The organism is Bradyrhizobium diazoefficiens (assembly GCF_016612535.1).
GTDB classification, from domain to species: domain Bacteria; phylum Pseudomonadota; class Alphaproteobacteria; order Rhizobiales; family Xanthobacteraceae; genus Bradyrhizobium; species Bradyrhizobium diazoefficiens_C.
Genome location: NZ_JAENXS010000001.1, coordinates 2,521,159 through 2,634,901, shown reverse-complemented (window position 1 = coordinate 2,634,901; position 113,743 = coordinate 2,521,159). Strand labels below are relative to the sequence as shown.

At 64.1% G+C, this 113,743-nt stretch carries 100 protein-coding genes, 1 tRNA gene and 2 pseudogenes (1 of these 103 cut by a window edge); 51 read left to right on the top strand and 52 right to left on the bottom strand.

From position 1 onward, the window contains the following. From JJE66_RS12385 to cobS, 4 genes are all read right to left on the bottom strand, one after another. Positions 1 to 1,113, bottom strand: coding sequence for an NADH:flavin oxidoreductase/NADH oxidase (locus JJE66_RS12385; RefSeq protein ID WP_200514541.1), 1,113 nt, complete (start codon positions 1,111 to 1,113; stop codon positions 1 to 3). 112 nt (positions 1,114 to 1,225) lie between these two features. Further along, a complete protein-coding gene (locus JJE66_RS12380; protein ID WP_200514540.1) occupies positions 1,226 to 2,287 on the bottom strand; it encodes an esterase-like activity of phytase family protein in 1,062 nt (353 codons plus the stop codon). Beyond that, entirely contained in the window at positions 2,284 to 4,185 is a 1,902-nt protein-coding gene (gene cobT, locus JJE66_RS12375) for a cobaltochelatase subunit CobT (protein ID WP_200514539.1), read from the bottom strand. Before cobT ends, JJE66_RS12380 begins: the two co-directional genes overlap by 4 nt. A gap of 131 nt (positions 4,186 to 4,316) precedes the next feature. Then, a complete protein-coding gene (cobS, locus tag JJE66_RS12370; RefSeq protein WP_200514538.1) occupies positions 4,317 to 5,315 on the bottom strand; it encodes a cobaltochelatase subunit CobS in 999 nt (332 codons plus the stop codon). A gap of 298 nt (positions 5,316 to 5,613) precedes the next feature. Between cobS and JJE66_RS12365 the strand changes: the two genes are divergently transcribed. Then, positions 5,614 to 6,294, top strand: coding sequence for a DedA family protein (locus JJE66_RS12365; RefSeq protein ID WP_200514537.1), 681 nt, complete (start codon positions 5,614 to 5,616; stop codon positions 6,292 to 6,294). Between the two features lie 19 nt (positions 6,295 to 6,313). Here JJE66_RS12365 and JJE66_RS12360 read toward each other — a convergent pair whose 3' ends face one another. After that, positions 6,314 to 7,540, bottom strand: coding sequence for a citrate synthase family protein (locus tag JJE66_RS12360; RefSeq protein ID WP_200514536.1), 1,227 nt, complete (start codon positions 7,538 to 7,540; stop codon positions 6,314 to 6,316). Between the two features lie 76 nt (positions 7,541 to 7,616). Here JJE66_RS12360 and JJE66_RS12355 point away from each other — a divergent pair, with 76 nt between their 5' ends. Next, positions 7,617 to 8,720 (top strand): citrate synthase/methylcitrate synthase, encoded by a 1,104-nt coding sequence (locus JJE66_RS12355; RefSeq protein WP_200514535.1) that lies wholly within the window; start codon positions 7,617 to 7,619, stop codon positions 8,718 to 8,720. Positions 8,721 to 8,873: 153 nt separating this feature from the next. Beyond that, positions 8,874 to 9,917 carry an HWE histidine kinase domain-containing protein gene (locus JJE66_RS12350; protein ID WP_200514534.1) on the top strand — a complete coding sequence of 348 codons (1,044 nt, stop codon included), beginning with the start codon at positions 8,874 to 8,876 and terminating at the stop codon, positions 9,915 to 9,917. Between the two features lie 43 nt (positions 9,918 to 9,960). Here JJE66_RS12350 and JJE66_RS12345 read toward each other — a convergent pair whose 3' ends face one another. After that, on the bottom strand, positions 9,961 to 10,596 hold the full coding sequence (locus JJE66_RS12345; RefSeq protein WP_200514533.1) for a J domain-containing protein: 636 nt from the start codon (positions 10,594 to 10,596) through the stop codon (positions 9,961 to 9,963). 156 nt (positions 10,597 to 10,752) lie between these two features. Here JJE66_RS12345 and JJE66_RS12340 point away from each other — a divergent pair, with 156 nt between their 5' ends. Further along, positions 10,753 to 11,028 (top strand): BolA family transcriptional regulator, encoded by a 276-nt coding sequence (locus tag JJE66_RS12340; protein ID WP_246756348.1) that lies wholly within the window; start codon positions 10,753 to 10,755, stop codon positions 11,026 to 11,028. A gap of 133 nt (positions 11,029 to 11,161) precedes the next feature. On the opposite strand, the gene JJE66_RS12335 is transcribed toward JJE66_RS12340, so the two are convergent. The 3 genes from JJE66_RS12335 to JJE66_RS12325 are packed head-to-tail and all read right to left on the bottom strand — an operon-like array spanning position 11,162 to position 14,252. After that, positions 11,162 to 12,466, bottom strand: a complete 1,305-nt coding sequence (locus tag JJE66_RS12335; protein ID WP_200514531.1) for an HlyC/CorC family transporter — start codon at positions 12,464 to 12,466, stop codon at positions 11,162 to 11,164. Between the two features lie 29 nt (positions 12,467 to 12,495). Then, positions 12,496 to 13,644: a 3-dehydroquinate synthase gene (gene aroB, locus JJE66_RS12330; RefSeq protein ID WP_200514530.1), complete on the bottom strand. Its 1,149-nt coding sequence runs from the start codon at positions 13,642 to 13,644 to the stop codon at positions 12,496 to 12,498. After that, positions 13,641 to 14,252 carry a shikimate kinase gene (locus tag JJE66_RS12325; protein ID WP_200514529.1) on the bottom strand — a complete coding sequence of 204 codons (612 nt, stop codon included), beginning with the start codon at positions 14,250 to 14,252 and terminating at the stop codon, positions 13,641 to 13,643. Before JJE66_RS12325 ends, aroB begins: the two co-directional genes overlap by 4 nt. 169 nt (positions 14,253 to 14,421) lie before the next feature. On the opposite strand from JJE66_RS12325, the gene JJE66_RS12320 reads away from it, so the two are divergent. From JJE66_RS12320 to JJE66_RS12305, 4 genes are all read left to right on the top strand, one after another. Beyond that, positions 14,422 to 14,568, top strand: a complete 147-nt coding sequence (locus tag JJE66_RS12320; RefSeq protein WP_035669499.1) for a hypothetical protein — start codon at positions 14,422 to 14,424, stop codon at positions 14,566 to 14,568. 17 nt (positions 14,569 to 14,585) lie between these two features. Continuing rightward, positions 14,586 to 15,557 (top strand): site-specific tyrosine recombinase XerD, encoded by a 972-nt coding sequence (gene xerD / locus JJE66_RS12315; protein WP_200514528.1) that lies wholly within the window; start codon positions 14,586 to 14,588, stop codon positions 15,555 to 15,557. Positions 15,558 to 15,745: 188 nt separating this feature from the next. Continuing rightward, positions 15,746 to 16,708, top strand: coding sequence for an acetyl-CoA carboxylase carboxyltransferase subunit alpha (locus JJE66_RS12310; protein WP_200514527.1), 963 nt, complete (start codon positions 15,746 to 15,748; stop codon positions 16,706 to 16,708). 447 nt (positions 16,709 to 17,155) lie between these two features. After that, positions 17,156 to 18,694: a murein L,D-transpeptidase family protein gene (locus tag JJE66_RS12305; protein WP_210349669.1), complete on the top strand. Its 1,539-nt coding sequence runs from the start codon at positions 17,156 to 17,158 to the stop codon at positions 18,692 to 18,694. Between the two features lie 183 nt (positions 18,695 to 18,877). Here JJE66_RS12305 and JJE66_RS12300 read toward each other — a convergent pair whose 3' ends face one another. The 7 genes from JJE66_RS12300 to JJE66_RS12270 form a co-directional block, all read right to left on the bottom strand. Further along, the gene (locus JJE66_RS12300; RefSeq protein WP_200514526.1) at positions 18,878 to 19,573 is read right to left on the bottom strand and encodes an ABC transporter ATP-binding protein; all 696 of its coding nucleotides are present in this window, start codon (positions 19,571 to 19,573) and stop codon (positions 18,878 to 18,880) included. Beyond that, on the bottom strand, positions 19,566 to 20,300 hold the full coding sequence (locus JJE66_RS12295; protein WP_200514525.1) for an ABC transporter ATP-binding protein: 735 nt from the start codon (positions 20,298 to 20,300) through the stop codon (positions 19,566 to 19,568). Before JJE66_RS12295 ends, JJE66_RS12300 begins: the two co-directional genes overlap by 8 nt. Further along, the gene (locus JJE66_RS12290) at positions 20,287 to 21,384 is read right to left on the bottom strand and encodes a branched-chain amino acid ABC transporter permease (protein WP_200514524.1); all 1,098 of its coding nucleotides are present in this window, start codon (positions 21,382 to 21,384) and stop codon (positions 20,287 to 20,289) included. The genes JJE66_RS12295 and JJE66_RS12290 overlap by 14 nt, the downstream gene beginning before the upstream one ends. Positions 21,385 to 21,452: 68 nt before the next feature. Next, positions 21,453 to 22,670, bottom strand: a complete 1,218-nt coding sequence (locus JJE66_RS12285) for a substrate-binding protein (RefSeq protein ID WP_200514523.1) — start codon at positions 22,668 to 22,670, stop codon at positions 21,453 to 21,455. Positions 22,671 to 22,674: 4 nt separating this feature from the next. Further along, entirely contained in the window at positions 22,675 to 23,532 is an 858-nt protein-coding gene (locus tag JJE66_RS12280; protein WP_200514522.1) for a branched-chain amino acid ABC transporter permease, read from the bottom strand. A gap of 36 nt (positions 23,533 to 23,568) precedes the next feature. Further along, positions 23,569 to 25,083, bottom strand: a complete 1,515-nt coding sequence (locus JJE66_RS12275; protein ID WP_200514521.1) for an amidase — start codon at positions 25,081 to 25,083, stop codon at positions 23,569 to 23,571. Between the two features lie 176 nt (positions 25,084 to 25,259). Then, the gene (locus tag JJE66_RS12270) at positions 25,260 to 26,444 is read right to left on the bottom strand and encodes a substrate-binding domain-containing protein (RefSeq protein ID WP_200514520.1); all 1,185 of its coding nucleotides are present in this window, start codon (positions 26,442 to 26,444) and stop codon (positions 25,260 to 25,262) included. A gap of 179 nt (positions 26,445 to 26,623) precedes the next feature. Here JJE66_RS12270 and JJE66_RS12265 point away from each other — a divergent pair, with 179 nt between their 5' ends. Then, positions 26,624 to 27,058 carry a MarR family winged helix-turn-helix transcriptional regulator gene (locus tag JJE66_RS12265; protein WP_200514519.1) on the top strand — a complete coding sequence of 145 codons (435 nt, stop codon included), beginning with the start codon at positions 26,624 to 26,626 and terminating at the stop codon, positions 27,056 to 27,058. Positions 27,059 to 27,403: 345 nt separating this feature from the next. Here the strand turns inward: JJE66_RS12265 and secA are convergent, their stop codons facing one another. Next, a complete protein-coding gene (gene secA, locus JJE66_RS12260; protein WP_200514518.1) occupies positions 27,404 to 30,244 on the bottom strand; it encodes a preprotein translocase subunit SecA in 2,841 nt (946 codons plus the stop codon). A 352-nt stretch (positions 30,245 to 30,596) separates the two neighbouring features. On the opposite strand from secA, the gene JJE66_RS12255 reads away from it, so the two are divergent. From JJE66_RS12255 to JJE66_RS12245, 3 genes are all read left to right on the top strand, one after another. Further along, entirely contained in the window at positions 30,597 to 31,532 is a 936-nt protein-coding gene (locus tag JJE66_RS12255; protein WP_200514517.1) for a peptidylprolyl isomerase, read from the top strand. A 129-nt stretch (positions 31,533 to 31,661) separates the two neighbouring features. Next, the gene (gene argJ / locus JJE66_RS12250; RefSeq protein WP_200514516.1) at positions 31,662 to 32,903 is read left to right on the top strand and encodes a bifunctional glutamate N-acetyltransferase/amino-acid acetyltransferase ArgJ; all 1,242 of its coding nucleotides are present in this window, start codon (positions 31,662 to 31,664) and stop codon (positions 32,901 to 32,903) included. A 3-nt stretch (positions 32,904 to 32,906) separates the two neighbouring features. After that, a complete protein-coding gene (locus JJE66_RS12245) occupies positions 32,907 to 33,317 on the top strand; it encodes a (deoxy)nucleoside triphosphate pyrophosphohydrolase (RefSeq protein WP_200514515.1) in 411 nt (136 codons plus the stop codon). Between the two features lie 23 nt (positions 33,318 to 33,340). Here the strand turns inward: JJE66_RS12245 and JJE66_RS12240 are convergent, their stop codons facing one another. Continuing rightward, complete coding sequence (locus JJE66_RS12240) at positions 33,341 to 34,189, bottom strand: methyltransferase domain-containing protein (protein ID WP_200515337.1); 849 nt, start codon at positions 34,187 to 34,189, stop codon at positions 33,341 to 33,343. A gap of 64 nt (positions 34,190 to 34,253) precedes the next feature. Between JJE66_RS12240 and JJE66_RS12235 the strand changes: the two genes are divergently transcribed. From JJE66_RS12235 to JJE66_RS12220, 4 genes are read left to right on the top strand one after another with little or no spacing between them, the layout of a single operon-like run. After that, entirely contained in the window at positions 34,254 to 35,051 is a 798-nt protein-coding gene (locus JJE66_RS12235; protein ID WP_200514514.1) for a ComF family protein, read from the top strand. Between the two features lie 47 nt (positions 35,052 to 35,098). Beyond that, complete coding sequence (grxC, locus tag JJE66_RS12230; protein ID WP_092231328.1) at positions 35,099 to 35,374, top strand: glutaredoxin 3; 276 nt, start codon at positions 35,099 to 35,101, stop codon at positions 35,372 to 35,374. Continuing rightward, positions 35,371 to 36,249 carry a carbon-nitrogen hydrolase family protein gene (locus tag JJE66_RS12225; protein WP_200514513.1) on the top strand — a complete coding sequence of 293 codons (879 nt, stop codon included), beginning with the start codon at positions 35,371 to 35,373 and terminating at the stop codon, positions 36,247 to 36,249. Before grxC ends, JJE66_RS12225 begins: the two co-directional genes overlap by 4 nt. Then, complete coding sequence (locus JJE66_RS12220; RefSeq protein WP_200514512.1) at positions 36,246 to 36,731, top strand: DUF1178 family protein; 486 nt, start codon at positions 36,246 to 36,248, stop codon at positions 36,729 to 36,731. The genes JJE66_RS12225 and JJE66_RS12220 overlap by 4 nt, the downstream gene beginning before the upstream one ends. Here JJE66_RS12220 and JJE66_RS12215 read toward each other — a convergent pair. The 3 genes from JJE66_RS12215 to JJE66_RS12205 all read right to left on the bottom strand — a co-directional run bounded on the left by JJE66_RS12215 (position 36,728) and on the right by JJE66_RS12205 (position 39,081). Then, a complete protein-coding gene (locus tag JJE66_RS12215; RefSeq protein WP_200514511.1) occupies positions 36,728 to 37,627 on the bottom strand; it encodes an EamA family transporter in 900 nt (299 codons plus the stop codon). The genes JJE66_RS12220 and JJE66_RS12215 overlap by 4 nt on opposite strands. 198 nt (positions 37,628 to 37,825) lie before the next feature. After that, positions 37,826 to 38,599, bottom strand: a complete 774-nt coding sequence (gene ubiG / locus JJE66_RS12210) for a bifunctional 2-polyprenyl-6-hydroxyphenol methylase/3-demethylubiquinol 3-O-methyltransferase UbiG (RefSeq protein ID WP_200514510.1) — start codon at positions 38,597 to 38,599, stop codon at positions 37,826 to 37,828. A 14-nt stretch (positions 38,600 to 38,613) separates the two neighbouring features. Continuing rightward, on the bottom strand, positions 38,614 to 39,081 hold the full coding sequence (locus JJE66_RS12205; protein WP_200515336.1) for a PH domain-containing protein: 468 nt from the start codon (positions 39,079 to 39,081) through the stop codon (positions 38,614 to 38,616). Between the two features lie 163 nt (positions 39,082 to 39,244). Here JJE66_RS12205 and JJE66_RS12200 point away from each other — a divergent pair, with 163 nt between their 5' ends. The 3 genes from JJE66_RS12200 to prfA all read left to right on the top strand — a co-directional run bounded on the left by JJE66_RS12200 (position 39,245) and on the right by prfA (position 44,268). Continuing rightward, positions 39,245 to 40,501, top strand: a complete 1,257-nt coding sequence (locus JJE66_RS12200; RefSeq protein ID WP_200514509.1) for an aspartate kinase — start codon at positions 39,245 to 39,247, stop codon at positions 40,499 to 40,501. A 356-nt stretch (positions 40,502 to 40,857) separates the two neighbouring features. Continuing rightward, a complete protein-coding gene (gene ptsP, locus JJE66_RS12195) occupies positions 40,858 to 43,125 on the top strand; it encodes a phosphoenolpyruvate--protein phosphotransferase (RefSeq protein WP_200514508.1) in 2,268 nt (755 codons plus the stop codon). A gap of 57 nt (positions 43,126 to 43,182) precedes the next feature. Continuing rightward, positions 43,183 to 44,268 (top strand): peptide chain release factor 1, encoded by a 1,086-nt coding sequence (gene prfA, locus JJE66_RS12190; protein WP_200514507.1) that lies wholly within the window; start codon positions 43,183 to 43,185, stop codon positions 44,266 to 44,268. Between the two features lie 21 nt (positions 44,269 to 44,289). Here prfA and JJE66_RS12185 read toward each other — a convergent pair whose 3' ends face one another. Together JJE66_RS12185 and JJE66_RS12180 are read right to left on the bottom strand one after the other, a co-directional pair. Continuing rightward, complete coding sequence (locus JJE66_RS12185) at positions 44,290 to 44,772, bottom strand: MarR family winged helix-turn-helix transcriptional regulator (RefSeq protein ID WP_200514506.1); 483 nt, start codon at positions 44,770 to 44,772, stop codon at positions 44,290 to 44,292. Positions 44,773 to 44,894: 122 nt separating this feature from the next. After that, positions 44,895 to 45,437: a hypothetical protein gene (locus JJE66_RS12180; RefSeq protein WP_246756162.1), complete on the bottom strand. Its 543-nt coding sequence runs from the start codon at positions 45,435 to 45,437 to the stop codon at positions 44,895 to 44,897. A gap of 323 nt (positions 45,438 to 45,760) precedes the next feature. Here JJE66_RS12180 and JJE66_RS12175 point away from each other — a divergent pair, with 323 nt between their 5' ends. From JJE66_RS12175 to JJE66_RS12145, 6 genes are all read left to right on the top strand, one after another. Further along, entirely contained in the window at positions 45,761 to 47,095 is a 1,335-nt protein-coding gene (locus JJE66_RS12175; RefSeq protein ID WP_200514504.1) for a substrate-binding protein, read from the top strand. A gap of 110 nt (positions 47,096 to 47,205) precedes the next feature. Then, positions 47,206 to 48,081 (top strand): branched-chain amino acid ABC transporter permease, encoded by an 876-nt coding sequence (locus JJE66_RS12170; protein WP_200514503.1) that lies wholly within the window; start codon positions 47,206 to 47,208, stop codon positions 48,079 to 48,081. An 11-nt stretch (positions 48,082 to 48,092) separates the two neighbouring features. Then, positions 48,093 to 49,937, top strand: a complete 1,845-nt coding sequence (locus tag JJE66_RS12165) for an ABC transporter permease subunit (protein WP_200514502.1) — start codon at positions 48,093 to 48,095, stop codon at positions 49,935 to 49,937. Further along, on the top strand, positions 49,934 to 50,632 hold the full coding sequence (locus tag JJE66_RS12160; RefSeq protein ID WP_200514501.1) for an ABC transporter ATP-binding protein: 699 nt from the start codon (positions 49,934 to 49,936) through the stop codon (positions 50,630 to 50,632). Before JJE66_RS12165 ends, JJE66_RS12160 begins: the two co-directional genes overlap by 4 nt. Positions 50,633 to 50,830: 198 nt before the next feature. Continuing rightward, positions 50,831 to 51,718, top strand: a complete 888-nt coding sequence (gene prmC / locus JJE66_RS12150; protein WP_246756161.1) for a peptide chain release factor N(5)-glutamine methyltransferase — start codon at positions 50,831 to 50,833, stop codon at positions 51,716 to 51,718. Positions 51,719 to 52,180: 462 nt separating this feature from the next. After that, positions 52,181 to 52,963 carry a DUF4167 domain-containing protein gene (locus JJE66_RS12145; protein WP_200514499.1) on the top strand — a complete coding sequence of 261 codons (783 nt, stop codon included), beginning with the start codon at positions 52,181 to 52,183 and terminating at the stop codon, positions 52,961 to 52,963. Between the two features lie 63 nt (positions 52,964 to 53,026). Here the strand turns inward: JJE66_RS12145 and JJE66_RS12140 are convergent, their stop codons facing one another. Continuing rightward, positions 53,027 to 53,767: a class I SAM-dependent methyltransferase gene (locus JJE66_RS12140; protein WP_200514498.1), complete on the bottom strand. Its 741-nt coding sequence runs from the start codon at positions 53,765 to 53,767 to the stop codon at positions 53,027 to 53,029. 108 nt (positions 53,768 to 53,875) lie between these two features. On the opposite strand from JJE66_RS12140, the gene gloB reads away from it, so the two are divergent. The 3 genes from gloB (at position 53,876) to JJE66_RS12125 (ending at position 55,848) form a co-directional block, all read left to right on the top strand. Further along, on the top strand, positions 53,876 to 54,643 hold the full coding sequence (gene gloB / locus JJE66_RS12135) for a hydroxyacylglutathione hydrolase (RefSeq protein ID WP_200514497.1): 768 nt from the start codon (positions 53,876 to 53,878) through the stop codon (positions 54,641 to 54,643). A 23-nt stretch (positions 54,644 to 54,666) separates the two neighbouring features. Next, positions 54,667 to 55,089, top strand: coding sequence for a cupin domain-containing protein (locus JJE66_RS12130; protein WP_200514496.1), 423 nt, complete (start codon positions 54,667 to 54,669; stop codon positions 55,087 to 55,089). Between the two features lie 75 nt (positions 55,090 to 55,164). Further along, on the top strand, positions 55,165 to 55,848 hold the full coding sequence (locus tag JJE66_RS12125) for a flavin reductase family protein (protein ID WP_200514495.1): 684 nt from the start codon (positions 55,165 to 55,167) through the stop codon (positions 55,846 to 55,848). Between the two features lie 6 nt (positions 55,849 to 55,854). On the opposite strand, the gene JJE66_RS12120 is transcribed toward JJE66_RS12125, so the two are convergent. From JJE66_RS12120 to JJE66_RS12110, 3 genes are all read right to left on the bottom strand, one after another. After that, the gene (locus JJE66_RS12120) at positions 55,855 to 56,724 is read right to left on the bottom strand and encodes a DMT family transporter (RefSeq protein ID WP_200514494.1); all 870 of its coding nucleotides are present in this window, start codon (positions 56,722 to 56,724) and stop codon (positions 55,855 to 55,857) included. 116 nt (positions 56,725 to 56,840) lie between these two features. Further along, complete coding sequence (phbB, locus tag JJE66_RS12115; RefSeq protein ID WP_200514493.1) at positions 56,841 to 57,566, bottom strand: acetoacetyl-CoA reductase; 726 nt, start codon at positions 57,564 to 57,566, stop codon at positions 56,841 to 56,843. Positions 57,567 to 57,802: 236 nt separating this feature from the next. Beyond that, positions 57,803 to 58,981 carry an acetyl-CoA C-acetyltransferase gene (locus tag JJE66_RS12110; protein ID WP_200514492.1) on the bottom strand — a complete coding sequence of 393 codons (1,179 nt, stop codon included), beginning with the start codon at positions 58,979 to 58,981 and terminating at the stop codon, positions 57,803 to 57,805. A gap of 302 nt (positions 58,982 to 59,283) precedes the next feature. Between JJE66_RS12110 and phaR the strand changes: the two genes are divergently transcribed. Continuing rightward, the gene (gene phaR, locus JJE66_RS12105; protein WP_200514491.1) at positions 59,284 to 59,880 is read left to right on the top strand and encodes a polyhydroxyalkanoate synthesis repressor PhaR; all 597 of its coding nucleotides are present in this window, start codon (positions 59,284 to 59,286) and stop codon (positions 59,878 to 59,880) included. 100 nt (positions 59,881 to 59,980) lie between these two features. Further along, the gene (locus tag JJE66_RS12100) at positions 59,981 to 60,598 is read left to right on the top strand and encodes a trans-aconitate 2-methyltransferase (protein WP_200514490.1); all 618 of its coding nucleotides are present in this window, start codon (positions 59,981 to 59,983) and stop codon (positions 60,596 to 60,598) included. A gap of 6 nt (positions 60,599 to 60,604) precedes the next feature. Here JJE66_RS12100 and JJE66_RS12095 read toward each other — a convergent pair whose 3' ends face one another. Next, positions 60,605 to 61,492 carry a branched-chain amino acid aminotransferase gene (locus JJE66_RS12095; RefSeq protein ID WP_200514489.1) on the bottom strand — a complete coding sequence of 296 codons (888 nt, stop codon included), beginning with the start codon at positions 61,490 to 61,492 and terminating at the stop codon, positions 60,605 to 60,607. A 149-nt stretch (positions 61,493 to 61,641) separates the two neighbouring features. Between JJE66_RS12095 and JJE66_RS12090 the strand changes: the two genes are divergently transcribed. Next, complete coding sequence (locus JJE66_RS12090; protein WP_200514488.1) at positions 61,642 to 62,577, top strand: alpha/beta hydrolase; 936 nt, start codon at positions 61,642 to 61,644, stop codon at positions 62,575 to 62,577. A gap of 399 nt (positions 62,578 to 62,976) precedes the next feature. Here JJE66_RS12090 and JJE66_RS38860 read toward each other — a convergent pair. From JJE66_RS38860 to JJE66_RS12075, 4 genes and pseudogenes are all read right to left on the bottom strand, one after another. Continuing rightward, positions 62,977 to 63,045, bottom strand: a pseudogene (locus JJE66_RS38860) (carboxymuconolactone decarboxylase family protein); the annotation flags it as partial. Positions 63,046 to 63,093: 48 nt separating this feature from the next. Beyond that, positions 63,094 to 63,666: a peroxidase-related enzyme gene (locus tag JJE66_RS12085; protein ID WP_200514487.1), complete on the bottom strand. Its 573-nt coding sequence runs from the start codon at positions 63,664 to 63,666 to the stop codon at positions 63,094 to 63,096. Further along, on the bottom strand, positions 63,663 to 64,154 hold the full coding sequence (locus JJE66_RS12080) for a CMD domain-containing protein (RefSeq protein WP_200514486.1): 492 nt from the start codon (positions 64,152 to 64,154) through the stop codon (positions 63,663 to 63,665). Before JJE66_RS12080 ends, JJE66_RS12085 begins: the two co-directional genes overlap by 4 nt. After that, positions 64,151 to 65,314 (bottom strand): PLP-dependent cysteine synthase family protein, encoded by a 1,164-nt coding sequence (locus JJE66_RS12075; protein ID WP_409362803.1) that lies wholly within the window; start codon positions 65,312 to 65,314, stop codon positions 64,151 to 64,153. The genes JJE66_RS12080 and JJE66_RS12075 overlap by 4 nt, the downstream gene beginning before the upstream one ends. 80 nt (positions 65,315 to 65,394) lie before the next feature. On the opposite strand from JJE66_RS12075, the gene JJE66_RS12070 reads away from it, so the two are divergent. Genes JJE66_RS12070 through JJE66_RS12060 form a run of 3 tightly spaced genes read left to right on the top strand, consistent with a single transcriptional unit; the run spans position 65,395 to position 69,168 of the window. Continuing rightward, positions 65,395 to 66,375, top strand: a complete 981-nt coding sequence (locus tag JJE66_RS12070) for a LysR family transcriptional regulator (RefSeq protein ID WP_200515334.1) — start codon at positions 65,395 to 65,397, stop codon at positions 66,373 to 66,375. After that, on the top strand, positions 66,372 to 67,838 hold the full coding sequence (locus JJE66_RS12065; protein WP_200514485.1) for an NAD(P)-binding domain-containing protein: 1,467 nt from the start codon (positions 66,372 to 66,374) through the stop codon (positions 67,836 to 67,838). The genes JJE66_RS12070 and JJE66_RS12065 overlap by 4 nt, the downstream gene beginning before the upstream one ends. A gap of 43 nt (positions 67,839 to 67,881) precedes the next feature. Continuing rightward, a complete protein-coding gene (locus JJE66_RS12060; RefSeq protein ID WP_311979849.1) occupies positions 67,882 to 69,168 on the top strand; it encodes a citrate-proton symporter in 1,287 nt (428 codons plus the stop codon). A gap of 9 nt (positions 69,169 to 69,177) precedes the next feature. Here the strand turns inward: JJE66_RS12060 and JJE66_RS12055 are convergent, their stop codons facing one another. Beyond that, positions 69,178 to 69,642, bottom strand: a complete 465-nt coding sequence (locus tag JJE66_RS12055) for an Lrp/AsnC family transcriptional regulator (protein WP_200514483.1) — start codon at positions 69,640 to 69,642, stop codon at positions 69,178 to 69,180. A 162-nt stretch (positions 69,643 to 69,804) separates the two neighbouring features. Here JJE66_RS12055 and JJE66_RS12050 point away from each other — a divergent pair, with 162 nt between their 5' ends. After that, positions 69,805 to 70,818: a 1-aminocyclopropane-1-carboxylate deaminase gene (locus tag JJE66_RS12050; protein ID WP_200514482.1), complete on the top strand. Its 1,014-nt coding sequence runs from the start codon at positions 69,805 to 69,807 to the stop codon at positions 70,816 to 70,818. 103 nt (positions 70,819 to 70,921) lie between these two features. Here JJE66_RS12050 and recQ read toward each other — a convergent pair whose 3' ends face one another. The 5 genes from recQ to JJE66_RS12025 all read right to left on the bottom strand — a co-directional run bounded on the left by recQ (position 70,922) and on the right by JJE66_RS12025 (position 77,860). Further along, entirely contained in the window at positions 70,922 to 72,787 is a 1,866-nt protein-coding gene (recQ, locus tag JJE66_RS12045; protein ID WP_200514481.1) for a DNA helicase RecQ, read from the bottom strand. A 129-nt stretch (positions 72,788 to 72,916) separates the two neighbouring features. After that, positions 72,917 to 73,660, bottom strand: coding sequence for a polysaccharide deacetylase family protein (locus JJE66_RS12040; RefSeq protein WP_200514480.1), 744 nt, complete (start codon positions 73,658 to 73,660; stop codon positions 72,917 to 72,919). Between the two features lie 105 nt (positions 73,661 to 73,765). Then, positions 73,766 to 74,767 carry a homoserine O-succinyltransferase gene (locus JJE66_RS12035; protein WP_200514479.1) on the bottom strand — a complete coding sequence of 334 codons (1,002 nt, stop codon included), beginning with the start codon at positions 74,765 to 74,767 and terminating at the stop codon, positions 73,766 to 73,768. Positions 74,768 to 74,779: 12 nt separating this feature from the next. Then, positions 74,780 to 76,081 (bottom strand): O-acetylhomoserine aminocarboxypropyltransferase/cysteine synthase family protein, encoded by a 1,302-nt coding sequence (locus tag JJE66_RS12030; RefSeq protein ID WP_200514478.1) that lies wholly within the window; start codon positions 76,079 to 76,081, stop codon positions 74,780 to 74,782. Between the two features lie 219 nt (positions 76,082 to 76,300). Beyond that, positions 76,301 to 77,860 carry an amidase family protein gene (locus JJE66_RS12025; RefSeq protein WP_200514477.1) on the bottom strand — a complete coding sequence of 520 codons (1,560 nt, stop codon included), beginning with the start codon at positions 77,858 to 77,860 and terminating at the stop codon, positions 76,301 to 76,303. Positions 77,861 to 78,321: 461 nt separating this feature from the next. Here JJE66_RS12025 and JJE66_RS12020 point away from each other — a divergent pair, with 461 nt between their 5' ends. Further along, positions 78,322 to 81,957, top strand: coding sequence for an AIDA repeat-containing protein (locus JJE66_RS12020; RefSeq protein WP_200514476.1), 3,636 nt, complete (start codon positions 78,322 to 78,324; stop codon positions 81,955 to 81,957). Positions 81,958 to 82,066: 109 nt separating this feature from the next. Here JJE66_RS12020 and JJE66_RS12015 read toward each other — a convergent pair. Beyond that, positions 82,067 to 82,156, bottom strand: a tRNA-Ser gene (locus JJE66_RS12015). Positions 82,157 to 82,352: 196 nt separating this feature from the next. On the opposite strand from JJE66_RS12015, the gene JJE66_RS12010 reads away from it, so the two are divergent. After that, positions 82,353 to 82,694 carry a hypothetical protein gene (locus JJE66_RS12010; protein WP_200514475.1) on the top strand — a complete coding sequence of 114 codons (342 nt, stop codon included), beginning with the start codon at positions 82,353 to 82,355 and terminating at the stop codon, positions 82,692 to 82,694. Between the two features lie 147 nt (positions 82,695 to 82,841). On the opposite strand, the gene JJE66_RS12005 is transcribed toward JJE66_RS12010, so the two are convergent. The 3 genes from JJE66_RS12005 to JJE66_RS11995 form a co-directional block, all read right to left on the bottom strand. Continuing rightward, entirely contained in the window at positions 82,842 to 84,305 is a 1,464-nt protein-coding gene (locus tag JJE66_RS12005) for a trehalose-6-phosphate synthase (RefSeq protein WP_200514474.1), read from the bottom strand. A 237-nt stretch (positions 84,306 to 84,542) separates the two neighbouring features. Continuing rightward, on the bottom strand, positions 84,543 to 85,364 hold the full coding sequence (gene otsB, locus JJE66_RS12000) for a trehalose-phosphatase (RefSeq protein ID WP_200514473.1): 822 nt from the start codon (positions 85,362 to 85,364) through the stop codon (positions 84,543 to 84,545). Positions 85,365 to 85,367: 3 nt separating this feature from the next. Beyond that, positions 85,368 to 86,852 carry an MFS transporter gene (locus JJE66_RS11995; protein WP_200514472.1) on the bottom strand — a complete coding sequence of 495 codons (1,485 nt, stop codon included), beginning with the start codon at positions 86,850 to 86,852 and terminating at the stop codon, positions 85,368 to 85,370. Positions 86,853 to 86,980: 128 nt separating this feature from the next. Here JJE66_RS11995 and JJE66_RS11990 point away from each other — a divergent pair, with 128 nt between their 5' ends. Continuing rightward, positions 86,981 to 87,352 carry a DUF3175 domain-containing protein gene (locus tag JJE66_RS11990; protein WP_200514471.1) on the top strand — a complete coding sequence of 124 codons (372 nt, stop codon included), beginning with the start codon at positions 86,981 to 86,983 and terminating at the stop codon, positions 87,350 to 87,352. Between the two features lie 70 nt (positions 87,353 to 87,422). Here the strand turns inward: JJE66_RS11990 and JJE66_RS11985 are convergent, their stop codons facing one another. Together JJE66_RS11985 and JJE66_RS11980 are read right to left on the bottom strand one after the other, a co-directional pair. Continuing rightward, positions 87,423 to 89,471 (bottom strand): methyl-accepting chemotaxis protein, encoded by a 2,049-nt coding sequence (locus JJE66_RS11985; protein WP_200514470.1) that lies wholly within the window; start codon positions 89,469 to 89,471, stop codon positions 87,423 to 87,425. A 289-nt stretch (positions 89,472 to 89,760) separates the two neighbouring features. After that, a complete protein-coding gene (locus tag JJE66_RS11980; RefSeq protein WP_200514469.1) occupies positions 89,761 to 91,800 on the bottom strand; it encodes a methyl-accepting chemotaxis protein in 2,040 nt (679 codons plus the stop codon). Positions 91,801 to 92,145: 345 nt separating this feature from the next. Between JJE66_RS11980 and JJE66_RS11975 the strand changes: the two genes are divergently transcribed. The 5 genes from JJE66_RS11975 to JJE66_RS11955 all read left to right on the top strand — a co-directional run bounded on the left by JJE66_RS11975 (position 92,146) and on the right by JJE66_RS11955 (position 98,703). Further along, a complete protein-coding gene (locus JJE66_RS11975; RefSeq protein WP_200514468.1) occupies positions 92,146 to 92,631 on the top strand; it encodes a (2Fe-2S)-binding protein in 486 nt (161 codons plus the stop codon). 87 nt (positions 92,632 to 92,718) lie between these two features. Next, positions 92,719 to 95,061 carry a xanthine dehydrogenase family protein molybdopterin-binding subunit gene (locus JJE66_RS11970; protein WP_200514467.1) on the top strand — a complete coding sequence of 781 codons (2,343 nt, stop codon included), beginning with the start codon at positions 92,719 to 92,721 and terminating at the stop codon, positions 95,059 to 95,061. A gap of 15 nt (positions 95,062 to 95,076) precedes the next feature. Continuing rightward, complete coding sequence (locus JJE66_RS11965) at positions 95,077 to 95,877, top strand: xanthine dehydrogenase family protein subunit M (RefSeq protein WP_200514466.1); 801 nt, start codon at positions 95,077 to 95,079, stop codon at positions 95,875 to 95,877. A gap of 194 nt (positions 95,878 to 96,071) precedes the next feature. After that, positions 96,072 to 97,178 carry a CaiB/BaiF CoA-transferase family protein gene (locus JJE66_RS11960; RefSeq protein ID WP_200514465.1) on the top strand — a complete coding sequence of 369 codons (1,107 nt, stop codon included), beginning with the start codon at positions 96,072 to 96,074 and terminating at the stop codon, positions 97,176 to 97,178. 235 nt (positions 97,179 to 97,413) lie between these two features. Beyond that, the gene (locus tag JJE66_RS11955; RefSeq protein WP_200514464.1) at positions 97,414 to 98,703 is read left to right on the top strand and encodes an IS4 family transposase; all 1,290 of its coding nucleotides are present in this window, start codon (positions 97,414 to 97,416) and stop codon (positions 98,701 to 98,703) included. 152 nt (positions 98,704 to 98,855) lie between these two features. Here the strand turns inward: JJE66_RS11955 and hppD are convergent, their stop codons facing one another. Beyond that, a complete protein-coding gene (hppD, locus tag JJE66_RS11950) occupies positions 98,856 to 99,974 on the bottom strand; it encodes a 4-hydroxyphenylpyruvate dioxygenase (protein ID WP_200514463.1) in 1,119 nt (372 codons plus the stop codon). A 121-nt stretch (positions 99,975 to 100,095) separates the two neighbouring features. Here hppD and JJE66_RS11945 point away from each other — a divergent pair, with 121 nt between their 5' ends. Together JJE66_RS11945 and JJE66_RS11940 are read left to right on the top strand one after the other, a co-directional pair. Beyond that, entirely contained in the window at positions 100,096 to 100,575 is a 480-nt protein-coding gene (locus tag JJE66_RS11945) for an Lrp/AsnC family transcriptional regulator (protein ID WP_200514462.1), read from the top strand. 74 nt (positions 100,576 to 100,649) lie between these two features. Then, positions 100,650 to 100,961 carry a DUF1272 domain-containing protein gene (locus JJE66_RS11940; protein ID WP_200514461.1) on the top strand — a complete coding sequence of 104 codons (312 nt, stop codon included), beginning with the start codon at positions 100,650 to 100,652 and terminating at the stop codon, positions 100,959 to 100,961. Positions 100,962 to 101,070: 109 nt separating this feature from the next. On the opposite strand, the gene fahA is transcribed toward JJE66_RS11940, so the two are convergent. The 5 genes from fahA to JJE66_RS11915 all read right to left on the bottom strand — a co-directional run bounded on the left by fahA (position 101,071) and on the right by JJE66_RS11915 (position 106,687). Beyond that, entirely contained in the window at positions 101,071 to 102,342 is a 1,272-nt protein-coding gene (fahA, locus tag JJE66_RS11935) for a fumarylacetoacetase (RefSeq protein ID WP_200514460.1), read from the bottom strand. Positions 102,343 to 102,496: 154 nt separating this feature from the next. Next, on the bottom strand, positions 102,497 to 103,843 hold the full coding sequence (hmgA, locus tag JJE66_RS11930; protein WP_200514459.1) for a homogentisate 1,2-dioxygenase: 1,347 nt from the start codon (positions 103,841 to 103,843) through the stop codon (positions 102,497 to 102,499). Further along, the gene (locus JJE66_RS11925) at positions 103,840 to 104,802 is read right to left on the bottom strand and encodes an MBL fold metallo-hydrolase (RefSeq protein WP_200514458.1); all 963 of its coding nucleotides are present in this window, start codon (positions 104,800 to 104,802) and stop codon (positions 103,840 to 103,842) included. Before JJE66_RS11925 ends, hmgA begins: the two co-directional genes overlap by 4 nt. A 38-nt stretch (positions 104,803 to 104,840) precedes the next feature. Further along, a complete protein-coding gene (locus JJE66_RS11920; protein ID WP_045012009.1) occupies positions 104,841 to 105,065 on the bottom strand; it encodes a DUF2783 domain-containing protein in 225 nt (74 codons plus the stop codon). A gap of 8 nt (positions 105,066 to 105,073) precedes the next feature. Next, positions 105,074 to 106,687: an FAD-dependent oxidoreductase gene (locus tag JJE66_RS11915; protein ID WP_200514457.1), complete on the bottom strand. Its 1,614-nt coding sequence runs from the start codon at positions 106,685 to 106,687 to the stop codon at positions 105,074 to 105,076. A 110-nt stretch (positions 106,688 to 106,797) separates the two neighbouring features. Here JJE66_RS11915 and JJE66_RS11910 point away from each other — a divergent pair, with 110 nt between their 5' ends. Then, positions 106,798 to 107,340: a MarR family winged helix-turn-helix transcriptional regulator gene (locus tag JJE66_RS11910; protein ID WP_200514456.1), complete on the top strand. Its 543-nt coding sequence runs from the start codon at positions 106,798 to 106,800 to the stop codon at positions 107,338 to 107,340. A gap of 13 nt (positions 107,341 to 107,353) precedes the next feature. Here JJE66_RS11910 and JJE66_RS37960 read toward each other — a convergent pair. After that, positions 107,354 to 107,521 (bottom strand): annotated as a pseudogene (locus JJE66_RS37960) (N-acyl homoserine lactonase family protein); the annotation flags it as partial. A gap of 100 nt (positions 107,522 to 107,621) precedes the next feature. Here JJE66_RS37960 and JJE66_RS11905 point away from each other — a divergent pair. Next, positions 107,622 to 108,695 (top strand): C45 family peptidase, encoded by a 1,074-nt coding sequence (locus JJE66_RS11905; protein ID WP_200514455.1) that lies wholly within the window; start codon positions 107,622 to 107,624, stop codon positions 108,693 to 108,695. A gap of 141 nt (positions 108,696 to 108,836) precedes the next feature. Here the strand turns inward: JJE66_RS11905 and JJE66_RS11900 are convergent, their stop codons facing one another. Beyond that, positions 108,837 to 109,643, bottom strand: coding sequence for an N-acyl homoserine lactonase family protein (locus tag JJE66_RS11900; RefSeq protein ID WP_200514454.1), 807 nt, complete (start codon positions 109,641 to 109,643; stop codon positions 108,837 to 108,839). Positions 109,644 to 110,013: 370 nt separating this feature from the next. Between JJE66_RS11900 and JJE66_RS11895 the strand changes: the two genes are divergently transcribed. From JJE66_RS11895 to JJE66_RS11880, 4 genes are all read left to right on the top strand, one after another. Next, positions 110,014 to 111,474: a caspase family protein gene (locus JJE66_RS11895; protein WP_200514453.1), complete on the top strand. Its 1,461-nt coding sequence runs from the start codon at positions 110,014 to 110,016 to the stop codon at positions 111,472 to 111,474. Positions 111,475 to 111,631: 157 nt separating this feature from the next. Then, the gene (locus JJE66_RS11890) at positions 111,632 to 112,294 is read left to right on the top strand and encodes an OmpA family protein (RefSeq protein ID WP_200514452.1); all 663 of its coding nucleotides are present in this window, start codon (positions 111,632 to 111,634) and stop codon (positions 112,292 to 112,294) included. Positions 112,295 to 112,437: 143 nt separating this feature from the next. Beyond that, positions 112,438 to 113,367, top strand: coding sequence for an efflux RND transporter periplasmic adaptor subunit (locus JJE66_RS11885; protein ID WP_200514451.1), 930 nt, complete (start codon positions 112,438 to 112,440; stop codon positions 113,365 to 113,367). Further along, positions 113,367 to 113,743, top strand: the start of a protein-coding gene (locus JJE66_RS11880) for an efflux RND transporter permease subunit (RefSeq protein ID WP_200514450.1). 2,782 nt of this gene lie beyond the right edge of the window; only the first 377 of its 3,159 coding nucleotides appear in the window; it begins with the start codon at positions 113,367 to 113,369; the stop codon falls past the right edge of the window. The genes JJE66_RS11885 and JJE66_RS11880 overlap by 1 nt, the downstream gene beginning before the upstream one ends.

Genomic DNA, 113,743 nt, shown 5'->3' with positions numbered 1-113,743 from the left:
TCACCGCGCCCCGAACGACGTCTTGCCGAACAGCTCCTTCTGCGTCGACGGCTGCGAGCGCCAATATTGCGGCGGGGCTTCGACGACGCCGCCGACGTCAGCCGCGGCGTGCCAGCCCCAGCGGGGGTCGTAGAGCATGCCGCGGGCGAGCGCGACCATGTCGGCCTTGCCGGATGCCACGATCTCTTCAGCCTGCTTGCCTTCCGTGATCAGGCCGACGGCGATGGTCGGCAGTCCCGCCTCGCGCTTGATGGCGTCCGCGAACTGCACCTGATAGCCGGGGCCGAGCGGGATCTTCTGCAGCGGCGAGACGCCGCCGGAGGAGGCATCGATCCAGTCGACGCCGCGCGCCTTCAGCGCTTTCGCAAACTCGATGGTCTGCGCCAGATCCCAGCCGCCTTCGACCCAATCGGTCGACGACACCCGCATGCCGACCGGTTTTTCGTGCGGGAATACCTCGCGCACCGCGTCGTAGATTTCGAGCGGGAAGCGCATGCGGTTCTCAAGCGAGCCGCCGTATTCGTCGGTGCGCTTGTTCGAGATCGGCGACAGGAACTGATGCAGCAGATAGCCGTGGGCGCCGTGCAGCTCGAGGGCGTCGATGCCGATGCGCTCCGCGCGTTTTGCCGAGTCGACAAAGGCGTCGCGGATGCGCTTCAGGCCCGCGGCATCGAGCGCCAGCGGCGCGGCCTCGCCCTCCTTGTGCGGCACCGCCGACGGCGCCACGGCCTGCCAGCCGCCTTGCGCCTCGGGGATGAGCTGGCCGCCGTCCCAGGGCCGCGCGCTGCTTGCCTTGCGGCCCGCATGGGCGAGCTGCATCGCGATCGCGGTGTGCGAATGTTTGCGCACCGAGGTGAGTATCTGCTTCAGCGCGGCCTCGGAGGCGTCGCTGTAGAGCCCGAGACAGCCCGGCGTGATGCGGCCGATCGCCTCGACATGGGTCGCCTCGATGCAGAACATCGACGCGCCCGACAGCGCCAGATTGTTGATGTGGGTGAAATGCCAGTCGGTGGGAACGCCGTCTTCGGCCGAATATTGGCACATCGGCGACACCACGACGCGGTTCTTCAAAGTCAGGCCGCGCAGCTTGATCGGGGAAAACAGGGCGCTCATGCGGGGATCCGGGGATGGGAGGGATGGAAGCGATTGCATGAAGTTTAGGTGGCGGATCGCGAATTGCCAGTTGCGCAGGCGGCATGGCCGCTAGCGAGGCCATGCATTGCGGCTACTCCGCCAGCGTGAACTGCAACAGCAGGGTGCGCTGGAGCAGCGAAAAATTATCGTCCGACACCATCGTCAGCACGGTCTCGCCCTCCGCCGTGACGTGGGCGTCGATGCCTTCCATGTTGTCGACCTCGTGGCCGAGATCGGCGTGAAACAGCACGGGGCCGTCGACCAATGCGCCGGGCGCGATGGTCTTCAGGGGGATCGACCGGATGCGGATGTCGATGCCGGTGAACCAGGAGAATTTGCGCTCGAGGATGAGCAGCTCGCCCGACGGCAGCAGCACCGCGTCGCTGATGAACTGCTGGTCGGTTCGGTGGATGCTGAACTGGCCCGGCGTCGGACCGCCGATCAGGAAGCCGATCAGATTGCCGTCGGCGTCGAAGCCGCCTTCGGACATCGCGATCAGCGTGTCCGCGAGCGGCTGGCCTTTCGGCACGAACACCAGCGCCTCGAGCCCCTTGTTGTAGGGCAGCTTGCGCAACGCTCCCGGCGTCGGCAGCACCTCGCCGCGGGCCCGCGTGCCGCCTTTGGCGAAATCGAAGCGCATGATCTGGTTGACGCGTTCGAGCCCGACATAAACGAGCGAGCCGTCGCGCGCGAGCGACTCGGTATCGTACCAGAGCCGCTTCTCCGTGATCGGCCGCCCCTCGGCGTTGAGCATGGGCGCCGCCTCGACATCGTCGAGCCCGACCATCTTGCCGCCGGCATAGCGGATGCGGCCTGTAAACCAGCTGCCCTGGTCGGACAACGCGAGAAAATGCTCACCCTTGTCGTCGAGGAAGCGGAAGCCGGACAGGCCGCCAAAACCGCGATGCGGCGAGGTCAGAACGAGCCCGCTGCGATATTGCAATGAGCCGAAGCGCGTGCGCGACCGGTCGCGCGGCTCGAAATCGGGAATCGGCCGCGAATTGACCTCGATCGCGGCAGGCGCGGTGACGGCGTGCTCGGGCTGCGCCGGTTTTGGCGCGGCCTGTGCGTGCGCGTACGGGGACAGAGCGAGAGTGGAAAATCCCGCCGCCGCGTGGCCGATGAAGCTGCGGCGGGACGAGTGCGTGCTCACGAATGCAGTTTGCGTCGCGGGCGATTGGCCGGTTGCGTGGGCGCCGTGTTGGTCTCGCTGAAGAGTTCGGCGAGCTTTTCGGTGATGGCGCCGCCGAGTTCCTCCGCGTCCACGATCGTCACCGCGCGGCGATAGTAGCGCGTGACGTCATGGCCGATGCCGATCGCGATCAGCTCGACCGGCGAGCGGGTCTCGATCTCCTCGATGATGTGGCGCAGATGCCGCTCGAGATAGTTGCCGGGATTGACCGACAGCGTGGAATCGTCGACCGGCGCACCGTCCGAGATCATCATCAGGATCTTGCGCTGCTCGGCCCTCGCCAGCAGGCGCTTGTGCGCCCAGTCGAGCGCCTCGCCGTCGATGTTCTCCTTCAGCAGCCCCTCGCGCATCATCAAGCCAAGATTTTTTCGCGCACGACGCCAGGGGGCATCCGCCGACTTGTAGATGATGTGGCGGAGATCGTTGAGACGGCCGGGGCTGGCCGGCTTGCCGGCGGCAAGCCACGCCTCGCGCGATTGCCCGCCCTTCCAGGCGCGCGTGGTGAAACCCAAAATCTCGACCTTGACGCCGCAACGCTCCAGCGTGCGCGCGAGAATGTCGGCGCAGGTCGCCGCCACTGTAATGGGGCGTCCGCGCATCGAGCCGGAATTGTCGAGCAGCAGCGTCACCACGGTGTCGCGGAACGTCGCCTCCTTCTCGTGCATGAAGGACAGCGGATGATAGGGATCGGTCACCACGCGCGACAGCCGCGCGGGGTCGAGAATGCCCTCTTCGAGGTCGAACTCCCAGGCGCGGTTCTGCTGCGCCATCAAACGCCGCTGCAGCCGGTTGGCGAGGCGGGCGACGATGCCTTGCAGATGCGCGAGCTGCTTGTCGAGATAGGCCCGCAGACGCTCCAGCTCGTCATGGTCGCAGAGATCTTCGGCGGCGATGACTTCGTCGAATTTCGGCGCGAAGGCGTGATATTCCGGACCGCGCGGCTCGTTCTTGCCATGCGCGTTCGGACGCGTCGCCTCGCCCGGGGTCTCGTCGTCGCCGAGTTCGCCGTCGTCGAAGGTATCCGAGGTCGAGGCCTGCGCGCTTTCCATCGCGCTCTCGCTCATATCTTCCGAAGACGCCTGCGCCTGGTCGGCGCTCATCTCTTGCGCAGCGTCGGAATCGGGCGAGCCCTCGGCGCCGGACTGATCGTTGTCGCCGTCCTGGTTCTCGTCGTTGTCCTCATTGTCCTCGCTGTCGGCGCTGCGCTCGTCGCCGATATCGAGCGCCGTCAGGAGATCATGCACGGCATCGCCGAACCTGGTCTGGTCCTCGACCACGCCATCGAGCCGGTCGAGCCGCTTGCCGATCTTGTCTTCGAGAATCGGACGCCAGAGATCGACCATCTTCTTCGCAGCCGTGGGCGGCGCCAGCCCGGTCAGGCGCTCGCGCACCAGCATCGCCAGCGCATCCGCCAGCGGGGCGTCGGCGCGGTCGGTGATCTCGTCGAACTTGCCGCGATGGAAGTGGTCGTCGAGCATCGCAGTGAGATTCTTGGCCACGCCCGCCATGCGGCGCGCGCCGATCGCCTCGACGCGGGCCTGCTCGACCGCCTCGAACACGCCGCGCGCCTGCGGATTGCCGGGCATCAGCTTGCGATGCAGTTTCGCGTCGTGACAGGCGATCTTGAGCGCGATGGAATCGGCGTGGCCGCGCACGATCGCGGCGTCGCGCTTGGTCATCTTCCGCGCCGGCTCGGGCAGCCGCGCCTTGCCGGGCGCGAGGCCGGGACGCTCCGCGGCGAAGGAAACGTCGAGCTCGGGCGATTTCGCGATCGCCTTGAGGCAGGAGGCCACCGAGCGCTTGAACGGCTCGGTCGGCGCTTCCTTGGTGTTACGGAATTTGGAGTTGGAGGTGGTCATCTGACCCTATCTGTCGTCCCAGCGAAGGCCGGGACCCATAACCACCGGCCGCTCTTGTGTCAGGAAACTCTCAGTGGCGTTCAAACGAGACATCACGCGGTATGGGTCCCGCCGGGACGACATCTCAAACCTTAGCTCAGCGCCACGTTCACCGACGATTCCGGCAGCTCCGCGTTGAAGCAGCGCTGGTAGAACTCGGCAACCAGCGGACGTTCGAGCTCGTCGCATTTGTTGAGGAAGGTGACCCGGAACGCGAAGCCGATATCGCCGAAGATGTCGGCGTTCTCAGCCCAGGTGATCACCGTGCGCGGGCTCATCACCGTCGACAGATCGCCATTGGCGAAGGCGTTACGGGAGAGATCGGCAAGGCGGACCATCTTGTTGACGATGTCGCGGCCCTCCGGGGTGCGATAGTGCTTGGCCTTCGCCAGCACGATCTCCACTTCCTCGTCATGGCTGAGGTAGTTGAGCGTGGTGACGATCGACCAGCGGTCCATCTGGCCCTGGTTGATCTGCTGGGTGCCGTGATAGAGGCCCGAGGTGTCGCCGAGACCCACGGTGTTGGCGGTCGAGAACATCCGGAACGCCGGATGCGGCTTGATCACCTTGTTTTGGTCGAGCAGTGTCAGGCGGCCGGAGACTTCCAGTACGCGCTGGATCACGAACATCACGTCGGGTCGGCCGGCGTCGTATTCGTCGAACACCAGCGCGATGTTGTGCTGGAGCGCCCAAGGCAGGATGCCGTCGCGGAATTCGGTGACCTGCTTGCCGTCGCGGACCACGATCGAGTCCTTGCCGACGAGGTCGATACGGCTGATATGGCTGTCGAGGTTGACGCGCACGCAGGGCCAGTTCAGGCGCGCCGCGACCTGCTCGATATGGGTGGATTTGCCGGTGCCGTGGTAGCCGGTGACCATGACACGGCGGTTCTTGGCGAAGCCGGCGAGAATGGCGAGCGTGGTGGCGCGGTCGAAGCGGTAGTCGGAATCGACTTCGGGCACATGAGGATCGACTTCGGAATAGGCCGGCACTTCGAGATCGGTGTCGATCCCGAACACCTGGCGCACCGACACCTTCATGTCGGGCAGACCGGAAACTTCCTCAACTTTGGACAAGGCGGCGGTCGTCATCAATCCTCCGAGGTCCCGGGCGATCCCGAGACCAGTTATTTGCACGTTGGCGGCGGCTGGGTGCGTCTGCGAACCTAGCAGAGACAACGTGCGGGCAGAAGCCCGCCTCCCAATCAAAGTTCCGTTGTCTTTTCATTTAGATAGGCAAGGAACGCGATTTTTGGAAGGCTGCTCTGCGAATCACGCCCGAATTTCGAGCGGGATACGTCGCCCTGCCCAAGCGAGTGGCACTTTTCCCGCCTTCGCTTACTTATGTAGGGGTCTGAACCCCAATGCCCGCCACCGACACAGAGACGACGTGACGTCCTTCCTTGATCACTTGATATCCTTCGTTTCTGCCCATGCGTGGCTGGCTTATCTGACCTTGTTCCTGGCGGCGCTTCTCGAAGCCGTTCCGGTGGTGGGGTCGGTGATCCCCGGCTCGACCATCATCCTGGCGCTCAGCGCGCTGGTTCCGGGCGGAGACCTGAAACTGCAATGGGTGCTGCTGGCCGCAGTGATCGGCGCCCTGCTCGGCGACGGCTCGGCCTATTGGCTCGGTCACCGGCAGCAGCGCAAGATCCTCAGCACTTGGCCGCTGACCAATTATCCACGCCTGGTCGAGGAGAGCGAAAGCTTCTTCCATCGCTTCGGCACTTGGGCCGTGTTCTTCGCCCGCTTCGTGCCGCCGATCCGTGCCTTCGTGCCCGTCACGGCCGGCGCGCTCGGGATGCCGCCTGCGCGGTTCTATGCGGTGAACATCCCCGCGATCCTGGTCTGGGCGCCCGCGCATGTGCTGCCGGGCGTGCTGGCGGTATCGGCCCTCCACGAATACGCCGGACTGCCGCATCACGGGCATCCCTACAAGCACATGTGGATTCTGACCGTGGTCGGTGTGGCGATCGTGGTGAGCGTGACGGTCTGGATCTATCGCCGCCGCAACGGCGGCGGTGTCGCGGCGGCGAAGCCGCGGGCATTGCCTTCGCCGCAACGACGCTGAGAAATGAGCTTTATCGCTCTTAAATTTGAGAGCCAGCTCCCGTCCTCCGCCCCGGCGCCGGTCCCACATATCTCGCCCGCGGTCTGATCAGCTTGCCGAACTGCAGCTGCTCGCTGGCGTGCGCGATCCAGCCGACGCTGCGAGCCATCGCGAACAATGCGAGCTCGCTGCCTGCCGGCAGGCGCAGCGCGTGCACGAGCACGGCGAGCACATAATCGATGTTGACGAACTCTCCGGTCGCTTCCGCAATCCGCTCGGGTACCTCGCGGGTGAATTTGCGCGGCGCGCCGGCGCGCGCCAGAGCATTCAGCAGCGATTGCGCACGGGGATCGCCGCGCTTGTAGACGCCATGGCCGAAACCCGCAAACCGCTCGCCGAGCGCGACGCGCTCGCGCACCATCGGTTCGACGTCGCGGTCGACCAGCGTCTTGACCAGCTGCGAGGCCAGCACGCCGGCGCCGCCGTGCTTCGGACCCTTCAGCGCGGCCAGGCCGGCGATGACGGAATCATAGAGATTGAGCCCGGTCGACGCCGCGCATCGCGCGGTGAAGGTGGACGCATTCAGCTCGTGCTCGGCGAGCAGCACCAGCGCGCGACGGATGAGATCGGGCGCGTACTTGTTGTCGGGCGCCCAGGCGCGCGCGATCTGCTGGTGCAGCGGCTCGGACGACGGCTCGGCATTGAGCATGGTCGCAACCAGCAGGCGGACGATGCGCGCGCCGACCATGGTGCGGCCGTCGGGCGCACGGGTGAAGGCGCGGGAATCCGCGCTGGCCGCGAGCGCGAGCACGGCGATGGCGCGATCGATCGGCGCGGCACGGTGCGCGGCCTGTGCGATCAGGCGCATCTCGTCGGACACAGCGGGGCAGTTGTCCGGCGCAAAGGGATCGACGCCCGAGACATTCCAGAGCAGCGTCGCCGTGTGCTCCAGCGTGTCGCTCTCGGCAAGATCCACACAGTTCACCCCGCGATAGATCGGGCCGTCCTCGGTGATGGTGGAGATCTCGGTGTCCATCACCGGCAAATCGGCATCGAAGCTGCGCAGGCCGCGCGGCTCCGGCGACGGCACGCGGCGCTCCTTCAGGGCGCGGACGTCCTCGGCGCGGTAGCGGTTTTTGCGCGAATCCGGCGTCGGCTCGGAGCGGATCAGCCCGCGGCTGACATAGGCGTAAAGCGTGGCCGGCGAGATCGCGAGCTCGGCGGCGGCTTCCCGGGCAGAGAGGTAGAGCTCTTCGGAATTATTCATATTGATTGATGTAATCAAGATTGATCAATCTGTCGAGAGACCCGATTTTTCTCTCGTGAACAAGGAGAATTGGGCCATGAACATCCACCTCACCAAAAGCCAGATCGGGCTGGACGGCGTTCCCGCGGCCGAAACCGTACTGAGCCATGTCGACGGCGAGCGCGGCGAATTGATCATCGCGGGCGAGCATGTCGGCCGACTGGCCGCCAAATCGAGCTTCGAGGGCGTCACCGCCCGGCTCTGGAACGGGGCGAGCCAGAGCACGCTCAGCGAAGCGAATGTGCGGGCGAGCCTGGGTGCGGCGCGCGAGCGCGCCTTCGCGCGCCTGCCCGAGCTGCTGCCGGCCACCCAAGACATGGGTATCGTCGACGGGTTTCGCGCGGCGGTCGCGGGGCTTCGCGCAGAGCATGGCCTCGCGCACGAGGCAACGATCGTCGGTGCATTTCCGGTGATCGCGGGTGCGCTGGTCCGGCGCGCGAAAGGGCTCGACCCGATCGCGCCGGATCCGAGCGTGAGCCATGCCGCCGATACGCTGCGCATGCTGCATGGGCGCGCGCCTGCAGCGCGCGAGGTCTCTGCACTCGACGCCTATCTCGTCACCGCCAGCGACCACGGCATGAACGCCTCGACCTTCACCGCGCGCGTGGTGGCTTCGACGCAGGCCGATCTGTTCGCCGCGGTGACCGCGGGTTATTGCGCGCTGACCGGTCCCCTGCATGGCGGCGCGCCGGAGCCGGTGCTGGAAATGCTCGACGCGATCGGCTCGCGCGAGCGTATCCAGCCCTGGGTCGATGCGGCGCTGGCACGCGGCGAGCGGATGATGGGTTTTGGTCACCGCGTCTATCGCGTCCGCGACCCCCGCGCCGACGTGCTCAAGACCGCGGTCGAGGCGCTCGCAGCCGATGGCGCCGATCTCCCCTTTGCCGGCGAGGTCGAGGCCTATATCCGCAGCGCCCTGCGCAAGAAGAATCCTGAGCGGCCGCTGGAGACCAATGTCGAGTTCTTCACCGCGATCCTGCTCGATGCGCTGGCGATCCCGCGCCAGGCCTTCACGCCGATCTTCGCGGTGGCACGCGCAGCAGGCTGGACCGCGCATGCGCGCGAGCAGCAGCGGACGGGACGGCTGATCCGGCCGAGCTCGTCGTATGTGGGGGCGATGCCGAAGGCTTCGGGCGAATAGCGCGGAAGCTGCATGATGGCGGGCCATTCGCTCCCCCTGTCATGCCCTGACGAGACCACGATTGCGGGACGATCTGCATCGTCCCGCAACGGCATGGAACGTCTCCGCGTCTGGAGACTTGTCAATGTCTGTTCCTGTGGATTTTGAATTGCGATGCTGGACTTGTTTGGAGAAGCGAACGAGGCCAGCATTGGGGCGATCACCGCCGGCTATGCCGTCAGCCGCAGCGAGGCCGGCGCGAATTCTGAACGGCGATTCCGTGATTTGCTCCAGGCGCTGCCTGCCGCAATCTACACCACCGACGCCGAAGGTCGCATCACCTTCTTCAATCGCGCCTGCATCGATTTTGCCGGACGCACGCCGCAAATCGGCGAGATGTGGTGCGTGACCTGGAAGCTTTATCTGCCGGACGGCACGCCGCTCCCGCACGCTGAATGCCCCATGGCCATCGCCCTGAAGCAGAACCGCGCCGTACGCGACGTCGAGGCGATTGCCGAACGGCCTGACGGCTCACGGATCTATTTCATGCCGTATCCCACGCCCCTGCGCGATGAAAGCGGCCGATTGGCTGGTGCGGTGAACATGCTGGTCGATATCACGGCTCGCAAGCAGGCCGAGCAGCGGATGATGCTTCTCGCGTCCGAAGTCGATCATCGTTCGAACAATTTGCTCGCAGTGGCGCAGGCGATGCTGCGGCTGACCAAGGCAGATAGCGCCGAGGAGTTCCAGGCCGTGTTCCAGGGCCGGCTCAGCGCGCTTGCCAACGTACAGAAGCTGTTCTCGGATTCGCGATGGACAGGGGCCAGCCTGAAAACCATCATCGAAGAGGAACTCCGTCCCTACGACAGCCGGGACGGCGAACGGATCCGGATCGCAGGCGACGATATCCACCTGCCGGCGACGCTAGCCCAGTCGGTCGCGGTCGCCGTGCATGAACTCGCGACCAACGCCGCCAAGTACGGCGCGCTGTCGACGCCCTCGGGCAGATTGGATATTCGCTGGGAGACCAGCGATGCAGGGCCTCTCGTGCTGCACTGGTCGGAGAGTGGCGGTCCCCGGGTCAAGGAGCCACCGACGCGGAGGGGCTTCGGCATCGGCGCGGTCGACGGCATCATCCGGACCTTGCGCGGAAAGGTCAGCCGGCAGTGGCGTCCGGAAGGACTGCTTTGCGAATTGTCCTTCCCGGAGATCGCCTGAAGTGTGATGGCTTCAGGCTGGATGCTTCAGGCTGGATCGTGCGTCAGGCCTCCCGCACCACCGTCTTCAGATAATTATACGCCTTGATGATCTCGATCAGGCGATCTTCGGTGGAGCGGTCGCCGCCATTGGTGTCGGGGTGGTGCTGCTTCGCCAGCGCCTTGTACTTGGACTTGACGTCGGCAAGGGTAGCGTCGGGGCCGAGGCCCATCACCTGGAGCGCCTTGCGCTCGGCGTTCATGATCTTGCGCGTCTCGACCTTGGGCGCGGCCTGCGGGCCGGCGCGCCAGCCGGTGCGGCCGTTGAGCTCCTGGAACATGCTGAACGGATCGAAGGCGCCGTCGATCTCGGCCTCCGCCCCCTTCTTGACGCCGCCATTGGCGCCCATCTTCCAGGTCGGGCGATGGCCGGTCAGCGCATCTTTCTGATAGCGCGCGACCGCATCGGCATTCATGCCGGAGAAAAAATTGTAGTTCTGGTTGTACTCGCGCACGTGATTCAAGCAGAAGTGCCAGTACTCACGCTGGTTGTCGCGCCCCTTCGGCGCGCGGTGGGCGCCCTTGTTCTGGCACCCGGTCCATTCGCAATTGGCCACGGTGTCGCGCGGCTTCGCCTCCGGCTGCTTGCCTTTCGGCTTGACCCGGATGGAGTCGAAGAACTTGGATGAATCGATCGGCATGACCAACTTTGACTACGCAATGCAAAAACCTTCAAGTCTTGACATTGCAATTAGCTGACTACCCGTAACCGAAGCTTCGCCTCGGCGCTTTGAGAACGGCCGCCGGAGGCGGCCTATGGCATTGACGAAGTGCGATCGCGCACCTTAATGGCGCTCATGGTCATGAAAGACACTATCAGCAACAAGTTGCGGGAAGCTTTCACGCCGGAAAGCCTGCAAGTCGTCGACGAGTCACATCTGCATGAGGGGCACGCCGGCCACAGGCCGAGCGGCGAGACGCACTTCCGCGTGTATATCGTGTCTCAGGCGTTCAAAGGGAAGAGCCGGGTCGACCGCCACCGCATGATAAATGCAGCGCTGGCCGCGGAACTTTCCGGCAGCGTGCATGCGCTGGCGATCCACGCGCAGGCGCCGGGGGAAGGGTCGCTCTGAGCGGTCACAAGAGGTCGTCATGGCCCGGGCTTGTCCCGGGCATCCACGTTCTTTGTGCTGCAGGCAAGACGTGGATGGCCGGGACAAGCCCGGCCATGACGATGTGGAAGCTTCAGAGCTAAAAGCGACTGCGTCAAAACGACGTCCCAGCCCGCTTCGGCTTGGCTTCCTCCAGCTCCGCATCGCGCGGCACCGGTGAAATACGGAGCGCGGTGATGCGATTGCGCTCGCGGCGCAGGACGCGGAAGCGGAAGCCGTGGAACGTAAAACTCTGGCCGCGGTCGGGAATCGATTGCGCTTCGTGAATGACGAGGCCCGCGACCGTGGTTGCCTCCTGATCGGGCAGACGCCAGTCCATGGCGCGGTTGAGGTCGCGGATCGGCACCGAGCCGTCGACGACGACCGAGCCGTCCGGCTGGGCACGCACGCCGGCGACCACGACGTCGTGCTCGTCGGAGATGTCCCCGACGATCTCTTCCAGAATGTCTTCCAGCGTCACAAGACCTTCAACTTCGCCGTACTCGTCGACGACCAGCGCGAAATGGGTTTTTCGACGGCGGAATGCCTTCAATTGCTCGGAGACCGGGCGCATCTCCGGCACGAACCAGGGCGGCAGCGCGATGGTGGAGACGTCGATGCGCGAGGTGTCGCCGTCGGCGGCGCGGATCGCCCGCAGGAGATCCTTGGCATGGAGCACGCCGATGATGTTTTCCGGCTTCTCGCGCCACAGCGGAATGCGGGTGTATTCGGTCGCCAGCACCTCGCGCACCAGCTCCTCCGCCGGCAGATCGGCGTTGATCATCATCATCTCGGTGCGATGGATCATGACGTCGGAGACCTGGAGCTCGCGCAGATCCAGCAGGCCGCCGAGCATGTCGCGGTCCTGCTTCTCGACCTTGCCCTCGTGGTGCAACAGATCGACCGCGCCACGGAGGCGCTCGGTCGGCGACAGGATCGCCTGGTGCTCGCCGGCGAGGCCGAACAGCCGCATCAGCACGCGCACGATGACTTCCACGATTCGCAGTAGCGGCCCCAGCACGTACATCGTCAACCGCATCGGCCGCGCAACCGCGAGCGCCATCCGGTCCGGCGCGTTGATCGCGATGGTCTTCGGCAGGACCTCGGCGAAGATCACGACCAGCACCGTCATTACGCCGGTCGCGTAGAGCACGCCGACATCTCCGAACCATGCGGTAAAGATGCTGGTAGCCAACGCGGACGCGCTGATATTGGCGATGTTGTTGCCGAGCAGCAGCGCGCCGATCAGGCGATCACGCATGTCGAGCAGTTGCGAGACCACGTCGGCGTCGCGGTTACCCTGCTTGGACAGCCGCAGCATGCTGGCGCGCGAGGCACCGGTCAGCGCGGTCTCGCTCGCGGCGAAGAAGCCCGACACGAGCAGGCAGATAACGACGATGGTGAAGCCGAGCCAATCCATGAAACTCTCAACAGAAATTCAGTCGCGTTTCAGGCATTTTGCGCGAGCTTCTCTTTCAGGAAGTCGCGTACCGGCGCCGGCTCGACATCCTTTGCGATGACGGCACGCCCGACCGCCTCCAGGAGGATGAAGGTGAGCTTGCCGCGCTTGACCTTCTTGTCCTGCGCCATCAGCGCCATCAGCGCGTCGGCATCCACAAGCCCTTCCTGCACGAAACCGGCGATGTCCTGCAAGCGCGTCGGAAGGCCTGCTTCGATGAGGTGACGCTCGACGCGGGCGGCATCGGCCTCGCCGATCATGCCGAGCCTGGCCGAGAACTGCGCCGCCAGCGTCATGCCGATCGCAACGCCCTCGCCGTGAAACAGACGGTCGGAGAAACCGGTCGCGGCTTCCAGCGCGTGACCAAAGGTGTGGCCGAGATTGAGCAGCGCGCGCTCGCCGGTCTCGCGCTCGTCGCGCGAGACCACGCCGGCCTTGGCGCGGCAGGAGGTCGCAATTGCATGCTCGCGGGCCGAGCCGCCCTTGAAGATGTCGGAATGATTCTTCTCCAGCCAGCTGAAGAAGGCTTCGTCGCCGAGCACGCCGTATTTGGCGACCTCGGCATAGCCTGCGCGGAACTGCCGCGGCGACAGCGTGTCGAGCACGGCGGTGTCGGCGATCACCAGCACCGGCTGATGGAAGGCGCCGAGCAAATTCTTGCCCTGCGGCGAGTTGATGCCGGTCTTGCCGCCGACGGACGAATCGACCTGCGCCAGCAGCGAGGTCGGCACCTGCACGAAATCGACGCCGCGGCGCAGGATCGCGGCGGCAAAGCCGGCGAGATCGCCGACGACGCCGCCGCCGAGCGCGATGACGAGATCGTTGCGTTCGATCTTTGCGGCGATCAGGGCCTCGCTGACCTTCTCAAGACCGGCGTAGGTTTTGGAGATCTCGCCTTCCTCGACCACGACACGCGAAGTCGGAATGCCGCTGGCTGCAAGCGAGGCTTCCGTTGGCTCGAGCCAGTATTTTGCGACGGTGCGGTCGGTGACAACAGCCGTGCGCACGCCGGGGCGCAAAGCGGCGACCCGCTCACCGAGCGAGGACAGCACGTCGCGGCCGATGACGATGTCATAAGCACGATCGCCAAGCGCGACGTCGACGATGACGGAATCGGAATGTTTCAAAGGCGCAGTCATCGAACGGCACTCGCGAGGTCGGCTGGTGGTTGGCCGCAGAGATACGCATGCAGCGTCTCGATGGTCTCGTCGACGATTCTGTCGTGCGGCACGTCGCGCGAGGCGATGGTCAAATCGGCATGGCCGTAGACCGGCTCGCGCTCGGTGAGCAGGCGCGTCACGGTTCCCTCGGGATCGGCGGTCTGGAGCAGCGGGCGATCGGCGCGGCGGCGCACGCGCCGCATGATCACATCGTGATCGGCCTTGAGCCAGATCGAGATCGCCTTGGCCGCGATGCGGCTCCGCGTCTCCTCGCGCATGAACGCACCGCCGCCGGTTGCCAGCACGATCGGGCCGCCGTCGAGCAGGCGCGCGATTACCCGCGCTTCGCCGTCACGGAAATGCGGCTCGCCATGGCGCTCGAAAATCTCCGGTATGGTCATGCCGGCCGCCGCCTCGATCTCGGTGTCGGCATCGATGAAGGGCAGCTTGAGCCGCGCCGCCATGCGGCGGCCGATGGTCGACTTGCCAACGCCCATCATGCCGACCAGCACGATCGAACGCGTCCCAAGCGCCGACAGAATGTCGGCCTCAGGGCTCGCTTGTGCTGGCAACGCGGCGTCGGACATGGATCTCGCTCAGTTTGCCGCCAAATGCGGCATCCCTGGCCACCTATACGACCCCATTGGGGCCCTCGCCAGAGGACTCTTGCCACGAAACGGCGAACATGTTGGATGATTTCATTGGTTAATTTGGCTATCCGAACGCCTTGTCGCGCCCTCGCCGAGACCTTGCCCGATGCCCAGCCTGTTCCGCTTCCTGACGGTCGTCGCCGTGATCGCCGGCATCGTTTATGGCGTGGTGTTCGCGCTGGCCAACTTCGTCAATCCGAAGCCGCGGGAAATGACGGTGACGATCCCGCCGGATAAGTTTCTCAAGAAATAGGAGCTAGCCTCCGGGGCATGCGCAAATCCTCCGCCAGCAAGCCCTCCGACGCCAAGCTCACCGGCCTGTTCCTCGACATGCTCGCGGCGGAACAGGGCGCCGGCCCCAACACGCTCGACGCCTATCGGCGCGACCTCACGGATTTCTCGGAATTTTTGACTCGCGTTGGTCACAGCTTTGCGGACGCCGAGACGCAGACGCTGCGCGACTATCTCGGCGATCTCGATGCGCGCGGCTTCAAATCCTCCAGTGTCGCGCGGCGGCTGTCGGCGATACGGCATCTGTTTCGCTTCCTGCTGAGCGAGCGGATCCGAGCCGAGGATCCCGCGGCGATCCTGTCCGGGCCGAAGCGCGGCCGCGGGCTGCCAAAAGTGCTGTCGATCGCCGATGTCGACCGCATGCTCCGCCGCGCCAAGGAGATGAGCGAGGCCGCAGACGCCTCGCCGTCGCAGCGGTTGCGGGCTTTGCGGCTCTATTGCCTGCTCGAGGTGCTCTACGCCACGGGCCTGCGCGTCTCCGAGCTGGTGGCGCTGCCGCGCACGGCGGCCAAACGCGACGCCCGCATGATCGTGGTGCGAGGCAAGGGCGACAAGGAACGCCTGGTGCCGCTGAACGAGGCCTCGCGGCAGGCGATGGCGGATTATCTCGCAGCGACGGAAGCTGCAAAGGCGGAAAAGAAGAAGGACAGCCTCGCCACCTCGAAATGGCTGTTTCCCTCGTTCGGCGAGAGCGGGCATCTGACGCGACAGCACTTTGCCCGCGACCTCAAAGAGCTCGCGGTCGCCTCGGGCCTGCAAGCCCGGCTGGTCTCCCCGCATGTGCTGCGCCACGCCTTTGCCAGCCACCTCCTGCACAACGGCGCGGATTTGCGCATCGTGCAGACCCTGCTCGGACACACCGACATCTCGACCACCCAGATCTACACCCATGTGGTCGAGGAGCGGCTGAAGAGCCTCGTGCGCGACCTGCACCCGCTGGCGGAGAAGTAGCCGCCGCCGTGCGGCGGCGGGCGAAACCGCCTTGACTTCGGCCACATCTCCGCAGAAAGAGCCGTGGCCTTGTCAGTGATTTGGCGCGCTTCCGCGAGCGCACAGGTCAAACCCTTGAAGAAGCTACACTTCTTTCGAGGAAGCCAACCTCGCTTCGCGTCCTCGCCCTGTCCCGTTATATTGAGTTGATGCCAGACCAGATGCGCAGCTATCTCGATTTCGAAAAGCCCGTCGCCGAGCTCGACTCCAAGCTCGACGAGCTCAGGACGCTGGCGGCCTCCGGCACCGATATCAGTGATGAGATCGGCCGGATCGAGGACAAGGCGGCGCAGGCGCTGGCCGACCTCTATCTGAACCTGACGCCGTGGCAGAAGACGCTGGTGGCGCGGCATCCGCAGCGGCCGCATTTCAATGACTTCATCAAGGGCCTGGTCACCGAATTCACCCCGCTCGCCGGCGACCGCAAGTTCGGCGAGGACGAGGCGCTGGTCGCGGGCTTCGGCCGCTTCCGCGGCGAGGCGATCTGCGTGATGGGTCAGGAAAAGGGCGATTCCACCGAGAGCCGCATCAAGCATAATTTCGGCATGGCGCGGCCCGAGGGCTATCGCAAATGCGTGCGGCTGATGGAGATGGCCGAGCGGTTCGGCCTGCCGGTGCTGTCGCTCGCCGATTCCGCCGGCGCCTATCCCGGCATCGGCGCCGAGGAGCGGGGGCAGGCCGAGGCGATCGCGCGCTCGACCGATGCCTGCATGGCGCTAACCGTGCCGAACGTCGCCATCATCACCGGCGAGGGCATGTCGGGCGGCGCCATCGCCATCACCACCGCCAACAAGGTGTTGATGCTGGAGCACGCGATCTACAGCGTGATCTCGCCGGAAGCCGCCTCCTCCATCCTCTGGCGCGACGGCAGCAAGGCGCAGGAAGCCGCCAACAACATGAAGATCACCGCCCAGGACATGCTGCGCTTCGGGGTGATCGACAGCATCCTGAAGGAGCCGGTCGGCGGCGCCCACCGCGACCCCGCGGCCATGATCGCCACCACGGGCGATGCCATCGCCAAGGCCTTCGACGAGCTCCGGGGCCTCGACGGCGACGCCATCCGCAAGCAACGCCGGCAGAAATTCCTCGATATCGGCCGGAAACTGGGCTGATTCGGGCAGATTCCGGTGCCGTAGGGTGGGTTAGCCGAAGGCGTAACCCACCACTGTTTGTCTCCGCGAAACGAGAAGAGGTGGGTTACGCCGAGCAGATGCGCTTCGCACATCTGCAGGGCTAACCCACCTTACGCAGCTCCTCAGGTAACCCGGCGTTAACCCTTTTTTTGCCCAAATCGGCGATCTCAGTACTGGTTTGGCCGCAAGGCCCGAAATCGTCCCAAGTTACGGCCCAGTTTAAGTCTCTGTTGACCACGCCTTCGGGCCAACGGGCTCGTGATCCCCGGTCGGGTTGCGACCCGTCGGCGCGGAGGTTAGAATTTTAATCAATGGCTTCAGGGCATAAGCGCAGGCGCCTGGTCTGAAAAAGTCCGGAGATCCGGTCAGACCATGCTCCAAGAATCGGGGTTCGCGCTCCTTGCCCGGCACGTTGTGGGGTCCACCTTGAATTCTCGTTCGCTTGCTCGCGCGCTCCTGGCTTCGATTGCGCTTGCCGCCAGCGTTCTGCTCGCCGGCTGCGACACCGATCAGGTGTCGCTGGCGAACAACGCCAAGGCCAACCAGCCGGTCTCGCCAAAACTCGTCGCCGCGATGGGTGAGAAGGACATGGATCTGCAATCGCCGATCCTGATCCGCCTGTTCAAGCAGGAGGCCGAGCTCGAGATCTGGAAGCAGACCCGCTCCGGCCAGTTCGCCCTGCTCAAGACCTATCCGATCTGCCGCTGGTCCGGCGATCTCGGTCCGAAGGTGCGCGAAGGCGACCGCCAGGCGCCGGAAGGATTCTACTCGATCAGCCCGAGCCAGATGAATCCGCAATCGGCCTATTACCTGTCGTTCAACACCGGCTTCCCCAACGCCTTCGACAAGGCGCTCGGCCGCACCGGCTCGCAGCTGATGGTGCATGGCGATTGCTCGTCGCGCGGCTGCTACGCCATGACCGACGAGCAGATCGCGGAGATCTATTCGCTGGGACGCGAGTCCTTCTTCGGCGGCCAGAAGGCGTTCCAGTTCCAGGCGTATCCTTTCAGGATGACGCCGGTGAACATGGCCAGGCACCGCAACAATCCGAACATGGCCTTCTGGAAGATGATCAAGGAAGGCTATGATCATTTCGAGGTGACGCGGCAGGAGCCGAAGGTCGATTTCTGCGAGAAGAAATACGTGTTCGACGCGGCCAAGGCGCCCGACGCCAAGCGCGACCCCGTGTTCGACGCCTCCGCGAAGTGCCCGGCCTATGTGATCCCCGAGGACATCGCCAGCGCCGTGCGCGAGAAAGAGCAGCGCGACGAGGCCGAGTACAACAAGCTCGTCTCCAAGGGCACGCCGGTTGCGCGCATGAACACCGGCATCGACGGCGGCATGAACAAGATCTTTGCGGCGAAGATTCCGGAAGGCTCGACCGGCCTGTCGGAAGGCGCCGAAGGCACCACGCTGCAGATGCTGGCGATGTCGAAGGCGCCGGGCACCATCCCCGGCACCGTCAATCCGCCGAAGCCGAACCTCGACGCAGTCGCCTCCGCGCCGCAGGAAGAGCCCGTCGTTGCCGTCAGCGCGCCCCCGACCAACACGCGTGTCGCCACGGCCGCAGCGGGTGAGAAGTCGGGCTTCTTCTCCAACCTCGGCCGCAAGATGGGCCTGGGCACCGCCGACACGACGGCGACGACACCGGCGCCGCAAGCCACCGCGTCGGTGGCTCCGGCCCCCGCAACGTCGCCCACCGCGGCGTCGAGACTGAAGGCCGCAGTGGCGAGGTTCGCGCCCGGCCATGACAAGTCCAAGGACAAGACAGCCGTTGCCGCGAAGCCTGCCGAACCGGCCAAATCTTCCGACTCGGCGAAGCCTGCCGAGACCAAGGTCGCCGCATCGCGGCCGGCTCTGAAGCCGTCGGTGAGGGACGGAGCGGGTGAAGCGGCGCAGATGATGGGAGCAGCGCCGGTGGTGTCGTCGAACTCGTTCGACAGCCGATTTGGTGCGGTGAAGTAGGCGGCCCCCGGTCTCTGCACTCCATCCAAGCCTGACGGTGTCATTCCCCGCGAAAGCGGGGAATCCAGTATTCCAGAGACGGTTGTCTCTCAATCGAGACGCCACGGCGTACTGGATGCCCCGCTTTCGCGGAGCATGACAGTGGGTATCTGAGCACAGACCGGCGCAGTTCGGCTGCCAATCCTACGGCGCCAGATACCGCATCAGCTCCGGATTGCCCCTCACCTCGCCCGCCGCACCCTGTAGCGCGACGCAGCCGCGATCCAGCACGTAGGCGTAGTCGGCGACGCGCAGCGCAAGGTCGAGGTGCTGCTCGACGATGATGACGGCGATCTCCTTGGCGAGCTCGATCAGGCGTTCGGTGATCTCCTCGATCACGCCGATCCAGACGCCTTCGGTCGGCTCGTCCAGCACCAATAATTTCGGATCGCCCAGCATGGCGCGGCCGATAGCGAGCATCTTGCGCTCGCCGCCGGAGAGCGTGCCGGCGGGCTGGTCGAGGCGCTCGCCGAGTTTCGGGAAGATCGTCAGCACGTGGTCGACGGCGTCGGCCTTCTTGCTTGCGAGCGAGCCGACGGCGAGATTGTCGCGCACCGACAGGCGCGCGAACACCGAATGCTCCTGCGGCACGTAGCCGATGCCGGCGCGCACGCGCTCCTGGGTCGCGCGACGGCTGATGTCGCGGCCGTCGAAGGCGACCTCGCCTTTCCATGCCGGCAGCTCGCCGACGATGGTCTTCATCAGCGTGGTCTTGCCGGCGCCGTTGCGCCCGAGCACCGCGACGCCGCCGCGCCAGGGAATGCCGAGATTGACGTCGAACAGGACCTGGCTGCGGCCATAGCCGGTGTCGAGATGCTTGATGTCCAAAAATTCAGGCACGGCGCAGATAGATCTCCTGGACGGATTTGTTGGCCTGGATCTCCGACACCGTGCCCGAAGCGAGCACCTTGCCCTGGTCGAGTACGGTGAGGCGATCGCAGATGTCGCGGATGAAATCGAGGTCGTGCTCGACGATGACGAGCGAGCAATGCTGCTTGATCGGCTGGAGCAATTCGCCGGTGACGCGACGCTCCTCCAGGCTCATGCCGCCGGTCGGCTCATCGAGCAGCAGCAGTTTCGGCTTGCCCGCGAGCGCCATCGCGATCTCCAGCCATTGCTGCTGGCCGTGCGACAGCGCCGCTGCCGCGTCGAAGGCACGATCGGCCAAGCGGAATTGCGTCAGCATGATCATGACCTGATCGTGCAACGCACCCCGCGTGCGCGAGAGCACGAGGTCGAGCAGCGAGGACTGCGCCTGGAGCGCGAGCAGGATATTGTCGTAGAGCGTCAGCGACGGCAGCACGGACGTGATCTGGAACTTCAGGCTCATGCCGGCCCGTGCCCGCTCGGTCGGCGTGAACGCCGTGATGTCGGCATTGATGAACGAGACCTTGCCCTGCGTCGGCACTTCGGCTCCCGCGATGCATTTCATCAGCGTGCTCTTGCCGGAGCCGTTCGGGCCGATCAGGCCGTGAAACTCGTTCTCTCCGACGGTGAGCGCGGCGCCGTCGAGCGCGGTGAGCTTGCCGAATATCTTTGAGATGCCCGCGGCTTCAAGGAGCGGCATTTTGCTTCCCCTTGATCTTGGCACCAAAACAGCCGACGCGCTCCCGCTCGCCCAGCACAAAGCTGATCAGGCCGAGCGGCCGGAACAGGATCACGAACAAGAGCAGGACGCCGAGAATGATCGGCCAGATATCGCGGTAATTGTCCGAGAGCCAGAAGCTGACGCCTTCGACGATCACGGTGCCGATGACAGCACCGATCAGCGTGCCCGAGCCGCCGAACAGCACGTAGAGCACCACTTGCGTCGAGACCACGACGCCGACCATGTTGGGCCAGACGAACCCCTCGTGGAAAGCATAGAGACTGCCGGCAAGGCCGGCGATGGCGCCGCCGATCGCGAAGATGATCGCCTTGAGGTGCTGCGCCTTGTAGCCGAAGAAGGCGATGCGCTGCTCGTTCTCGCGCAGGCCGGCGAGCGCCAGCCCGAACTGCGAGCGCACCAGGAAGCGGCACAGCAGGTAGACGACGGCGAGGATACCGAGCACGAGATAATAGAACGCCGGCCCTTCCTCGAATTCGTAGCCTCGAAGCGTCATCGGCACGATCGAGGGAATGCCGTTCTGGCCGCCGAGATAATACCAGCCTCGCGCGAGGCGATCGGCGGCGTAGGAGCCGGTCAGCGTGCCCAGCGAAACGAAGATCACGCTGGAGGGATGCCGGCCCAGCAGCAGGAAGCCGCCGAGCAAGAGCGCAAAGGTAAGGCCGATGATCGTGCCCGCCGGCAGCACCAGGAAGATGTTGGTGATGTCCAGGTCGCGCGCGAGCAGCGCCACGCCATAACCGGCCGAGCCGAAGAACAGCGCCTGGCCGAAGCTCATGATGCCGGCATAGCCCCAGACCAGATCGAACGACAGCGCGAACAGCGCGAGAATGATCACGCGTGTCGCGAACACCGTCAGATAATCCTGGAGCACCAGCGGGGCGACCAGCGCGGCGACGAACACCACGCCCTCGACGATCGGCAAGACCTTTCGCGCCGACGAGCGTTTGACCGGTGCGCTTTCCGTCACCGAAACGTCTGTCTCACTCCCGACGTCGGCGTGGACGTGGACGGCCTGTTTAGCTGCACCCATAGATTTCAGCATTCCGGATTAAAGCACCTTGTGGCGGTGGACGCACCTCTCCCCGACGGGGAGAGGTGAAGAAAATCATTTTAACATTCCTTGGGATCGACGAGCCCGTCGCTGCGTCCGACGATCTCGTAGTTCCCGCCCTTGGCGACCGCGGTGTACATCTTCATCTTGCAGTGGCGCTTGCCCGGCACCATTTCGGCCGGTCCGCCCGGGCCTTCGGCGATCTTGGCGTGATCGAGGGTAGCTGCGACCGATTCGCGGTCGATCTTGCCAGCTTCCTTGACGGCGGCTTCCCACAGCTTCAGGCCGCGATAGGTGCCGGTCGCGGCACTTCCGGCGGCGAACAGGAAGTTGCCTGGAAAATCCTTCTCGTAGGCCGCCTGAATCTTGGCGTCGAACGGGTTCTCCTTGGTCAGCACCTTGAAGTAGTCGAGGCAGCTCGCAAGGCCCTCGATCTCGTTGGCCTGGTTGATGTTGAGCGTGTTCTCGTCGTAGTAGACGCAGGCCAGACGCCCGCCGTTTTTGAGGAAGCCGGCTTCATAGAGCTGCTTGAAGAACGGACCGACGCCCGGCGGAATGACGGTGTTGAAGACGACGTCGACCTTGTTGGAGATGATGCGGTTGACGGTCGAGGAGAAGTCGATCTGGTCGAGCGGATAGTATTCCTCGAACACGACCTCGCCGCCGTTGGCTTCGATCACCTTGCGGGCATAGACGTTGAGCGTGTGCGGCCAGACATAGTTGGCGCTCGGCAGCGCGAACTTCTTGCCGCCGTTCTTGATCAGCCAGGGGATGAACTCGTCGCATTGCTGCGCCGGCGTCGGTCCGGTGCAGAACAGATAGGGCGTGCACTCCTTGCCTTCATAGAGCTGCGGGTAGATGTAGAGCGTCTTGCCGCGCGCCACGATCGGGTCCTTGATGGCGTTGCGCATCGACGAGGTGATGCCGCCCAGCACCATGTCGACCTTGTCGCGCTGGATCAGTTTTCGCACGTTGCCGACCGCGACCGATTCGTTGGAGGCGGTGTCCTCGATGTAGAGCTCGAGCGGGCGGCCGAGCAGGCCACCGCCAGCGTTGATCTCCTTGATCACCATCTTGGCGACATTGGCGTCGGCGTTGCCGGCGTACGCAATCGGACCGGTCAGGTCGGTCGCGATGCCGACCTTGATCGGGGCTTCGGCCGCATTGGCCCAGGGCGCCGGGATCACCCAGCTTCCGACCCCGGTCGCGACCGCGCCGGAGGCGAAAGCGAAATTGGAGAGAAAGCGGCGGCGTGAAAGTTGAGGACGATCGAACATGTGACTAAACCCCTTTTCCAGCGATGAGGCCCTGCGGCCGAAATTTGATGAAGGCAATGGCGAGAACGAAAACGAGCACATCGGCGACCACAGGCGCGATGACCCAGGGCAGCGCCGCGCTGAGCGTGCCGATCACCCCGGCGCCGGCGACGGGGCCGATGAAGGATCCGACACCGCCGACCATGACGGCGACGAAGCCCTGGATCAGGAAGCGGATGCCGAGATCGGCGTAGAGGCTGAACACCGGCACGATCAGCGCGCCGGCAAGGCCTGCGAGCGCGGAGCCGAACGCAAAGGTGGCGCCGTACATCAGGGGCGTGGAAATGCCGGATGCGCGCGCCAGCGACGGATTTTCCAGCGTGGCGCGCATGCGCAGACCAAAACTCGTGCGCGACAGCAGGAGATAGCAACCGCCCATCACCAGCAGCGTGATGACGATGATGGTGAAACGCCACGCCGAGATGTGCATGGTGCCGATGTCGATCGAGCCGCCGATCGGCTCGGGCACGGTGAGATAGAAACCGCCGATCAGCCCGCGCACGGATTCGCGGATGATCAGGCCGAGCGCGTAGGTGCCGAGCATGGCCACGATCGGCGCGGCGTAGAAGCGGCGGATGATCAGCGCCTCCAGCACAAAGCCGAACGCACCGACCAGAAAGGGCGCTGCGACCATGCCGGTCCAGATCGGCAGGCCCTTGGCGTAGGCAAGATAGGTGATGTAGGCCCCGAGCAGGACGAATTCGCCCTGCGCGAAGTTGAAGATGCCCATCATGCTGGCGATGATCCCGAGCCCCAGCACGATCAGGACGATGATCGCGCCAAAGCTCAGGATCTCGAACGCCGCGACGAACGCGTTAGCCATGCTTTGCCGTTCCGTCCGTCTTCATTGAAGCCTCGCTCACATCTTCTTCCAGTCGCCGATCTGCTCGAAGGCGTGCGCGGCGCGGTAAATGGTGGATTCCTCGAACATGCGGCCGACCAGCATCAGGCCGATGGGAAGGCCGTCGACCATGCCGCAGGGCAGCGACATCGCGGGATGATGGGTGATGTCGAACGGCGCGGTGTTGGAAATCATCTCGAGCGCGCGCGCGACGTAATCCTCGCGGCTGGCGGTGGGCTCCGGCAGCTTGGTCGCCTTCATCGGCGTCGTCGGCAGCAGCAGCAGGTCGTATTCGCCGAAGGCCTTGTCATAGGCCGCGGTCAGGCGTCGCGAGATGTTCAGAGCCTTGCCGTAGTAGCGCGGACCAAAGGTGTTGTTGATATAGGTGCCTAGCAACAGGAACAGTTTTGTGGTCTCGGATAGCGAGTCCGCCTGCCGGCGCCAGCCGCGGTGGAAATCCATCAGCGAGGTCGAGTAGAGGTCCGACCGGCTCAGGCCATAGCCATCGCCGTACATCATGGTCTGGGTCATGCCCTCGGTGCCGATCGGCGTCCAGATCGCGGGACCGAGGAGGTGCATCGGGATCGAGACGGTCTCGACCGTCGCACCCAGATCCTTGAAGCGCTTGGCGGCTTCGCGCACGCTTTCATTGACGGCAGACTCCGCAGTTGCCTGCTCAAAACCTTCCTTGAGGATGCCGATCTTCATGCCCTTCACGCCCTGGCCGAGCGCCTTGGTGTACTCCTCGACTCTGGGCGACTTGATGCGGGGGTCATAGCCGTCGTCGCCGGCGAGCACTTCGAGCAGCAGCGCATTGTCGGCGACGGTCGCCGTCATCGGGCCGGTGTGATCCACGAAGACCTCGATCGGCATGATGCCGGTATAGGGGACGAGACCCCAGGTCGGCTTCATGCCGTAGGTGCCACAGAATGAGGACGGCATGCGGATCGAGCCGCCCTGGTCGCCGCCGATCGCCATGTCGACCTCGCCGAGCGCGACGACGACGCCGCTGCCCGAGGACGAGCCGCCGGCCGAATAGCCCATCTTGTAGGGATTGTGGACGGCGCCCACCGCGTTGGTGTGGCTACCACCGGACATGCAGAAGGATTCGCAGTGGGTCTTGCCGGCAATCTCGGCGCCGGCGTCCAGCATGCGGGTGACGATGGTGGCGTCGAAATCGGGGACATAGCCTTCCAGGGTCGCCGAACCGTTCATCATGGGAACGCCGGCCAGCATGATGTTGTCCTTCAGCGCGACGGTCTTACCCTTCAGCTTGCCGCTTGCGGCACCCTGAACCTTGGACTTGCGGTACCAGGCGTTGCGCGGATTCTCCTCCGCCGAGGGCTGATAGCCCGGCGTGCGCAGATATTTCACCTGCGGCACTTCGTCGGGCATCGCGCCGACCAGATTGTAGGCCTCGATCGAACCCTGCATCAGGCCGCGGAACGAGGTCACGTCTTCGTCGGTCAGCGCGAGGCCGCACTGCTCCGCGACGCTGCGGAGTTGGGCAGGCGTGGGAAGGACAACTGTCACGGCGCTCTCCTGTCGTTTCTTGAAACGGTCTCTTGAAACGCTCTCTTCGAACGTTGGGCACGGCCGCCCAGGCACGACGCACGCACCACCGGCCTCGCCGAAACATTCAAAACGGAAACATTTTCCTTTTCAAGTATTATTTTGCATTTGAGCGAACACGAATCGCTGCGGCGGTGTCAGACCGGCTTGACCAGCTTGAAGTCGAGGCCGTCGGCCTCGGCGAGATACATCTGCATCCGGGCATGACCGTTGCGAACGACGACCGGGCCGCGCGCGCCGCCATAAACGATGTTGCGGCCCGCCGCGAGCATGGGCGCCATCGACAACGAACCGGCTTTGTTCGCGACGGCTTCGAGGAAACGCAGGCCTTCATAGCTGGACTGGCCGAGCGAGCCGATCGGCGGGGCGTTCGGCCCGAACATCTGGCGATACCGGCTTTGGAAATCGTCGTTGGCGCGCGAACCGACACCGGGAAAATAGCCGGAGGCACAGAACATGTTCTCGCTGTTGTCAGCGCCGATGCCGAGCAGCACGGTCTCGTCCATGGCTCCCGCAAGCCGCAGCGTCGTCGCGCCCAGGCCGCATTCGCCGAAGGCGCGGTTGAAGGTGATGCTGTCGGTTCCGATCAGGGAGATCAGCACCACATCAGGCTTCGCGGCGCGGATGCGCTCCAGATGCGGCTCGTGGTTGTCCTCGCCGAGGGGAACGAACTCTTCGCCGACGACAAGTCCGCCGGTTTCCCTGATGTAGGTCTTCACGGCGCGGTGCGATTGCCAGGGCCAGACATAATCGCTGCCGATCAGGTACCACCGCGCCGCCTTCTTGACGTCGGCGAGCCAGTGGATCGACGGCCGGCTCTGCCAGCGCGGCGTCTCACCGATCGCCATGACGCCGGGCGTGCGCTCGCCGCCCTCGTAGACCGGCGTGTAGATGTAAGGAATCCGGTGGCGCGTGGTGACGTCGCGAAGGCCAACGCGAACCGCGCTGGTATGCAAGCCCACGATCAGATCGACCTCGTCGAACGCGATCGCCTGCTCGGCGCGGTTCAATATCTCATCGAGGGGTCCGCCGGCGTCGTAGATCGAAAGCTCGATCTCGCGTCCGAGGATGCCGCCGCGCTGGTTGATCTCGGCGACCGCGAGCTGTGCGCTGTTGGTCGCGCACGGGCCCCAGACCCCGGGTGAGCCGGTGCAGCAGATGAAGCCGCCGATGCGCAGCTTGTTCGCGCCGCGCCGCTTGAAGAAAGCGTGATCGCTCGGCGACAGCGCACCATCAGCCGCCGATGACGACAGATTCCTGAGCAGCAAGGACGGCGGCAACGCCGGACCGCCGTGAGCCGGGAAGTTTACCGTCGCGCGCACGCCAACTCCTGTCTGGCACCAGACCTGAAAGCACATTGAGCAGGCGGCCGCGGCATCCGCCCTTTTGTTGTGCAATCATCCTATTTTGAAAATATTGAATATTCAACAATTGAAGTGCATATAGAAGCAGCATTGATTGCAAGACATTCACTCATTTGGGTCAAGACGAAGTCTTAGCCGTGGCAAAATCCAACGCTCCAATCACCGAACACCTCGCCTATTTGCTCGCGCAAGCCAACCGGGAGATCAACCGGCAGCTGGAACTGCGCTTGAGCAAGGAAGGCGTGCCCGTCGAACAGTGGCGGATCCTGAAGGTTCTCTCCGATGGCAACGGCCATTCGATGGGCGAGCTTGCAGACGCCGTGCTGCTCAATCATCCGACGCTGACCAAGATGATCGACCGCATGGTCTCCGACACGCTGGTCTATCGCGTGCAGGACCCGAACGACCGCCGTAAGGTTTTGATGTTCATCTCCGACCGCGGCAAGGTGCTGAGCAGGAAGCTCAACTCGCTCGCGGTCGACCAGGAGGAGCACATCCTGGAAAGCTACGGCGACAAGTCGACGAGCGAATTGAAGCGGCTGCTGGAGAGCTTGATCGACAGCTCGAATTGAGGCGCGTGATGCGTCTTGCTGAACGGCCGCAGCCCGGATGGAGCGCAAGCGTAATCCGGTGTCTTTCTCTCACAACGACTGGATTCCCGGATTGCGCTTCGCTCCATCCGGGCTACGAGGTCCCGCCTTGGATCTCGCGGGACGATGATGACGTGACGGAAGCTGCACACCACACGCACGGCTGTCATCGCCCGATTTAATCGGGCGATCCAGTATTCCAGAGACAGTCGTGATTGAATCGAGAGGCCGCGGCGTACCGGGTCGCCTGGTCAAGCCGGGCGACGACAGCGGAGAATGAGGCGCGGGCTTCGCGCCTCACGCGCTCACGACAGCATCACCTGATCGCTACGCGTACCGCCCGTGGCAGTGCTTGTACTTCTTGCCGCTCCCGCACGGGCAATCCTCGTTGCGGCCGATCTTGCCCCAGCTGGCCGGGTTCTTCGGATCGCGCAACGCGGCGTCGGTGGCTTGCGGAGCGAGCGTGACGCTGGCGAGTGCCATCTCGTCCTCGCCGGTGTCCGGATTGAGCTTGTGCGCTTCCATCGCGGGCAGCATCGGCGCTTCCTGCTCCGGCGGGACGATCTCGACCCGCATCAGCTGCGCGGTGACGGCCTCGCGCAAATGCGCGCTCATCTCCTGGAAGAGATTGAACGCTTCGGTCTTGTACTCCTGCAGCGGATCGCGCTGACCGTAGCCGCGCAGGCCGATGACCTGGCGCAGATGGTCGAGCATGATCAGGTGCTCGCGCCAGAGATGGTCCAGCGTCTGCAGCAAAATAGTCTTCTCGACGTAACGCATCACGTCGGGACCCCACTGCGCGACCTTCGCCGCCATGTGCTCGTCGGCGCGGGTCTCGATGCGGTTGAGCAACTCCTCGTCGGCAATGCCCTCTTCCTTGGCCCAGTCCTGGACCGGCAGGTCGAGATCGAGCACGCGCTTCAGCTCTTCCTTCAGGCCGGCCGTGTCCCACTGCTCGGCATAGGCATGCTCGGGCACGTGCTTGGCGACGAGATCGTCGATGAAGGCATGGCGCATGTCGGTGACGGTCTCGGCGACGCTGTCGTCCTTCATCAGGTCGACGCGCTGGTCGAAGATCACCTTGCGCTGGTCGTTCTGGACATTGTCGAACTTGAGCAGGTTCTTGCGGATGTCGAAGTTGCGCGCCTCGACTTTCTGCTGCGCCTTCTCCAGCGCCTTGTTGATCCAGGGATGGATGATCGCCTCGCCCTCTTGCAGGCCGAGACGCTGGAGCATGCTGTCGAGGCGATCCGAGCCGAAGATGCGCATCAGATCGTCTTCCAACGACAGGAAGAATTTCGAGCGGCCGGGGTCGCCCTGACGGCCGGAACGGCCGCGGAGCTGGTTGTCGATGCGGCGGGATTCGTGCCGCTCGGAGCCGATGATGTAGAGGCCGCCCGGTTTCTTGACGGTCCTGGCCGGCTTCGCGCCCTTGGCCGGCTCGATCTCGACGGTCTCTTCGGCCTTCAGCACGATCTCGCGGAAATGCGCGATGTCGGCCTTGATCTGCTCGATCTTCTTGGCCTTCTCGGCCTCGTCCTCGATGCCACCGGTCTCCTGCTGGATGCGCATTTCGAGCGAACCGCCGAGCTTGATGTCGGTACCGCGGCCGGCCATGTTGGTCGCGATCGTGATCGCGCCGGGCACGCCGGCTTCGGCAACGATATAGGCTTCCTGCTCGTGGAAGCGCGCGTTCAGCACCGCGAACAGCTTGGCCGGCTTGTTGGCGCGCGCTGCGGCGTACAGCTTCTGCATCGCGTTTTCGCTGCCGAAATCGATCTGCCGGTAGCCGTGCTTCTTGAGGTATTCGGCGATGACCTCCGACTTTTCGATCGAGGCCGTGCCGACCAGCACCGGCTGCAGCCGCGCATTGGCACGCTCGATCTCGGCCAGGATGGCGGCGTATTTCTCGTTCTGGGTGCGATAGACCTCGTCGTCCTCGTCGAGACGGGCGACTGCCAAATTGGTCGGAATTTCCACGACCTCGAGCTTGTAGATGTCGAACAATTCGTCGGCTTCGGTCAGCGCCGTGCCGGTCATGCCGGCGAGCTTTTCGTACATCCGGAAATAGTTCTGGAACGTGATCGAGGCCAGCGTCTGATTTTCCGGCTGCACCGACACGTGCTCCTTGGCTTCCAGCGCCTGGTGCAAACCTTCGGAATAGCGCCGGCCCTGCATCATGCGGCCCGTGAACTCGTCGATGATGATCACCTCGTCGTCGCGGACGATGTAGTCCTTGTCGCGGGTGAACAGCGTGTGGGCGCGCAGCGCCTGGTTGATGTGATGGACGACGGAGACGTTCTCGACGTCGTAGAGCGACTCGCCTTTGAGCTGCCCGGCATCGCGCAGCAAGGTCTCGATTTTCTCCATGCCGGCTTCGGTCAGCGTCACCGTGCGCTGCTTCTCGTCGACCTCGTAGTCGGTCTTGTCGAGCTTGGGCAGGAAGCCGTCGATGGTGTTGTAGAAGTCGGAGCGGTCGTCGAGCGGACCGGAGATGATCAGCGGCGTGCGCGCTTCGTCGATCAGGATGGAGTCGACTTCGTCGACGATGGCGTAGAAATGCGGCCGCTGGACCATGTCCTCGAGCCGGTACTTCATGTTGTCGCGCAGATAGTCGAAGCCGTATTCGTTGTTGGTGCCGTAGGTGATGTCACAGGCGTAGGCGGTCTTGCGCTCGGCATCGTCGAGACCGTGGACGATCACGCCGGTGGTCATGCCGAGGAAGCCGTAGATCTGGCCCATCCAGGCCGAGTCGCGGCTGGCGAGGTAGTCGTTGACGGTGACGACGTGGACGCCCTTGCCGGCGAGCGCGTTGAGGTAGACGGCGAGCGTTGCGACCAGCGTCTTGCCTTCGCCGGTCTTCATCTCGGCGATATCGCCCTCGTGCAGCACCATGCCGCCGATCAGCTGGACGTCGAAATGACGCTGGCCGAGCGTGCGCTTGGCGGCCTCCCGCACGGTAGCGAAGGCCGGCACCAGGATGTCGTCGAGCGTCTTGCCCTCGGCGAGTTCTTTCTTGAATTCGGCGGTGCGCGCCTTGAGCGCCTCGTCGGAGAGTTTCGAGACCTCCGGTTCAAGCGCGTTGATCGCGCTGACGCGGGACTGATATCCCTTCACCCGCCGGTCGTTGGCGGAGCCGAAAAACTTGCGGGCGAGCGCGCCGATCATGCCTAGTTCCTGTGTTCGCGATTCAACCGCGTTGCAGCCAAGAAGTTGTCGCCCGACTGCCTATCAACTCACCGTGACGCCCGATGGCGCCAGAGCCCGGACTGCGGGGGGTCATCCGCCATATGGGTGGGAATTGAGCCAGTCTGGGTTCAACGGCCAAAAACGCAGCAAAATAAACGCCATCGCCATGGTCGCGACCGGGCAGAGATATGGCCCGGTCAGGGCCTTGTCAACGGCGGCCAATCTTGCCGCCAATTCATCATTTTGACAGACTTTTCGCGTTGCCAAGCCCCCTTGATTGGGCGAGTGTCCGCCCGCTTAAGCAGCCCCTGCTTCAACATAAGGATTTTGCATGACCACCTCGTTCCCGGTCACCACCGGCCAGCGTTTCCGCCACGCGTCCGCCCTGGCTGGCTGCTTTGCCTTGGCGCTCTCCCTGGCGGTCGCCGGCCCGCTCCGGGCGGCCGACGATCCGGTCCTGGCGAAGGTCAACGGCGCTGACATCAAGAAGAGCGACGTCACCATGGCCGAGGAGGAACTCGGACCGAGCCTCGCCCAGATGGATCCGGCGACCAAGGACGAAAACGTCCTGTCCTTCCTGATCGACATGAAGATCGTGGCCAAGGCCGCCGAGGACAAGAAGGTCGCCGACGGCGAGGAATTCAAGAAGCGCATGGCGTTCGCCCGCAATCGCCTGCTGATGGACAGCCTGCTCGCCCAGGAAGGCAAGGCCGCGACCAACGACGACGCCATGAAGAAGGTCTATGAGGAGGCCTCCAAGCAGATCACCGGCGAGCAGGAAGTGCGCGCCCGCCACATCCTGGTCGAGACCGAGGACGAGGCCAAGGCAGTGAAGGCCGAACTCGACAAGGGCGCCGATTTCGCCGAGCTTGCCAAGAAGAAGTCCAAGGATCCGGGCTCCGCCGATGGCGGCGACCTCGGCTTCTTCACCAAGGAACAGATGGTGCCGGAATTCTCGGCGGTCGCCTTCGCGCTGGAGCCGGGCAAGATCTCCGACCCCGTAAAGTCGCAGTTCGGCTGGCACATCATCAAGGTCGAGGAGAAGCGCAATCGCAAGGCGCCCGACTTCGCCCAGGTCAAGCCCCAGATCGAACAGTACGTCACCCGCAAGGCCCAGGCCGACTATGTCGCCAAGCTCCGCGCGGAAGCCAAGGTCGAGCGCATGGACCAGGCCGACGCGTCCAAGGACGCCAAGCCGGCCGACGCCGCCAAGCCAGCCGATGCGAAGCCGTCCGACAGCAAGATGGCGCCGCCCGCCAAGAAGTAAGAATTCGCTGTCACTTCAGTGACGCGAAGGGTATCTAAGCATCGCAATGGCCGGGCCAAAAGTGCGAAGCACGTCTTCGCACTGGAGGCCCGGCCATCTGCATATCCAGACCTCACCAAGGCGCCCAAGATGTCCTCCTCGGTCTCCCCGCTCGCTCCGAAACACGTTCCCGACATGCCCCTGATCGCGGGCGTCCGTCTCGCGACGGCCGAGGCCGGCATCCGCTACAAGAACCGCACCGACGTGCTGCTCGCGGTGATGGACAAGGGCACCGCGGTCGCCGGTGTCTTCACCAAGTCGAAATGCCCGTCGGCGCCGGTCGAATGGTGCCGTGCCAAACTGAAGGGCGGCAAGGCCCGCGCCCTCGTCGTCAATTCCGGCAATGCCAATGCCTTCACCGGCAAGACCGGCCGCGGCTCCACCGCGCTGACCGCGAAGATCGCGGCCAAGGCCGTCGGCTGCAGCGAGAGCGAGATCTTCCTGGCCTCGACCGGCGTGATCGGCGAGCCGCTGGATGCAAGCAAATTCGACGGCGTGCTCGGCCGCCTCGCCGAGACCGCCGAGCCCGGCGACTACCTCGCCGCCGCCAAGGCGATCATGACCACCGACACCTTCCCCAAGGTCGCGACCGCGACCGTGAAGCTCGGCAAGGCCAAGGTCACCATCAACGGCATGGCCAAGGGCGCCGGCATGATCGCGCCCGACATGGCGACGATGCTGTCCTTCATCTTCACCGACGCACCGATCGCGCCCGCCGCGCTCCAGGCGTTGCTCAAGGCCGGCGTCGAGGACACCTTCAATGCGGTGACAATCGACGGCGACACCTCGACCTCGGATACGCTGCTGGCGTTCGCAACGGGCGCCGCGGCCGAACATGGCGCACCAAAAATCAGCCGCGCCAGCGACCCGCGCCTGAAGGCGTTCGGCAAGGCGTTCAATCAGGTGCTCGCCAATCTCGCCGAGCAGGTCGCTCGCGACGGCGAAGGCGCGCGCAAGCTGGTCGAGATCACAGTCGAGGGCGCCAAGACCAAGGCTTCCGCACGCAAGATCGCGATGTCGATCGCCAACTCGCCGCTGGTGAAGACCGCGATCGCCGGCGAGGACGCCAATTGGGGTCGCGTGGTGATGGCGGTCGGCAAGGCCGGCGAGCCGGCCGATCGCGACAAGCTGTCGATCTCCTTCAACGGCATCCGCGTCGCCAAAAGCGGCGCGCGCGATCCGTCTTACGACGAGACGCAGGTATCGGAAGCGATGAAGGCGCCGGAGATCGCGATCAAGGTCTCGCTCGGCCTCGGCAAAGGTCGCGACCGCGTGCTGACCTGCGACCTCACCAAGGAATATATCGCGATCAACGGGGATTATCGGTCCTAGGACATGGCCGACCTGAAACTAACTCTTGTTGTGGCGTGCGCGCTCGTCGACGCCGACAAGCGCGTCCTGATCGCGCAGCGCCCCGAAGGCAAGACGCTGGCGGGCCTCTGGGAGTTTCCCGGCGGCAAGTGTGAGCCCGGAGAGCGGCCGGAGCAGAGCCTGATCCGTGAGCTCCACGAAGAGCTCGGCATCACCGTCGCCGAGCCGTGCCTGGCACCGCTGACCTTTGCGAGCCACAGTTACGAGACCTTCCATCTGTTGATGCCGCTCTACATCTGCCGGCGCTGGGAAGGGATGGTCGAAGCCCGCGAAGGCCAGAAGCTGGCCTGGGTCCGCGCCAACAGACTGCGCGACTATCCGATGCCTCCCGCGGACATTCCGCTGATCCCGCATTTGATTGATCTGCTGATGTGACGCCCGGACGCAGGCGGCGCACGTCAATCTTTACCCGCCTTCTTCACCGCCTCCGCCAGGCTCGCTTTCGCCGATCCCGGCTTCAGCGGCTGTTGCTGGCTCGCATGGGGCGCCCAACCGGAGAGCCAGATGATATCGAACGTGGCACGGATGCGGCCGTCGGCGTCGGCAAAGCGCTCGGCGTAGATTTCGGCCATCCGCAGCAGCGTCGCGCGCCGGCTCGGCGTACGCCGCCGCTCGATCAGCACATTGGCCGCGCCCATGCGGCGGAGATCCTGCATCAGCGCGAACGCATTGGCATAGCGCACCACGACGCGATCGACGTCGGTGACCGGCAGTGCAAAGCCCGCCCGCTGCAACAGTGCGCCGATATCGCGCAAATCGGCGAACGGCGCGACGCGCGGCGACATGCCGCCTTCGCATTCGGCTTCCGCGGCGGCAAAGGCCTCGCGCAGCTCGGTCAGGCTGTCGCCACCGATCATTGCGGCGAGCAGCAGGCCGTCAGGCTTCAGCGCGCGACGGATCTGCGCGAACACGCCCGGCAGGTCGTTGACGAATTGCAGCGCCAGCGCCGAAACGACGACGTCGAGGCTTTCGGGCGCGAAGGGCAATTTCTCGGCGCCCGCCGCATCGAGCGCGATCCGTTGGATGGAAGGCAGCCGCCCTCGTAACTCCGCAAGCCCCTCACCCGGCGTCCACAGATCGGCCGGTGCGTGAAACTCGCGCATCACCGCGGCTAGCCGGTCGGACATGTCCTCGGCGACCCGATCGAGCAAAAAGGAAACCGGACCTTGCGCCTGCGCACGCCGCTGCCGCCCCTGCAGCAGGGCAAGATCGAACAGGGCGGGCGGGGTTTGCGGGTTCTCAGCCATGCCGCTGGTTACGCCGATCACGACGGTTCTGGCAATCCGCTGTGTGCGGCGCTAGCCTTCGATTATGAAAGCCGAGGGTGCCCATATACGTTCGATCGCCCTACCCTTCCGTGCCGCATGGACTGTCGGCCGCCACGTGCTGTCGCGTGCGGCGCGGCTCGCCCTCGACATCGCGCTGCCGACGTTGTGTGTCTCCTGCCGCGAGCCGGTCGACGGTGAAGGCGTTTGCGCGGCGTGCTGGGCAAAACTGTCGTTCATCGAACGGCCCTATTGCCCACGCCTCGGCATTCCCTTCGTTTATGATCCCGGCCCCGACATGCTGTCGATGGAGGCGATCGCGAGCCCGCCGGCGTACCACCGGGCACGCGCGGCGGTGCGCTATGACGACGTCGCGCGCACGCTGGTGCATGCGCTGAAATACCAGGATCGCACTGATCTGGCGCCCGCCATGGGCCGCTGGATGGCGCGCGCGGGCGGCGAGCTGCTATCGGATGCCGACATGCTGGTCCCCGTTCCCCTGCATTGGCGCCGGGCCTGGCGGCGACGCTACAACCAGTCCGGCGCGCTGGCACACATCATCGCACGGCGGAGCGGGGTGAAAGTGCGGGGCGAGGTGCTGCGCCGGGTGCGTGCCACCGAGCAGCAGATCGGGCTGTCGCGCGCCCAGCGCGCCACCAACGTGCAGGGCGCATTCCAGGTATCCCCCGACCGTCAGGCCGAGGTTCAGGGCCGGCGCATCGTCCTGATCGACGATGTCCTGACCTCGGGCGCGACATTGGATGCCTGCGCGCGCGCTCTTCTTCGCGCCAAGGCGGCCCAGGTCGACGTGCTGGTCTTTGCCCGGGTTGTCGAGAGCCGGTAAAGTCCCATATAATTCAACAAATTCATGACATGAGAGCGCTGGACGCCATGACCGCTGCTGTCGAAATCTACACCAGGCCAGGATGTGGCTATTGTTCCGCTGCCAGGTCGCTTCTGACCCGCAAGAAGGCGACCTTCACGGAATTCGACGTCGCCAAGAACCCGTCCTGGCGCGACGAGATGTACGACCGCGCCGGCGAAGGCTCGACCTTCCCGCAGATCTGGATCGGTGGAACCCATGTCGGCGGCTGCGATGAGCTCTATGCGCTCGACCGTGAAGGCAAGCTCGACGGCCTGCTCGAAAGCGTGAAGGCGGTCTCATGAGCGACAACAGGACCTTCACCGCAGCCATGGTGCAGATGCGCACCAGCCTGATGCCCGAGCCGAGCCTCGCGCAGGCAACGAAACTGATCCGGCACGCCGCGGCCAACGGTGCCGACTACGTGCAGACGCCCGAAGTCAGCAATATGATGCAGATGAATCGCAAGGCGCTGTTCGAGCACCTCCAGAGCGAGGAGGACGACGCCTCGCTGAAGGCGTATCGCGCGCTCGCCGCCGAGTTGAAGATCCACATCCATGTCGGCTCGCTCGCACTGCGCTTCTCTGACGAGAAGGCGGTGAACCGCTCCTTCCTGATCGGGCCCGAGGGCAATGTGCTCGCGAGCTACGACAAGATCCACATGTTCGACATCGAGCTGCCGGACGGCGAGAGCTATCGCGAATCCGCCAACTACCAGCCGGGTGAGACCGCCGTGATCTCCGATCTTCCCTGGGGCCGCGTCGGCTTAACGATCTGCTACGACGTGCGCTTCCCTGCGCTCTACCGCGCGCTGGCCGAGAGCGGCGCATCCTTCATCACAGTGCCGTCAGCTTTCACCCGCAAGACCGGTGAGGCGCACTGGCACGTGCTGCTGCGGTCGCGCGCGATCGAGACCGGCTGCTTCATTTTTGCCGCGACACAGGGCGGCCTGCACGAGAACAAGCGCGAGACGTTCGGCCACTCCCTGATCATCGATCCCTGGGGCGAGATCCTGGCCGAGGGCGACATCGAGCCCGGCATCATCATGGCCAAGATCGATCCGGCCAAGGTCGAGACCGCACGCCGCGCAATCCCGTCGCTCCAGCACGGCCGCCGCTTCGGCGTCGCAGATCCCAAGGCCGGGCCCGACCATCTGCACCTGGTGCGGGGATCGGCATGATCCGCTACGCGCTTCACTGCGACCACGACCACGAATTCGAAAGTTGGTTCCAGAGCTCGTCGGCCTACGATTCGCAGGTGAAGCGCAAGCTCGTGACCTGTCCGATCTGCGGCTCGGCCAAGGTCGACAAGGCGATCATGGCGCCGCGCATCGTCGGCAAGAAGGGCCGCGGCCCCGCAACGCCGCCGCCGGAGCCGGCCACCACCGTTGCCGCGCCCGAGGCGGCGCCGTCCGGATCGACCTCGCTGATGATGGCGCAGGAGCGCGAGCTTCGCAGCAAGCTGAAGGAGCTTCGCGACCACATCGTCAAGAACGCCGACAATGTCGGCGAGCGCTTTGCGAACGAAGCCCGCGCGATGCACTATGGCGACAAGGAGCACCGCCCGATCTACGGCGAAGCCTCGCCCGACGAGGCAAAGTCGCTGATCGACGAGGGTATCGAAGTGTCGCCGCTGCCGACGCTGCCGGAAGACCGGAACTAGACCCCCACCAGCACTGCCACGCCGATGATGATCAGCGCGATGCCAGCAATCTCGCGCGGCGCGATCGGCTGCTTGAACGAGTAATACGCCACGGCTTGTGCGAACAGCACCTCGATCAGAGCGAGCGTGCGGACATTGGCGGCGGCTGTCAGCGCGAACGCCAGGAACCAGAACTGCGAGGCGAAGGCGCCCATGAAGCCGGCGAGCAGCGACGGCTTCCACAGTCCCAGGATCGCCTGCAGCACCTTGGGCGCGCGCCAAAGCAGGTAGATCGTCAGGATCAGCGTCTGCACGAACAGCCCTAACACCAGCGTGAACGACGCCGCCGTCACGAACGACACGCCCGGCACGTTGATGATGGCGCCGCGGAAACCGACTGCAGACAGCGCGAACGCCGCGGCGGCGACGAGACCGGTGATGGTCGGCTTCAGCTCGGCAAAGCTCTTCTCGCCGCCGGGACGCAGCGCGGTGATGACGACCCCGACGGTCGCGATCACGATCGCCAGCACCCTGAGCCATGTCAGGTGATCGCCGAGGAAGATGAAACCGAAGATGGCGGTCTGGATCGCTTCGGTCTTCAGGTACGCCGTCGTCACCACGAAGGAGCGGTCGTTCATCGCGAGCAGCATCAGGCCGGTGGCGACGATCTGGCTGAGCGCACCCAGCAGCAGCCACGGCCAGAACACGGTCGGCGGCATGCTGAGATGATCGCCGGTCGCGACAAGCACCACGCCCAGGAACAGCAGCGAGAACGGGAAGCCGAACAGGAAGCGGATATTGGTCGCGCCCCAGGTCCCCAGCGGCTTTGTGAGTGATCGCTGCATCGCATTGCGCGCGACCTGGCCGAGCGCAGCAATGACGGTGAAGGGGATCCAGAGGCTGGTGATGGTTAGCATGGGGGTGGAAATGAGTGGGAGGGCTAAAGATCGCGGCCAACCTGCCGCTAGCATTGCAGCAGGTCAATCACGCCCACGTCATAGGAGCGATGCTCTCGCCAAAAATTCGATGTCGTCCCGGCCTAGTGCGCAATTGCGCACGGGGGGCCGGGACGACAGCGGAGTTGTGGGCACAGCCGGGCAATTACGAGCAGCCCCTCACACCATCCCTTCCGCCACGAGCATGTAATTCACGTCCATGTCGGAGGAGAGCGTCCATTTGTCGGCGAAGGGTGAGTAGACGACGCCGGTCTGCTCGGTGATGACGAGGCGGTTGTCCAGGAGGTGTTTCGTCAGCTCGTCGGGGGTGACGAACTTGTTCCATTCGTGGGTGCCGCGCGGCAGCCAACGCAGCACATATTCAGCGCCGACGATGGCAAGCGCAAAGCTCTTCCAATTCCTGTTGAGCGTGGACACCACCATCAGCCCGTTCGGCTTGAGCATCGCGGCGCAGCGCTTCAGGAAAACGCCGACGTCGACGACGTGCTCAACAACCTCCATCGCCAGCACGATATCAAAACGCTCGCGCGGATCGATCTCCTCCACCGTGGTGCAGCGATAGTCGATCGACAGATGGCTCTTGTCGGCATGCAGCTTCGCCGCCGCAATATTGCTGGCCGACGGATCCATGCCGATGACCTGTGCGCCCAGCCGCGACAGCGGCTCGCACAGCAGGCCGGCGCCGCAGCCGATGTCGAGCACACGCAGACCGCCGAGGCAGTTGAGGCTGCGCACATTGCGCTCGAACTTGCGGCAGGCGGCATCGCGGATGTAGCCGAGCCGCAACGGATTGATCCGGTGCAGCGGCGCCATCTTGCCTTTGGGGTCCCACCACTCGGCCGAGAGTTTTGAGAACTTCGCGATCTCGGCGGCGTCGACGGTCGAGCCCGGCTGGGCGGCGGCGGTTGCGGAAATATTTTGCTGCATGCTCATGGTTACGCGAGGTCCTACCGCGTGGTGATCGAATTACGGAAGGCGAGCGGTGAGGCGATGGTTTTGATTCTCTCAAAACCCTTCCCGACGCCGCGAATCGTCACATCACCATAGTTGAGAATACGTCCAGGAATCGACTGATCGACGTCGACGCTCTCCACCTTGTCTAGGCTCATTTCGAAGGTCTTCCGGGTGATAAACCCGGTCTTATGCACGACCCGCAAATTGGTCACGTCGGTCTCGGTGGTCCACCGATGGAACCAAGCCCTCACAGTCCAATACATCGCCGCCAGAGCCACGAGACCGGATGCAACGAGACAGAGCAGGACGAGTCCCTCGACGATCGTTTGCCGGGACGCGACAAACAGGGCCAAGGCCACGATCCAGGCCAGGATCGCCGGAAAATAGAAGATCCAGTGCGCATTGGTCGAATACAGCACCCGCTCGCCCGGTTGCAGAATTTCGTCGATATAGCGCGCCATAACCTCTGACAACCCATTGCCCGGATTGGGCCCCCAGGAATCCGCTTGAGGAACCCGCTTGCCCCCGGCCCCGCCCCTCTGTATACGCGCGGTCGGAATCCGCGAGGCGTCCGTCCAGCGCGGGTCACCATACTGATCCTTATGAAGGAATGCACGCGTCGTCATGAGCCGCCTCGTGATGAAATTCGGCGGCACATCCGTCGCCAACATCGAACGTATCCGCAACGTCGCACGCCATGTGAAGCGTGAGGTCGACGCCGGCCACGAGGTGGCCGTGGTCGTCTCCGCGATGTCCGGCAAAACCAACGAGCTGGTGGCCTGGTGCAGCGAGGCCTCGCCGATGCACGACGCGCGCGAATACGACGCCGTGGTCGCCTCCGGCGAACAGGTCACCTCGGGCCTGCTGGCCATCGTGCTCCAGGGCATGGGCATCCAGGCCCGCTCCTGGCAGGGCTGGCAGATCCCGATCAAGACCAGCGACGCCCATGCCTCGGCCCGGATCGAGGACATCGACGGCAGCGAGATCATCAACCGCTTCAAGGAGCGGAAGGAAGTCGCGGTCATCGCCGGCTTCCAGGGCATCAATCCCGAGACGAACCGTATCACCACGCTCGGCCGCGGCGGCTCCGACACCTCGGCCGTGGCGATCGCCGCCGCCGTCAAGGCCGACCGCTGCGACATCTACACCGACGTCGACGGCGTCTACACCACCGACCCGCGAATCGTGCCGAAGGCCAAGAGGCTGGACAAGATCGCGTTCGAAGACATGCTGGAACTGGCTTCCCAGGGCGCCAAGGTGCTCCAGGTCCGCTCGGTGGAACTCGGCATGGTCCACAACATGCCGATCTTCGTCCGCTCGAGCTTCGACAAGCCCGAGGATATCGACCCGCATGCCAACCAGCCGCCCGGCACGCTGATCTGCGGCGAGGAGGAGATCATGGAAAACCACGTCGTCACCGGCATCGCCTTTTCGAAGGACGAGGCCCAGATCTCGGTGCGCCAGATCGAGGACAAACCGGGCGTTGCGGCATCGATCTTCGGCCCGCTGGCGGACGCCAACATCAACGTCGACATGATCGTGCAGAACGTCTCGGAGGACGGCAAGACCACCGACCTCACCTTCACGGTGCCGGCCGCCGACTACACCCGCGCCAAGGACACGATCACCGCCGCCAAGGCCACGATCGGCTATATCAGGCTCGACACCGCCACCGACGTCGCCAAGATCTCGGTGATCGGCAGCGGCATGCGCAGCCATGCCGGCGTCGCCGCCCAGGCGTTTTCGGCCCTCGCAGGACGGAACATCAACATCCGGGCCATTACAACCTCCGAGATCAAATTCTCGGTCCTGATCGACACCGCCTATACCGAGCTGGCGGTGCGCACGCTGCACACGCTCTACGGCCTCGATCAGGCCTAAAACCCCATCCGTCGTCGCGCTTCAGATTGTTGTTTAAGCACAGTCTTTCCGGAAAACCGCTTCGCACTTTTCCGGACCATGCTTAGACTAATTTTCTCTTAGCGGTCGCAGCAAACGCGAAGATGTACATACCTTTGCGTTTGGCAGGCGTTTTGCTTGGCAAAACAAGCCTCAATTCGCTATACGGCGAACAGGGTGGGCTGCCGCAGACTGTGTCCCAGTTCCGGCGGCGCTGATTCGGTGCAAGCAATCACTTGCGCCTGCGCCGGACAGACAATTTGATTGTTTTTCTGGAATTTTGGGCCAGCCGCCGGCCAATATCACCGGGCCGGGCAGACGGAGGAGATTGACGGTTCATGCGGAGCGCGTCGGGAGGTCCCCGCGTCTTGTTGAGACGGCTCCGCGAAACCATGGCGGAGCAGGTCTCGGCCCAGGAGCGGCTGGACAAGATTGTGGTGCTGATCGCCGCCAACATGGTGGCCGAGGTGTGCTCGGTCTATGTGCTGCGCATCGACAACACCCTCGAGCTCTACGCCACCGAAGGCCTCAACCGCGAGGCCGTGCACCATACCGTGCTGAGCGCCCATGAGGGCCTGGTCGGCCTCGTCGCCAGCGAGGCGACGCCGCTCAATCTGAACGACGCGCAGAGCCACCCGGCCTTCTCATTCCGCCCGGAGACCGGCGAAGAGATCTATCACTCCTTCCTCGGCGTGCCGATCCTGCGCGCCGGCAACACGCTCGGCGTGCTGGTGGTGCAGAACCGCGCCAAGCGCACTTATGTCGAGGAGGAGCTCGAGGCGCTGCAAACCACCGCCATGGTGCTGGCGGAGCTGATCGCGTCGGGCGAATTGTCGGCCCTCGCGCAGCCCGGCGCCGAGCCGGCCGCGCGCCATTCCACCCAGAAGGCCGGCGCGATCCTCTCGGAGGGCATTGCGCTCGGCCATGTCGTGCTGCATGAGCCGCGCGTCGTCATCAAGGACTACATCGCCGAGGATTTGCCGAAGGAGATCAAGCGGCTCGACACCGCGCTCGCCAAGCTGCGCTCCGACCTCGACCGCATGCTCGAGCGCGGCGACGTCGCCGAGGGCGGCGAACACCGCGACGTGCTGGAAGCCTACCGCATGTTCGCCAACGACCAGGGCTGGTCGCACAAGCTGCACGAGGCGGTCGCCACCGGCCTGACGGCGGAAGCCGCCGTCGAGCGCGTCCAGTCCGACACCCGCGCCCGGATGCTGCGCGTGACCGATCCTTATTTGCGCGACCGACTGCACGATCTCGAGGATCTCGGCTACCGCCTGATGCGGCAGCTGGTCGGCCAGGACCATGCGCCCTCGCGCGAGCAAATGCCCGACAACGCCATCGTCATCGCCCGCGCGATGGGGCCGGCGGCGCTGCTCGACTACGACCGTAAACGCCTGCGCGGCATCGTGCTGGAGGAAGGCACCGCCAATTCCCACGTCTCGATCGTGGCGCGCGCACTCGGCATTCCCGCGGTCGGCGAAGTGCCGAACGCGCCGGGCATCGCCGATCCCGGCGACGCCATCATCGTCGACGGCACGTCGGGCGCTATCTATGTGCGCCCCTCGCAGGAGATCGAAGCAGCCTATGCCGAGCGCGTGCGCTTCCGCGCCCGCCGCCAGGCGCAGTATGTGGCGCTGCGCGACCGGCCCTGCGTCACCAAGGACGGCGAGAAGGTCGAGCTCCTGATCAATGCCGGCCTCGCGATTGACCTGCCGCATATCGACGACACCGGCAGCGCCGGCATCGGCCTGTTCCGCACCGAGCTGCAATTCATGGTCGGCCAGAGTCTGCCGCGCACCAGCGACCAGCTCGCGCTCTACCGCGCCGTGCTGGACGCAGCTGGCCCCAAGCCCGTCACCTTCCGCACCCTCGACATCGGCGGCGACAAGGCGCTGCCCTATATGGAGACGGTGATCGAGGAAAATCCCGCGCTCGGCTGGCGTGCGATCCGGCTCGGGCTCGACCGTCCCGGCCTGTTGCGCGGCCAGATCCGCGCGCTGCTGCGCGCCGGTGGCGGGCGCGCACTACGCATCATGTTCCCGATGATCTCGGAGGTCGCCGAGTTCGATGCCGCGAAGGCGCTGGTCGAGCGCGAACTGACTTATCTGCGCCAGCACGGCCACACGCTGCCGGAGCGCATCGACATCGGTACCATGGTCGAGGTGCCGGCGCTGCTCTACCAGCTCGACGAGCTCCTGAAGAAGGTCGACTTCATCTCGGTCGGTTCCAACGATCTGTTCCAGTTCCTGTTCGCAGTCGACCGCGGCAACGCCAAGGTTTCCGAGCGCTTCGACACCATGTCGACGCCGATCCTGCGGGCCCTGCGCGACATCGCGCGCAAGTCGCAGGCCGCGAAGAAATCGCTGTCGCTCTGCGGCGAGATGGCCTCGAAGCCGATCGGCGCGCTCGCGCTGATCGCGATGGGCTACCGCTCGCTGTCGCTGTCGGCGACCGCGCTCGGCCCGGTCAAGGCGATGGTGATCGACCTCGATGCCAAGAAGGCCGAAGCCATGCTCGGCCCATTGCTGGATGCGCCGAGCGGCAGCGTCTCGATCCGGCAGAAGCTGACGGAATTTGCCGAGGCCGAAGGCCTGGCATTGTAGCGGGCCTGTCACCGCTTCCCGCTGCTTCGCTCCCTTCCGCACTTTGAGACCATACCGATGTCGTCACTCCCCGAAGCCAAACTGGACGTCCTGCTCGCACATCACGCATCCCTTGAAGCCGAATCGCTCGGACAGCTCTCTTCCGAGCGCTACGTGCAAGTCACGCGCGAGCTCGCCGAGATCAGCCCACTGATCGAGGCGGTGAAGTCTTATCGTTCCGCGGTGAAGGAGCTCGCCGACACCGAGGCGCTGATCGCCGATCCCGCGACGGATGCCGAGATGCGCAGCATGGCGGAAGCCGAGCGCGGCGAGCTCAATCTAAAAATTGAGGATCTCGTCCAGAAGATCCGCGTTGCGCTCATGCCCAAGGACGCCATGGACGATCGCAACGTGGTGCTGGAAATTCGCGCCGGCACCGGCGGCGACGAGGCCTCGCTGTTCGCCGGCGATCTGTTCCGGATGTACGAGCGTTTTGCCGCCTTGCAGGGCTGGAAGGTCGAGGTGATCTCGGCGAGCGAAGGTACCGTCGGCGGCTACAAGGAAATCATCGCGGAGGTGCAAGGCCGCGGCGCATTCTCCAAGCTGAAGTTCGAATCCGGCGTGCACCGGGTGCAGCGCGTCCCCGACACGGAAACGCAGGGGCGCATCCACACCTCCGCCGCTACCGTCGCGGTGATGCCCGAGGTCGAGGAGGTCGACGTCGAGATCAAGAACGACGATTTGCGCATCGAGACCATGCGCGCGCAGGGCGCCGGCGGCCAGCACGTCAACAAGACCGAGTCGGCGATCCGCATCACCCACATCCCGACCGGCATCGTGGTGATGATGCAGGACAGCCGCTCTCAGCACAAGAACCGCGCGTCCGCCATGAACATCCTGCGCTCGCGCATCTACGACGCCGAGCAGCAGCGCGTCGACGCCGCGCGCTCGGCCGAGCGCAAGGAGAAGGTCGGCTCCGGCGACCGCAGCGAACGGATCCGCACCTATAATTTCCCGCAAGGACGCGTCACCGACCACCGCATCAACCTGACGCTCTACAAGCTGCCGCAGGTGATCGCCGGCGAAGCGCTCGGCGAGTTGACCGACGCGCTGACCACCGAGCACCAGGCCGCACAGCTCGCCGCGCAGGGCGCGGCGGCGTAGCGGGCCCCGCTGGACACGATCCTAGGGCTTGCTGGAGGCGCGGAATGACTTCAAGAGCCGGCTCAGCGCCGGGCTCGCAGCTCGACGCAGCTCCTCAAGGTTCTTCCGCGAGAGCGCCTGGAGCTTCCGCTCACCTTTTTTGGTCAGCTTGAGATGAACGCGCCTGGCATCTTCCGGGTCGGCAGCGCGACTGACCAGCCCGAGCTTCGCGAGGCGGTCGATCAGCTCGACAGCCGAGTGATGCCGGATCAGTAGAAACCGCGCAACGTCGCCGGCCGTCGCAGGTCCGGGGCGGACAAAGCCCTTGATCCCGAGCAGCGCCTGATGCTGCGTCGGCGTCAGTCCCTGCTGTGCTGCCGCTGCCTCGCTGAACGCCAGAAAGCTTCGGATCTGGTGGCGGAACTGGGCCAGCCCAGCATAGTCGGAATCGCTCATCGTGCGGCTGCCCGAAGACCGTGCAGGCACCGCCGTCGCGGGCCGTTGCGCCTTCTTTGCCTGAACCATGTCGTGCCGCCTCCGACCTTGCCGCCCGGCAACACGGGCGGCCTAGCCAAAAGTAGCAAGCCGCGGCTGCAGGACCAACTAATGGCCGCCGCGGATGCACAAATATCAGCCCTGCGAACGTCCTATTCGAAGCTGGACAGCAGGATTTTCACCAGGATGACCTGAAACGCGATCGGGATGCGGACGCTTTTCCGCCGGATCGAGCGCTGGAGCGCTCCGGCGATCTCCGCACCGGTCAAGGCGCCGGCCGACGCGTTGGCAATCAGCTCCGCCCACATCTGCGAGAGCGAGCCGCCGGACGGGATCACCGGCTTGATGGTGACGCCGCAGCCATGCGCCCAGTCGACGATCTCCCGCATTGTACGCGGACCGCAATTGCGCGCGGTCGCGAGGCGCTCGGCCGTCAGCGCGCGCAACAGCTCGCGCGAGGGCGACCAATTTCCCTTCGGCGGCTGCTCGCCGGTGAACTCGACCGCGAGCTCCTTCAGAACATTCTGGGCACGCACGCTGAGCTTCTTCATCGGCACCGGCGCGCGCTTAGCTTGGGCGGAGCCGATAGCCGGTCCCCGCTCGCCGGTCGGCCGATTGCGTGACTCGGGCGTCCGGCAGGCCTCGCTCGACTGCGGCATCGCGCGCGGGTCGTCGCCCTCCGCGGGCCACGCCATCTCGGGCCGCTCCGCCTGCTGCGGCCATGATTGTCGCTTCCGGGCACCCACCGCTGTTCTCTGCCGCGCCATGTCTCTCGCCGAACCCGCAAGCCTCATACTCACAAAGACTAATATATATCGTGATCCGATATGTTTTCACGAGATAATTTTCGTCGTTCGACCAAAGACGAAATTGACAGAAGGCCTTCACAAGCAATGGTTACATCCAAGAGCTACACGCGGATGTGACGTGCCCGGCGCGGGCAGGCCTTCGAGGCCGGCCGCCGCCGGACAGGCCATGTTCTGCCTGCAAACAAGAACGATGTTCGGAGGAAACGACCATGACTGACGATCTCATCCGCCGCGGCCTCTCGCGCCGCGGCCTGCTCCAGACCACCGCAGGCCTCATCGGCGGCTCGATGCTGCCCGCGATGCCGGCCTTTGCCGAAGACAAGCCGGCGATCGGCACCTATCCCGCCGGCGTCTCGGGTTCCACGGCCTTCATCGGAATCTCGGTGCCACGCACCGGCACCTATGCCGTGCAGGGCGAGGACGAGCTCAAGGGCTACCAGCTCGCGATCGAGCACATCAATGAAGGCCACGATCTGATCAAGAAAATCTCGCCCAAGACCAGCAAGGGCGTGCTCGGCAAGGAGCTGAAGTTCGGCGTCGCGGATTCCGCGGCCAAGCCCAACGAAGCCGTACAGGCGCAACAGCGCTTCATCAGCGAGAACAAGGCAATCATGATCACCGGCGGCACGTCGAGCGCCGTTGCAGTTGCGCTCAACAAGCTGGCGCAGCGCGAACATGTGCTGTTCGTGTGCGGCATTTCCGGGTCGAACGACACCACCGGCAAGGACTGCGTCCGGTACGGCTTCCGTCAGAATTTCTACGGCCAGACCGCGGCGGCGGCAATCGGCCCCGTCCTGGTCAAGCAGTTTGGCAAGAACAAAAAGGCGGCCTATCTGACGCCGGACTACACCTATGGTCACACGGTAACCAAGTCGATGCAGGATCATCTGGCGACCGCCGGCTGGACCACCACGACTGACCAGGTAGCTCCGCTCGGCGCTCCCGACTATTCGTCCTATCTCCTCAATGTCGCGAACTCCGGCGCCGACGTCCTCATCAATGTGAACTGGGGACATGACGCGGTGCTTTCGACCCAGCAGGCCAAACAGTTCGGCATTCTCGACAAAATGAAACTGGTCGTGCCATACCAGGTGCCGTTCATCGCCCGCGAGACCAACGGCCTGATGCAGGGCGTCTTTGCGGCGACCGATTATTGGTGGACGCTCGAGGACAAGTTTCCGCTGGCCAAGATGTTCAACGAGACTTTCGAGAAGAAGTATGGCTACAAGCCCGAGTGGGGCGCCGAGAACGCCTATATCAGCTTCGCACACTGGGCGCGCATGTGCGAGGAAGCCGGCAGCTTCTATCCGCCTGATGTGATCAAGACTTACGAGAAGGGCGAAACCCTGCCCTCGTTCGTCGGCGACGTGCACTACCGAGCTGAAGATCATCAATGCGTCCGCCCGGTCGTGATCGTCAGGGGCAAGATGGAAAAGGAAATGAAGGGCAAGGATGACTATTGGGAAGTCATCGAGATCGTCCCCGGCGAAGGTTTGATGCAGCCGCCAGGTGCGTTCGGCTGCCATCTCGGCGATTACAGCTAGAGACGAGGCAACAATGCCGCCGGCGCCGCAGGAACCATCTCATTCCTGCGGCGTCGGCTTTTTTTGAACGCGTGAAAGTCCTTGCCAATCATGACTGTGACCGCCCGCTTATGATTAGTTGGCCCAATTTCGTTTCGCAGCTGTTCAACGGCCTGGCACTTGGGGCGCTTCTCGCCCTGATCAGTTCCGGACTGACGATCATCTACGGCACCCTCGGCGTGCTGAACCTCGCTCACGGCGCGATGTTCATGATCGGTGGCTATGCCGGCTTCGTCGCCTTCCAGTACACCGACTCGTTCATCCTCGCCGTCCTCGCCGGCTCTTTGTTCGTGATGCTGCTGGGCGTTGTAATGGAACGAACCATCATTCGCCATTTCTATCATCGACCGCACGAGGACCAGTTGCTCGTCACCTTCGGGCTCGGGATCTGCTTTGTCGAGATCATCCGCCTGATCTTCTCCAGCCAGTCGCAGCTGGTGCCGCCGCCGGCGATGCTCCAGGGCATCACGAATCTCGGCTTCATGTTCTATCCGACCTACCGCCTCGCCGTGGTCGGCATCGTCGCGATCGCGCTCGGCGCGCTGTTCATCGTCCTCTACCGGACCCGGCTCGGCATGATCGTGCGGGCCGGCATCGAGGATTCGGTGATGGTGGATTCGCTCGGAATTAACGTCTATCGCGTCTTCATGGTGGTGTTCGGCATCGGCGCGATGGCCGCCGGCTTTGCCGGCATCGTCAACGCTCCGGTGGTGTCGCTGACACCGGGCATCGGTGACGACATCCTGGTCCAGACCTTCGTGGTGGTGGTGATCGGCGGCGTCGGCTCGTTCCCCGGCGCGATCCTTGGCGGCCTGATCGCCGGCGAGATCATCAGCGTCACCTCCATGTTCAACCCCGGCTACGCCTATGTGATGCTGTTTGCGGCGATGGCGCTCGTGCTCGTGGTACGACCGCATGGCCTGCTCGGCGTGCAGGGCCGCGAATAAGTGATCCGCTGATGCTCAAGCAACGCCCGTTCCTGATCGAAACATTGACGGCCATCGGCCTGATCGTGGCTCCCTTCGTGCTGCCTCATCTCGGCTTTGCGCCGAACACGGTGAATCGGATCCTGGTCTGGGGCCTGTTCGGCCTCGGCTTCGACATCCTGTTCGGCTTCACCGGTCTGCTGTCGTTCGGCCAGTCCGCCTTCTACGGCACTGGCGGCTTCGTCGCCGCCTACCTCCTGACCCGTGCCGGCTTCAGCAACGTGCTGGGCGCGCTGGTCATCGGCATGATCGCGGCGGCTGCGACCGGCTATCTGATCGGCCTGATCGCGCTCCGCCGCACCGGCATCTACTTCGCGATGATCACGGTGGCGATCGCAGAAGTGTTCTTCTTCGTCGAGTTCAATCCGCTCTCCGACTTTACCGGCGGCGAGAACGGCCTGCCGGGCGTGCCGACGCCTAGCTTCAATCTCGGCTTCACCGCCCTTCACTTCACCGATGGCTGGTCGCTCTATCAGTTCATCGCACTGTGCTATTTCATCGGCGTCCTCATCGCGCTCAGGATCGTGCGCTCGCCGGTGGGCGCGATTCTGAGCGCAATCCGGGATAATCCGCTGCGCGCCACCGCGGTCGGCCACAACATCCACGGCTACAAGATGACCGCTTTCGTGATCGCCGCCGCTTACGCCGGCTTCGCCGGCGGCTTGCTCGGCGTGCTCCAGGCTTTCATGCCGCCCGACGCCTTCACCTTCGATACCTCCGGCCAGCTCGTGATGCAGACCGCCATTGGCGGCCGGGGCACCTTGTTCGGGCCGCTGGTCGGCGCAACCGTCTGGCTATTCCTGCAGGATTTCCTGCAGTCCGCGCTGGGCCTCGGCGCAGCCTGGAAGTTGGTGCTGGGCGTCGTGTTCGTGCTGCTCGTCTGCTTCCTGCGCGGTGGTATCGTCGGCGGTCTCGTGGACCTCTACGGCCTCGTATTCGGCAAACGAACGCGGAAGGACGAGGAGACGGAACAAGAGGCTCGGATCGAAGCCGCGCAAGAGGCCCCACCTGCACCGATGCAGGCGAAAGCAGTCGAGCACCCCGCCTATTCCGGACCGATCCTGAAAGCGACGGGTCTCACCAAACGCTATGGCGGCCTCGTCGCCAACAGCGACATCGATTTCAGCGTCAATCAGGGCGAACTGCGCGGCATCATCGGCCCCAACGGCGCCGGCAAATCGACCTTCTTCAAGATGCTGACCTGCGAGATCGCGCCGACCTCGGGCCAGATCGTGTTCGAGGGATGCGACATCACGGGCCTGAAGGTGACCGAGGTTTGCCAGCTCGGGCTGACCAAGAGCTACCAGGTCAACCAGCTCTTCACCGGGCTGACGGTGCGGCAGAACCTGACCATCGCCGCGCTCGCCGAGCTGCGCGGCAAGTTCCGGCTCGACCTGTTCCGCACGCTCGCCGGCGTCAAGGGCCTGTCGGAGCAGGTGGAGCACACGCTCGCTTTGGTGAACCTGACCCGCCGCGCCGACACGCCCGTGTCCGAGCTCGCTTATGGCGAAAAGCGCAGGCTGGAAATCGGGCTGGCGCTCGCCACCTCGCCGCGTCTGCTGCTGCTGGATGAGCCGCTCGCCGGCATGAGCCCGCGCGAGCGGGTCGAGACCGTCAGGCTGCTCAAATCGATCGCGCGTGGCCGCACCATGATCATCATCGACCACGACATGGATTCACTGTTCGAGCTGGTTGAGCGCGTCACCGTGCTGCAGGAGGGGCGCGTGCTGGTCTCCGGCACGCCCGAGGAAATCAAGACCAACGCCGCGGTGCAGGAAGCCTATCTCGGCGGTGTTCACGGAGAGATCGCGGCATGAGCCTGATCGAGGTCAGCGGCCTGAACAGCTATTACGGGGACTCCCACATCCTGTTCGACGTCGCCATGCATGTCGAGCAGCACGAAGTGGTCGCGCTGCTCGGCCGCAACGGCGCTGGCAAAAGCACGACTCTGAAGAGCCTGATGGGCGTGGTGACGCCGCGCAGCGGCAGCGTGAAGTTCGACGGCATTGATATCGCCGGACGCAGGAGCCACAAGATCGCACAAGCCGGAATGCAGCTCGTGCACGAGGAGCGGCGGATCTTCGGCAGCCTGTCGGTGGAGGAAAACATCCTCCTCGCCGGGATTACCGCGCCGAAGCGCTGGCCGCTCGATCGCATCTACGAGATGTTTCCACGGCTGAAGGAGCGGCGCAACAACCGCGGCACCGAGCTCTCCGGCGGCGAGCAGCAGATGCTCGCGATCGCGCGCGCGCTGGTGCGCGATCCCAAGATCGTCCTGCTGGACGAGCCGTTCGAGGGGCTTGCGCCCGTCATCGTCCACGACCTCGTCAAGGCCTGCCGCGATCTCGCGGCCGCCGGCCAGACCATCGTGCTTGTCGAGCAGAATTTGGCAGCAACGCTGGCGCTGGCGACGCGGATCTACATCATCAACAACGGCCACATCGTTCACGAGGGGCCTGCGCAGGAGCTCAAGGCCCAGCCGGAACTGCTGCAGCGCTATCTCGGCGTCTAGTCAAACAGCAAGATCAACCGCGATCGTCCCTGAATACTTCCAAGCAGGGGATCTCGCAGCGCAGGATCTTTGCGAAGACGTTCTGACCGTCATAGGCCGTCATGAATGCCCTCCCTCGCGGAGCGATCAAACGCGCTCCTTTTCATTGACGCAAGCGATGCCGCCGATCTATCCACGATACCGGGCAGGATAGTTCTATTGGCGACAAATTCAGATTCCGGACACAATATCGAGAGCGCGCGACGCGCCCTTGCGGCGCGGCTGCAGTCGGCCGGCGTCGAGCAGCCTGCCCTCGATGCGCGCCTGCTCGTCGGCGCCGCACTGGGGCTCGATCTGACGGGCATGATCACGCAGGCGGCGCGATACCTCGCCCCTGAAGAGGCTGTGCGGCTCGAAGGATATGCCCAGCGCCGGCTTGCGCATGAGCCGGTGGCCCGCATTCTCGGCGTGGGGGAATTCTGGGGCTTGCCGTTTCGATTGTCCGAGGCGACGCTGGTGCCGCGGCCGGACACCGAGACGGTGGTCGAACTGACGCTGGAGATTTTCCGCGAGCACACGATCGCGGGACGGCGTCCGCGCATCGCCGACATCGGCACCGGGTCGGGCGCGATCCTGCTCGCGTTGCTGCATGAAATTCCCGATGCATATGGCGTCGGCACCGATCTCAGCCTCAGCGCGCTCGGCACGGCAAAAGGCAATGCCGCGGCACTCGGTCTCGCCGACCGCGCGGCCTTTGTCGCCTGCTCCTATGCGGCGGCGCTCTCGGGCCTGTTCGATCTCATCGTGTCGAATCCTCCCTATATCCCCTCGGCTGAAATTCCAAAATTGGACATCGAAGTCCGCGTGCATGATCCGCACCTGGCGCTCGACGGCGGCAATGACGGTTACGACGCCTACCGCGCTTTGATCCCTCAGGCGGCCGGCCTGCTCGCCCCCGGCGGGGCGCTGGTCGTCGAGGCGGGACAGGGCCAGGCGCGGAATATCGAGACCCTGATGACGGCCGCCGGCCTGTCGCTGGACAGGCCGCCCAAAGCCGACCTGGGAGGAATTCCGCGGGCGGTTTCGGCCCGAAAAATGCCCCCATAAAAGCCGGATTGGGCTGCAAAAAACCTCTTGGAATATCCCTTGGGAACGACTACCTTCCTGTCAGCACATCGGTGTCGGCCCCGTAGACTTACGGGCGAAAGCCGGGCTCTCAGGCGAGAGCTTCACTGATTTAAGGTTCCAAGCCGCAGGTCCTCATAAGCGCGATGGCCATTGAAGCTGCGCTGCTTTTCGACCGCAACGTGAACGAAAGCCTGATATTGCGCTTGAAGACTTACGCAAGAAAGCTGGGCTTGTTTCGGCAGGCGATATGAATGGATTCGCTGGCAATGAATGCTGGCGGGTGGGGACGCGTCCTTGTTGAACGCGACGGTCGACGAACATCGGCAGGGTTCAATCCGCTGTTGCGCGGTGCGCGCGAGGGACTGTGAACCGCTGTCATCAGGTCACTCTCTGCAAATCAGTAATGCGTGCAACCTTTAGGGCTGGAATTAAAGGCAGGACATGAGAAACGGTCAGAACAAGCAGCGGATGCGCAACCGCAACAACAACAACAACAACAATAACAACAACAACCGGCGCGGCCAGAACCCGATGACCCGGGTCTACGAATCGAACGGCCCCGACATCAAGATCCGCGGCACCGCCTCCCACATCGCCGAAAAATATCTTCAGCTAGCGCGTGACGCGCGCTCCTCCGGCGACCCGGTCGCCGCCGAAAACTACTACCAGCACGCCGAACACTATTTCCGCCTGATCGCGACGGCCCAGGAGCAGTTCCGCCAGAACCAGCAACCGCGGGGCGACGAACCCATCAGCAACAGCAGCGGTGACGACGGCGAGGACGACGGCGAGAATTTCTCGAATTTCGGCCAGGAGCCGGGTTTCGTTCCGCAGCCGCCGCAGCAGCCCTTCGTGCGCGATGGCCAGCGTGACTATCAGCAGCGCGACAACCAGCAGTCCTATCACCGCGATCAGCAGCAACAGCCGCGTGAGCATCGCGAGCGCGAGCACCGTCCGCAGCCGCAATATCAGCCGCAGCCACAGCCGCAGCCGCTGAACCAGCCGCAACCCGTCGTCGCCGATGCCGGCAACGTGGATCGTCTGCCATCCTTCATCACCGGCGCGCAGCCGCAGACGAACGGCGCTCCGGGCGGCTTCGAAGGCGGCAATGGTGGCGCTGGGGAGCGTTTTCCGCGGCGGCGCCGCCGGCCGCATAGCGGCCCGCGGCCTGAGCGCGAGGCAGCTCCAGCCGCGACCAGCGACGATCTTGCCCCTGGGGAGTAAGCCGCACCAATCTTCCGATCTTCATGGACTGCATCGTCCCGGCTTCCCCGGGACGATCTGTTTTTAGCTCCGCGTCACCGTCGAGGACGGCACCAGCACCGGCTTCAACGAGGGAATCAGCCGCGCCCGTTCGCGCTTGGCGGGAATTGCGCGATAGACCTGCTTGGTCGCTTCGACGATGTGGACGCCGGCGAAAGGCAGCGACAGCGCCGCACCTGCCCGCTCCCACATCTGCGCCGATTTCAGCACCCAGCGGCCGGCATAAGGCGGCATGAACAGGGCCTCGCCCCAGGCGGTCGGCGTGAACCAGGTCTGGCGCAACAGGTCCGTGATCTGCGAGCGTGAATACGGACGGCCGTGGCCGAACGGCGTGTTGTCGCTGCGCGTCCATACCCCGCGTCGATTCGGGATCACTGCGATGACCCGGCCGGATGGCGACAGCACCCGCCAGACTTCGCGCAGCAGTGCGGCCGGATCGTCCGACATTTCGAGCGCATGGACCAGCAGGATGCGGTCGACTGCGGCGTCGGGAAGCGGCAGCGAAAATTCATCGACCAACGCGGCGAGCGCCGGCCGGCCCGTGGGCCATTTCAGCACGCCCTGAGCCGCCGGCATGAAGGCGATGCAGCGCTCCGCATCTTCGCGGAACAGCCCGAGATAGGGCGTGGGATAGCCGATGCCAAGCACGCGCTGGCCCTCGGCGTTCGCCCAGCGCTCCCTGATGCCCCGATTGATCATTTGCCGCGCCACGAGCCCGAGGCGACGGGAATAAAACTCGCGAAGATCGACGACGTCGATGGTCATGGCGGCAATGTAACATGCACAAGGCGGCGGCCGCGCGCTGAATATTGCATTGCCTGCGCAACGTTAACGCCATATTTGTCTGGCGGGGCTGAGCGCGATGGAGATGTCATGGCTGCCGAAATTCGTACTTTCAGCTGTTTAAACGACAATTTCGGTTATCTGATCCACGATGTGGAAACCAAGGCAACCGCGTCGATCGACGCGCCGGAGGCCGGTCCGATCCTGGCTGCGCTCGAGCGGGAGGGCTGGCAGCTCACCGACATCCTGATCACCCATCATCACGGCGATCATGTCGGGGGCGTCGCCGAACTCAAGCAGAAATACAATTGCCGCGTCGTCGCGCCGCATGACAAGACGACGAAAATCGCCGACGTCGATTTGCGCGTGGCCAATGCCGACGTGATCAAGGTCGGAACGCTGCTCGCGCGCGTGCTGGAAACGCCCGGCCACACGCTCGACCATATCTCCTACGTGTTCGACACCGAGAAGACGCTGTTTGCCGCCGACACACTGTTCTCGATCGGCTGCGGTCGGGTGTTCGAGGGCACCTATCCGATGATGTGGGACTCGCTGCTGAAGCTGCGGGCGCTCCCCGACGATTTCAAGCTCTATTGCGGACACGAATACACCGCCTCCAACGTCAAGTTCGCGCTCACCGTCGAGCCCGACAATGCGGCGCTCCAGGCGCGCGCGGCGGAGGTGGCGAAACTGCGGGCGGAGAACAAGCCGACCATTCCCTCACTGCTTGGTGATGAGAAGCGAGCAAACGTGTTCCTGCGCGCTGATGAACCCTCGGTCGCAGCCAGGCTACACATGAAGGGCGCGGATGCCGCCGCGGTGTTCGGCGAGCTGCGCGAGCGCAAAAACAAATCCTGAAGAACGAGTCCTGACGGGGATCGATGCCGACCGCAGCCGAGATCATCGCGCGCCTTGAACTCCGCCCACACCCCGAGGGCGGGCATTATCGTGAGACCTTTCGCGACCAGACCACCGACGCCAACGGCCGGTCGCGCTCAACCCTCATCTATTTCCTGCTCGCGCGTGGCGAGCGCTCGCACTGGCATCGCATCGATGCGGTCGAGACCTGGCACTATTACGCCGGCAGCCCTTTGACGCTACGCATAGCGCATCACGGCTGCTCCCAGCACGAGGTACGGCTCGGCACGGACCTCGTGGGCGGCGAGCGCCCGCAGGCGATCGTGCCGGCGGACGCATGGCAGATGGCGGAGACCACCGGCGAATGGACGCTGGTCGGCTGCACCGTGGCGCCCGCGTTCGAGTTCGCAAAATTCGAGCTCGCGCCGATGGGCTGGGAGCCTTAATTTCCGATCTGGAATCGGGTGGGTTCGATTCACTTCTCCCATTACGACTGCGCTTCCAATCAGCAGGAGCACACGATGCACGGAACACTCGGTCCCGCCGCCGTCCAGATCGACCCGGCCATGCTCTATTTCGGAACGCCGGTCGTCCTGATCGGATCGACCAACGACGACGGCTCCTCCAATCTCGCACCGATGTCGTCGGCATGGTGGGTGGGCTGGCGCTGCATGCTCGGGCTCGCAAGCAATTCCAAAACCACCGAGAACATGATTCGCACCGGCGAATGCGTGCTCAATCTGCCGTCTACCGAACTCGTCACCGCCGTCGACCGCCTCGCCCGCACCACGGGCTCGGATCCAGTGCCGCCCGGAAAACTCTATCGCGGCTACCGGCATGAGAAGGACAAGTTCGGGCTCAGCGGCTTGACGGCGCTACCGGGCGAAACGGTTCGCGCACCGCGGGTTGCCGAATGCCCGGTGCAGATGGAAGCCAAGGTCGCCCATGTGCATGGGATGGCGCAGGACGACGCAGTCTGGCGCGGCCGTCTCGCCGCGATTGAGATCCGCATCACCCGCGTGCATGCGCATCCCGACATCATGATGGAAGGCGCGAGCAACCGCATCGATCCCGACAAATGGCGCCCGCTGATCCTCAGCTTCCAGGAATTCTACGGCCTGACGCCACAGCGCTTGCGACGCTCCGAGCTCGGACAGATTCCGGAGGCGATGTATCGGCCATCGGGCTGGCAGCCGGCCCTGTAGCGCCCATCACCGCTTCCGCAGCACCATGTCCTTCGCCGCAATCAGGCCGCCGCCGGCGATCAGGATCGCGGCGATGGCGATGTTGGCGCTGGCTTTTGCAAAGCCGGCGGCGATGAGGAAACCGGTCGACAACAGCGGCGTCGCGTAGGAGGCGGCGCCGAGCACTCGGATGTCGCCGCGCTTCATGCCGATGTCCCAGGCGTAGAAGGCCGCGCCGACGGGGCCGATGCCAAGTGCGATCACGGCGAGCCATTGCAAATGGGTCTCGGGCCACACGGTGGCCTCCAGCACACCGTGCATCAGCGCCGCGAGCACTGATGTGGCGAGGCAGAAGCCGGCGACCGCGTCGGTCGGCACCGCCTTCAGCCGCCGCGACAGCACCGAATAGGTCGCCCAGACGAAGGCGGCGATGAAGGCCGCCATCAATCCCGGCACCTGACCCGGCGCGAAGCCGGAGGTATTGCCCGCGAACAGCAGCACGGTGCCGACGAGGCCGAGCACGGCGCCGACGGTGTGATGCAGCGCCAGGCGCTCGCCCGGCAGGAACGACGAGAACAACACGATCAGCAGCGGCCACATGTAATTCAGAAGACCGGCTTCGGCCGGCGGCGCGAAGCGCAGCGCGAGGAAATACAGCGCGTGATAGCCGAACAAGCCGCCAACGCCGACGAGCCATACGACGAGCGGCTGGCGCAGGCTCTTCGCGGCGTCGCCGCGGCCGATCCAGGTGAGCAGGCCGACGAGACCGCCGATCGCAAAGGTCATCGCGGCGAGCTGGAATGCCGGGATTTTCCCGGTCGCCACCGTCATCACAGAGAGCAGCGACCACATCAGGATGGCGGTCAGTCCGATCAGTGTGGCGGTGCGCGGGGTCATGGATCAAGGGGCTCTGAGGACGCTTATGCCCGGCGCGAGGCCGGGCATTTTCGTCTTCACTATCGCCTCGTCTCGCCCAAGGCTACAGCCTTTTGGCTCAAAGGTCTGACGCCCTATCAGGTCTGATATTGACCGCCATTGATGGTCATCGTCGATCCCGTGATGAAGCCGGCCTCGTCGGCCGCCAGGAACACAACCGCGCGTGCAATCTCTTCCGGCTCGCCGAGGCGGTTGACAGGGATCTGCGGAATCACGTTCTTCTCCAGGACGTCCTTCGGCACCGCCTGCACCATTTCGGTGTTGATGTAGCCCGGGCAGATCGCGTTCACAGTGATGCCGCCCTTGGCGTTCTCGAGCGCGAGCGCCTTGGTGAAGCCGATGTCGCCGGCTTTCGCCGCGGAATAGTTGACCTGACCGAATTGGCCCTTCTGGCCGTTGATCGACGAGATCGAGATGATGCGGCCGAACTTGCGCGCACGCATGCCCTCGATCACCGGGCGCGTCATGTTGAACAGCGAGCCGAGATTGGTGTTGATGACGGCGTTCCACTGCTCGAGCGTCATCTTGTGGAAGGCGGTGTCGCGGGTGATGCCGGCATTGTTGACGAGCACTTCGACCGGGCCCAGATCGGCCTCGACCTTCTTCACGCCTTCGGCGCAGGCATCGAAATTGCTGACGTCCCATTTGTAGACGGCGATGCCGGTTTCGGCCCTGAACTTCTCCGCCGCCGCATCGTTGCCGGCATAGCTCGCCGCTACCTTGTAGCCAGCCGCCTTCAGCGCCTTGCTGATCGCAGCACCGATGCCCCGCGTACCACCCGTCACCAATGCAACTCGTGCCATATCGTATTCCTTCCCTTGGACTCGTCGGACGTTTCTGAGTGATCGTTTTTAACGGTGGATTATGCGGTTGGTTTGACGGACATCAAGAACAAAACGCCCGGCGTTGAGCCGGGCGTTTCTCTTTAGTCGAGGCTTGCGCGGTTGCGAAGAATATTTGATTCGCAACCGCTGCCTTTTTAGTCGCGTGCAACGCACTCACCAAGGTGTGCAGCGCACGCGTCAATTGGACGTCAGCTTCAGTCGCGCGCCAGACACATCGCGATACCCATGCCGCCGCCGATGCACAGCGTGGCGAGGCCCTTCTTGGAATCACGCTTTTGCATTTCATGCAGCAGCGTCACCAGCACGCGCGCGCCGGAGGCACCGACCGGATGACCGATCGCGATCGCACCGCCATTGACGTTGACCTTGGAGGTGTCCCAGCCGAGGTCCTTGTTGACCGCGCAAGCCTGCGCCGCAAAGGCCTCGTTGGCCTCGATCAAGTCGAGATCGCCGACGCTCCAGCCCGCCTTCTTCAGCGCGGCGCGCGAGGCCGGGATCGGGCCCGAGCCCATGATCTTCGGATCGACGCCGGCCTGGGCCCACGACACGATTCGCGCGAGCGGCTTCTTGCCTTCCTTGGCCGCCTGCTTCGCCGTCATCAGCACCACCGCAGCAGCGCCGTCATTGATGCCGGAAGCCGAACCCGCGGTGACCGTGCCGTCCTTCTCGAAGGCGGGCTTGAGCTTCGCCATCCCCTCGAGCGTTGCGCCATGACGCGGATATTCATCGGCGCTGACGACGATGTCGCCCTTGCGGGTCTTGATGGTGACGGGGACGATCTCGTCGCTGAACTTGCCGGCCTTCTGAGCCGCCTCGGCCTTTTGCTGCGAGGCGACGGCGAATTCGTCCTGCTGGGCGCGGGTGATCTGCCACTGCCGCGCGACATTCTCAGCGGTGTTGCCCATGTGGTAGCCGTTGAAGGCATCCCACAGGCCGTCCTTGATCATGGTGTCGATGAACTCGACCCCGCCCATCTTGACCCCGCCGCGCAGATACTGGGCGTGCGGAGCCATGCTCATGGATTCCTGGCCGCCGGCGACCACGATCTCGGAATCGCCGTTGAGCAGCGCCTGGTAGCCGAGCGCGACCGTGCGCAGGCCCGAGCCGCAAAGCTGATTGACGCTCCAGGCCGGGCTCTCGACGGGAATGCCGGCCATGATCGAGGCTTGGCGGGCCGGGTTCTGGCCCTGAGCGGCAGTGAGAATCTGGCCCATGATGACTTCCGAAACGCGACCGGGCTCGATGCCGCCGCGCTCCAGCGCGGCCTTGATGGCGACGGCGCCGAGATCGTGGGCGGGAAGGGTCGCGAAGGCTCCGTTGAAGCTTCCGACCGGGGTGCGGGCGGCGCTGACGATGACGACATCGTCTGACATGGGCATCTCCTGGGTTTGAAAGGGGGCAGACGGGGCTGGGAAACGGCTCGCCAGTCTCGGATGGCATCCTGTTAACGTCGTTGAGGCATGTCAATCGGCTGGTGACCGAATTCATGCCGCAGCGCATTCAAAATAGCGTTCTTGGCGATTTCGCAAGCACGTTTTTGCTGCGCAATTAACCGTGCCGCACAAAACGGTAGCGTGAGCCCGTTGAAAATGCTTATTTTGTTGCGTTGCGTACTCTTCCCGCCCTGCGGCATAGCCCGGCAGGTTCCCGTTCTCAGCGTTGCAAGTGAGAGCCCATGGCGAAATCAGACCAACCCACCACGATCAAGAAATACGCGAACCGCCGGCTCTATAACACCGGGACGAGCACCTACGTGACGCTGGAAGACCTCGCCGCCATGGTCAAGGACGGCGAAGATTTCCTCGTTTACGACGCCAAGTCCGGTGACGACATCACCCGCTCCGTCCTCGCCCAGATCATCTTCGAGCAGGAGAACAAAGCCGGCCAGAACCTGCTGCCGACCACCTTCCTGCGCCAGCTGATCCGCTTCTACGGCGACAGCATGCAGATGGTGGTGCCGAAATATCTGGAGCAGTCGATCGCAACGCTGACACAGGAGCAGGAGAAGTTCCGCAAACAGATCGCCAACACGCTGTCCGGCACTCCTTTTGCCCCGCTCGAAGAGCAGGTCCGCCGCAATATGGAGCTGTTCCAGCAGACCTTCTCGATGTTCAAGCCGTTCGTTCCGCCGACGGGTCGCCCGGCAACGACGTCCGAGCCGGAGGCCGATGCCGGCACCGAGCCGGCCAAGGAGACCAACATCGACGATCTGCGCCAGCAGATGAAGGACATGCAGGAACGGCTCGAGAAGATGTCGAAGAAGGACGAGTAGGTCTTTCCTCCGCGCCGGCGCGTCCGCTCACGCGGGCGCGCAAACGACCAATTGATTGCAGCATTGCCGCGTCGTCGCCCCCCGGGCCAAGGCGGAGCCCATGTCTGACCGCAGCGTACACTGGCAGAACGTCTACGCCACCAAGGGCGAGGCCGAGGTCAGCTGGTTTCAGGACAGCCCGGCGACCTCGCTCGATATGATTCGCACGGCCAATCCGGATCATGGCGCTGCCATCATCGATATCGGCGGCGGGGCATCGCGGCTGGTCGATGCGCTGTTGCAGGACGGATACCGCGAACTGGCCGTGCTGGATCTCTCCGCCAACGCGCTTGACGCTGCGAAGAAGCGAATCGGCGCAGCCGCTTCAACGGTCGACTGGATCATGGCCGACGCCACCACATGGTGGCCGACGAAGACCTATGACATCTGGCACGATCGCGCCGCGTTTCACTTCCTGACCGATCCACGCGACAGGGCCGATTACGTCGAACGCCTGCGGTCGGCGGTTGCACCCGGCGGACACATCATCATCGCGACGTTCGCGCTCGATGGTCCGGAGAAATGCAGCGGCTTGCCGGTGCAGCGGCACGACAGCGCGAGCCTTTCGGCTGAACTCGGGCCGGAGTTCGAGTTAGTTGAGGCGCGGAGCGAAACGCACCACACACCGTGGAATTCGACGCAGGCGTTTCAGTTCAGTCGGTTTCGGAGGCGGGGCTAGCTCCGGTCAAGCCGCCAGCTTCGCCGCATGCGCAAAGTCCCAATAGAGTTTTCGCGCTCTGGTGTAGACCGGGCCCGGCTTCAGCTCGCGTGCGTCGATGCGAATCACGGGCGCCACTTTCGCGAAATTGCCGGTGGAGAAAATCTCGTCAGCGGCGAGGAAATCCGCATATCGCAGCGTCTTCTCGATCACGGTGACGCCGTCGCCGCGGAGCAGGCTGATCACGCGCTGGCGCGTAATGCCGTTGAGGAAGGTGCCGTTCGGCACCGGCGTGAAGACGACGCCGTCCTTGGCCATGAACACGTTGGAATTGCCGAACTCGGCGACATTGCCGAGCATGTCGAGCATCAGTGCGTTCTGGAAGCCGCGCGAGGCCGCTTCGGCGAGCGCCCGCGAATTGTTCGGATAGAGGCAGGCGGCCTTGGCGTCGACCGGCGCGCATTCGGCCGTGGGCCTGCGGAACGGCGACAGCGTGATCGCATTGCCGATCGGCTTCGGCATCGGCGCCTCGTAGATGCACAGGCACCAATTGGTGGTCTCAGGGTCGAACAGCACGCCGCCGCCCGCGCCGTTCTGCGCCCAGTACATTGGGCGGATGTAAAGCTCGGCATTCGGCGCAAAGCGCGCGATGCCTTCGCTTGCGAGTGTCAGCCAGGTGCCGGAATCGACCACCGGCTTCAGGCCAAAATTGATCGCCGATTGATTGGCGCGGGCGACGTGGCGATCGAGATCGGGCGCGACGCCTTCGAACGCGCGCGCACCATCGAACACGACCGAGCCGAGCCAGGCCGCATGCGTGCGCGGCCCCATGATCGGCACGTTGCCGTCGTGCCATTTGCCCTCGAAGAAGGTCCAGCTCGGCGAATATTCGATAGGCTTCCTGATCTCGGCCATGACAGGCCTCCTCTTTGGAAATATCCGGGCACTATTGTCCCAATTTCTAAACGATTTCCTGCAGCGAAGCACCAACTCTCCCTCCAGGGAGGGTAGGACAACATCGCGTCCAAACCGGCTATAGTGTCGGGCACGTCACGGAGTTTCCCATGCCGCTCGATCCGCTCGCAAAGCGCTTGTTGACCATGATGGCTGCGGCCGCGCCGCAGGCGCGGAGCCGGCCGAGCGTCGAGGCGCGGCGGCAGTCGCTGGCGAAGCTGATGCAATTCGCGCGCGCTGATGCGCCCGATGTGACGGCGTCCGACGGCAAGCTGCCTGGCCCCGGCGGAGAGCTGCCCTATCGTCTGTATTCGCCGGCGTCTGCCAGCGAGCGCACGCCGGGCTTCGTGTTCTTTCATGGCGGCGGACTCGTCGCCGGCAGCATTGCGACGCATGACCGCATCGCGGCGGCGCTGGCGCATGCGACCGGCTGCCGCCTCGTTTCGATCGACTACCGGCTCGCGCCGGAGCACAAATATCCCGCCGCCGTCGACGACGCGATCGCGGCCACCGAATGGGTCGCGCGCGAAGCTGAAGCGCTCGGCATCGACGCCGAGCGGCTGGTTGTCGGCGGCGATTCCGCCGGGGCGACGCTGGCTGCGATCGTGTGCCAGGAGGCGGCGCAGAGCGCCGGCCTCTCGATCGTCGCGCAATGCCTGATCTGCCCGGTGCTGGATTTCGAGGAGGTCTCCCCCTCCCGCGAGGCGTTCGCGGAAGGCCATCTGATCGACCGCGCCACCATCGAGGCGGATTTGTCCGATTATCTGCCCGAGGGCCTGGATGCCGCCGATCCCCGCATCTCGCCGCTGCGCGCGACGCGGCTCTCGGGCTTGCCGACCGCGATCATCCACACCGCCGAATTCGACCCGATGCGCGACGAGGGCAACGCCTATGCGCGCAAGCTGCTCGCCGCCGGCGTTACGGTCGAGCACATCTGCCACGACGGCATGGTTCACAATTTTCACGCCATGGGCGCGATCCTGCCGCAGGCACAGCTCGTGCTATCGCAGATCGGCGAGCAGGTCCGGCGTGCGGTGGCGAGCTGAGATCGAGGATCACTCGCGTGCGTCGAGCACGGCACGCGCCGCCGAAACATACTCCTGCCAGTGCGCGTCCGCGTAGCGCTCGGCCCGGGTGCGCGAAAGTGACGTCAGGCGCATGCGCCACCGCGATCATGCGCGCATAGTGCTCTTCGGCTACGGTGACACCCTTGGCAGTCCGGGTCGCGGCCAGGGCCGGCGCTGCGGCCGGAGCCACGGCGAGCGCCGTCATTCTGGCCAGCACGATGCGGCGCGATCTGCCCATGACTGTCGTCCTCCATTGTCCGGCCTCCACTCTGGCGGGCGAGTATGTCCGTGCGATCACGGCAGCGTAACCGCAAGCGTCCACGCACTGGTTACTCCGGCACCGGCACGTCGAACGTATTCAGCGTGACCGAGACCATGCCGCTGCCCGGCGACGATCGTCGCGAGCTTCTCGTCGGAGAGGCCACGCTGCTCGGCGACCAGCACATGGCGCGAGCGACATGGAGCCGCCGGTACGATCGTGCTATGCCTCGCCGACTACGTCACCGGTTCGCCCAGCGTGTGCATCAGGCGGTTGGCCCAGCCGAAGATCGCGGCTGACAGCACGAGGTCGAGCTGTTCGAGTTCGCTCAGCCCGGCGTCAGCTAGCGCGCGTGCGTCTTCCGCCGTGGCCTCGATCGGCGTGGTCGAGAGTTTTGTGGAAAAATCGAACAGCGCCTGTTGGCGCGCCTCCAGCTTGGCGTCGCGCTCGTCGCGAAAAATCTCCTCGACCACGTCGCGCTGTCCGGTGAGGCCGATGAAGCGCGAGGCGTGTACCGCTGCGCAATAGACGCAGCGATTGACGATCGACGCACTCAGCGCTCCCAGTTCGCGCTCGGCCGAGGCCAGCCCGTCCTTGCCGTACATGATGAGGTTGAACAGCGGCGAGCGCACCGCAAGCGATTCCGGATCGTGCGCCAGCGTCAGCACGTAAGGCGAGACGCCCTTGTTTGAGGGCGTGACCTTCATCGCGGAGAGTTGCTCGGGCGTTGCGGATGCGAGCTCGACCGGCGCGACATAAGGCGACCAGGTCGGGATCGTGGCTGTGAAGGCGTGAACGGTTTCGCTCATCGTGCCTGGATCTTTTTGAGGAGCTTGAGGCCGGCGACGACCCGCAGCTGGTAGTTCACGAAGGCGGCAAGCTCGGACAAGCGCACGATATCGGCCTCGCTGACACCGGCGGCCTTCAGGGCCGCGATGTCCTGCCGGGTCGCCTCACGCGGCGCCAGCGTCAGCAAGTCGGCGTGGCGCGCCATGGCATCGCTCATCGGATCGCCGCTGGTGCTGCCTGGCTCGGCGACGGCGGCGACTTCCAGATCGCTCGAATGCGCCAGATAGGACTCGTAGTGCGCGACGAGCGCGTCATCGCCGACATGCCGGCACATCCGCGCGGCCAGCGCAGCGCGCAAGCCATGGCTCAACCCGCCGGGCTCGCGCGGCACCAGCACCGCGTCATGAGCGGCCTCGCTCAAGCGCAAAATCTCGGCGCGTGTCGTCAGCGCCTGACCAAGCCGCGACGTCGCGGGGACGCCGGTCAGCGTTTCGATCAGCGTGGTCAAGCAGCACCTCGGGCGCTCTGTGGACTGGGGACGTCATCAACCGCCAGGGCGAGGGGCTGACCCTTATCGAGGAACGACGACAGTTCGGCCTCGAACGGCGCGGGATCGAGCCCGCGCGCCCTGAGCCATTGCGGCTCATAATAGGTCTGCCGGTAGCGCTCGCCCGAATCACAGATCAGTGTCACCAGCGAACCCGTCTCATTGGCACCGCGCATCTCGGAGGCGAGCCGGCATAGCGCCAGAAAATTGGTGCCCGTGGAGCCGCCGACCGTCCGGCGCAGCCGGCGCGATAGCACGTTCATTGCCGCGATCGTTGCGGCGTCGGGAATTTTCATCATGCGGTCGACCACACCCGGCACGAAGGAGGGCTCGCAGCGCGGACGTCCTACGCCTTCGATCAGCGAGGGCCGCTCGCAAACATGCGAGCGATCGTGGCTGCGGAAGCAATCGAATAAGGCGGAATGCTCGACGTCGGCGACGCAGAGCCGCGTCGGATATTGGCGGTAGCGCAAGTAGCGCCCGATCGTCGCCGAGGTGCCGCCGGTGCCGGCGCCCATCACGATCCAGTTCGGCAGCGGGCGCGGCTCGCCGGCCAACTGCGTGAAGATCGACTCGGCGATGTTGTTGTTGCCACGCCAGTCGGTCGCGCGCTCGGCGAAAGTGAACTGGTCCATATAGTGGCCGTTCAAGCGCGCGGCGAGCGCAGCGGCCTCGGCATAGAGCGCGCGGCCGTCGTCGATCAGATGGCAATTTCCGCCATAATGCTCGATCGCGGCGATCTTTTCCGCCGAGGTCGTGCGCGGCATCACGGCGTAAAAGGGCACGCCGATCATCTGTGCAAAGTAGGCTTCGGACACCGCCGTCGATCCAGACGATGCCTCGACCACAGGCGTGCCTTCGCGGATGTGCCCGTTGCACAGCGCGTAGAGAAACAGCGAGCGCGCCAGGCGATGCTTGAGGCTGCCGGTCGGATGGGTGGACTCGTCCTTCAGGTAGATGTCGATGCCGGCGAGCGCCGGCACGATCAGCCGGATCAGATGCGTGTCGGCCGTCCGGCACTGGTCCGCCTCGATCGCGGCCACCGCGTCATCCACCCAGCCGCGGCTGTAAGTTGGCCCGGACGGAGCGTACTGGCGGAATGAGATTGGTCCCATCGACATGACATAAATATCTCATAATACATCTTGCGCATCAAGAAATACTGTTCATTCTATAGATGAATAATTCACCCGGCCCCGCCATGAACAATGACGTCATCGATATCCGCCTGCTCGAGGCCTTCGCGGCCGTGATGTCGGCCGGCAGCATCACCGGTGCGGCGCGGCTGCTCGGCCGGTCGCAGCCGGTGGTCACTCGCCAGATCCAGGATCTGGAGGCCGACGTCGGCTATCTCCTGTTCTCCAGGAACGGCCCGCGTATCAGCCCTACGCCGAAGGGCGTTCTGTTCCACGCCGAGGTCGAGCGGCTTCTGATGGGCCTGAGGCATATCCGCCAGCGCGCCAATGCGATCGGCGCGGGCGCGCTCCCGGTGCTCAGTCTCGCTGCGATCCCGGCGCTGGCTGCGGGCTTCGTTCCGGCGGCGCTTGCGGCGCTGGAGCGCGAGCTGCTGCCGAGCCAGGTGCATGTGCAGGCGCTCTCGGCCGAGAACGTCGTGCAATCGGTGCTGTCGCAATCCGTGGACTTCGGGCTCGCGAGTCTTCCTGTCCAACATCCCGGCCTCGATGTGCAATGGGTGTGCGAGGTGCCGTGCGTGGCGTGCCTCGCCATGGATCATCCGCTCGCGAAGAAGAAGGTGATCCGGCTCAAGGATCTCAACGGCGGCCGGTTGCTGACCATGGCCAACCCCTACCGGCTTCGCCGCCGCGTGGAAGAAGCGCTGGAACGCGAAAGCGTAGTGCCGGCCGAGGTGATCGACACCAATTCCTCGATGACCGCGATTGCGATGGCCAAGCAATCGCTCGGCATCGCCGTCGTCGAACCGGTCCTGACTTCCAGCCTTCCCGTCGAAGGCGTCGTCACCCGCCGCCTCGACGTCTCCATTCCCTTCCTGTTCGCCGCGCTCTCGCCGACCGGCCGCGAGCTGACGCCGACGGTCGCGGCGCTCAACGCTGCGCTGCGCGCGGCCGTCGCGCTGATGCCCGGCGCCAGGCTGCACAGCGGTGCGGCAGCGTCGCTCGAGATCGACGGCGAAACCGACGCGTTCGAGAAAGCAAACTCATGACCACCAGCACGCCGAACGCCACCGGCCTCGTCGCACTCGAGGAGCGCCTGAAACAGGATCTCGCCTGGCTTGAATTGCCGGCCAAGTCGTGGGTGCCGCGCCGCGTCGTGGATGGCGCGAACGTCGTCGACGTCGTCATCGTCGGTGCCGGCATGGCCGGCCTGGTCGCCTCCGCGATGCTGAAGCGCCTCGGCGTCGACAACCATCTTCTGCTCGATCGCGCGCGCGCCGGAGAGGAAGGCCCGTGGGCGACGTTTGCCCGGATGCGAACACTGCGCTCGCCGAAGGAGCTGACCGGGCCTGCGATGGGCATGCCGGCGCTGACCTTCCGCGCCTTCTATGAAGCGCAATATGGCGGAGAAGCCTGGCAGGCGCTTGATCGCGCGCCGCGCACGATGTGGATGGATTACCTCGTCTGGTACCGGAAGGTGCTCAACCTGCCGGTCCGCAACGGCGTCTCGGTCGAGCGCATTCATGCCCACGACGACCAGCTGTTCGCGCTCGACATCAGCGAAGCAGGTCAGTCGCGAAAAATTTTGGCGCGTCATGTCGTGCTGGCAACGGGGCGCGATGGCCTCGGCAGCGCTTACGTGCCGCCGCTCGCCGATGGGATCGACCGGCGCTTCTGGGCGCATTCCTCCGACCCGATCGACTTCGAAAGCCTGCGCGGCAAACGCGTTGCCGTCGTCGGAGCAGGCGCATCCGCAATGGACAATGCCGCCGTGGCGCTGGAAGCGGGCGCGGCGCGAACGGACCTCTTCATCCGCCGCGCGGACATCCCGCGCATCAACAAGTTCACCGGCATCGGCAGTCAGGGCGTCGTGCACGGCTTCGCCGGCCTCGCCGACGACTGGAAGTGGCGATTCCTAGATTACACGCTGAAGGCGCAGACGCCGCCGCCGCGTCAGAGCGTGCTGCGCGTCTCCGCCCATCCGCACGCGCATTTCCATCTAGCAAGCCCGATCGAAGATCTTACCGTTGCAGGCGACCATCTCGTCGTGACGACGCCGAAGGGCCGCTATGCCACCGACTTCGTTATCTTCGGCACCGGCTTCATCGTCGACCTCGCCCAGCGTAAGGAGCTTGCGGAGTTTGCGCCGCATATCCGCTTCTGGCGCGACCGCTTCCCGACGCCCGCGGGAATGGACAATGCCGAGCTGGAGCATTCGCCCGACCTCGGCGACAGCTTCCAGTTCATGGAGAAGGTGCCGGGCGCCTGCCCGATGCTGTCGCAACTGCACTGCTTCAACTATCCAGCGACGCTGAGCCACGGAAAACTCTCCGGCGACATTCCCGCGATCAGCGAGGGCGCCGACCGGCTTGCGCGCGGCATCGTCCGCCGCCTCTTCGTGGAAGATCGCGAGATTCACTTCGCCAATCTCAAGGCCTTCGCCACGCCCGAAATCGTCGGCGACGAATGGCGCGATGCCGACGCCACCCATCAACCCGCCGAAGAGGCTTAAACCGGACAGGCCAGCGCAGATGCAGACGAACAGGAAAGCCATCGTGGCAGCAATCGCCGGCAACGCGATGGAGTGGTATGACTTCACGGTATTCGCGCTGATGACCCCGGTCATCAAGAACCTGTTCTTCCCGGTCGATCCAAAAATCCCGGGCAGCGAGATCAACGCGCTGCTGTTGACCACGGCGCTGTTCGGCTCCGGCTTTTTCATGCGGCCGGTCGGCGGACTCGTGCTCGGCTATTTCGGCGACCGCAAGGGACGTAAAGCCGCGATGACGCTCGGCATGGGTATCATGGCAGCGTCGGTTGCGTTGCTCGCCCTGACGCCGACTTATGCCACAGCCGGCATTGCTGCGCCGCTGATCGTGCTACTTGCGCGCCTGTTGCAAGGCTTCTCCGTCGGCGGCGAATTCGGTACCTCGACTGCCTATCTGATCGAAGCCGCGCCTCCCGGCCGCACGGGCTTCTACGGCTCGTGGCAGATTGCCGGCCAGCTCATGGCCAACGTGCTCGGCGCGGTGCTGGGCGCCGCGCTAACACTGACGTTCACCAAGGAACAGCTCGCCGCCGGCGCTTGGCGCATTCCCTTTTTCGTTGGTCTCGTGATCGTCCCGATCCTGCTCTACATGCGCGCCAGGGTGATCGAGCCCGAAATGTTCCAGCGCCACATGGCGACGGCACACAAGGAGCGTTTTCTCGCCGCGTTGAAAGACCCCGGCCGCAATTTCCTGATCGGCATGGGCATGGTGGTCGCCAGCGCTGTCTCGTTCTACGTCACCTTCGGCTACACCGTGACGTATGCGAAGGAGGTGCTGAAGCTACCGCTGATGCAGAGTTTTCTGGTGCAGATGGTCGCAGCAATCGTGATGGTCATCATTGTTCCCATCGCCGGCGCCATCTCCGATCGCTATCCACGCAAGCCACTGCTGCTGGTCTCGCTCACCGGCTACCTGGTGTCGCTCTATCCGCTCTATGCCTGGGTGATCTCGGGGCCATCGATCGCAAAGCTTCTGGTCGCCCAGATCGTGATCGGATTCTTCAGCGCCTTTTTCCTCGGCGTCTATTGCACCACGCTGGTCGAGCTGTTCCCGATCCGGGTCCGCTCGACCGCACTCGCGATCGTCAACAACGTCGCGGTGCTGGTCTTCGGCGGCTTCGCCCAGTTCTTCGTGACCTGGCTGATCACGCTCACGGGCTCGCCCCTTGCGCCGATCTTCTACGTCATGATCGGCGTCGGCCTCGGGCTGATCTCGGTGATCGCAATGCGGCCGGATGACGGCCCGACATCGCGCGAGCCAGCCATGGAGCGTGTCGCCGAGCAAGTCTCCTGACGCTTCCGCTCAAAACTCCAGCGGCGCGTTGTCGACGACTTCCTTCATCACGAAGAAGGTGCGGGTCTGGCGCACGCCGGGCAGCGCGATGAGCTGCTCGCCGTGGATGCGGTTGAAATCCTCCATATCGCCGACGCGGATTTTCAGGAAGTAGTCGAAGTCGCCGGCGACGAGGTGGCAGTCGAGCACGAATGTCAGCCTGGCGATCGCCTGCTCGAAGGTGGCAAAGCTTTCCGGCGTCGAGCGGTCGAGCACGACGCCGACCATCACCAGCGTGCCCTTGGCCACCTTCTTCGGCGCCACCATGGCGCGGACGGCGGTGATAAAGCCGGCCTCGAACAGGCGCTGGGTGCGGCGATGGCAGGTGGCAGGGCTGATCGCGACGGTTTCGGCCAGCTCGGCATTGCTGAGCCGACCGTTATTCTGCAGCAATCTCAACATCTTGAGGTCGATACGATCGAGCCGGGCTGACATGGAAGAACCTTCCGAAATTATCAAATGTTTTGGAATAAATATTAGCCACGGTCGCCAATGCCGCAAGATCAACTGCAATATGAGGGCAATATTCGAGAGCACCTTTTTGCGGCGCGATGCTAATCACCTCCCAGACACCAACGCCAATCGGATGACCTGACGATGCTCGAAAAATTCGCGCGCTACCCGCTGACCTTCGGCCCCACCCCCATCGAGAAGCTCGAGCGGCTGTCGAAGCATCTCGGCGGCAATGTCGAGATCTACGCCAAGCGCGAGGACTGCAATTCCGGTCTCGCCTATGGCGGCAACAAGTTGCGCAAGCTCGAATACATCATTCCCGACGCGATCGCCTCGAACGCCGACACGTTGGTCTCGATCGGCGGCGTGCAGTCGAACCACACCCGTATGATCGCGGCGGTCGCCGCCAAGATCGGCATGAAGTGCCGCCTGGTGCAGGAAGCCTGGGTGCCGCATGAGGACGCGGTTTATGATCGCGTCGGCAACATCATGCTCTCGCGCATCATGGGCGCCGATGTGCGCCTGGTCGACGACGGCTTCGACATCGGCATCCGCAAAAGCTGGGAGCAGGCGATCGAGGAAGTGAAGGCTGCCGGCGGCAAGCCTTACGCTATTCCCGCCGGCGCCTCCGTGCACAAATATGGCGGGCTCGGCTATGTCGGGTTCGCCGAGGAGGTGCGCAAGCAGGAAGCAGAGCTCGGCTTCAAGTTCGACTACATCATCGTCTGCACCGTCACAGGCTCGACCCACGCCGGCATGCTGGTCGGCTTCGCGGCGGATGGCCGTGCGCGAAAAGTGATCGGCATCGATGCGTCGTTCACGCCGGCGCAGACGAAAGCGCAGGTGCTCTCGATCGCGCAGAACACCGCAAAGCTCGTCGAGCTCGGCAAGGAGCTCGTCGCCGACGACGTCGTGCTGATCGAGGACTACGCTTGTCCCGCCTATGGCGTGCCGTCGGAGGAGACCAAGGAGGCGATTCGCCTCACCGCGCGGCTCGAGGCGATGATCACCGACCCCGTCTATGAAGGCAAATCGATGCAGGGCCTGATCGACTTGACCCAGAAGGGCCATTTCGAGAAGGGCGCGAAGATCCTCTACGCCCATCTCGGCGGCGCGCCGGCGCTCAACGGCTATGGGTATGCGTTCCGGAACGGCTGACGTCTGTAGCCCGGATGGAGCGAAGCGTAAGCCGGGACTCGCGCGGTACGGAAAAACTGCCCCGGATTTCGCTACGCTCCATCCGGGCTACGGTCGTCGTACTCTACCGCGTCCGCACGATCTGCAGGAGCTCGTCGCCGTAATGCTCGAGCTTCTTGTCGCCGATGCCCGGGACGTTGCGCAACTCATCAAGCGTGGTCGGCCAGGCCCGGACGATGCCATCGATGGTGGCATCGTGGAGCACGACATAGGCCGGGACGCCGCGTTCGCGCGCGATATCCGAGCGCCAGGAGCGCAGTCTCGCGCGCAACTCGGGATCGACATCGCCCTGCGGTGCGCCGGCCGCCGGCGCAAGGTCGCCGCGGCGGGACTTGGCCCGGCTTGACCGGACGCGGGTGCCGGGCGCCTCCTCGCGCAACCACACCTCGGTCTCACCGCGCAGCACGCCGCGCGCGGTCTCCGTCAGCCTCAGCGCACCAAAGGCCTCGCTGTCGCTCTGCAAATGCCCCATCGCAACCAGCTGCCGCAGCACCGTGCGCCACTGCTTTTCGTTGAGCTCGCGCCCGATGCCGAACACCGACAGCTTGTCATGGCCGAACTGCGTCACTTTCTCGGTCAGGCGCCCGATCAGCACGTCGATCAGATGCATCGCGCCGAAACGCTGGCCAGTGCGATAGGCGCATGAGAGCAGCTTTTGCGCCAGCGCCTTGCCTTCGCGCATTTTCGGCGGCGTCAGGCAATTGTCGCAATTGCCGCAACTCTCGCCATGCGATATCTCGCCGAAATAGCCGAGCAGCCGCTTGCGCCGGCATTGCGCGGTCTCGGCGAGGCCGACCAGTGCATCGAGCTTCCGGATCGACACCCGCTTGAAGTCGTCGGAACCACTGGATTCGTCGATCATGCGGCGCTGCTGCACGATGTCGGAGAGGCCATACGCCATCCAGGCCGCCGACGGCTTGCCGTCGCGCCCTGCACGCCCGGTCTCCTGGTAATAGGCCTCGATGCTCTTGGGCAGGTCGAGATGGGCGACGAAGCGCACGTCGGGCTTGTCGATGCCCATGCCGAAGGCAATGGTTGCGACGATCACGATACCGTCCTCGTTGAGGAAGCGGTCCTGGTTGCGCGAGCGCACACCGCCGTCGAGCCCGGCATGATAGGGTAGCGCCGCAATGCCGGCATCGGCAAGCGCGGCGGCGACATCCTCGACGCGATTGCGGGACAGGCAATAAACTACGCCGGCGTCGCCTGCGTGACGCTCACGGATGAACTCCTTGAGCTGCGACACGGCATTGCGCTTGTCGACGATCTCGTAACGGATGTTGGGACGGTCGAAGCTCGAGACGAATTGCGGGGAACCGTCAAGCTTCAGGCGTTCGACGATCTCCCTGCGCGTCAATTCGTCGGCGGTCGCGGTCAGCGCGATGCGGGGCACGTCGGGAAAGCGCTCGGCGATGATGGAGAGGCCAACATATTCGGGCCGGAAGTCATGGCCCCATTGTGAGACGCAATGCGCCTCGTCGATCGCAAACAGCGCCACCTTGGCCTGCGCCAGCATCGACAAGCAGCGCGGCGTCACCAGTCGCTCGGGTGCCACATAGAGCAGGTCGAGATCGCCCGCGATCAGGCGGCGCTCGATGTCGGAGGCCTCCTGCATCGTCAGCGACGAGTTCAGCGCGGCGGCATTGACGCCGGCTTCGATGAGGCCGGCGACCTGGTCGCGCATCAGCGCGATCAGCGGCGACACCACGATGCCGCAGCCTTCGCGCAGCAGCGACGGCAGTTGATAGCACATCGATTTGCCGCCACCGGTCGGCATCAGCACCAGGCAATTGCCGCCATCGGTGACATGCCGGATGATCTCGCCCTGCGCTCCGCGAAAGCCCGGCAGGCCGAACACCGAATGAAGCACCGCCAGCGCGTCGCGGCCATCGGCCGGCGCAGGCAACGGAGCGGTAGAAGGAGCTGACATGGCGTGTCGGGGGCTGTGGGATTCGTCACAAGGCCAGTCGCATGACGGCGCCGGCGTTGCAAGACTGTTTCACACTTGCACCGCCGCTTCTTCTCCCTTGCCCCGTTCTTACGGGGAGAGGTAAGGGGGCTACGCCCCGATTCGCCGCAACGCTTCCGCGACCGTCACGATCGGCATGTTGCGCGTTCCGGCGGCCTCTAGCGCGTGGCGCAGCAAGGCCGGCGTGCAGCCATAGGGGCTTGGCTGATCGACGACATCGTGGCCGTAGAAGATCAGCCAACCGCCGCTTGCGACCGCCTCATCGAAATAGCGATCGACACCATCCGCATCGATCTCGCGGTCGACCAGCGGCGAAGCGCGCAGGAACTGGAGATCGATGACTTCGCGGTTGACGCCGGGAAGGATGCCGCGCGCCGAGCGGAAGTTTTGGGCGAGCTGCGGCTTGCGCCAGACCGAGGCAAGGCCATAGGGATAGGCGAAATTCTCGAGCCGGATGGAGGAGTCGATGCCGCCGAAATGGCTTCGGTTCCGCTCGATCTCACACGTCATCGCGTTCGCGTCGAGATCGACCGCGCGCAAATGCGAGAACGTATGGCAGCCGATCTCGTGGCCACCGCGATGCAGCCGGACGATCGCATCGTTCGAGAGGCCGTGCCAATGATCCCCGGGCTGATCGATCAAGCTGCCGGCGAGGTAGAACGTGCCGCGCCCGCCATGCGCTTCCAGCAGCGAGGCGCCCTCGCCTGCCGCACTGTCGGGAGCGTCATCGAAGGTGAAGCTCACCATCGGCGCGTGCGCCGTCAGACGGTGCGGTGCGGCGCGGAAATGCCGGGCCAGCCGATTGCTCAAGCGTCCGTTGAGGGCCGACAGCACGAGCGCATTCCCTGTGATTCCATATTTCGCTACTGAAACATTTGCGCACTGCCTGAGGCAAGCTTAACGCTTGGGTAATCCTAACGCGGAACCAACGGCCTTCGGTTAACGCGCGAGCAGCGAAGCATCCGCGTCTGCGCCGAGATATTGCAGCCAATTGCGAAAAAGCGCCGCGGCGGCGCTGCCGGCCGCAATATCGGTGCGCAAAGTCAGTGCAGGCAGCTCGTTGGTCAATGCCGGGTGCCGCTGATGCCTCGCCCGCTTTTCGAATCGCACCAGCTTCTCTTGCGTCGCTGCGTCAAAATAACTCACGGGGAGGGCCGGATAGACCTCCCGCTCGCGCGCGAGATAGCGGCCGATGTCGCGCAGATATTCGCGCTGGAGCGACAGCGCGTCATATTCAGGATGGCCCTGGAAGAACACGAACCGGCTGGCATATTGCCGGGTAAAGATGTCGACGCCGGCTCGCTCCGAACGGGTCAGTACCTGATAGCCCGCCTGTGCGAGATCGCTCTCGGTGACTTCGTTCAGGCGCGAATGCGAGACCTTGAGCGGCACCTGTGCCTCGCGCGTCAGCGTATCATTGGTCACGGCCTCGCAGTCGAAGATGCCATGACATTTGGACGGCAGCCGCTGTCGTTCGACGCGATCGAGATGCAGCACCGCCGCATGAGCGGCGAGGCATGACCAGATCGTCGAGCGGGTGTTGGTCTTGGCCCAGTCGATGAGATCGGTCAGGTCGCGCCAATACGGCTCCTGGTCGAGTTCGGGCGCGACCGGCTCGGCGCCGGTCACGATCAGCCCGTCGAATTTTTGACGCTTGAGATCGGAGAGATCGGAATATTCGCTCTCGACATGCCACTTCGCTTCCGGCGAGCGCTGCACTGACGGCAGCGAGAAGCAATGGAAACGGATGCGACGCGGCCCCGCGGCCGCCTGGAGTAGTTTCATGAACTGCCGCTCGGTCGCCTTCAGCGCCGTATCCGGCATGTTGTTGACCAGCCCGATGGTCAGTTCCGCGCGGGCATGATCGCGCGCGAGGTCACCCTCGGCCGGCACCAGCGCCGGGCTTGCGATACCTTGATCCCTGTCGATCAAGACGCTCATCGGCCCGATTGCCTACTCCGCCGCCTGAAGGCGCGCGGCCGGACAAGCCTTTTCCAGCGCCTGGTCGATGTCCTCGATGATATCGGCGGCATGCTCGATACCGATCGAGAGGCGGATCGTCTCCGGCAGCACACCGGCTGTGCGCTGCTGCTCCGCCGACATCTGGCGGTGCGTGGTCGAGGCCGGATGGCAGGCCAGCGACTTGGCGTCGCCGATATTGACGAGGCGCGTGATCAGCTTCAGCGCATCGTAGAAGGTCTTGCCGGCTTCCATGCCGCCCTTGATGCCGAACGTGAACAGCGAGGAGGCGTTGCCGTCGAGGTACTTCTGGACCAGCGGATAATAGGGGCTGTCCGGAAAGCCCGTGTAGTTGACCCAGGCGACGCGCGGGTCGTTGCGCAGGAATTCGGCGACCTTGCGGGCGTTCTCGCAGTGGCGCTCCATGCGCAGCGCCACCGTCTCGATGCCCTGGAGCAGCAGGAAGGCGTTGAACGGCGACAGCACCGAACCCATGGTGCGCTGATAGATGCTGCGCGCGCGTTCGATATAGGCGGTCCTGCCGAAGCGCTCGGCATAGACCAGGCCGTGATAAGACGCGTCCGGCTTGTTGTAACCCGGGAAGCGGTCGGCGTGCCTAGCCCAGGGGAAGTTTCCGGAATCGACGATAGCGCCGCCGAGCGTGGTGCCGTGGCCACCCAAAAACTTGGTCAGCGAGTGCACGGCGATGTCGGCGCCGTAATCAAATGGCTTGAGCAAGATCGGCGTCGCAACCGTGTTGTCGACGATCAGCGGCACGCCATGGGCATGCGCGATCCTGGCCAGCGCCTCGATGTCGCAGACATTGCCGGCGGGATTGCCGATGGTCTCGGCGAACACCGCGCGGGAGTTCTCGTCGATCAGCTTTTCGATCGCCTCAGGCTTGTCGCTCTCGGCGAAGCGGCCGGTGATGCCTTGCCGCGGCAGGATGTGCGAGAGCAGCGTGTGCGTGGTGCCGTAGAGCTGCGGCACGGAAACGATGTTGCCGCCGTGATCGGCGACGTTGACGAAGGCGAAGTGCAGCGCGGCCTGGCCGGTCGCAACCGCGAGTGCGCCGACGCCGCCTTCGAGCTGGGCGATACGCTTCTCCAGCACGGCGCTGGTCGGATTGGCGATACGGCTGTACCGGTAGCCTTCGGCCTCGAGATTGAAGAGCGCTGCGCCGTGATCGGCGCTGTCGAATGCGTAGGCCGCGGTCTGGTAGATCGGCACGGCAACCGCGTGCGTGGTAGCTTCGGGCTCATAGCCCGCGTGAATAGCGATCGTCTCGTTACGCATCATCCACCTCCGCGTGGGACGCGGGCCGCACTTATTCGCCTGTATGAGGCATGTGCGTTGTCCGCCGTCCCTCTGTTAGAGGCGGGCGGTAAAGCGGACAATAATTCGCTTAGAGATCGAGGAAGTAACCCTAACGGTTGTTGGCGAATTGGCTAAAATTTGAGTCAATTTCGATCAAAGGGCCCCCGCGCGGGACAGGCGAAGCCCTTCGAGCTCGGCTCAGGCCATCGTCTTCCAGAGCTGGTGGGTGAGCACGCCGGCGCGCTTCTCGATCGCGGCGGCCGCGTCCAGCGCGAGATCCTCACGGTAGCGGCCCGCGATGAGCTGCACGCCGATCGGCTGGCCGTCGTGCACGGTCACCGGCACCACAGCGCCGGGCAGGCCCAGCACGTTGATTGCGGAGATGAAGCGGATCTCGCCCCAGAAGATCTCCTTCACGCGCTCGGCGCTGACGGTGTCGTCGCGCGGGCCCGGCGTCGGCTTCACCGTGGTCGGCGCCAGCACCACCGGATACTCCTCGAAGAACAATTGCCAGGCGCGGATATGGCCGTTGCGCGCGGCGGTGGCGCGCATCCAGGCGGGGAGATCGAGCGCGTTGGCCTTGGTCTTCATGCCGTTCCACGCCTTGTGGAAGTCCTCCGACGTGACCTTCAGCATGCCGGCCTCCTGCATCACCACCGTCTCGTTGGTGATGATGTCGCACCAGGTCTGCCAGACGCCGTTGATGTCGGGCACCTCGACCTCGCTGACGCGATAGCCGGAGCGCTCCAGATGATCGGCGGCCTGGCGGAGCGCGGCGGCAACGTGCGGATCGACCGCCATGTCTTCGGGGATTTTGGCCAGTGCGACCTTGATCGGCCTCTTCGGCTTCGGTCCGACCAACGGCGCCGGCACCCACCAGGGATCGCGCGGATCGCGCTGGCTCATCACCTCCAGCGCAAGACGGACGTCGCCGACGTGGCGGGCAAGCGGCCCCTGCGCCGACATCAGATGCGCCAGCATCGGCCGCTCCGTCACAGCGCTGCCGTTGAAGGCGGGAATGCGGCCCTGCGTCGGCTTGATGGTGGCGACGCCATTGCAATGCGCCGGCCAGCGCAACGAGCCGCCGATGTCGTTGCCATGCGCGATGGTGCCGATGCCGGCGGCAACCGCCGACCCCGCACCGCCCGAGGAGCCGCCGCAGGTGATGTTCGGGTCCCAGGGATTGAGCGTCAGCCCGTGCAGCGGATTGTCGGTGAAGCCGCGGAATGAGAATTCCGGCGTATTGGTGAGACCGAGTACGATCGCGCCGGCCTTCTTGAGGTTGCGGACAACAGGCGAATCCGACGGGGCGACGAGGTCCTTGTTGGCGGGAACGCCGTTGAAATTGGGCCGGCCTTCATAGTCGACGTTCTCCTTGATGGTGATGGGGACACCGTGCAGGAGGCCGAGCTCGCCGCCCTTGGCGCGCTGCTTGTCGGCGGCATGCGCGGATTTCAGAGCCTCCTCGCCGAGATCGACCACGACTGCGTTCAGCCTTGGATTGACGGCATGCATCCGCGCCAGATGCGCCTCGACGGTCTCGACCGCGGAGATCGAGCCGGAGCGGATCGCGGCCGCAGTGTCGACCGCCGACCATTGCCAAGCCGGCCCCCTGGGACGGCGCAGTGCGACCTTCTTGACCGTTGTCTTGGCCGGCTTCGCGGCGGCGGCACCCTTGCGGACGACGGCCTTCTTGCTCGAGGTCTTCGCTGATTTCCTTGCAGCACTTTTCTTCTTGGTCGCCGTCTTCTTCGCCACGTCGCATCTCCTGAAATTGCGGCGCGGAGGTTACTGACGGCAATAAGGCCTGTACAGCGGCGTTTCTGCAGAAGTGCGCGGGGAACGGAACGTGGAAACTGGTGGGAGGAGGCCGATGGCGGAGAAAAGGAACTGGGTGGGAACTTTCGCCGCGGAGCTACGACACGGTGATGGAACTTTCGACGCGCCACGATCTGGTGCGAATGTCTTCGCGCAAATCTCGGAAGCGCGCGGCCGCCGCAATTTTCGTCACGCTGTTGATAAATTTATCCAGCAACATGTGTGCGCATACATGTGATGAATTTCGACAGCAGAAATCGCGCGAGCATCCGCTCAAAATTTCGGTGAAGAGACGGCTGCTTGACAGATCCTTTCGGCTATTGCAGTTTTAAGTTGAATAGCCCTCGACTGATTTTGCTTTGCTCGTTTGACTTTCCAAGAAACGAACGCGGAGCATTGACATGACGGCTATTCCTCCCGCCAGTGGCGTTACCCTCCACAACGGCGACACGATGGATGTCAGCGGCGGCACTTCCGTCGATAACACGGCAATCCAGATTGGCGGCTTGCAGACGGTCGGCGGATCTTCCACGACAAGCACGGCAACCGACACGCTCATCGAAGGCGGAGAACAGGACGTCGTGTTTAATGGCGTCGCCAGTTACACGAGCATCAACTCGGGTGGCGTCCAGCGTGTAACCGGCAATTTTGTCCACGAAGGTCCGAACCCCGGCGAGGTTGATCACACCACGATCAACAGCGGCGGCGAGCAGGACATCGACACCGGCATCGCAACGACGACGACTGTCAATTCCGGCGGCCTTCAGAACGTGACGGATGGCGGCAGCGCCAGCGGCACGATCGTCAATTCCGGCGGTGTTCTCAAAGTTTCGGGTGAAACCGTGGAAACGGCGCCCGTGTTTCCACCGCCGGTCATCCAAAGCCTCGCGACCGCTGCAACGATCAACTACCAGGGCGAATTCGACATCACCGGCGGCGGGACTGCGGTGAACACGATCGTCCATGGCGGCACCATGACCGTCTCGGGATCGATACCGGATCCGTTCGCCAACGTCCCCGGCCAGCCGGCCGTCGACGCCAGCACGGCGACCGGCACGACCGTCGAAAATGGTGGAACCCTGACGGTGTCGAACGGAGCATTGGTATCCGGCACAATCCTACAAGAGTTCGGCACGTTAAACGTCGATGCAGGCGGCACAGCGACCGGAACGACCATCAATGGTTATGCGACGATGGAACTGTCCGCCGGCGCGACGGCGACCAACACAACCGTCAATCAATATGGCGCTTTGATTGTGCTTGGTAACGCCGATTTTTCGGGGACAACATTCAACGCCGGCAGCACTCTCGAGATCGGCGGCGGCACGATTGAAAGCGGATTCAATGTCGCGAACAGTTCGGCGCTCTACGTTTTGGACGGCGGTATCCTCAATAATGGTGTTGTCTCCGCAGGCGGAACGCTCGTCGCTGAAGCAGGCGCGACCCTATCCAATACGACCTTCGAAAGTGGCGCGACGTTCATCATCGAGTATGGCTACACGGAAGATGGCTTCACCGTGTCTGACGGCGTGCAGTTCAAGGTGTTCGGCGGCACAGCCACGAACACGACGATATCGGTGGGTGGCAAGCAGATCGTAGGCGACTTTGGCTCAGGAGGCTCTGCCAGCAACACCGTCATCAATGGCGGCGAACAAGATGTCGGGCTGATCTCCAACGCGAGCTATACCACGATCAACATGGGTGGCATTCAGCGGGTAAACGGCCTTTATATCCACGATGAGCCAGGTCCGGGGCAGGCAGATCACACCACCGTCAATAATGGCGGTGAGCAAGACGTCGATACCGGCATCGCGACGTCAACGACCGTCAATGCCGGCGGCGTTCAGAATGTCACCGATGGGGGCAAAGCCAGCGACACCACCGTTGAATCGGGCGGTGTCATCAATGCTTCGGGAGAGACGGTCTATTATCCTCCCGGAGGCCGATACGGCGAAGTCATCAGAAGCGAAGTCGACTCAGCCGTTGTCGACAACGGCGGCCAATTGCATCTGTCCGGGGCGGGAATCGCCAAGGACGCCACCATCGATGGTGGTGTGATGACGGTTTCAGGATCCATTGCGGACCCCACGGGCGACCCAAGCGTACCGGCGGCCGACGCCAGCGCGGCGAGCGGAACAATCCTCAATTCGGGAAGCCTCTCCGTCTCGGACGGCGGCATCATCACCTCTACGACTCTGAACGGCGGCACGCTTGACGTGCTCGATCAGGGCACCGCGAACGTATCGACGATCGATCATGGCGCCACGGAATTCGTCGAGGCGGGGGGCATTGCCGGCGCGACCACGATCGCCGGCGGTACGCTTGATCTCAAGGTGGACGCGATGTCCGACGACGCGATCACCTTCTCCGGCCAAGGCACACTCAAGATCGAGCAGGAGCTGGCTTCGGGCTCATCGACCTTTGCAAGCCAGATCAAGGGCATTGCGCTCGGCGATCAAATCGATCTTTCCGGGCTGTCCTATGCAAGCGGCGCAACGGCGACGGTATCCGGCTCGACGCTCACGGTCAGCAACGGCGCGGCCAGCGAGACCTTCAACTTGGCCGATACGTCGGTCACGAGTTTCAGCATCGCGAAGGATAGCTCCGGCGGCATTCTGCTGACGGCTGCGGCGGGACCGACCATCGCTGGAGCCGTGTCGGGACAAACGACCAGCAATGAAGCTGCGATCAATCCATTCGCGACCGTAACGATCACGGATCCAAATGCAGCGGCAACGGATAGTCTCATCATCACGCTCGCAGGCGCGGCGGGTATCCTGTCCGGGACAGGATTGATCTCACTTGGAGACGGAACCTACGAATTGGCTGCGACCAGCGCTGACAAGCTGACCGCCGAGCTGCACGCCCTCACCTTCGTGGCTTCGCCGCACGGAGACGGCAGCGCAACGACTACGTTCACCCTGAGCGACACAAGCAGCGACGGCTTGACCGTCAGCGACGCCAACACGTCGGTCATCGACACACATCAAGCCGCTCCCACGACGATCGACGGCCCGGCATCCGGTTATGCGACCATTGAGGGCACCACGGGCAACGACATCATCCACGCCTATGGCCTGTTCAATACGATCCACGGCAATGGCGGCAACGACACGATCTATGCCGGAACATACGGTACGGTTGATGTGTCGAGCGGCGACAGCACGGTCTATCTGCAGGGGATCGTCAACCACGTCACCGGCGGCGACGGCAACAACATGGTGACGGGGTCGACAGGCGCCACGACGATTGCGCTCGGCAATGGCAGCAATACCATCGACGCCGGCGGATACGGCAACATCATCAAGCTGGGCAACGGCAACGATGTTGTCCACCCCGGTGACGGCGCGAGCCAGGTCACGGCTGGCAACGGCAACGGCCACGTGACGCTCTCCGGATATGGCAATACAGTCACGCTTGGCGATGGCGACGATGTCGTCACGGGCGGAGATGGCACCAACAGTGTCACGCTGGGCGACGGCAACAGCACCGTGAATCTCAGCGGGACGGGAAACAAGATCACCGTCGGCTCGGGAACAAACACGATCATGGCCGGCAGCGGAGTGGACAACGTCGTTGCCGGCGCAGGCCACGATACGATCACGCTTGGCGGCGTCGCCAATCACGTGGAGCTCAACGGATCCCAGGCAAATGTGACAAACCAGATCGGCCAGGACGTCATGACGGTCAATGGCGGATCAGACCAGTTCAACTTTTCCGGGTTCGGCAATCAGGCGATCATCAACGGCGCGGCCCATGTGGACATCAGCGATCACAGCACGGGTCTGACCGTCTCGATCAACTCCAGCAACCAGATCGACAGGATCTCCGGATTTGGTAACGACTCTCTCGGCGTCATCGATCTCGCGAACGGCGTGGGCGATTACCACTCCGCCGCCGACATCATGAGCGCGCTAACGAGCGATGGGCACGGCGGGACTCTGCTTGCCCTGGGGAGCGCCCCTGGCGCGGGATCGGTCGATTTCGTCGATACCGCGATCAGCCAGTTGCACGCATCGAACTTTTTGATCGTGTAGGGCTCGGCTTCTTGGCGGCGCGACCGCCCTGGTGCATCTAGCTAGTTGGTGAAGGGCGGCTTGTTATGAAGCTGCCTGGGGGGACCTGCAAGGCACCGTCCCGAGTGGCTGGCGGAGAGAGTGGGATTCGAACCCACGGTACGGTTTCCCGCACACACGCTTTCCAAGCGTGCGCCTTAAGCCACTCGGCCATCTCTCCGGAGCGCCCTCTCTTGAAGGGGCGCCGGTGATTTTGCAAGGGATCGCGGGGAAAACGGGTGAATTTTCCGCAACATATTGTATTTACAATGAAATATCTCACCTGGCGCGACCGCTTGGAACTTGGCGAAGGCTGAACCAGTCGCGGGTTTGGCGCGACGATTCCCTCGAGGACGCCAAACACGATTGGGGACGCCATGACCATCCGCCAGACCATCTTCACGCTAGGTCTGATTTCGGCCCTCGGCCCCGCCGTTACCGCGCCGGTTCAAGCCCAGGTCTGCACGCGGCAGGGTGTCGACGTGAGCTGCGACGACGGGCGGCGCGGGGTGCTTTCAGGCGATGCCATCCTCTGGCCGGACGGGACGCGCTCCAGCTCGACCCCGCATCAGAGCGTGATCATCGGCAACAAGAACTCGGTGCATGTCGGGCCCGGCGTGTTCGTCGGCCATGGCAAGGGCATGGTGCCGATGGATGATCCCAACGCGCCGAACAAGCGGCGCTGCGCGATTCTGGACGGGGTGTCGTACTGCTATTGAGTATTGAGGCTCGGCCTTGCCTGGAATTGCCGTCATGCCCGGGCTTGTCTCGGGCATCCACGTTCTTAGAACCGCGTGGCAAGCCGTGGATGGCCGGGACGAGCCCGGCCATGACGAGTGGATAGATTCGACACGCGAGGAAGAAATCTAGATCAACCGCACCCCCGAGATCGCCGACTTGAGCCAGCGCAGCGCCTGCGGCGGCTGCGCTGCGAGCGGGGCGGCCGCCGCCTTCTCGATGCGGCGCTTCTCCAGCTCGGCGACGAAATCCGACGACCATTGCTGGATGGTGTGGCCACGCAGTGTCTTCATCATTGCGTCCCAGCGCATCTTGCGTTCAATCAGCGGCATCGCGGCCGCGACTGCGATCGCACGGGCCATGCCGTCGATGTCGTGCGGATTGACCAGCAGCGCGGTGTCGAGCTCGTTGGCGGCACCAGCGAATTTCGACAGCACCAGCACGCCGGGATCGGCCGGGTTTTGGGCTGCGACATATTCCTTGGCGACGAGGTTCATGCCGTCATGCAGCGGCGTCACCACGCCGACCTGCGCGGTACGATAGAGGCCCGCGAGCACGGCCTGGCTAAAACCCTTGTTGAGATAGCGAATCGGCGTCCAGTCGACCTCGCCATGGCGGCCGTTGACGTCGGTGACGAGGCGCGCGACCTCGTTCTGAAGATTGCCGTAGGCCTCGATGGCGCCGCGCGAGGGATTGGCGATCTGCAGCAGCGAGATGCTGCGCGCAAACTGCGGCTGCTCGGTCCAGAGCCGGTCGAACGCGCTGATGCGGTTGACGAGCCCCTTGGAATAGTCGAGCCGGTCGACACCGATCGCCAGTCGTTCGCCATTGAGGCTGCGGCGCAGGCGCGAGACGTCCGGATGCGACGCCGACTTCGCGGCGTAAGCCGCGAACTTCTCCGCGTCGATGCCGATCGGAAACACCTCGCAACGTGTGCGTCCGTGCTGCGAGAGCACGATGCCGTCATCGACGACGAGGCCGAGTTCAGTGCCGGCATAGCCGAGAAAATTTTGGCAATCCTCCTCGGTCTGGAAACCGAGCAGGTCATAAGCCAACATCGTCGTGATCAGTTCACGATGATTGGGTACGCCCTGCATGACCGCAGCGACCGGCCACGGCGTATGCAGGAAGAAGCCGATCGGATCGTCGACGCCGAGATCGCGCAGCTCCGCGCCGAGCGCGAGAAAATGATAATCCTGCACCCAGAACGCAGTCTTTGGTTTGCGAAATCGCATCAAGGCGCGCGCCATGAACGCGTTGACCTCGCGATAGCTCACATAGTCGTCGCGCGAGACGCGGATCAGATCGCTGCGGGAATGCAGCGCCGGCCACAGCGCCGAATTGGCAAAGCCCTCGTAATAGCCGCCGTAATGCGCGGCCGGCAGGTCCAGCGTCGCAATCGCGCCCGAGCCCAGCGCCTCGATCTCGGCGAACGGTTCCTTCTGATGGCCGTCGCGCACGCGGCCGGACGATCCCACCCAGATCGCGCCCGAATGCTCGACGACCGGAAGCAATGCCGCGGCGAGGCCACCCGTCATGGGCTCGTTGGGTTTACCGCGCGCAACTCGATTCGAAACGACGACTAAGTTCACAGGTCGTCCCCTCCTGTTCATTCCACCCCGTTTAACTGCCGTTCATCAATATGGTTCCTTGTCATCATTTCTACGAAATGAAACCAAAGTCAGGCGCGCGCGTTGGAACCAGTTCTCCTGAGGGGAACCCGGCGATTTCATTTGGGAATGAGAGTTTTGGCGCCAAATGTCGCGCAGCGTGAATTGCGCGTGCGATGAAACACCGCGACCACAATGTGGCTCTGACATGTCGATGCCTCATTCCAACCTTGTGTCGTCGAGCAGGCGCGCGAGGAACGCGCGCACATCGCCCGGCGCATCGAAGTGACCATTGACGCCCATCGCGCGGCGACCGACCGAAAAAGAAAGACCGTTCATGTCGGGCATGATCGCGAACACGGTTTCATCGGTGACGTCGTCGCCGATGAAGATCGGTCGGCGCCCCCTGAATGGCTCGTGCTTCATCAGCTCGCGCACGCCGGTCGCCTTGGTGAAACCGGAATGCTTGATCTCGCAAACGAACTTGCCGGGCAACACTTCGATCGGCGCATTGGGCAGATCGGCCCGGATCAGCGACACGGCCTCGAAGATCGCCTTCTCCGCATGCGGCGCGAGGCGATAGTGCAGTGCCAACGAATAGCCCTTGTCCTCGAGCAGAATGCCGGGACTGAGCTTCGCAATCGCGGCCAAGCGCCGTTTCAGCTCCTTGTCCATCGGCGGCGCATGAACGTCATCTGCCTCATTGCCCACCGACAGCCGCATCTCCGCGCCATGACCGGCGACGGCACGAAACACGTCGGGCGCGAAGATCAAGTCGATGTCGTTGAGCGAACGTCCGCTGACCATCGCCAGCGCGCCCGACGTGCGCTCCGTCAACCGGTTGAGCGTCTCCGACAAGCCTGGCGGCACCCACACCTCGCGCGGCGTCGGCATCAGGTCCAGCAGCGTGCCGTCGATGTCGAGCAAGATCGCGGTCTCATCGAGATGCGGCACGAGTGCATGCGGCACCGGCACCGAATCGGGCATTTCGTCATCGATCATGGCGCGCTTCTGATCCAGATCAGCAAGTTCCGATTTCATAGTCTACTCCATAGAAGCGAGCGGCCGCGCGATTTGTTCGAGCGATTTGCGCTCCGCGGGGACGGCATAGCGCCAGGCCACGATCGCGGCCGCGATCATCAGGAAGGCGCCCAGCAAATAGCCGGCGAACACGCTGCTGCGTGATCCCGTGTCGATCAGCGCCCCAAACAGCGCGGGACCCGCGACGCCGCCGATGCCGGTGCCGACCGCATAGAACACCGCGATCGCCAGCGCGCGAACTTCGAGCGGGAAGGTCTCGCTCACCGTGAGATAGGCGGCGCTCGCGGCGGGCGAGGCAAAGAAGAAGATCACCATCCAGGCAATGGTTTGCCCTTGCGCACTGAGCGCGCCGATCGAGAACAGATAACCCGACAGTGCCAGCAGCAGGCCCGAGACGCCATAGGTGAACATGATCATGGCGCGGCGGCCGAGCGTATCGAAGAGACGGCCCAGCAGCAGCGGACCGAGGAAGTTACCGGCGGCGAAGGGGAGCAGGTACCAGCCGACATGATCGGCGCTGATGCCGTAGAAGTCGGTCAGCACCAGCGCGAAGGTAAAGAAGATCGCGTTGTAGAAAAAGGCTTGCGCGGCCATCAGCGCGAGCCCGACCAGCGCACGCTGGCGATAGGTGAAGAACAGCGTATGCACGACTTCGCTGATCGGGGTGTGATCGCGCATCTTCAGGCGCATCGTGGCGAAACGTCCGTCGCTTGCCTCCTGGTCATGTCCGATCACCGAGCGCTCGATGTCGTCGACAATCTTGTGGGCCTGCTCCGGATGGCCGTGGATCATCAGCCAGCGCGGGCTCTCTGGGATCCACATCCGCATCAAGAGCACGACGAGGCCGATGGTCGCACCGATGAGATAAGCGAGACGCCAGCCGAGATCGGGACCGATCACCGCAGGATCGAGCAGCACGATGGCCGCCACCGCGCCCATGGCCGCGCCGATCCAGAAGCTTCCATTAATGACCAGATCGGTCCAACCGCGATAGCGCGCCGGCACCAGTTCCTGAATGGTCGAGTTGATCGCAGTGTATTCGCCGCCGATGCCGGCGCCGGTCAGAAAGCGAAACAGCGCGTAGCTTGCGATATCCCACGACAGTGCGGTCGCGGCCGTTGCAGAGAGATAGAGCGCGAGCGTGATGAAGAACAGCTTTTTGCGGCCGATACGATCAGTGAGCCAGCCGAAACCGAGCGCGCCGAGCACGGCACCGGCGAGATAGGCGGAGTTGGCGATGCCGAGATCGAGATTGGAGAAGTGCAGCGTCGGACTCTGCTTCAGCGCGCCCGAGAGCGCGCCGGCCAGCGTCACCTCGAGCCCGTCGAGAATCCAGGTGATGCCGAGCGCCAGCACCACGCGGGTGTGAAATCCGCTCCACGGCAGTGCGTCGAGCCGCGCGGGTATGCTGGTCTCGACGATCCGATCGGTCGCGGCGGCCGAGATCGTGGGTGCATAATTCAGCGCTGGGCTCTGCTGCAATTCCATCGCGTTGCTGGGTCATGGGGGTGCGGCATTCCGCCTGCCACCCGCGACAACGTCTGCAGCAACAGCAGGTTCCCCCCAGGAACGGCGGCGAATGCCGGCCGTTTCCGAAGGAACCAAGGAGTTGACGCATGGCTCATGTCAGAAAGACGACACATTCGCGCAAAACCGCAGCGCGCAAGAAGACCAGCGCGAGGCGCAGCACCTCACGCAAGAGCACAAAGCGCGCCTCGCCAAAGCGCTGGTCGCAGCGTGTGACAAAGGAGAGCGACGCACTGGACCTCAAGCGCGGCGTGTTCACGCTCACGAGCCCGAAGCGGATCGCAGCGTCGCTGAAGCGCTCGGCCGAGCACAGCGCGCGCCGCAAGACCGGGGCCTATCGCTCAGCGTTGTCGATGCTGACGTTCTATATCAACCGTGCCGGCAAGACGTTGCCGAAGACACAGCGCGAGCGGCTGGAGAAAGCAAAGGTGGAGCTGAAGCGGGCGTTTGGGAAGGAGTGAGACTATTCGTCCCGTCGTCCTGGACAACGAGCAGAGTGAGCGCCGATTCAGGACGACAATCGAGAGAACCTTACGCCGCCCGGATATTGGCCATGAAGCGATCGAGTTCGGCGCGCAGCCGGGTGCTTTCGCTCGACAGCGTCTTGGCCGAGTTCAATACTTCTTCCGAGGCCGAGCCGGTCTCAGCTGCGCCACGGTTGACCTGACCGATGTCGGTGGCTGCGGCCTGGGTGCCCTGGGCAACCGTCTGGACGCTGCGCGCGATCTCTTGCGTCGCCGCGCCCTGCTCTTCCACCGCGCTGGCAATGGAAGTCGAGATCGACGAGATCTTGCCGATAGTCGCGCCAATTTCCTTGATCGCGGCGACCGATTCCGCGGTCGCGCCCTGCATTCCCATGATGTGCGAGGAAATCTCATCCGTCGCCTTGGCCGTCTGGCTCGCCAGCGACTTCACTTCACTTGCGACCACCGCAAAGCCGCGGCCGGCCTCGCCAGCGCGGGCCGCCTCGATGGTGGCGTTCAGCGCGAGAAGGTTGGTCTGCTCGGCAATCGCGGTGATCAGCTTGACCACCTCGCCGATCTGCTGGGCGGCATGCGAGAGCTTGCCGATACGGCCGTCGGTTTCCTTGGCCTGCACCACGGCCGCCTCGGCGATCCGGGTGGAGTCGCGGACCTGGCGGCCGATCTCCTCGACCGAAGCCGAGAGCTCTTCTGTGGCGGTGGCCACCGACTGCATGTTGCTCGATGCCTGCTCGGATACGCCCGCGACCTGGCTCGACAGCGTCTGCGTGGTCTCCGCGGTGCGGGTCAGCGTGGACGCCGACGATTCGAGCTGCACGGCGGAGGCCGAGACGTTCGACACGATGGCGCCGACGGCGGTCTCGAAATCATCGGCGAAGCGGATCAGCTCGCCGCGGCGGCTTGCCGCCTGCTCCTTGTTCTGGGCTTCGCTGGCGGCAGCATCGCGCTCCGCCTTGGCCACGGCCTGAACCTTGAACTCCTCGACCGCGCCGGCCATCTCGCCGATCTCGTCCTTGCGGCCGAGGCCCGGGAGCACGACGTCGAAATTGCCCGATGCGAGCTCGCGCATCGCCTTGCACATCGCGATCATCGGCCGCGAGATGCCGTTACCGAGCATCAGCGCGAGCACGGCGCCGACCGCGAGGCCGCCCAGCGCCAGCATCAACATCAGCTGCTCGGTTTCCGCGATCGTCGTATTGGCGCTCGCCTCGATGCGCTGCTGATCGGCCGACAGGTCGGACCGCAACTCGCCGGAGAGCTTGAGGATGGCCGCAGCCGTCTTGGTCATCTCGCCATTCAACTTGACGATGATTTTCACGTTGTCGGAGAGCTTTGCAAACGATGCGCGGTACTGCTTCAGCAGACCACCGATCTCGGTGACGCGGTCGGTGATCTTCTGGTCATTGGCGTAGATCGAGACCAGCAGCGTCTCCAGGAACTTGATGCGTGCGATCACGCCGTCGGCGGTCTTCGGCTCCGGCTTGGCGACGAAGGCGCTGACCGAGGTGGAGACCGCGAGATATTGCGAGGTGATGTCCTTGGCGGTGGTCTGGACCGAGTCCAGGCCCGCCAGCGCCGCGGTATCGGCGAGATCGTCGAACTTGAAGCGGATCTTGTTGCCGACGCTGTTCAACTCATCGGCTGCGATCTTGTTGTTCTGGCGGGTCAGCGTGATGATTTCGCCGAAGACTTTCGTGAAACGCTGGAACTCGGTTTCGAGCTTGCCGACCTGCTCGCGGCGCTCCGCACCGGTCGTGGCGGACATCGACTTGGCGATCGCCGCTCTCAAATTCTCTTCGGCCGTCTTGGCCGCCGTCTCGTCGTCCGCGGCGCCGGTCAGCGTATAGGCCCGTGCCAGCCCCTGATAGGCGATCAGCTCACGATCGACGGTTCGCGCCAGGTTAGCTTCCGACACGCTGATCCGATAGGCGGCGACGGCGCCCGCGATCCGCTCGAAGCCGAAATAGGCGAAAGCCATGCTGACGGCGAGGATGGCCAGCACCGCCACGAAGCCGAGGATGATTTTTGCACGAAAACGCAAGGTGAGCAGCTTCGAGGTGTTCGGCTTCGAGTTGTTCGGTTTCGACTTGGCGGACATTCCCCCACCCCATTCCATTCGCGGAAAACCAGGCGCAGCCGGGAAGCAGCCCGCTCCCCGACTCGTCTGCACGGTAAATGGCAAAGGATAAGCTGCGGTAAATTTGCGGCGCCGCAACTTGCGGTTAGGTGACGCGGGGCGTTTGTCGTCCTGACAAGCGAAGCGCAGATTCAGGACCCATTACCCCAGGGAGAAGTTTGGCGAAGACTCGGGGTTACCAGCCCCGCACCACAACTTCTCCCTGGGGCAATCGGTCCTGGCTTTCGCCAGGACGACAATCGAGAGAACCTTACGCCGCCCGGATATTGGCCATGAAGCGATCGAGTTCGGCGCGCAGCCGGGTGCTTTCGCTCGACAGCGTCTTGGCCGAGTTCAATACTTCTTCCGAAGCCGAGCCGGTCTCGGCGGCGCCACGGTTGACCTGACCGATGTCGGTGGCGGCGGCCTGGGTGCCCTGGGCAACCGTCTGGACGCTGCGTGCGATCTCTTGCGTCGCCGCGCCCTGCTGCTCGACGGCGCTCGCGATCGAGGTCGAGATCGAGGAGATCTGACCGATGGTCGCACCGATTTCCTTGATCGCGGCGACCGATTCCGCGGTCGCGCCCTGCATGCCCATGATGTGCGAGGAAATCTCATCCGTCGCCTTGGCCGTCTGGCTCGCCAGCGACTTCACTTCGCTCGCGACCACCGCAAAGCCGCGGCCGGCCTCGCCAGCGCGGGCCGCCTCGATGGTGGCGTTCAGCGCGAGAAGGTTGGTCTGCTCGGCAATCGCGGTGATCAGCTTGACCACCTCGCCGATCTGCTGGGCGGCATGCGAGAGCTTGCCGATACGGCCGTCGGTTTCCTTGGCCTGCACCACGGCCGCCTCGGCGATCCGGGTGGAGTCGCGGACCTGGCGGCCGATCTCCTCGACCGAAGCCGAGAGCTCTTCTGTGGCGGTGGCCACCGACTGCATGTTGCTCGATGCCTGCTCGGATACGCCCGCGACCTGGCTCGACAGCGTCTGCGTGGTCTCCGCGGTGCGGGTCAGCGTGGACGCCGACGATTCGAGCTGCACGGCGGAGGCCGAGACGTTCGACACGATGGCGCCGACGGCGGTCTCGAAATCATCGGCGAAGCGGATCAGCTCGCCGCGGCGGCTTGCCGCCTGCTCCTTGTTCTGGGCTTCGCTGGCGGCAGCATCGCGCTCCGCCTTGGCCACGGCCTGAACCTTGAACTCCTCGACCGCGCCGGCCATCTCGCCGATCTCGTCCTTGCGGCCGAGGCCCGGGAGCACGACGTCGAAATTGCCCGATGCGAGCTCGCGCATCGCCTTGCACATCGCGATCATCGGCCGCGAGATGCCGGTGCCGAGAAGAAAGGCGAGAACAGCGCCGAGCAGCGTGCCGCCGACGGCCAGCATGAGTACCAGCTGCTCGGTCTTCCCGATGGTGGCCGCGGATTCCGAATCCAGCCGCTGCTGTTCGGCGACCAGATCCGCCTTCATGGCGGTGGCGCCCTGAAGGATTGCTCCTGCCGAACCGGTCATCTCGGTGACGAGCTCGTCGACCAACTTGGCGTTGGCGATCAGCTTCTCCAATGCTTCGCGATAGGCGCCAAGCAATCCCTTGGCGTCCTTCAAGCCGGCGATGACCTTGTCGTCCATGGAATAGACCGCCCCGAGTGAGTTCTCGACGAATTTCAGCCGAGCCAGTGCGCTGGCGGCGATCGCCTGGTCGGACGTCAGGACGAAATTGGTCGCGGCCGCGCTCGCGGTCTGGAATTGGGTATTGACCTGCTTGGTGCCGAACTCGATCGCCTGCGCCTCGGAATCGGAGGCGTTGTTGCCGATGTCGTCGAGCTTGTACTTCAGGAGGTTGGCATTCCGCATGAGCTGGTTCTGCACCAGCAGCGCGCTGTCGCGCTTGGCCTGGAGGACCTTTCCGAACGTCGCGGAGAAATTGGAAAATTCCTTGGCGAGCTTGCCGAGGCTCTCCTGCCGCACCGACTTCTTGGCGCTCGTGACCGCCTGGTCGATAGCGTTCTTCAGGCCGGTCTCGGCATCCAGCGCCGCCTTGGCGTCGTCCTCCTTGCCCGTGACGACGAAATATTTGGCGGCAGAACGGTAGGCGAGCAGCTCGCGGTCGATGTTACGGGCGAGGTCGGCCTCGGACACGCTGGTGCGGTATGACCCGACCCCGGACGAGACCCGCTCGAAACCGAAATAGGCGAAGGCCATGCTGCCGGCAGAGATCACCAGCACCGCGGCAAAGCCGAGGATGATCTTGGCGCGGAACCTGAGGGTCGGAAATATTGTACGCTTCGACGGCGACGCGATACGGCCGGACATTCCCACCCCCATTTTCCATTCGGCCGTGATCCGGAGACGTCCCGCCTCCAGACCCGGATGAGCAAAACTAGGGCAGAATGGATAAAGGGCGGTAAATTCGGCATGCCCGTGCAATCCGGGGGGGGCCCTATCGGCCAGAGGCCGGCCGGATGGGCATGACGGCTGGCATCCCGCCCCCAGCCGCCGCAGCGCTGGAAATGACGATCTGGCTGCTCAAATCATTACATCTGCAGCCGGATCAATGACCTTTCCATGACCGGGGCGACCAAAATCCTAGTTGCAAAGTCGGGGGGCGGCGGTCTCTAATTAGAAACAATCAAAATCGATCCCCGGGAGGACTTCACCGTGTCTACAGTCAAACTGACAGTGAACGGCAAGGCCGTTACTGTCGACGTCGAGGACCGCACGCTGCTGGTCCATCTCTTGCGCGATCACCTCAACCTCACCGGGACCCATGTCGGCTGCGACACCAGCCAGTGCGGCGCCTGCGTCGTGCACATGGACGGCAAAGCCGTAAAATCCTGCACCATGCTGGCGGGACAGGCCGATGGCGCCAACGTCACCACCATCGAAGGCATCGCCAAGGGCGACGAGCTGCACCCGATGCAGGCCGCCTTCCGCGACAATCACGGCCTCCAGTGCGGCTATTGCACCCCAGGCATGATCATGTCGGCGATCGACATCGTGCACCGCCATGGTGGCGAGCTCGACGAGGCGACCGTGCGCCAAGAGCTGGAAGGCAATATCTGCCGCTGCACCGGCTACCACAACATCGTCAAAGCCGTGCTGGATGCAGCCGGACGCATGAAGGTCTCGCAGGCGGCCGAGTAAAGCGGCTCGCCTCGAACGACAAAGACCACCACTGTCGCTTTCGATGGAAAGCGCAGAACAAGAATTTCCGGTCGGGAGGACCAGACAATGGGTGTTGAAGGCATCGGCGCGCGCGTCGTGCGCAAGGAAGATAAGCGTTTCATCACCGGCAAGGGCCGGTACGTCGACGACATCAAGCTGCAGGGCATGACCCATGCCCATTTCATCAGAAGCCCGCATGCGCACGCCAAGGTGAAGGGGATCGACTCCTCCGCCGCGCTTAGCATGCCCGGCGTCGTCGCGGTTCTCACGGGCCAGCAGATCGTCGACGACAAGGTCGGCAACCTCATCTGCGGCTGGGCCATCACCTCCAAGGACGGCAGCCCGATGAAAATGGGCGCATGGCCGGCGATGGCGCCGGAGACGGTGCGCTTCGTCGGACAAGCCGTCGCAGTCGTAATCGCCGACAGCAAGAATCTGGCGCGCGACGCCGCCGAGGCCGTGGTCGTGGACTATGAAGAGCTTCCGGCAGTTGCTGACGTCCACGCCGCCATCAAGGCCGGCGCGCCGCAGCTTCATCCCGAAGCGCCGGGCAACCAGGTCTATGACTGGGTGATCGGCGACGAGGGCGCGACGGATGCCGCCTTCGCCAAGGCCGCCAATGTCGTGAAGCTCGACGTCACCAACAATCGCCTCGCGCCGAACGCGATGGAGCCCCGCGCGGCGATCGCCGATTACGATGCGGCTGAAGAGCACTTTACGCTCTATACGACTTCGCAGAACCCGCACGTCGCCCGCCTGGTGCTGTCAGCGTTCTACAACATCGCTCCCGAGCACAAGCTGCGCGTGATCGCCCCCGACGTCGGCGGCGGCTTCGGCTCAAAAATCTTCATCTATCCCGAAGAGATGGTGGCGCTGTGGGCCTCGAAGAAGGTCGGCCGTCCGGTGAAATGGACCGGCGACCGCACCGAGGCCTTCCTCACCGACGCGCATGGCCGTGACCACGTCACCCATGCCGAGATGGCGTTCGACGCCAACAACAAGATCACCGGGTTGAAGGTGAAGACCTACGCCAATTTCGGCGCCTACATGTCGCTGTTCTCGTCCTCGGTGCCGACCTATCTCTACGCGACGCTGCTGTCGGGCCAGTACAACATCCCGGCGATCCATGCCGAAGTGGTGGGCGTCTACACCAACACCACGCCCGTCGATGCCTATCGCGGCGCGGGCCGGCCTGAGGCGAGCTATCTGATCGAACGGCTGATGGAAACGGCGGCACGGCAACTCAACGTCGATCCGGCAGCGCTCCGCCGGACCAACTTCATTACCCAGTTCCCGCACCAGACGCCGGTGATCATGGCCTATGACACCGGCGACTTCAACGCCTCGCTCGACGCCGCGATGAAGGCGATCGACTATGCCGGCTTTGCCGGGCGCAAGGCCAAGGCGAAGACAGAAGGCAAGCTGCGCGGCATCGGCGTATCCTGCTACATCGAGGCCTGCGGCATCGCGCCGTCGAAGGCAGTCGGTAGCCTGGGCGCCGGCGTCGGTCTTTGGGAATCCGCCGAGGTGCGCGTCAACCCGGTCGGCACCATCGAGATCCTCACCGGCTCGCACAGCCACGGCCAGGGTCACGAAACCACCTTCTGCCAGCTCGTCGCGGAACGCCTCGGCGTTCCCATCAGCCAGGTCTCGATCGTGCATGGCGACACCGACAAGGTGCAGTTCGGCATGGGCACCTACGGCTCGCGCTCGGCGGCCGTCGGTCTCACCGCCATTCTGAAGGCGATGGAGAAGATGGAGTCCAAGGCGAAGAAGATTGCAGCGCATGCGCTGGAGGCGTCCGAGGGCGACATCGTCATCGAGAACGGCGAGTTCAAGGTGGCAGGCACCGACAAGGCGATCGCCTTTCCGATGGTCGCGCTCGCGGCCTACACCGCGCACAATCTGCCCGACGGGATGGAGCCGGGTCTGAAGGAAAGCGCCTTCTACGACCCCACCAACTTCACCTTCCCGGCCGGCGCCTATATCTGCGAGCTCGAGGTCGATCCCGGCACCGGAAAGACCAGCTTCGTCAACTTCGTCGCAGCCGACGATTTCGGCCGGCTGATCAACCCGATGATTGTCGAGGGCCAGGTCCATGGCGGACTTGCCCAAGGTATCGGGCAGGCGCTGCTCGAGCACGCGATCTACGATGCCAACGGCCAGCCGGTCACGGCCTCGTTCATGGACTATTCCATGCCGCGTGCCGACGATCTGCCCTCGTTCAACCTCTCCCACACCACGACGCTGTGCCCGGGCAATCCCTTGGGCATCAAGGGTTGCGGTGAAGCCGGCGCGATCGGCGCCTCTGCGGCCGTGATCAACGCGATTACGGATGCGATCGGCAAGAACAATCTGGAAATGCCCGCAACCCCGGATCGGGTGTGGCGCACGATCCACGCGGCTTAAGAGGGAGCATCAAAGATGTACCAGACCACCTATCATCGCGCCTCCTCGGTCGACGAAGCCGCCTCCCTCTTCGCCAAAGGCAGCGAGGCGAAATTCCTCGCAGGCGGCCAAACGCTGCTCCCGGTGATGAAGCAGCGGCTCGCCAGCCCCTCCGACGTGATCGATCTCGGCAAGATCAAGGAGTTGATCGGCGTCGAAGCCTCCGGCGACACGGTGACCATCAAGGCCGCCACGCCGCATTACGATGTCGCCACCAGCGAGGCCGCCAAGAAGGCGATCCCCGCGCTCGCCTATCTGGCGTCGCTGATCGGGGATCCCGCGGTGCGCTACCGTGGCACGATCGGCGGCTCGATCGCCAACAACGATCCCGCCGCGGACTATCCGGCCGCGCTGCTCGCGCTCGGGGCCACTGTGAAGACCAACAAGCGGTCGATCCCGGCGGAGGACTTCTTCCAGGGCCTGTTCACGACGGTGCTTGAAGACGGCGAGATCATCACGGCCGTGTCGTTCCCGGTTCCGGCGAAGGCGGGCTACGCCAAGATGCGGCACCCGGCCTCGCGCTTCGCGCTGACCGCCGTCTTCGTCGCGCAGACGAAGTCGGGCGAGATCCGCGTCGCCGCGACCGGCGCGTCGCAGAGCGGCGTGATGCGGGTGCCCGCGATCGAGGCCGCGCTGAAGGCGAACTGGTCGCCGGCTGCGATCGACGGCGTCAGCATTTCGGCGAGCAATCTGCTGGCCGACATTCACGGCACGGCGGAGTATCGCGCCAACTTGATCAAGGTGATGGCGCAACGCGCTGTGACTGCCGCAGGTTAGTAGCGCCTCAACACAAACCTTTCGCGGCGCGCAGAATGCGCGCCGCTTTTATTTTGGAGGTGCATCACGAAAACCGCTTGCCTCGCTGGCGTGAAGGCGGGAAAAGTTAATCAGCCAATTAACTCCCCACAGAGGAACGTCCGAGGCGATTGCCGGACCATCGGCATCCGCCCGCGACCCGAGGAAGCAACAACGTGCTCGATAAATCAGCCCAAAATTCCTCCGTCCGCACCTCCGGCCCGCTGTCGGGCTTCCGCATCGTCGAATTCGCCGGCATCGGACCCGGCCCGTTCGCCTGCATGATGCTGGCCGACATGGGCGCCGATGTCGTTACGCTCGACCGCGTCGGCGCGAAGAAGAGCATGAAGTCGGTGGCGGGGCGCGGGCGCAAGGTGGTCGAGCTCGATCTCAAGGACACGGCGGCGATCGCCGAGGTGCTCGACCTCCTCGCCACCGCCGATGCGCTGGTTGAGGGTTTCCGTCCAGGTGTCATGGAACGCCTCGGGCTCAGCCCGGACGTTGTGCTCGCGCGCAATCCAAAATTGGTCTACGGCCGCATGACCGGTTGGGGCCAGGAAGGCCCGTTGGCCAACGCCGCCGGCCACGACATCAACTATATCTCCATCACCGGCGCGCTGGCCGCGATCGGCACCAAGGAAGCACCGGTACCGCCGCTCAACCTGGTCGGCGATTTCGGCGGCGGCGCGCTCTATATGGTCGTCGGGGTGCTCGCTGCACTTTTGGAAGCGCAAAAGTCCGGCAAGGGTCAGGTTGTCGATGCCGCAATGTGCGACGGCGCGGCATCTCTGATGTCGTTCTTCTTCGACATGACCACGCTCGGTCGCTGGACCGAAGGCCGCAACCAGAACTTTCTCGACGGCGGCGCGCATTTCTACGGCGTATATGAATGCGCCTGCGGGCATTTCGTCTCGATCGGCTCAATCGAGCCGCAGTTCTACGCGCTGCTGCGTGAGCACGCCGGCCTGACCGACGCCGATTTCGACGCGCAGATGGACCGCAAGGCGTGGCCTGCGCTGAAGGCGAAGCTGCAGGCCGTGTTCAAGAGCAAAACGCGCGAGGACTGGTGCAAGATCATGGAAGGCACCGACATCTGCTTCGCGCCGGTGCTGACCATGTCGGAAGCGACGCAACATCCGCACATGATCGCCCGCAACGTCTTCGTCGAGCGCCACGGCGTGAAACAGCCGGCACCTGCGCCTCGGTTTTCGCGCACGCCGTCGGCGGTGCGCGAGCCGGAGGGGGCAGAGATCGCGGCGGTGACGAAGGCGTGGAAGAGGTAATCTCCACTACGCACTCCGCCGTCGTCCCGGCGAAGGCCCTAGGGCATGCACATATCTGGTGCGGCGGATTGACTCAGGTCGAGGCGGGGGGATTTCAGAATCGGGAATTCGTGTGATTTCTATTGCGGCACTTCTGATCGAATGGAGGTGCCGCCATGTTGTCACGAATTGACTGGACGTTGGGCCGGTTCGGGGATCGTCGTCTCGATAAAGGGGGGCGGCGCTTGTCGGACGCATGGTTGCTGGCAAGAATGTCTGCCTGCGGCAGCTCTCCAGAGGGGACCGTAGCCTGGAGGTACGGTTCAACCGCTTTCTCGGCCACGACAAGGTGACAACAGAGCGGATCATCGAAAGCTGGAGTGAAAGCACGGTTGCAGCCGTCGAGGGGCGTCACGTTCTGGCGATCCAGGACACCAGTGAGATCCACTTCAACACCACGCCGCAACGCCGTCGCGGGCTGGGGGAGATCGGCCATGGCAATAGTCACGGCGTGCTGCTGCACCCATTGCTGGCGGTGGATGCAGACAATGGCACCTGCCTGGGGCTTTTGACCGGCGAGGTGTGGACGCGTGAGGGCCGTCGGACCCTCTCGCATGACAGCCGCGAGCTGTCAGACAAGGAATCGCAGCGCTGGAGTGCCACGGCTCTTGCAGCCAAGCCGCTGCTTGCGAGCGCCACAGGGGTGACCCTGCTTGGCGACCGTGAGAGCGACATCTTTGCTCTTTATGCCAGCGCGGCCGAGCATGGCTATCACGTCATCGCCCGCAGCATGCATGACCGCAAGCTGGCCGACTCGGCGGGTTTGTATGCGGCCATCGACGCCATGGTGCCGATAGAGCGGCGTACGATCCAATTGCCTGCGCGTGCGCAACGGCCGGCACGTCAGGCTGACCTCGAACTTCGCTTTGGTGCAATCGAACTGGCCCGGCCGCAAAGCAAGTTCCTGCGCGATTTGCCGAAGAGCCTGCATCTGGCCATCGTCGATGTCCGCGAGATCAATGCCGGCTCCGACGTCGAGCCACTACATTGGTGTCTTCTCACTTCTCATGAGGTCGCAGCTGCAGAGGGCGCCTGGCGCATCGTCGAATGGTACAAGCAGCGCTGGATCATCGAGCAGTTCTTCCGCGTTCTCAAGACACAAGGCCTCAAGCTTGAGGACAGCCAAATCGGTTCCGCCGACCGGCTCCTGAAGCTGGTGGCCATCGCTGCCAAAGCGGCTGTGATCACGATCCAGCTCCTACAAGCGCGTGACGGCAGCAAGCAGTCCGCCCACATCGCCTTCAACGCCAGCGAGATCGCAATGCTGGCCGCCCTGAACCGGCAGTACGAAGCCAAAAGTAAGCGGCTCAAGAACCCGTATCTGCCTGACAGCTTGCCTTGGGCCGCCTGGATCATTGGCCGCCTCGGCGGTTGGGATGGCTATCCATCTTCCAGGCCCCCGGGTCCCATCACCTTCAGAAACGGTCTCCAATACTTCCATGCCCTCGCAGCCGGATGGAGCCTCAGAGATATGTGCATGCCCTAGGGCGAAGGCCGGGACCCATACCCCCAGGAAGTTGTGGTTACGGGGATTCGGAGTTAATGCTGTCGCGCAGCAATAAAAGCCTGGGGTTATGGGTCGCGGCCTTCGCCGGGCGACATCTGTTGTGAGGCAGCAGTGAGGGCAACAGCCGCGGCCTACGCCGCCGTGTCCACCTTCAGCACCCCGCGCCGAATCTGGTCCTCCTCGATCGACTCGAACAGCGCCTTGAAATTGCCCTCGCCGAAGCCGTCGTCGCCCTTGCGCTGGATGAACTCGAAGAAGATCGGGCCGATCGCGTTGGCCGAGAAGATCTGCAAGAGCACCTTGGTCTGGCCGCCGTCGACCACGCCTTCGCCGTCGATCAGGATGCCGCTCTTCTGCAGGCGGGCGAGATCTTCGCCATGCTTGGGCAGGCGCGCATCGATCCGCTCGAAATAGGTCTCGGGCGGCGCCGGCATGAAGGGCAGGCCGGCCTCGCGCAGGCCTTCGATGGTGCGATAGATGTCGCTGCAGCCGCAGGCGATGTGCTGGATGCCCTCGCCGCGATAGATCTTCAGATATTCCTCGATCTGGCCGGAATCGCCGGCGTCCTCGTTGATCGGAATCCGGATCTTGCCGTCGGGACTCGTCAGCGCGCGCGAGAACAGGCCCGACGCACGGCCCTCGATGTCGAAAAAGCGGATCTGGCGGAAGTTGAACAGCTTTTCGTAGAAGCCAGTCCACACGTCCATGCGACCGCGATGGACGTTATGGGTAAGGTGATCGAGATAGAACAGACCGGCGCCGGCGGGACGCGGATCGCGTGCACCCAGCCATTCGTACTCGGCATCGTAGGCCGAGCCGTTGGCGCCGTAGCGATCGACGAAGTAGAGCAGGCTCCCGCCGATGCCCTTGATCGCGGGCACGTCGAGCGTCTTCTGCGCGGATGATACATTGGCTGGCGCCGCGCCGAGCGAGATGGCGCGGTCATAGGCCGCCTTCGCGTCGACCACGCGGAACGCCATCGACGGCGCACAAGGGCCATGCGCGGCGACGAAGTCGTAACCGTGGGTGCCGGGCTCCTCGTTGACGAGGTAGTTGATGTCGCCCTGGCGATAGACCGTGATGGTCTTGGTCTTGTGGCGCGCGACGGGCGCGTAGCCCATCAGCTTGAACAACGCGTGCAACTCTTCCGGATTGGGATGCGCATATTCGACGAATTCGAACCCGTCGGTGCCCATCGGATTGTCGGCGGTGATCGTTGCCGGCGGTGCATCGTGCGGAAACGGACCCATGGCGCTCTCCCAAATTGCTGCTGGAGGGAACTATCCTTCATAAGATGCGCAAGGAGCATGCAAACGGGATGGAATTTGGCTAACATATGCATGATCCGTGCACGAAATGGACAAAAGACGCATGATTTCCGTGGATGCCTTCGACCTCAAGATCCTGGGCGCACTCCAGGATGATGGCCGCCTCACCAACCAGGAGCTTGCCGAGCTAGCCGGCCTCTCGGCCTCGCAATGCTCGCGCCGGCGGATGCGGCTGGAAGAAGAGAAAGTCATCGCTGGCTACCACGCCGACCTCTCCAGCGAGGCGCTCGGCTTCGGCGTGATTGCCTTCATCCAGGTCGGGCTTGCAACCCACTCGCCGGATAACTCAAAACGCTTTCGCGCGCTGGTGAACCGGATCGACGAAATTCAGGAGGCCTATTCGCTCACCGGCGACGCCGATTACGTTTTAAAAGCCGTGCTGCGCGATCTGAAAGGGCTGTCCAACCTCGTCAACGACGTGCTGATGCCGCACCAGAGCGTAGCGCATGTGCGCTCCTCGATCGTGCTCGATCGGCTCAAGGAAAGCTCAAAGCTGCCGCTTAGGGATCTCAAGGCTGGCTGAAATCGAGGGAACTACGCCATTCGCGTCCCGCGCGCGGTCTGCGATGATCCACGTTAATGTGCGGAGATTCTGCCATGGCCCTCGAGCTTCGACCGAACTGCGAATATTGCGACCGCGACCTGCCGCCCAACGCAACGAATGCGCGGATCTGCTCCTATGAATGCACGTTCTGCGCGGATTGCGTGGAGACGAAACTCTCCAACGTCTGCCCGAACTGCGGCGGTGGTTTTGCGCCGCGCCCGATCAGGCCGACGCAGGAATGGCGGCGAGGCGTGTGCACGAGCAGGCAGGCGCCGTCCGACAAACGGGTGCATCTGAAGTACGGCGTGGACGACGTCGCTGCCCATTGCGCGAGAGTACGCGAGGTGCCGCCGGAGAAGCGGTGAACTGCCTCGACTCCGCCATTGCGAGCGCAGCGAAGCAATCCGGAATCTCTCCGCGGTGACAGTCTGGATTTGCTTCGTCGCAAGAGCTCCTCGCAATGACGAGAGAACATCACCCCGCCGGAAAAATCGTCCCCTCGACCTCGCCAAACCCGACGCGATAGCCGTTGCCCTGGCACCAGCCGCGCATCACGAGGCTGTCGCCGTCCTCCAGGAACGAACGCTTGGCGCCGCCGGGCAGTTCGACCGGCTCGGTCCCGTTCCAGCTGATCTCCAAAAGGCTGCCGCGCTGGTTCTTCTCAGGACCGGAGATGGTGCCGGACCCCAGCAGATCGCCGACATTCATGGCACAGCCGCTGGAGGCGTGGTGCATCAGCTGCTGCACGGACGACCAGTACATGTACTTGAAATTGGTGCGGCTGATGCCCGCGGGCGCATTGGCGCCGGCAGCGCGCAAGGAGACGTCGAGCTCGAGATCGTAGTTCTGCGGCTTGGCCTGCTTGAGGTAATCCAGCGGCACTGGCTCCTGCGCCGGCCCCTTCAAGCGGAACGGCTCCAGCGCCTCGCGCATCACCACCCACGGGCTGATCGACGTCGCGAAAGCCTTGGCGAGGAACGGACCCAACGGCACATACTCCCACTGCTGGATGTCGCGCGCACTCCAGTCGTTGAGCAGCACGAAACCGAAGATCATTTCCTCGGCCTGGCTCTCCGTCAGCATCCCTCCCATCGGCGAAGGCTGGCCGACCACGACACCCATCTCCAGCTCGAAGTCGAGCCGTTTGCATGGGCCGAAGCTCGGCACTTCCACGTTTGGCGGCTTCAACTGCCCGCTCGGACGCTTCACCTTGGTCCCGGAGACGACGACGGTGGACGCACGGCCGTTATAGCCGATCGGCATATGCAGCCAGTTCGGCTGCAGCGCATTGTCCTTGCCGCGGAACATCACGCCGACATTGGTGGCGTGCTCCTTGGACGAATAGAAGTCGGTGTAGCCAGACACCGCGAACGGCAGATGCAGTTTTGCATCCCGGATCGGCACCAGCGCCTGCTTGCGCAGCTCCTCATTGTCACGCAGCTCCGGATGATCGTGCCGCAGCAGCTCGCTGATCCGCGCCCGCGTCCTGCTCCAGACCTGTGGTCCAAGGGCCATGAAGGGATTGAGCGAGGGTCCGGAGAACACGCCGAGCGGGCCAACGTCGAGCCGAGAGTCCTGCTCGAGTTCCCAGAGATCGAGCACGTAACTGCCGATGGCAACGCCGACGCGCGGCGTCGGATTGGCCGCGGTCGAGAACACGCCGTAGGGAAGGTTCTGGATCGGGAAATCCGAGGCGGGATCGATTTCGATGAAGGAGCGAAGGCTGGGATCGTTGGGGTGGGGCACATGACTCTCCGAGCTTGAGACCGTCATGGCCGGGCTTGTCCCGGCCATCGACGATCTGTCTAGTGCACGTCAACACGTGGATGCCCGGGACATGTAGCGCGAAGACGCACTTCGCGCTTCTGCCCGGGCATGACGGAGGTGGAGGACCAGGAAGCTACGGCCTGTTCGGATCGAAGCGCTTCTCAAGTCCCTTCCAGCAATCCGCGTAGTCGTCCTGGAGCGTCGCCGCGTTGGCGGCATGCGCTGTGACGCGCTGCGGGTAGCGGGTCTCGAACATGAAGGCCATGGTGCCGGTCAGCTTCACCGGTTTCAATTCGCCGTTGCTGGCGTGCTCGAAGGCGTCGCGGTCGGGGCCGTGCGGCAGCATGCAATTGTGCAGGCTGATACCACCAGGCACAAAGCCCTGCGGCTTGGCGTCGTAGACGCCGTAGATCAGCCCCATGAACTCGCTCATGATGTTCATATGATACCAGGGCGGCCGGAAGGTATTTTCCGCGACCATCCAGCGCTCGGGGAAGATGACGAAGTCGATATTCGCGGTGCCTGCGGTCTCCGAGGGCGAGGTCAGCACCGTGAAGATCGAGGGATCGGGATGGTCGAAGGCGATGGCGCCGACTGGCGAGAACGCGCGCAGATCGTATTTGTAGGGCGCGTAATTGCCGTGCCAGGCGACGACGTCGATCGGCGAATGGGCGAGCTGTGTCTTGAACAGCGAACCGCCCCATTTCACGAACAATTCGGTCGGCGTGTCCTTGTCCTCGTAGTTCGAGACCGGGGTGAGGAAGTCGCGTGCGTTGGCGAGGCAATTGGCGCCGATCGGCCCGCGCTCCGGCAGCGTGAAGGCGCCGCCGTAGTTTTCGCAGAGGTAGCCGCGCGCGGGACCGTTCGGGATCTCGACGCGGAACTTGACGCCGCGTGGGATCACCACGATCTCGCCGGGCTCGGCGTCGATGCGGCCGAACTCGGTAACGAGGCGCAAGTTTCCCTGCTGGAGCACGAACATCATCTCGCCATCGGCATTGTAGAAATGCTGGTCCACCATCGATTTGGTGATGAGATAGACATGCGCGGCCATGCCGGCCTGCGTGTTGACATCGCCGGCGGTCGTCATGGTCTGCACGCCCTGAAGGAAGGTCTTGTCCTCCTTCGGGATCGGCGCCGGATCCCAGCGCAGCTGCGCGATCGGCAAGTCATTCTCGTGGCAGGGCGCCGAGCGCCACAGGCCGGCATCGGCCTTCTCGAAACGGCCGGAATGCTTCACCGACGGACGGATACGGTAGAGCCAGGAGCGCTCATTGGTGCCGCGTGGCGCCGTGAAGGGCGAACCCGAGAGCTGTTCGGCATAGAGGCCATAGGCGCAGCGCTGCGGCGAGTTGCGCCCGATCGGCAGCGCGCCCGGCAACGCCTCGGTCTCAAAGCTGTTGCCGAAGCCGGACATGTAGCCCGGCGTGACCTGCGCCGAGCTTCGGATGATCTGATCAGGCGAGGTATTGATGTTCATGACGATCCTCCTCCTTGCAGGGCGGCCCACATTTCCTGGTCGCGCTTGTCGGTCCAGATCACGGGATCGTCGATCCCCGACGCCTCGTCGAAGGCGCGCGACACATTGAACGGCAGGCAGTGCTCGTAGATGGCGAAACTGTGGAATTTCGGATCCATCACCTCGCGCGTCGCGGCCATCGATTCCTTCAGCGTGCGTCCCTTGGCAACGGAGATTTCGGCCGCACCGTAGAGCGAGGTGACGAAGTCGCGCGTCATCGCGATGGCTTCGCGCACCGTGGCAGTTCCCTTCAGCGCATCGCCGCGCCCCGGCGCGATCGCCTTGGGATTGAAGTTGCGGATCTCGTTCAGCGTCAGCGGCCATTCGCGCAAATGCGCGTCGCCGCAATAGCAGGCCGAGTGATATTCGATGAGATCGCCGGAGAACATGACTTCCGCATCCGGCACCCAGGCGACGATGTCGCCCGAGGTGTGGCCGGCGCCAAGCTGCATCAGCCGCACCTCGCGCTTGCCTAGATAGATCGACATCTCGCCTTCGAAGGTCAGTGTCGGCCAGGTCAGACCGGGAATGCTCGAAGCGTCCTGGAACAGGCGGGGGAAACGGCCATATTCGGAATCCCAATCCTGCTGGCCGCGCTCCTCGATGAGACGATGAGTCTCCTGCGATGCGACGATGCCCTGTGCCCTGTAGGCGGAGGCCCCCAGCACGCGCACGGCGTGATAGTGCGACAGCACGACGTATTTGATCGGCTTGTCGGTGACGGTGCGCACGCGCTCGATCACCTTGTTGGCCATCGCGGGCGTCGATTGCGCGTCGAACACGAGGCAACCGTCGTCACCGACGATGATCGCAGTGTTCGGGTCGCCCTCGGCGGTGAAGGCATAGAGATCGCTGCCGATCTCGGAGAAAGTGATCTTCTTCTCGGAGAGGTCGCCGGTAGAAGCGAAGTTCTTCGCCATCAGTTCATCCTTAAAGTCTTTGCTCGAGGTTCTTGGGGCTATTGTTGTTGCTGTTGTTGCTGCTGACCGTCGATCATGCGGCGCTTGGCAAGCACGATGGCCTCGCGCAGCACGTCGATGTCGCCGATATGGTTGGCGAGGATCAGCACCAGCGCCGCGTCGAAATCGGCGCTCTGCTCGTCGGTGAGGCCGCGATGCGCCTCGACGATGGCACGAAAGGCGTCGTCGGGTCGCGCGAAGTTGGAACTGGTAGAAAGCGGCATACGAAACCTCAATTCACGCCTGTAGCCTGCGCCAGTGCGGTCGCGATCGCCTCACGCGTCGGATGGCGGAATCGCGCTGCGACGTAGCCGTCAGGCCTGAGCAGATAGGCAGAGCCCGGCTCGGCATCATAGCGCTTGGCGACGAGGCCCAGGGAATCGGCAAGTCCGTCCTCGCCGCCGATGCGAATGTCCTTCACGCCATCGGGCGCATCGATCGCCGCGCCATTGCTGAACGACAGCAAGGTGAAGTCCGTTCCACCCTTGAGGAAAGCATCCGTCAAATAGGCCTGCTGCCCCGCACGCGTCGCAACCGGCGCGTCGAGCATGGAACAGCCGGGAGATGGTCCACTGCGCCACGGATCCGCTTCGCGCGATGACAGAGGCGTATCATAGCTGCACGGCACCGAGAGCCGGCCGCCATTGACCATGCGCTTGCCGAATTCCGTCTCCTTGGCCAGTGACAGCACCGCCTGACGCAGCCGCGCTTCCTGATGTGAATTCGGCGCCATGAAATCGGTCGAACGGGTGGATTCGCGGATGTTCTCGTCGGCAGCCCTGCTGCGCTCGACATGATAGCTCTCGAGCAGTCCCGCAGGCGATTTGCCGCGGAGCACGCGGTCGAGCTTCCACGCGAGATTCTCGGCGTCCTCAAGCCCCGAATTCGCGCCACGCGCGCCGAAGGGCGAGACCTGGTGCGCCGAATCACCCGCAAAAATCACGCGGCCATGGAGGAAGCGATCCATCCGCCGGCACTGGAATTTGTAGAGTGAAATCCACTCGAACTCGAACTCGTCGTGGCCAAGCATGCGCGCGATCCGCGGCCGCACATTGTCCGGCTTTTTCTCGACCACGGGATCGGCGTAACGATTCAGTTGGAGATCGATGCGCCAGACGTTGTCGGGCTGCTTGTGCAGCAGCGCCGAACGTCCGGCATGGAACGGCGGATCGAACCAGAACCAGCGCTCGGTCGGGAATTCCGCGGTCATCTTGACGTCGGCGATCAGGAACTGGTCCTCGAACACCTGGCCCGCGAAATCGGCACCGACCATCTGCCGCAGCGAGGAGCGCGCGCCGTCGCAAGCGACGACATATTGCGCATGCAGGCGATAGGCGCCCTCGGGCGTCTCGATCGTCAGCACAACGGAATCGTTGCGTTGCTCCAGCGCTGTCACCTTGTTGCTCCAGCGCAGGTCGATCCCGTTGAGATCACTGACGCGATCGACCAGATAGGCCTCGGCGTAATATTGCTGGAGATTGATGAAGGCGGGCCGCTTGTGGCCATCCTCGGGCAGCAGGTTGAACTGATAGAGCTGGGACTCGCCATGAAAGATGCGGCCGACGCTCCAGACCACGCCCTTCTCGACCATGCGGTCGCCGACGCCGAGCCGGTCCCAATATTCCAGCGAGCGCTTCGAGAAACAGATCGCGCGCGATCCTTTACCGATGCGATCGGCGTCGTCGAGAAGCACGACGCACTGGCCGCGCTGGGCCAGATCGATCGCCAGCGACAGCCCCACCGGGCCCGCGCCGACGACCACGACCGGATGCTCGGCCGGGCTTTGGCCGGGACGGTCCTGGTCGGGATGGCGGCGATAGCCGAACTGGGTCTTGGCCTGTGCCATACACGAGCCTCGGCTCTGGTCAGGAGAGGACTGGTCTGCTAGATAGTCTCATATGCAACTATTTTGGACCGGAGCCAGCCGGTCGTCAACTGGAATTCGGAGCGCAGGCTTTGGCGAGAACATCCAGCGAGATCGCGCTAAAGACACGCGAAGCCGACGAGGTTTCACCGCGGTCAAAGTCGCGGCTCGATTTGTTCAAGTTCGTGCCGTTCCGCTTCAACCGGCTCGCGGCGGAAGTCAGTTCCGCACTCGCGGTCGAATATCAGGAGCGCCACGGTCTCGACATTCCGGCTTGGCGCGTGATTGCGACGCTCGGCTTCCGCAACGACGCCTGTAGCGCGCAATACATCTCGCAATGCACCCGCACTCACAAATCCACCATCAGCCGCGCGGTGACCACGCTGCTGCAAGGCGGCCTAATCGAACGGGTCGAGAACGAGGCCGACCGGCGCGAATTCCGCCTGCAACTGACGAAGAAGGGCCGCGCGCTTTACGAAGAGCTGTTCCCGCAGCTGTTGCGGCGGGAAGACGAGATTCTCGCGTGCCTCTCGGCACAGGAGCGCAAGCAGCTCTCCGTGCTGCTCGGCAAGATCGAAGAGAGTCTCGACCTGGTCCAGACCAGCGAAGAGGCGGACGCCAAACAGGCATATTAGTCGGACTCAGCCGTCATTTCGCAAACGACCCCGACGGCGGCAGATGCAGCGCCCAGACATCGACCTTGTCGCTCACGCGCGGGTAGATTTCGGTGACGAGTGGATCGTGACCGGGAATTTAGCGGTCGGGATAACCGGCAAGGCGCTCGATCGTCTCCCAGCCCTGCGCCTGCTGCGAAAGCAGGAGCGTTACGCTCGGGAGGCCGACTTGCGACCGCCGGGCTCTACGCTATAGAGACACTACTCCAGCCGTTCGAATTTCGACTCGCCTAGGCATCACGATGGCATGCGCGCCCAAGACGCTCCGCGTCAGCTTTGTGCAATGTCGCGGCACCCCTTACGAGGTCGGCCGCGCTCAGGCTGATGCCTTCGCGGCGACGCGCAAGGGGCAGGCATTTCTCCGCAAGAGGGTGCGGCTGCCATGGTGGTTCAACATTCGCACAGAGGAACGCGCGTTCAGGGTTTATGCGCCGGCGCTGTGGGAGGAGATCGGCGGGATCGCCGAGGGGCTCAACATCCCGATGGAGCAGGCCGTCGCTTGTTTCGGCAACGACGGCTTGCGAATGCCGACGGGCGGCTGTTCAGCCGTCATGAGTGATGGCGTATATGGCCGCAACTATGATTTTCGGCCGCGGCAGTACGAGGCACGGTTCGCGCTCGTGCAAGCGCCGGGCAGCTACGCCAGTGTCGGCGGCAGCCACCAGTTGACCGGACGGCTGGACGGCATGAACGAGCATGGGCTCGCCATTGGCCTGCATCTCGTGAAGGCGCGACCGCGATCGCCCGGCCTCACCAGCGTGTTGCTGGTCAGACGGGTGCTCGATAGCTGTGCGACGACGGCGGAGGCAATCCACTTTCTGCGTCGCACGCCCCACGTCACGCAGAATAACTATTCGCTACTCGATGCCGGCGGAGTGGCCGCGGTGGTCGAAGCGGGGGCGGGGGCGGTCGCGGTGCGCGGCGGCGACTGGCTCGCTTGCACCAATCATTTCCAGTCGCCGCAATTGAGACGCCTGAACCGCCGCGTTGCGCACTCGATTGACCGGCTGCCGGCGCTGGAAGGCTGGGCCGCACGTGCGCTCAGCGCCGAACAGACCTTCAAGGCGCTGAACTTCCCCGCCTCGCCGGCCTTCCACAACTACGGCAACGCCCAAACCCTGCACACCATCGTTGCCGAGCCAGGCAAGCGACGGCTCTTGATAGGAATCGGGGGCGACGCCGCCGCGCTCGACGAGGACATGCTGGACATTGATTTCAAGTTGTGGGTCGCCGGTGAGGATTTGCCGATAAAGCAGCTCAAGGGGCAACTGAACCTAGGTTTGCAACGACTCCGGCAGACCAAGGCGAGGCGGTAGCGGAGCCAAGTGCTCGCGTCCGCCTTTAGACCTCCTCGCCCCCCGGCAATGCTCTTTTGCGCGCGGCTCTCAGGAGGAGGACACAGGCCCGCCTGATCTGACCCGCGCTTAGGACTTGCAAATACACGCCGCCCGATTCCGTCATTTCGCAAACGACCGCGACGGCGGCAGATGCAGCGCCCAGGCGTCGACCTTGTCGCTGGCGCGCGGATAGATCTCCGTCACGATCGGATCGTGACCCGGAATGTAGCGATCGGGATCGCCGGCGAGGCGCTCGATCGTTTCCCAGCCGGTGGCCATGTCGCCGACATTGAAGACGATCGGGAATGGGCTCTTGCGCTGCAGATTGGCGTAATAATGCGTGGCGTCGGAGGCGAGCACCACCGGTCCGCGCGCGGTCTCGACCTTGACCACCTGCAAGCCATCCGAATGACCACCAACGCGATGCACGGTGACACCGGGCGCGACCTCGCCGTCGCCGGAATAGAAAGTGACGCGCTCGCGATAGACGTGGCGCACCATCTGGGTGACGTGCTCGACCGAGAATGGATGTCGCAGCAGTCCGTTGCACATGCAGCGGCCCGTCGCATAAGCCATCTCACGCTCCTGGAGATGGAAGCGCGCGCTCGGGAAGCGATCGAGATTGCCGGCATGGTCGTAATGCAGATGCGTCACGATGATGTCGCGAATGCTCGACGCCGCGACGCCAAAGCGCTCCAGCGCATCGACCGGATTGAGCGTCAGCTTGCGGGCGCGGAGCCCTGCCTCCTCCGCATTGAAGCCGGTATCGACCAGAATCTCGCGCCCGCCGCCGCGGATCAGCCAGACGAAATAGTCGAGATCCTGCGCTGCGCTGTCATGCGGATCGGGCGCAAGGAAGTTCATGCTGGGGGTGCGTGGCGACATCGTCGCATAGCGCAGGGCGTAGATTTCGTAGGCGCTTCCCATGGTTTTGCTTTTTCTTCTGAGTGGATCTTAAGGAACGATCCCGCGCACCAAGCCATCGTGCGCCGAAAAGGTCAAATACCGCGGGCTGCGAGGGAGCCCGGTCAGCACTGTGAGACCAATCACATTTTCGTCGCTTGTGGCGGCCTAACATGGGAGCCGGCGCCCTGAACGAGAAAGCATCGAGTAGAACCGTGACAGTCGAATTATTCCCTCGCAGCCGGCCCGTGGGTCGCGGTCAATTGTTGCGATAATGACGAATCTCCAAGCGGTTGACGCCCCCACTCCCCGGTTTGATAATGCACATTGCGTAAGTTAAGGTCGCCGCGGCGCAAGCTGGGAACGGCGCCTTTTTGGCTGGACCGCGCTGATTATGAAAATTCGCTTCCTTTTTCTTCTGGCATTGCTCGTCTCGCTGATCCCGGCCGCTCCGTCGCTTGCGGCCGGCGACCGCTACGCGCTGGTCATTGGCAATTCCAAATATCCGGACGCGGACAGCCCCCTGAAGGAGCCGATCAACGACGCGCGCGATATGGCCGACGAGCTCAAGCGCGATGGCTTTTCGGTGGAAGTAGGCGAGAACCTGACCGGCGACGGCATGCGCCGTGCCTTCGACAAGCTCTACGGCAAGATCAAGCCGGGCTCCGTGGCGCTGTTGTTTTACAGCGGATTCGGCATCCAGTCGGCGCGCCAGAGCTACATGATCCCGATCGATGCCCAGATCTGGACCGAGTCGGACGTCCGCCGCGACGGTTTCAGCCTTGAGGCCGTCCTGGGCGAGCTCAACACCCGCGGCGCCGGCGTCAAGATCGCGCTGGTCGATGCCTCGAGGCGTAACCCGTTCGAACGGCGGTTCCGCAGCTTCTCGGCGGGCCTGACGCCGGTGATCGCGCCGAACGGCACGCTGGTGATGTATTCGGCAGCACTTGCCTCGGTGGTGTCGGACGCCGGCGGCGATCATAGCCTGTTCGTCCAGGAACTCTTGAAGGAAATCCGCGTCCCCGACCTGATGGCGGAGGAAACGCTGAACCGTACCAAGATGGGCGTCACCCGCGCCTCGCGCGGCGAGCAGGTGCCGTGGATCTCGTCTTCGCTCGCCGAGGATTTTTCGTTCATTCCCGGCGCCGCTGGATCGCGCCCGACGACACCGCCGCCGCCTGCTGTCGCGAACAACCCGCCTCCGGCTCCGCCCGCCCCACCCGCGGTCGCGAACAATCCGCCGCCGCCGTCGCCAAAACCGCAGGTGGAGGCCGCGCTGCCTCCGCCGCCACCGCCGGTCAAACCGGCAGAGACCCCCGCGCCCAGCATGGATAGCGGGCCGAGCGCGGCCGCGCTGGCCGAGGATCCCACCATCAAGGGCCTGACGGGCAAGATCGCGGCCAATCCTGACGACGTCAATGCGCTGTACCGGCGAGGCCAGGTCTATGCCAGCAAGGGGGCCTATAGCCTTGCCATCAAGGATTTCGACGACACGCTCCGGATCAATTCGAAGGACGTCGAGGCGCTGAACAACCGCTGCTGGACCCGCACCGTCGTCGGCGACCTCCAGGGCGCGTTGAAGGATTGCAACGAGGCCCTGCGGCTGCGGCCGAATTTCGTCGATGCGCTGGACAGCCGCGGGCTGGTCAACCTCAAATCCGGGGCGGTGAAGAACGCCATCGCCGATTTCGACGCCGCGCTGAGGATCAACCCGCGCCTGACCTCCTCGCTCTATGGACGGGGCGTGGCGAAGCAGCGCAACGGCTCGGCCCAGGAGGGCGCACTCGACATCGCCAATGCCAAGGCGATGGATCCGAACATCGCTGGGGAATTCGCAAGTTACGGAGTGCGTTGATATTTTTTTGATTTGACGCGCCAGGCGCCTCGAACCCGCGGCGGTCCGGCCAAGACCAATTGGCAAGACTAGCCGAACGGATGCCGCAGGCGGCCTTGCCGTGGGGGCTGGTTGCAGGATTTTGGAACCGCGCGGGTTCGCGCAGGAGGGACTGGCAATGAAATTGGCTGCAAAAGGACTGACTGCGATCCTGTCCATCATCACCCTCGGCGCCGCGTTGTCGCTGACGCCCGCTTTCGCCGGCGACGACGGCAACAGCAAGAACGTCAGCGAGGACGAGATCGTCCGCGCGCTGGCGCCGCCGAAAAAGCCCCTGACCCGCGGCCTCTCGATCGCCCCGCAGACCGATCCGACACCGAACCCGGCGGAAACCAAGCTGATTCAGTCCGTTCGCGGCCGCGCCACGCGCTCGCTCTCGTCGACCGAGCGCGAGGAGATCGCGTCCGCCGCCAAGGACAAGCCGAATATCGACCTCGAAATCACCTTCGACTACAACTCGGCCGATATCAGCGCCAAGTCGCTGCCTTCCGTTCAGGCGCTCGGCCGTGCGCTGACCAGCCCCGACCTGAAGGGCTCCACCTTCGTCGTTGCCGGCCACACCGACGCTGCGGGTGGTGAAGCCTACAACCAGGAGCTGTCGGAGCGCCGCGCGGATTCGATCAAGCGCTACCTCGTCGACAAGTACAGCATCGCCGCGAGCGACCTCGTCACCGTCGGCTACGGCAAGAGCAAGCTGAAGGACCCGAGCCAGCCGATGGCGGAGGTGAACCGTCGCGTGCAGGTCGTGAATATGGAAAACAAGACCACCGCATCGAAGTGACCACAGCGTAATCCTTTGCAGTGACAAGTCCTGATGTGGTGTAAAGTCTTGCTCCCAGCGCGCGTCCCGCAGTCCTGCGGGACGCCGCTTCGTTTCAGGGAAACGCTCCCCATAACCGTGCGCCAGGCCAGGATGATCCGGCGATGAACATCTCCGAATATCTCAAGCCTGCGGGAACCGTGGCGCTCATCGTCGCGCTCGGCGTCGGCTATTACTGGTTCGAGCATCGGCATCGCCCCGAGGCGAAGGAAACGCCGGGCGAGGCGCAGGTCATCGTGACGAAGGCGACCAATGCCTGCTTCTCCGACCTGGTGCGGGTCACCGGCTTCTTCGTGCCGCGGCGCGAGGCCGTCGTCATGGCCGACCAGGAAGGATCGAAGGTCACCGACGTCTTCGTCACCGAAGGCGCTGTTGTCACCGAGAATCAGGAATTGGCCCGCCTGACGGCGCCGCCGCAGATACCAGGTCAGCCGCAACGGCCAGGACCGCAAGGGCCGATCTCGCTGAAGGCGCCTGCGCCGGGCCTCATCACCGAAGTTCGCACCATCGTCGGCGCACCCGCTTCGCCGCAGGCCGGCCCGATGTTCCGCATCGCCGTGCTCAACGAGATCGAGCTGGAAGCGCAGGTCCCGGCCGTGCATATGCCGAAGCTCAGCCCCGGCGCGACAGTGCGGATCAGCCGGGATGACGCCGCCGATCTGATCGGCCGTGTCCGGCTGGTTGCCCCCGAGATCGACCGCGCCACGCAGCTCGGCCGCGTCCGCATCAGCGTCACCAACAATCCTTCGCTGAAGGTGGGCGTGTTCGCCCGCGCCTCGATCGACGCCAAGCGGAGCTGCGGCGTTGCGGTTCCCAAGACTGCGATCGACCATCTCACCGTGCAGGTGGTCAAAGGCAACATCGTCGAGACACGCCGGGTGCGCGTCGGGCTGACATCCGACAGCCAAATGGAAATCCTTGAAGGGGTCGATGTCGGCGAGATCGTCGTGGCCGACGCCGGCTCTTCGCTCCATGACGGCGACCAGATCAAGACCATGTTCGCCGATGAACTCGATCGCACGCGGGTACGCTGATGGCTCTCAATATCTCGGCATGGTCGATTCGCAATCCGCTGCCGTCGGTGGTGTTTTCGATCATCCTTCTGATCCTCGGCTGGACCTCATTCACCAAGCTCGCCATCACGCGATTGCCTTCGGCCGACATTCCCGTGATCTCGGTCGCAGTCTCGCAATTCGGTGCCGCACCTGCGGAGCTCGAATCCCAGGTCACCAAGACCGTTGAAGATGCCGTCTCGGGCGTCGAGGGCGTGCGCCACATCACCTCGTCGATCACCGACGGCCTGTCGGTCACCACCATCCAGTTCGCGCTGGAGACCAACACCGACCGCGCGCTCAATGACGTCAAGGACGCGGTGACCCGCGTGCGCTCGAACCTGCCGCAGAACGTCAC

What these genes read in the sequence shown, in the direction of transcription:
- JJE66_RS12385 (WP_200514541.1), bottom strand. Translation starts at nt 1,113, where the DNA reads ATGAGCGCCCTGTTTTCCCCGATCAAGCTGCGCGGCCTGACTTTGAAG.
- cobT (WP_200514539.1), bottom strand. Translation starts at nt 4,185, where the DNA reads ATGACCACCTCCAACTCCAAATTCCGTAACACCAAGGAAGCGCCGACC.
- cobS (WP_200514538.1), bottom strand. Translation starts at nt 5,315, where the DNA reads ATGACGACCGCCGCCTTGTCCAAAGTTGAGGAAGTTTCCGGTCTGCCC.
- JJE66_RS12360 (WP_200514536.1), bottom strand. Translation starts at nt 7,540, where the DNA reads ATGAATAATTCCGAAGAGCTCTACCTCTCTGCCCGGGAAGCCGCCGCC.
- JJE66_RS12355 (WP_200514535.1), top strand. Translation starts at nt 7,617, where the DNA reads ATGAACATCCACCTCACCAAAAGCCAGATCGGGCTGGACGGCGTTCCC.
- JJE66_RS12350 (WP_200514534.1), top strand. Translation starts at nt 8,874, where the DNA reads ATGCTGGACTTGTTTGGAGAAGCGAACGAGGCCAGCATTGGGGCGATC.
- JJE66_RS12345 (WP_200514533.1), bottom strand. Translation starts at nt 10,596, where the DNA reads ATGCCGATCGATTCATCCAAGTTCTTCGACTCCATCCGGGTCAAGCCG.
- JJE66_RS12340 (WP_246756348.1), top strand. Translation starts at nt 10,753, where the DNA reads ATGGTCATGAAAGACACTATCAGCAACAAGTTGCGGGAAGCTTTCACG.
- JJE66_RS12335 (WP_200514531.1), bottom strand. Translation starts at nt 12,466, where the DNA reads ATGGATTGGCTCGGCTTCACCATCGTCGTTATCTGCCTGCTCGTGTCG.
- aroB (WP_200514530.1), bottom strand. Translation starts at nt 13,644, where the DNA reads ATGACTGCGCCTTTGAAACATTCCGATTCCGTCATCGTCGACGTCGCG.
- JJE66_RS12325 (WP_200514529.1), bottom strand. Translation starts at nt 14,252, where the DNA reads ATGTCCGACGCCGCGTTGCCAGCACAAGCGAGCCCTGAGGCCGACATT.
- JJE66_RS12320 (WP_035669499.1), top strand. Translation starts at nt 14,422, where the DNA reads ATGCCCAGCCTGTTCCGCTTCCTGACGGTCGTCGCCGTGATCGCCGGC.
- xerD (WP_200514528.1), top strand. Translation starts at nt 14,586, where the DNA reads ATGCGCAAATCCTCCGCCAGCAAGCCCTCCGACGCCAAGCTCACCGGC.
- JJE66_RS12310 (WP_200514527.1), top strand. Translation starts at nt 15,746, where the DNA reads ATGCCAGACCAGATGCGCAGCTATCTCGATTTCGAAAAGCCCGTCGCC.
- JJE66_RS12295 (WP_200514525.1), bottom strand. Translation starts at nt 20,300, where the DNA reads ATGCCGCTCCTTGAAGCCGCGGGCATCTCAAAGATATTCGGCAAGCTC.
- JJE66_RS12290 (WP_200514524.1), bottom strand. Translation starts at nt 21,384, where the DNA reads ATGCTGAAATCTATGGGTGCAGCTAAACAGGCCGTCCACGTCCACGCC.
- JJE66_RS12285 (WP_200514523.1), bottom strand. Translation starts at nt 22,670, where the DNA reads ATGTTCGATCGTCCTCAACTTTCACGCCGCCGCTTTCTCTCCAATTTC.
- JJE66_RS12280 (WP_200514522.1), bottom strand. Translation starts at nt 23,532, where the DNA reads ATGGCTAACGCGTTCGTCGCGGCGTTCGAGATCCTGAGCTTTGGCGCG.
- secA (WP_200514518.1), bottom strand. Translation starts at nt 30,244, where the DNA reads ATGATCGGCGCGCTCGCCCGCAAGTTTTTCGGCTCCGCCAACGACCGG.
- JJE66_RS12255 (WP_200514517.1), top strand. Translation starts at nt 30,597, where the DNA reads ATGACCACCTCGTTCCCGGTCACCACCGGCCAGCGTTTCCGCCACGCG.
- argJ (WP_200514516.1), top strand. Translation starts at nt 31,662, where the DNA reads ATGTCCTCCTCGGTCTCCCCGCTCGCTCCGAAACACGTTCCCGACATG.
- JJE66_RS12245 (WP_200514515.1), top strand. Translation starts at nt 32,907, where the DNA reads ATGGCCGACCTGAAACTAACTCTTGTTGTGGCGTGCGCGCTCGTCGAC.
- JJE66_RS12240 (WP_200515337.1), bottom strand. Translation starts at nt 34,189, where the DNA reads ATGGCTGAGAACCCGCAAACCCCGCCCGCCCTGTTCGATCTTGCCCTG.
- JJE66_RS12235 (WP_200514514.1), top strand. Translation starts at nt 34,254, where the DNA reads ATGAAAGCCGAGGGTGCCCATATACGTTCGATCGCCCTACCCTTCCGT.
- grxC (WP_092231328.1), top strand. Translation starts at nt 35,099, where the DNA reads ATGACCGCTGCTGTCGAAATCTACACCAGGCCAGGATGTGGCTATTGT.
- JJE66_RS12225 (WP_200514513.1), top strand. Translation starts at nt 35,371, where the DNA reads ATGAGCGACAACAGGACCTTCACCGCAGCCATGGTGCAGATGCGCACC.
- JJE66_RS12220 (WP_200514512.1), top strand. Translation starts at nt 36,246, where the DNA reads ATGATCCGCTACGCGCTTCACTGCGACCACGACCACGAATTCGAAAGT.
- JJE66_RS12215 (WP_200514511.1), bottom strand. Translation starts at nt 37,627, where the DNA reads ATGCTAACCATCACCAGCCTCTGGATCCCCTTCACCGTCATTGCTGCG.
- ubiG (WP_200514510.1), bottom strand. Translation starts at nt 38,599, where the DNA reads ATGAGCATGCAGCAAAATATTTCCGCAACCGCCGCCGCCCAGCCGGGC.
- JJE66_RS12205 (WP_200515336.1), bottom strand. Translation starts at nt 39,081, where the DNA reads ATGGCGCGCTATATCGACGAAATTCTGCAACCGGGCGAGCGGGTGCTG.
- JJE66_RS12200 (WP_200514509.1), top strand. Translation starts at nt 39,245, where the DNA reads ATGAGCCGCCTCGTGATGAAATTCGGCGGCACATCCGTCGCCAACATC.
- ptsP (WP_200514508.1), top strand. Translation starts at nt 40,858, where the DNA reads ATGCGGAGCGCGTCGGGAGGTCCCCGCGTCTTGTTGAGACGGCTCCGC.
- prfA (WP_200514507.1), top strand. Translation starts at nt 43,183, where the DNA reads ATGTCGTCACTCCCCGAAGCCAAACTGGACGTCCTGCTCGCACATCAC.
- JJE66_RS12185 (WP_200514506.1), bottom strand. Translation starts at nt 44,772, where the DNA reads ATGGTTCAGGCAAAGAAGGCGCAACGGCCCGCGACGGCGGTGCCTGCA.
- JJE66_RS12180 (WP_246756162.1), bottom strand. Translation starts at nt 45,437, where the DNA reads ATGGCGTGGCCCGCGGAGGGCGACGACCCGCGCGCGATGCCGCAGTCG.
- JJE66_RS12175 (WP_200514504.1), top strand. Translation starts at nt 45,761, where the DNA reads ATGACTGACGATCTCATCCGCCGCGGCCTCTCGCGCCGCGGCCTGCTC.
- JJE66_RS12170 (WP_200514503.1), top strand. Translation starts at nt 47,206, where the DNA reads ATGATTAGTTGGCCCAATTTCGTTTCGCAGCTGTTCAACGGCCTGGCA.
- JJE66_RS12165 (WP_200514502.1), top strand. Translation starts at nt 48,093, where the DNA reads ATGCTCAAGCAACGCCCGTTCCTGATCGAAACATTGACGGCCATCGGC.
- JJE66_RS12160 (WP_200514501.1), top strand. Translation starts at nt 49,934, where the DNA reads ATGAGCCTGATCGAGGTCAGCGGCCTGAACAGCTATTACGGGGACTCC.
- JJE66_RS12145 (WP_200514499.1), top strand. Translation starts at nt 52,181, where the DNA reads ATGAGAAACGGTCAGAACAAGCAGCGGATGCGCAACCGCAACAACAAC.
- JJE66_RS12140 (WP_200514498.1), bottom strand. Translation starts at nt 53,767, where the DNA reads ATGACCATCGACGTCGTCGATCTTCGCGAGTTTTATTCCCGTCGCCTC.
- gloB (WP_200514497.1), top strand. Translation starts at nt 53,876, where the DNA reads ATGGCTGCCGAAATTCGTACTTTCAGCTGTTTAAACGACAATTTCGGT.
- JJE66_RS12130 (WP_200514496.1), top strand. Translation starts at nt 54,667, where the DNA reads ATGCCGACCGCAGCCGAGATCATCGCGCGCCTTGAACTCCGCCCACAC.
- JJE66_RS12125 (WP_200514495.1), top strand. Translation starts at nt 55,165, where the DNA reads ATGCACGGAACACTCGGTCCCGCCGCCGTCCAGATCGACCCGGCCATG.
- JJE66_RS12120 (WP_200514494.1), bottom strand. Translation starts at nt 56,724, where the DNA reads ATGACCCCGCGCACCGCCACACTGATCGGACTGACCGCCATCCTGATG.
- phbB (WP_200514493.1), bottom strand. Translation starts at nt 57,566, where the DNA reads ATGGCACGAGTTGCATTGGTGACGGGTGGTACGCGGGGCATCGGTGCT.
- JJE66_RS12110 (WP_200514492.1), bottom strand. Translation starts at nt 58,981, where the DNA reads ATGTCAGACGATGTCGTCATCGTCAGCGCCGCCCGCACCCCGGTCGGA.
- phaR (WP_200514491.1), top strand. Translation starts at nt 59,284, where the DNA reads ATGGCGAAATCAGACCAACCCACCACGATCAAGAAATACGCGAACCGC.
- JJE66_RS12100 (WP_200514490.1), top strand. Translation starts at nt 59,981, where the DNA reads ATGTCTGACCGCAGCGTACACTGGCAGAACGTCTACGCCACCAAGGGC.
- JJE66_RS12095 (WP_200514489.1), bottom strand. Translation starts at nt 61,492, where the DNA reads ATGGCCGAGATCAGGAAGCCTATCGAATATTCGCCGAGCTGGACCTTC.
- JJE66_RS12090 (WP_200514488.1), top strand. Translation starts at nt 61,642, where the DNA reads ATGCCGCTCGATCCGCTCGCAAAGCGCTTGTTGACCATGATGGCTGCG.
- JJE66_RS12085 (WP_200514487.1), bottom strand. Translation starts at nt 63,666, where the DNA reads ATGAGCGAAACCGTTCACGCCTTCACAGCCACGATCCCGACCTGGTCG.
- JJE66_RS12075 (WP_409362803.1), bottom strand. Translation starts at nt 65,314, where the DNA reads ATGTCGATGGGACCAATCTCATTCCGCCAGTACGCTCCGTCCGGGCCA.
- JJE66_RS12070 (WP_200515334.1), top strand. Translation starts at nt 65,395, where the DNA reads ATGAACAATGACGTCATCGATATCCGCCTGCTCGAGGCCTTCGCGGCC.
- JJE66_RS12065 (WP_200514485.1), top strand. Translation starts at nt 66,372, where the DNA reads ATGACCACCAGCACGCCGAACGCCACCGGCCTCGTCGCACTCGAGGAG.
- JJE66_RS12055 (WP_200514483.1), bottom strand. Translation starts at nt 69,642, where the DNA reads ATGTCAGCCCGGCTCGATCGTATCGACCTCAAGATGTTGAGATTGCTG.
- JJE66_RS12050 (WP_200514482.1), top strand. Translation starts at nt 69,805, where the DNA reads ATGCTCGAAAAATTCGCGCGCTACCCGCTGACCTTCGGCCCCACCCCC.
- recQ (WP_200514481.1), bottom strand. Translation starts at nt 72,787, where the DNA reads ATGTCAGCTCCTTCTACCGCTCCGTTGCCTGCGCCGGCCGATGGCCGC.
- JJE66_RS12035 (WP_200514479.1), bottom strand. Translation starts at nt 74,767, where the DNA reads ATGAGCGTCTTGATCGACAGGGATCAAGGTATCGCAAGCCCGGCGCTG.
- JJE66_RS12030 (WP_200514478.1), bottom strand. Translation starts at nt 76,081, where the DNA reads ATGCGTAACGAGACGATCGCTATTCACGCGGGCTATGAGCCCGAAGCT.
- JJE66_RS12020 (WP_200514476.1), top strand. Translation starts at nt 78,322, where the DNA reads ATGACGGCTATTCCTCCCGCCAGTGGCGTTACCCTCCACAACGGCGAC.
- JJE66_RS12010 (WP_200514475.1), top strand. Translation starts at nt 82,353, where the DNA reads ATGACCATCCGCCAGACCATCTTCACGCTAGGTCTGATTTCGGCCCTC.
- otsB (WP_200514473.1), bottom strand. Translation starts at nt 85,364, where the DNA reads ATGAAATCGGAACTTGCTGATCTGGATCAGAAGCGCGCCATGATCGAT.
- JJE66_RS11995 (WP_200514472.1), bottom strand. Translation starts at nt 86,852, where the DNA reads ATGGAATTGCAGCAGAGCCCAGCGCTGAATTATGCACCCACGATCTCG.
- JJE66_RS11990 (WP_200514471.1), top strand. Translation starts at nt 86,981, where the DNA reads ATGGCTCATGTCAGAAAGACGACACATTCGCGCAAAACCGCAGCGCGC.
- JJE66_RS11985 (WP_200514470.1), bottom strand. Translation starts at nt 89,471, where the DNA reads ATGTCCGCCAAGTCGAAACCGAACAACTCGAAGCCGAACACCTCGAAG.
- JJE66_RS11980 (WP_200514469.1), bottom strand. Translation starts at nt 91,800, where the DNA reads ATGTCCGGCCGTATCGCGTCGCCGTCGAAGCGTACAATATTTCCGACC.
- JJE66_RS11970 (WP_200514467.1), top strand. Translation starts at nt 92,719, where the DNA reads ATGGGTGTTGAAGGCATCGGCGCGCGCGTCGTGCGCAAGGAAGATAAG.
- JJE66_RS11965 (WP_200514466.1), top strand. Translation starts at nt 95,077, where the DNA reads ATGTACCAGACCACCTATCATCGCGCCTCCTCGGTCGACGAAGCCGCC.
- JJE66_RS11955 (WP_200514464.1), top strand. Translation starts at nt 97,414, where the DNA reads ATGGTTGCTGGCAAGAATGTCTGCCTGCGGCAGCTCTCCAGAGGGGAC.
- hppD (WP_200514463.1), bottom strand. Translation starts at nt 99,974, where the DNA reads ATGGGTCCGTTTCCGCACGATGCACCGCCGGCAACGATCACCGCCGAC.
- JJE66_RS11945 (WP_200514462.1), top strand. Translation starts at nt 100,096, where the DNA reads ATGATTTCCGTGGATGCCTTCGACCTCAAGATCCTGGGCGCACTCCAG.
- JJE66_RS11940 (WP_200514461.1), top strand. Translation starts at nt 100,650, where the DNA reads ATGGCCCTCGAGCTTCGACCGAACTGCGAATATTGCGACCGCGACCTG.
- hmgA (WP_200514459.1), bottom strand. Translation starts at nt 103,843, where the DNA reads ATGAACATCAATACCTCGCCTGATCAGATCATCCGAAGCTCGGCGCAG.
- JJE66_RS11925 (WP_200514458.1), bottom strand. Translation starts at nt 104,802, where the DNA reads ATGGCGAAGAACTTCGCTTCTACCGGCGACCTCTCCGAGAAGAAGATC.
- JJE66_RS11920 (WP_045012009.1), bottom strand. Translation starts at nt 105,065, where the DNA reads ATGCCGCTTTCTACCAGTTCCAACTTCGCGCGACCCGACGACGCCTTT.
- JJE66_RS11915 (WP_200514457.1), bottom strand. Translation starts at nt 106,687, where the DNA reads ATGGCACAGGCCAAGACCCAGTTCGGCTATCGCCGCCATCCCGACCAG.
- JJE66_RS11905 (WP_200514455.1), top strand. Translation starts at nt 107,622, where the DNA reads ATGGCATGCGCGCCCAAGACGCTCCGCGTCAGCTTTGTGCAATGTCGC.
- JJE66_RS11900 (WP_200514454.1), bottom strand. Translation starts at nt 109,643, where the DNA reads ATGGGAAGCGCCTACGAAATCTACGCCCTGCGCTATGCGACGATGTCG.
- JJE66_RS11895 (WP_200514453.1), top strand. Translation starts at nt 110,014, where the DNA reads ATGAAAATTCGCTTCCTTTTTCTTCTGGCATTGCTCGTCTCGCTGATC.
- JJE66_RS11890 (WP_200514452.1), top strand. Translation starts at nt 111,632, where the DNA reads ATGAAATTGGCTGCAAAAGGACTGACTGCGATCCTGTCCATCATCACC.
- JJE66_RS11885 (WP_200514451.1), top strand. Translation starts at nt 112,438, where the DNA reads ATGAACATCTCCGAATATCTCAAGCCTGCGGGAACCGTGGCGCTCATC.